Source organism: Nocardia sp. NPDC051929, assembly GCF_044548645.1.
Taxonomy (GTDB): Bacteria; Actinomycetota; Actinomycetes; order Mycobacteriales; family Mycobacteriaceae; genus Nocardia; species Nocardia sichangensis.
Map to the genome: position 1 here is coordinate 144,187 of NZ_JBIUCG010000009.1, position 115,343 is coordinate 259,529.

The following is a 115,343-nucleotide window of genomic DNA, read 5'->3' on the forward strand; positions in this document are numbered from 1 at the left end:
TCACCGTGGAGAATGTGGATCCCTGCGACAGCGCGGCGATCTACGACCTGTTGCTGATGATCAGCGAAGGCCACGGCACGCACAACGAGCCGACCGGCATGACGTTGCGCCTGACCTACGCCACGGATCTGTTCGACGAGGACACGGTGCGCGGCTTCGCCGACCGGTTCGTCCAGGTCCTCGACGCCGCGGCCCGCGATGCCGAGACCACCGTCGGAGAGATCGGCCTGCTCGACGAGGCGGAGCGGTCCCGAGTGCTGGAGCGGTGGAACGACACCGGTGGCTCCGCCGCACCGGGCCGGACGCTCGTCGACGTCTTCGACGAACAGGTCGCGCGCACCCCGGACGCCACGGCGCTGCGGCTTCCGGACGGAAGTACGTCGACCTACCGGGATTTCGACGCACGCGTCAACCGGCTGGCTCGCTGGCTCATCGGGCGCGGTGCCGGGCCGGAGACGATCGTGGCGGTGGCCGTCCGCCGATCGGCCGAGCTGGTCACGGCACTGTACGCGGTCGTGAAGGCGGGCGCCGCGTTCCTGCCCATCGACCCGGATCACCCGAGCGCGCGGATCGCGCACGTCCTCGGCGCGGCCGATCCTCTGCTGGTGCTCACGACCGCGGACGACGGCCAGGGCCTGCCCGACGGATTCGAGTACGCGCGGATCGACCGGCTGGACGTGACCGGTCTGTCCGGCGCTCGGATCACGGACGCGGAGCGCCGCACACCGCTGCGGCCGAACCATCTGGCTTATGTGCTGTTCACCTCCGGGTCCACCGGGGTGCCCAAGGGCGTGGCGCTGACCCATGCCGCCACCGTGAGCCAGCTGGCGTGGGCCCAGCAGCGGTGGCCGCACGGAACGTCCGACGCGGTGCTGCACAAGACGCCGATCACGTTCGACATCGCCGTGTGGGAATTGTTCTGGCCGTTGCAGACCGGCGCGCACATCGTCGTGGCCGAACCGGGCGGACATCGCGATCCCGTTCACCTGGCGAAGGTCATCGCACGGCACGAGATCACCACCGTGCACTTCGTCCCGTCGATGCTCGATGTCCTGCTGGAATCGGCCGGGGTCGCGGAACTGCCCTCGATCCGGCGGGTGTTCGTCGCGGGTGAGGCGCTGGCGCAGCGCACGGTCGACGCCGCGGCGCACGTCTTCACGCACGCGGAGCTGGTGAACTGGTACGGGCCCGCGGAGGCGGAGGTGGTCACCGCGCAGCCGTGCGCGCCGGGTGCGTCGGCCGTCGCGGCGGTGCCGATCGGAGCGCCCGCCGGCGGCATGAAGGTCTACGTGCTGGATTCGCGGCTGCGGCCGGTGCCCGTCGGGGTCGTCGGGGAGCTGTACGTCTCGGGTGTCCAATTGGCGCGCGGATACCACGCGCGCGCCGATCTCACCTGCGGCGCCTTCGTCGCCAACCCGTTCGGCGTTGCGGGACAGCGGCTGTACCGGACCGGTGACCTGGTCCGGTGGCGCAAGACCGGCGAGCTGGAATACCTGGGGCGCGGCGACTTCCAGGTGAAGGTGCGCGGTCAGCGGGTGGAGCCCGGTGACATCGAAGCCGCGCTGCGCGCCTGCGGGCAGGTAGTGCGTGCCGTGGCCATCGTGACGACGGAGCGCATCGTCGGTTACGTGACGTTGGCGCCGGGCGCGGTCACCGACGGCCGCGCGATCCGCGAAGAGCTGACCCGGACGCTGCCGTCCTACTTGGTTCCGGACGTCGTGCAGGTGCTCGACGCGATGCCGCTCACCGCCAACGGCAAGCTCGACCGGTCGGCGCTGCCGCGGCCGGTGTTCGACGACGGGGCGGACTTCGTCTCGCCGCGCACCGACGGCGAGGTGGTGCTGGCGCGTCTGGTCGCCGAACTCACCGGCGCGGAACGGGTGAGCGTGACCGCGAATCTCTTCGAGATCGGTGTCAACTCGCTGTCGGCCGCTCAGCTCGCGGCGCGGGCCCAGGCGGTCGTCGGCGTCGATGTCGGTATCAAGGACGTCTTCGATGCGGCGACCATCGCCGCGCTGGCGGAGCGGATCTCGGCGCGGACCAGATCTACTGCTGTTGCGCTGACCGCGCGGCCACGCACCGGCGCGGTCCCGTTGGCGGCGGCGCAGCGGCGGATCTGGTTCCTCAACCAGTTCGACACCTCCTCGGCGGCCTACAACATCTGCTTCGCGGCCCGCCTGACCGGGCCGCTGGACACCGAGGCACTGCGTGCCGCGTTCCTCGATGTGGTGACCAAGCACGAGCCCTTGCGGACGGTGTATCCGCTCGTCGACGGCGAGCCCTGCCAGGTGGTGCGGGAGATCGCGACGATAGCCGCGGACATGGCCTTCGAACCGGAGCCGGTCGTCGGCGAGACGGAACTCGCCGACCGCATGCGGAACGCGGTCGAGGCGGGATTCGACATCGCCGAATCGGTACCTGTGCGGGCACGGTTGTATCGCACCGCGACGCGGGAACACGTGCTGGTGGTGGTGGTCCATCACATCGCCGCCGACGGGGCGTCGATGCCTCCGCTCGCCCGCGACGTATTCGCCGCGTACCGGGCGCGGGTGGGCGGCCACCCGCCCCGGTGGGAATCGCCGGTGGTCCAGTACGCCGACTACGCGATGTGGCAACAGGAGCTGCTCGGCTCCGAGGACGATCCGGCGTCGCTGATCGCGCGGCAGATCGATTACTGGACCGACGCTCTGGACGGTTCCCCGGAGCTGCTCGCCCTGCCGACGGACCGGCCACGCCCCGCCACCCTCTCGACCGACGGCGGCAACGTCCGGTTCGAGCTGCCCGCGCGGCTGCACGACGACATCGTGCGGCTGGCCCACCGCGAGGGCGTCACGGTGTTCGTCGTCCTGCACGCGGCCCTGTCGATCCTGTTGGCGCGCACCGCGCACAGCGACGACATCTCGGTCGGCACGCCGGTCGCCGGTCGCGGCAGGCCGGAACTCGACGATCTCGTCGGCATGTTCGTCAACACCGTGGTGCTGCGGACCCGCATCGATGAGGATCGCTCGTTCCGGGAGCTTCTCGCCGTAGTGCGCGATGTCGACCTCGAAGCGCTCGCTCACGCCGACCTGCCCTACGAGCGGCTCGTCGACGTCATCGGCCGCCCGCGTTCGACGGCGTATTCGCCACTGTTCCAAGTGATGTTCGGGTTGCAGAACACCGGAGCGGCCCGATTCGAGCTGCCCGGAATCGACGTCGAGATCATGGACCCCGGCATCGCGCAGGCCAAAGCCGACCTCACCGTGCTGGTGACCGAGCGGCGCGAAGGCGATCGGCCCGCCGGAATCGACGGCGAGATCATCTACGCCACCGATCTTTTCGTCCAGTCGACCGCGCATGCACTGGCGGAGAGGTTCGTCCGCGTCCTCGAGGCGGTCACCGCCCATCCGGCGCGGGCGATCGGCCACATCGATCTGTTGAGCGCCGCCGACACCGAACGCTTGGTGCCCGCGCGGGGCGGCGACGACGCGCGGCCTTGCTTGCTGCCGGATCTGCTGGCGACGGCCGTGGCATCGGCTCCGGCGGCGGTGGCCCTGATCGGGGACGGCGAAGCCCTCACGTACGCGGAGCTGGACGTCAGGGCCAACCGGCTCGCTCGTCACCTGCTCGCCCAGGGAGTCGGGCCGGGAGTGTTCGTGGCGCTGGCCGTGCCACGCTCGATCGAGTATCACGTCGCCATGTGGGCGATCGCGAAGACCGGCGCCACGTTCGTCCCGGTCGATCTCCGCTACCCCGCCGAGCGGATCGCGCACATGGTGAGCGATTCCGGCGTCAGCGTCGGGCTCACGCTCGCGACCGCACGCGGGGAGCTGCCGGACGCGGTGCGCTGGCTGATGCTCGACGATCCGCGCACGGCGCAGGAGATCACGGCGCGGTCCGGCGAGGCGGTGACCGATGCCGATCGCGGGCGTGTGCTGCGGATCGAGGACGCCGCCTACCTGATCTACACGTCCGGTTCGACCGGAACACCCAAGGGTGTCGTGGTCACCCATGCCGGGTTGGCGAACTTCGCGGCCGAGCAAACCGAACGCTACCGGGTCGACGGCACGTCCAGGGTGCTGCAAGTGGCGGCGCCCGCGTTCGACGCGGTGCTGCTCGAAGCGTTGATGGCGCATGCGGCGTGCGCGGCGTTGGTCGTGTCGCCACCGGAGGTGTTCGGCGGGCCGGATCTGGCCGCGCTGATCCGGACGCATCGGGTGTCGCACGCGTTCCTGACGCCGAGCGTGCTGGCGACCATGGCGCCCGCCGGTCTCGAGTCGGTGCGGATGCTCGCGGTCGGCGGCGAGATGGTGCCCGCGGAGCTGATCGCCACCTGGGCGCCAGGTCGCCGGTTGCACAACATCTACGGCCCGACCGAGACGACGATCGTGATCACGATGAGCGATCCGGTGCTGCCGGGCGATCCGATCGCGATCGGCGGCCCGATTCGCGGCGCGGAGGCCTTGGTGCTGGACGCGCGCTTGCGCCCGGTGCCGGTCGGAGTCGCGGGGGAGCTGTACCTGTCGGGTGCACAGCTGGCGCGCGGCTATCTCAACCGGCGTGCGGTGACGGCCGGTGCGTTCGTCGCGAATCCGTACGGTAGGCCGGGCGGGCGGATGTACCGCACCGGGGACATCGTCCGCTGGACGACGCGGCGCACGCTCGAATACGTCGGCCGCAGCGACTTCCAGATCAAGATCCGTGGCCAGCGCATCGAACTCGGTGAGATCGACGCGGCGCTGCTCACGCATCCGGCGGTGGCCGCCGCGGTGACCGTCAGCCGCACGGGGCCGGGCGGGCACCCGGTGCTGGCCGCGTACATCGTGACCGAAGCCGCGACGGTCGCCGACCCGGAGACCGTGCTCGAACACGTCGCGTCGGTATTGCCCGCGCACATGGTGCCGTCGGTGCTCACCGTGCTCGATCGCATGCCGATCACCTCGACCGGCAAGGTGGATCGGAAAGCATTGCCGGAGCCGGTCTTCGGCGCCGATGGAGATGATGCGGAGGCGGCGTCCACCGATCTGGAACGCACCGTCGCGGCCGCGTTCGCGGATGTTCTCGGCGTCGCGTCGGTCGGTGTCTCCACCTCGTTCTTCACCCTCGGCGGCGATTCGATCCTGTCGATCCAGCTGGCTTCCCGGTTGAAGTCGGCAGGTGTCGTCGTGACGGCGCGGGACATCTTCGAGCAGAAGACCGTCCGTGGCCTGGCGCGGGTCGCCGCGGCCGCCGAACGGTCTTCGCTCGCGGAGTTGCCTGGTGGCGGCGGGGGCGAGATCCCGTTCACCCCGGTGGTTTCCTGGTTCACCGAGCGTCTCGGCGCCGCTCCTCGGTTCGCTCAGTCGATGCTGGTGCGCTTGCCGCGCGACGCGCGAGTCGAGGACGTGACCGCGACGGTGCGGGCGGTGCTGCGACAGCACGACATGCTGCGCGCGCGGCTGCGCGACCAGTGCTTGGAGGTGCCGCGGCCGGAGGCCGCGGATGCCGCGGACGTGGTGCTGACCCGCACCTTCCGCGCGGATGAGACCCCGGGCACTGACGGTTTCACCGCGGTGGTGGAAGCGGCGCTGGCCGAGGCGTCGGACCGCCTCGACCCGGCGGCGGGCCGGATGGTGCAGGTCGTGTGCCTGCTGCCCGAACCGGGCCTCGACGCCGAGGCGCGGGCGCTCGTGGTCGTCCATCACCTCGTGGTCGACGGTGTGTCCTGGCGAATCCTGATTCCCGACTTCGCGACAGCCTGGCAGCAGGTCACGCGGGGACGGACGGTGGAATTGCCCGCGCAAGGGACATCGATGCGCCGATGGGCGCACGCGCTGGCCGATGCCGCCGCGGCCCGTGCCGGGGAGTTCGACCTGTGGCACCGGATGGGTGCGGCGCCGGATCCGCTGCTCGGCAGCGCGGTGCTCGATCCCGCCGTCGACACCCAGTCGACCGTGCGGCATCTGACGGTGTCCCTCCCGGTGGACGTCACTTCGGCATTGCTCGACGCGGTGCCGAAGGCCGCGCACGGCAGCGTCGACGACGCGTTGCTGGCCGGCCTGGCCGTGGCGGCGACGCGCTGGCGCCATCGGCGCGGTATCGCGCACGCGGGTGTGAAAGTCCTCTTGGAGGGGCACGGCCGCGCGGAACAGATCGCCGAGGGAGCGGATGTCTCCCGCACGGTGGGCTGGTTCACCAACACCTACCCCGTGGCGCTCGACCTGAGCGGGGTGAATGCGGATGATCCGCGTGCCGCGGTGAAATCCGTGAAAGACCAGTTGCGCGTGATCCCGGACAAGGGGATCGGCTACGGCCTGTTGCGTTACCTCCACGCCGACACCCGCGACCGGCTCGCGGCACTGCCGGAGCCGCAGATCGGTTTCAACAATCTCGGCCGGGTCGGCGTCGACCTCACGACGCTGTCGGACCTCGCGTGGATTCCGACCGACGAGCCGTTCGACCGGTGGTCGGCCTTCGATCCCGACATGCCCGTGGCGGCGGCCGTCACGATCGACGCGAACATCGTGGACACCGAAGCGGGACCGCGCCTGTCGGCGCGGATCGGCTACGCGTCCCGGCTGTTCGAGCGCGACGACGTGGCCGAACTCGCCGACGAATGGATCGGCGCGGTGACCGGGATCGCGACCGCGGCCCTCGCGGACGAGGACTGGGGCTTCTCACCCGCCGACGTTCCACTCGTCGAGGTCACACAATCCGACCTGGACGGGTTCGCCGACCGTTACGGAGCGCTCGGCGATGTCTGGTCGCTGGCGCCGCTGCAGGCGGGACTGCTGTTCCATGCCGAACTCGCCGCGGGTGACCTCGACGTCTACACCGCGCAATCGACGCTCGCCCTCGCCGGTGTGGTCGATGCGGATCGGCTGGAGCGCTCCGCCGCGGCCTTGCTGGAGCGTCATCCGAATCTGCGAGCCGCCTTCGTGCGCACGGCCGATGGCACTCCGGCGCAGGTGATTCCGGCGGCCGCCGCCGTGCGCTGGCGGCGGGTCGATCTGCGCGACGGCACGACGACCCCCGAGGAGCTGATCGCGGCCGAGCGGGCGGTCCCGTTCGATCCCGCCGATCCTCCGCTGCTGCGGTTCCTGCTGATCGCCGTGGCGCCACAGGACTTCCGGCTGGTGCTGACGGCACACCACCTGCTGTTGGACGGCTGGTCGTTGCCGTTGCTGTGGCGCGAGTTGATCGGCCTCTACGCGGTGAGTGCGCGGGCCGAGCTGCTGCCCGCCGCGGCGTCGTACCGCGGCTACCTGGAATGGCTGGATCGGCGCGAGCCGTCGACCGGCATCGAGGTGTGGCGGGAGGTCCTGCGCGATTTCACCGAACCGACGGTGATCGCCGACGCGCGCACGCACACGACGGTCGGCATCCCGGTCGACCTGGCGGTGGTGCTGGATCGTGCCGTCACCGCGGAACTGGTGGAATTCGCTCGGGCACGGGCGGTGACCATGTCGACGATCGTGCAGTTCGCCTGGGCGGTGGTCCTGGGGAACCTGCTCGGCACCGAGCGTGTGGTGTTCGGCAGCACGGTGTCGGGACGTCCCGCCGACCTGCCCGGCGTGGAATCGATGATCGGCTTGTTCATCAACACGATCCCGGTAGCCGTGCACCTCCCGCGAACCTGGACCGTCGAGGACGCGCTGCGGCGGTTGCAGGCCGACAACGCCCGCCTGCTCGATCACCACGACGTCGAACTGTCCCGGATCCTGGCGGACACGGGCGCTGCCCAGCTGTTCGACACGCTGGTCGTCTTCGAGTCGTATCCGGTCGACAGCAGCGGCCTCGGCGACGCGGACATCGACGGCATGCGGGTGGTCGCGGCCGACGGAAGCGACGCAGCGCACTATCCGATCACGGTGCAGGCGCACCAGACCGATCAGCTGCACGTCATGATCCGCTACCAGCGGGCCCGCGTGGACGACTCGACGGCCGCCGGTCTGGCCGCCCGGCTGGAGACCGTGCTGCGCGCCATCACGACCGATCCGGGCGCGCGGCTGGGCGCGGTCGACCTGCTGACCGCGGCCGAGCGCCGTGACCTGGTACCCGCCACCGGCGGACCCGCCGCAGCGCCCCGAGTTCTCGCTGAGCTGTTGGCCGCCGGTGTCGCGGTGGATCCCGAAGCGGCAGCGATCGTTTCGGACGGGCACACGATGTCGTACGCCGAGTTGGATGCCTGGTCGAACCGTGTCGCGCGCGAGCTGATCGACTGGGGTGTCGGCCCCGGCGAGCAGGTGGCGTTGGCGATGGCCCGATCGGTGGAACTCGTGGTCGGCATGTGGGCGGTCACCAAGACGGGCGCCGCGTTCCTGCCCGTGGATCCGCGCAACCCCGCCGAACGCGTCGGGCACATGGTCGCCGACTCGCAGGTGCGGGTCGCGGTCACGGTCGAGGCGTGGCGAGAGCTGGTTTCCGGGCCCGTCCGGCGGCTGGTACTCGACGATCCGGAAACCCGTAAAGCGATCGAGGCGCGGTCCTCGGACGCGGTGACCGACACGGATCGAACACGGACGCCGCATGTTCGCGACACCGCGTACGTGCTGTACACCTCGGGCTCGACCGGGACGCCCAAGGGCGTCGCGGTCACCCACGAGGGGCTGGCCAATTTCGCGGCCGTGGAACGTGACCGCTTCGGCGCGGACAGCCGGTCGCGGGTACTGCACGCGTCCGCTCCCGGTTTCGACGTCGTGGTCCTCGAGTTGCTGCTGGCCCACACCAACGGCGCGGTACTCGTGGTGGCGCCGCCGGAAGTGTTCGGCGGCGCTGAACTGGCGGAATTCATTCGGCAGCAGCGCGTCTCGCACTCCTTCCTGACGCCGAGCGTGCTGTCGACGATGCCACCGGAGGGGTTGGATCGCCTGCGGGTGCTGATGGCCGGTGGCGAGGCCGTGACGCCGGAGATCGTCACACAGTGGTCGCCGGGCCGGCGACTGCTGAACGGGTACGGCCCGACCGAAACGACGATCCTGGCCGGAATCGGTGGCCCGCTGCATCCCGGTGCGGCCGTCACGATCGGTGGTCCGATCAGCGGCGTCGAGGCCGTCGTGCTGGACGCCTGGCTGCGGCCGGTGCCGGTGGGCGTGGTCGGCGAGTTGTATCTCGCCGGTGTGCAACTGGCCCGCGGATACGTGAACCGCCCGGTGGCGACGTCGAACGCGTTCGTCGCGAACCCGTTCGGTGCGCCGGGATCCCGCATGTACCGCACCGGCGACCTGGCTCGCTGGACGCCGGAGCACACCGTGGAGTACCTCGGTCGTCGCGACTTCCAAGTCAAGATCCGCGGTCAACGGATCGAGCTCGGTGAGATCGAGGCCGTGCTGGCCGCGCAACCCGGCGTGGAACACGCGGTCGTCGTGCTGCGCGAAGACGAGCGCGGCGTCGGCAGACTCGTCGGCTACCTGGTCGGCGCCGAGAACCTGGATCCGGAGGAGATCAGGGCGGCCGCGCGGCTGCGGCTGCCCGCGCACATGGTGCCCGACATCTGCGCGGTGCTCACCGAATTCCCCCTCACCAGAACCGGAAAGCTCGACCGCCTGGCACTGCCCGCGCCGCGGTTCTCGGCGGCACGGGCCTGGACCGCACCGGGTACGGAGACCGAGCGGCAAGTCGCGGACGTCTTCGGAAGCGTCCTCGGCATCGACCGGGTCGGGGCGGGCGACAGCTTCTTCGACCTCGGCGGCAACTCGTTGTCGGCGACGCGGGTGACCGCTCAGTTGGGTACCGCGCTCGGAGTGAGCGTGGGCGTTCGCGACCTGTTCGAAGCGCCCACGGTCGCCGGACTCGCCGCCCGTCTGGACGCCTCCGAGCGGACGGTCCGCGCGCCACTGGTGCCGCGCACCCGCTCCGGGCTGGTGCCGTTGTCGCCGGCACAACAGCGGATGTGGTTCCTCAACCAGCTCGACACCTCCGTCGGCGCGTACAACATCCCGCTGGTGATCCGGTTGACGGGCGAACTCGACATCGACGCGTTGCGGCGCGCGTGCGAGCTGGTCCTCGATCGGCACGAGTCACTGCGAACCAGATTCCCGATGACCGACGGGACGCCACATCAGGTCGCGGTCCCCGTCGAAGAGGTCACGATCGGGCTGACCGCCGTACCGATCGAGGCGGATCGGCTGATGGAGCGAGTGCTCGCCACCGTCTCGGCGAGCTTCGATGTCACACAGGAGCCTCCGCTGCGCATGGCGTTGTTCCGGCTCGGAGCCACCGAGCACGTCTTGGTCATCGCCGTGCACCACATCTGTGCCGACGGGCAGTCCATGATGCCGCTCGCGCGAGACGTGGCGGTGGCCTACCAGGCGAGCAGACAAGGGACACAACCGATCTGGCCCGCTCTCGCGGTCCAGTACGCGGACTACACGCTCTGGCAGCGCGATGTACTCGGCGACGAGCGCGACCCGGGCTCGGTCATGTCCCGGCAGTTGCGCTTCTGGAAGGACACTCTCGCCGGGCTGCCCGAACTGCTCGAACTGCCCACCGACCTGCCGCGTCCGCCGGTGGCGTCGATGCGTGGCCGGACCGTGGATTTCGAGATCTCCGCCGCGTTGCGGGAACGAATCGGCGCGCTGGCGCGCGCGGCGAACGCGACTGTCTTCATGGTCGTGCACGCCGCGCTGGCAGTCTTGCTGTCGCGGTCGGCCGGTGTCGGCGATGTTGCGGTGGGTGCTCCGGTGGCCGGACGCGGAGAGCGTGAACTCGACGATCTGATCGGCATGTTCGTCAACACCCTCGTGCTGCGGTCACGGGTGTCGTCGCGTCAGTCGTTCGCCGAGCTGCTCGCGGCGACGCGGGAAACGGATCTGGCGGCGTTCGCCCATGCCGACGTGCCGTTCGAGCAGGTGGTGGAGGCGATCAATCCACCGAGGTCCACGGCCCATCTGCCGCTGTACCAGGTGACGCTCGATGTGCAGAACCTGAGCAATGCCGCGTTGGAACTGCCGGGCCTCACCGTCGAGCCGGTCGAGAACGGCTTCGAACCGGCGCAGGCCGACCTGAACCTGAATCTCGTCGAAGGCTCCGGCGCCGGTGGGCAGGCGGAGGGCATCCGAGGTCGCCTGACCTACGCCACCGATCTCTTCGTCGAGGAGACGATGACCCGGTTCGCGGCGGCCTTCGTGCGGATCCTGGAGCAGGTGACCGCCGATCCGGAGGTCGCCGTCGGTGACATCGACCTCGTGGGCCCGCAGCAGCGTCGCGAGCTGCTCGGCGCGGCCGGTGTCGCCGGGGTCGCGGTGCCGGACACGACCCTCGCGGAACTGTTCACCGTCCAGGCCGTCGCGCGACCGGACGCGGTCGCGGTGACCGACGGCGAGTCGCAACTGACCTACGCGGAGCTGGATCGGCGCTCCGCCGCGGTGGCCGCTCGGCTGGCGGAGCGGGGAGTGGGTCCGGAATCGCTGGTGGCCGTGGCGTTGCCGCGGTCGGCGGACCTGGTCGTCGGCGTGCTCGGCGTCGTGCGCGCGGGTGCGGGATATCTGCCGCTGGATGTGGCGTATCCGCCTGAACGATTGCGCTTCATGCTCGACGATGCTCGTCCGGCCGCGGTTCTGACCTCGGCGGACCTGTCCGCCGCGGTGCCGGAGTGCGCCGCGCCGGTACTGCTCATCGAGGAGTGCGCGAACGACGACGCGGCGGCCTTCGATTCGGTGGTGTCGCCTGCGCGGCCGGGCAACGTAGCCTACGTGATCTACACGTCGGGATCGACGGGCCGCCCGAAGGGCGTGACGGTCGGCCACCGGGAAGCGGTCACCCTGTTCACCAACGCGGCCGAGCGATTCGACCTCGGACCCGACGACGTGTGGACGATGTTCCATTCCTACGCCTTCGATTTCGCGGTGTGGGAGATCTGGGGCGCGCTGCTGTCCGGCGGCAAGGTGGTCGTGGTCGACTACGACACCTCCCGGTCGCCCGAGGCGTTCGTGGACGTCGTGGCGCGGGAGGGCGTGACCGTGCTGAGCCAGACGCCGTCGGCGTTCTACGGATTCGTCGACGCGGAGCGCCGCTATCGCGAATCCGGCTGTCCGGCAGGAGATCTCGCGTTGCGTTATATCGTCTTCGGTGGCGAGGCGCTGGACGCGTCGCGGTTGGACGACTGGTTCGCCGCGCACGCGCCGGGCATGCCACGGCTGATCAACATGTACGGCATCACCGAGACGACCGTGCACGTCACGTTCTCCGAAGTGACGCAGGCGAGCTCGGCCGGGATCGGTGTGCCGCTGCCCGGGTTGCGGGCGTACGTTCTCGACGACCGGCTGCGTCCGGTGCCGATCGGTGTCGCCGGAGAGATCTATGTGGCCGGTGGGCAGCTTTCCCGGGGATATCTGGGGGCCGCGGCACTGACCGCGGGCCGATTCGTGGCGAATCCCTTCGATCCCGACGGCGCCCGGCTCTATCGATCCGGGGATGTCGGCCGCTGGCGGAAGTCCGCGAGCGGGCTGGAGTTGGCGTACGCGGGCCGGGCCGACGCGCAGGTGCAGTTGCGTGGTTTCCGCATCGAACTCGGCGAGGTGGAGTCGGCGCTGTTGCGCCATCCGCTCGTCACCCAGGCCGCGGTCACGGTGCGCCGGCACGATCGCGGTGTCGATCAGCTGATCGGCTACGTCGTCGGCGTCGACGGCGAGCGGATCGATCCGGCGGAGGTCCGCGAGGCCGCCGCCCAGGTGCTGACCGGCTACATGGTGCCCGCGACGATCATGGTGTTGCCCGCGCTGCCGTTGACGGTCAACGGCAAGCTCGACCGAAAAGCACTGCCCGACCCCGAGTTCGACGAGTCGACGACCGCGTTCGTGCCTCCGAGGACCCACACGGAGAAGGTGATCGGCGACGTCTACGCGCAGGTCCTCGGCGTCCAGCGGGTCGGGGCATCGGACGGCTTCTTCGATCTCGGCGGCAACTCGCTGCTGGCCACCATGGTGGTGACCGAGTTGCGCGGCCGCGGCGTGACGATCCAGTTGCCGTGGATGTTCGACGACGCGACGCCGCAAGCCCTGGCGGCCCGGGCCGACGGCACGGCGGGCGGTTCGGGGCTGCAAGTATTGCTGCCGCTGCGCGCGCACGGCCCGAAGCCCGCGGTGTTCGCGGTGCACCCAGCGGGCGGACTGGCGTGGTTCTACGGCGGAATGGTCGAACATCTGGACAAGGACCGGCCGGTCTACGGCTTGCAGGATCCCCATGTCGTGGCGGGCGAACCCGGTGCGCGTTCCGTCGACGAACTCGCGGAACGCTATGTCGCCGAGATCCGCCGAGTGCAGCCGAGCGGGCCGTATCACCTGCTGGGGTGGTCGCTGGGCGGTGCGATCGCGCATGCCGTCGCGGTCCGGCTCCAGCGGGAAGGACAGCAGGTCGGCATGCTGGCCATGATGGACAGCGCGGTCGGCGACTCCGAGGCGCTGGCCGCGGCGATGAGCGGCACCGCGGACGAGCCCGCGCCGAGCGAACTGATGGCCGATCTGCTCGGTGGCTGGCGTGAGCTGTTCGACCTCGGCGCCGAGGTGACCGCGCAGACCCACGAGCAGGCCTGGGCGGTGATCCGCGATCAGGTGACCGCCACCGGGATGTTCACCGCCGAACAGGTCGATCGGGTGATGGAGAGCTTCCGGACCGCGAGCGATATCGCCAGGGAGCATCGGCCGGGTGTCTTCGACGGCGATCTGATCTTCTTCACCGCAGGAAAAGACCGCACGGACCACGACGCCGTCGTGCGGACGTGGCGGCCGTTCATCACCGGCGATCTGCACAACACGGTCGTCGACGCACGACATCTCGAGTTGACCCATCCGCACGCACTGGCCGTCATCGGCCCGATCCTCGAAAGGTTCGCGAACGCATGCTGAAGACTCTCGATCAACTCCAGCAACTCCGGCTCGAGGACGGCAGGACGGTCGCCTGTACCAGTCCGGCCGAGGCGCGGATGTTGTGGGGCGAGATGTCGACCGACGGCTTCTATCGGCTAGCGGCCGCGCTGCTGCGTCCCGGGGACATCGCACTGGACATCGGCGCGAACATCGGGCTGAGCGCGATGATGTTCGCCGAGACCTGCCCCGGCGTCCGGGTGATCGCCGCCGAGCCGGCCCCGGCGACCTTCGACTGTCTGCAGCGCAATATGGCCGCTCATGTGCCGGACGGCGTGCCGTTGCAGGTCGCGGTCGGCGCGGCGCCCGGCAGCGCGCCGTTCACCTGGTACCCACGGGCGTCGGCCAATTCGGGTCTCTACGCCGACCGCGCGGCCGACGACCGGGCCACCGAGATCTATCTGCGCAACAGCGGCCTGAACGACGAGGCGATCGCTCTCATCACCGCTGGGCTGCACGAGGGTGAGCGAATGGAGGTCGAAGTCACCACCGTTTCGGCGATACTCGACGAGCACGGCGGGAACGCGGAGGTCGGCTTGCTCAAGGTCGACGTCGAGCGAGCGGAGCTCGATGTCCTGCGCGGCATAGCCGCCGCGGACTGGCCGCGTATCCGTGCCGTCGTCGCCGAGGTGCACGATCGGGACGACCGCTTGGCCCAGTGCCGCGAATTGTTGAGCGGACACGGTCTGTACGCGCGAACGCGCCAGGACCCGAGCCTGGCCGGAACCGAACTGCACGAGATCTACGCCGTCAGACCGGAGAGCGTCTGACGGTCCCGCGCCGTCTTGCTCCATCTCGGCACGGGTCCAGCCTGCGGATACTCTCCCAGGCTGTTCCCGTGCCGGATCGCCGCCTTCCCGCGCGCTGTCGAGAACAGCCGGATCCCACGGTCGCGGGTGTGGCGACGACCCGGGTGCTAGAAAGCGCGGCGGGCACGGTGTCGGTTACTGCCGAGCCATGTGCATGCGCATCTCGCTCTTGGCGTCCGTCGTCAGTTCTCCGGACAGATCCACGACGACCGTGCGCAACGTGCCGGTGAACCGGAAGGGCGGCCGGTAGTCGGGCACCACCGCGGAGCCCGGGTTGGCGCCGCAGGTCATCCCACCGGGGTTGAACGCGACCGGCGTGATGAACGGGAAATCGGCTTCGCCTGCCGGGCTGCGGTCGATGTAGAGCCGGGCGGTGCCAGGGGTGCCCTTGCCGTTGCCGAAATCCGGTGCGCCGGTGGGTTCGAACTCGAAGCGCAATTCGTGGCGGCCTTCCGGGATGGTTCGTGTCGAGGCGACGCGGTGCACGGTGCGCCGCACGTAGTTGTGGGCGTAGTGCAAGTGGCCGTCTGCGACGAAGAAGGTCCAGCCTCCGGCATTGGTGCCCTGGCACAGCAAGACGCCCTCGGCGCCGCCGGACGGGATCTCCACTTCGGCGGTGACGCTGTGCGGGCGGTTCAGCACCCGCGGCGAGACGGCCGCAGGCAGCGTCTCGGTGTCCGGGTGCAGGGTGTATCGGGTCTGCGCGGGCGTGATCTGCGGGCGCTCGGCGAGCAGGCGTTGCAACCCGCTGCCGTCGATCGGCAGCACGTCGTAGCGGCCTGCTTCCACATACCACAGGGCGATCATCTCGTTGAGCTTGTCTCGACGTTCAGCGGCGAGGTCATGGGTCTCGGCGAAGTCCTCGGCGACGTGGTAGAGCTCCCAATCGTCGGCGTCGAGCCGGCCGAGGTCATCGGCCGTGATCGGCGTGCCGAACGGCCGGTCCGCTTCGGCGAAGGACGGGCCCGGCCAGGGGCACACGGCCCGCCAGCCGTTGTGGTCGATGGCTCGGTGGCCGAGCATTTCGAAATACTGCGTGTGGTGCCGGGTCGCGGCGGTGGAATCGTCGAAAGTGTGGGCGAAACCGACACCGTGCAAGGGGGACTGGGATACGCCCCTGATGGTGACCGGCGGTTCGAGGCCGAAAGCGTCGAGAACGGTGGGAACGACGTCGATCAGGTGCGCGTACTGGGTTCGGATCTCGCCCTGTGCGGTGATGCCCCGAGGCCAGTGGACCAGGAAGGGATCGCTGACGCCGCCGCGGTAGGTTTCGCGCTTCCACCGCCGGAAGGGAGTATTGCCCGCCCAGGTCCAACCCCACGGATAGTGGTTGAACGTGGTCGGACCGCCCAGCTCGTCGATGGCGCGCAGGCTGTCCTCGATCGGTTCCGGGGCGTTGTTGAAGAATTGCAGTTCGTTCGTGGTTCCGGTGACCCCGCCCTCCGGACTGGCGCCGTTGTCGGACACGAGCATGAGCAGGGTGTTGTCGAGCTCCCCGATCTGGTCGAGGAAGTCGAGCAGTCGTCCGATGTGGTGGTCTGTGTGGGTGAGGAATCCGGCGTAGACCTCCATCATTCGTGCCGCCAGGCGGCGTGCGTCGGCGGACAGCGCGGCCCATTCGGGCACATCCGGATCACGGCGGGAAAGCCGCGCGTCCGGTGGTACGACACCGAGCTCGCGCTGCCGGTCGAACGTGTATTCGCGATAGGCGTCCCAGCCGCCGTCGAATCGGCCGCGGTAACGGTCCGCCCACTTCCTCGGCACGTGGTGCGGCGCGTGTGTGGCGCCGGTGCAGAAGTTCAAGAAGAACGGCTTGTCCGGAGCGACCTGTTTGGCACCGGCGATGAAGGAGATCGCCTTGTCCACCAGATCGGCGGTCAGGTGGTAGCCGTCTTCCGGGGTGGCGGGCGGCTCGACCTGATGGTTGTCGTGGACCAGATCCGGATACCACTGGCTGGTGTCGCCGCCGAGGAAGCCGTAGAACCGCTCGAAGCCCCGCCCGAGCGGCCAACGATCGTAGGGGCCTGCGGCGGATTCCTGCTCCGACGGCACCAGATGCCATTTGCCGACCATGTAGGTGTTGTAGCCGTGCTGCAACAGCATCTCCGAGAGGAATCCGTTCTCGAATGGAATATTGCCGTTGTAGCCCGGATACCCGGTGGCGATCTCCGTGATGCCCGCCATGGCGTTGGCGTGATGATTACGCCCGGTGATGAGACAGGAACGCGACGGTGAGCACAACGCGGTGGTGTGCATATTGTTGTACAGCAGTCCGCCTGCGGCCAACGCGTCGAAATGCGGCGTGGAAATGGGACTGCCGTAACACCCGAGCTGTCCGAATCCGGTGTCGTCGAGCACGATGAACACCAAGTTCGGTGCGCCGGGAGCCGCCCGTACCGGTTGCGGCCATGCGGGTTTCGACACATCCGTCGTTCGCCCGATGATTCCGGGAAAAGCCGTTCCCCGTTTGTATTCTTCCAGTGACATCTACCCGCCCTCCGTCCTGCGGATGGACTGGACACCGCCAGCCTGGTTGTCCGAATGAACGCGTGCGATGCCACTGCGTCGACGAGCGGTGCCGCGGTGGCACTGCGCGATCAAGTACTGCCGCGGAGCCGGGTGGGTCCTCATCGTCGGAAGTCGACGCCACCGGAGCGTCCGATATCGGTTCCTCGCCCATCCGCTATCGCGACGTGAGTCAAATGCTAGACGACGCGGGCGCGACTGTCAGTGGCGGAAGCCGACCGGCCGCCGCATCGTCGGATGCGGCGGCCGGTGCGACGGTGATCGCCGAGGGTGTCAGAACGCGGCTTCGTCGAGATCCATGACGCTGATGTCGACGTCGGAGATGACCGACCATTCCGCGCTGAGGTGCGGCAGGACAGTTTTGGCGAAGAACGACGCGACGGCGATCTTGCCCTCATAGAAAGCGCGGTCTCCGCCGCCCGGCTCGGCATCCAAGGCCGCGGCGGCGATCTCGGCGGCGACGATCAGACGCCAGGCGATGAGGAGATCGCCGACGGCGAGCAGGAACCGGACGGAATTCAGTCCGATCTTGTACAACTCGGTGGGTTGCTGCTGGGCGGCGATCAGGTGCTGAGTGAATCGGCCCGCCATGTCCTGGACATCCTCCAGCGCGGTGGCCAGCAGCACCTTCTCGGTCTTGAGCCTGCCGTTGCCCACGCCGGATTGCGCCGTGTCCCGGATCTTGCCCGCGATGTGCGCGAGCGCGACGCCGCGATCGCGGGCGATTTTGCGGAAGAAGAAGTCCTGCGCCTGGATCGCGGTGGTGCCCTCGTACAGCGAGTCGATCTTCGCGTCGCGGATGTACTGCTCGATCGGGTAGTCCTGCAGGAAGCCCGAACCGCCCAGGGTCTGCAGCGACTCGGTCAGGTACTGGTAGGCCCGCTCCGAGCCGACGCCCTTGACGATCGGAAGCAGCAGGTCGTTGACCCGCGCGGCCAGCTCGGCATCCGCCCCCGAGATGTGCTGCGCGACAACGTCGTTCTGGTGACCGGCGGTGTACAGGTATACCGCGCGCAGGCCTTCGGCGTAGGCCTTCTGCATCATCAGCGACCGGCGCACGTCGGGGTGCCGGGTGATGGTCACCTTCGGTGCGGACTTGTCCGCCATCTGGGTCAGATCGCTGCCCTGCACCCGGCTCTTCGCGTATTCGAGGGCATTGAGGTAGCCGGTCGACAAGGTGGCGATGGCCTTGGTGCCCACCATCATCCGAGCTTCCTCGATGACGTGGAACATCTGCGCGATGCCGTTGTGCACCTCGCCGACCAGCCAGCCCTTGGCCGGGATGCCGTGGCCGCCGAAGGTGAGCTCACAGGTGGCTGACGCTTTCAGGCCCATCTTGTGCTCGACGTTGGTGACGAAGACGCCGTTGCGGTCGCCCAGCTCACCGGTCTCGTGGTCGAAGTGGAACTTCGGTACGAAGAACAGCGACAGGCCCTTGGTGCCCGGTCCCGCGCCCTCGGGGCGAGCCAGCACCAGGTGGGCGATGTTGCCGAACAGGTCGTCGGCGTCGGCGGAGGTGATGAACCGCTTCACGCCCTCGATGTGCCAGGTGCCGTCTTCCTGCTCGATCGCCTTGGTGCGACCGGCGCCGACGTCGGAACCGGCGTCGGGCTCGGTCAGCACCATGGTGGCGCCCCAGTTGAGTTCGGTGATGAATCGCGCCCAGCGCCGCTGCTGCTCGGTGCCGATGCCGTCGATGATGTGGGCCATCATCGGCCCGGTCAGATACATGTAGGCCGCGGGCTGCGCCCCGAGCACGAATTCGCTGATGGCCCAGCTGACCATCGAGGGGGCGGGCACTCCGCCGACCGCCTCGGACTTGCCGACGCGCCACCATTCGGCGTCGTACCAGGCGCGCACCGCCTTCTTGAACGACTTCGGCAGGCTGACCGAGTGGGTGGCCGGATCGAAAACCGGCGGGTTGCGGTCGGTTTCGGCATACGGTTCGGCGACCGGCCCTTCGGCCAGGCGCGCGGCCTCCGCCAGCATCGATCGCACGGTGTCGCCGTCCAGGTCCCCGAACGCTCCGGTCCGCAGGATGTCGTCGAGTCCGTACACCTCGAACAAATTGAACTCGAGGTCACGCACGTTGCTCTTGTAATGGCTCACGAGCCAGGGCCTTTCGAGAAACGGCCGGTGTACCGGCGAGGGATTCGGCGGGCGCACGGATAGGTGCTCACCCACGGCACACTGTGCGGCACCGATGACGCGAAAGCAATCTTATGTTAATAACCACTAAGTAGATGGTCGGATGTCCAACGGCATTCAATCCGCTGCTAGCACGTAATTGGCGCAGCTAAGTTAATGCTCGCTAAGTGGTATAAATCACTGCGAGGGGGTGCGGCCGGGATTTCCCGCCGTTTCGATCCGCTCCCCGATGGCTACGAGGACGTCGACGAGATCGGCGCGCCGCCGGAAGCGGGGATTGCGTACGGCATCGATGACGACGGTGACGATCGCGCGGCTGAGCACCCGCGCGACGGGCGCGGATAGATCCGGCCGCACCGCCTGCAGCATGCGGGCCCACTGGGCGATGCCGTCGAGGCGCACCCTCCGGTAGCGCTGCACCCCGTCGCCAGGAAGATGCCGGGTCTCGCTGACCGTGATCGCCAAGAGGTCGGGTTCGTCGACGCCCAATTGCGCGAAGCTGCGCATGAGCGAGCGCAGGGACTCCTCGGCGCTGCGTCCCTCTGCGATCGCCCGGGCGAGCAGCAGTCGGAGCCACTCGTCCTGGCGCCGGACGATCTGGTCCAGCAACTCCGCCTTGCTGGAGAAATGGTGATACAGGGCGGGTCCGGTGACGCCGACGGCCGCACCGATGTCCTCGATGCCCACCGCGGCGTAACCGCGGGTGCTGAACAGCCGCGCCGCCTCGGCGAGCATTCGCTCCGAGCGCAGCGCTCGGTCCAGTGCGGTGTTGCCGATCTCGGTGCGCGGTGGCCGGCTCGGCGCGTGGCCGTTCGGGTGTTCGGGCATCCGGGTCGTGATCACCGCCGCGACGGCGGCGTCGAGCACTTGCGCGGCGGCCGGCGCGGGCAACTCGGCGCGGTGATAGGAGGGGCTGACCGCGATCGACAGCACGCACCAGCTCAGCAATTCGACATCGGCCGTGCTCAGTTCGGGTCGGCGTAAGTGGATCGTGTGTCGTAGGTAGCGGGTGAGCCGTGCGGCGCGGACGAGCACCGCGGTCTTGTCGGCGGCGGTCAGATTGCGGAACTCCAGTTGCCACAGCCGCGGCAGGCCGCGCAACTCCAGCGCGACCCGGACCAACTCCGCCGTTACCGCGCCGCCGGAGTCATCGGCGCGATATGCGGCGTCCAGCCGGTTCAAGGTGTCGTCGAGGCCGACCAGCAGGCATTGGCCCAAAAGTTGCTGTTTGTTGCGGAAGTGTCGATACAACGCCGTCGCCGAGATGCCCACCGCAGCCGCGATGTCGGCCATCGTCGTGCCGTAATAGCCGCCGTGCGTGAAGGCGTCGACCGCGGCGGCCAGGATCATCTCGCGTCGATGCGGTGGTCTCCGCCGTGGTTGTCCGCTGTTCGCCTGTGTGCCCATCGCGGTCAGTGTCGCGCATCGGGCGGTCCGCACCAGCTATCGGGCCGCCCCCCGGGGTCGACCCGATAGCTGGTGGGCCGTGGGGATCTGTCGCGGCCACCGGTCCGTATGACGATTTCGTCACGGGCCACGCCGATGTCCTACTGTCGAGTAGGCTTCCCGCAGCTATCACCAGCCCGGGGATCGTTGTCCCACCAGGTAAGCAGAGGGAGCCCGCCCGTGAGCGCTGACACCGCGGACGCCACAGCACTGTCCACCATCGCGGCCCGGCTGCGCATTGCGACGACCGTCATCCTGCGGCGCGCCCGGAGAGATCCCGACGAACGGCGGCTGTCCGCGACGCAGTGGGCGGTCTTAGGACGGCTGCACCGATACGGCGCCATGGCCGCGGTCGACTTGGCGCGGCTGGAGATGCTGCGGCCGCAGACGATGCGCAACGTGGTCGACGGCTTGCGCGACCAGGGTCTGATCATCGGTGTGCGCGACCCGAACGACGGACGCCGGGTGAATCTGACTCTCACCGACGAAGGCCGCGCGTGGGTGTGCGGACATCAAGCGTCCGCGAACGACGCGCTGGCGCAAGCGTTGTCGGAGAGTTTGCGGACGGGTGAGTTGCACAAGGTCGGCGAGGCGCTGGATCTGCTCGAGCGCATCGCTTACGGTGACCGGGGAGCGGATGCGCTGATCGCGGGCGGTCTCGGCGCCGGGTCACTGGTGGCCGATTCGCGATGACTCGGCCGCCGCCCGGCCGGGGTCGGCGGGCGGCGTGAGCGCCCGGGTCCAGAGATCGATGATCGCCCGGCCGCATTCGTCGGCGGTGCGGCCGGGCGGCGGATCGAGGACCGCGCCGTGGATCTGCGCCTCCACCGCCTGTACGAGCAGCAACGCCGTCAACCCCGGGTCGTCGCCGCCGACCTCGAGGCGGCGCAGATGGAATTCCACTTCGTCGGCGAGGACCCGTTCGAGTTGTCGGAGGCGTTCGACACCCGCGGCGGTGCGAGGGGCCTGATCGAAGAGCAGCCGGTGCATCTCCGGTTGAGCCGTGTGCAACCGCGTCACGGCGACGACCAGTTGCCGGATGGTGTCGACCAGAGGCGGCTGTTCGGCACGCAGGCGCCCGGCCGTTTCCAGCAGCGCCTGGGAAGCGTGCCGCAGGTGCCGTTCGGCGAGTGAGTAGAGCAGTGCGTCCTTGTCGGGGACGTAGTGATAGAGGGTGCCGATGGAGACGCCGGCGAGTTCGGCGATCTTGTTGGTCGTCGTCGCGGCGTAACCGTGCTGCTGGAAAAGTCGAGCAGCGGCGTCGAGGATCGCGTCGAAGGTGAACTCCGACCGCTGCTGGCGCGGGATTTTCCTGGGTGTCGACATGGCGTCCTGAAGTCGAGTTGGCAAAACCGAGGATTGCTCGAATTATTGTCACATGCACGCTTCTTACCTCGCCTTTCTCCCCGACGACCTACGCCGGAGCTGGGATTTTCGGCCCCAGTCGAGCACTTGGTCGTGGCGCGGCCATCAAGTCCACATCGAACGGGTCCACCGGCCGGACGCGGACGTTCGGATGATCTTGATCCACGGCGCCGGTGGTCATGCCGCGGCGATGTGGCCGTTCGCGGCGCTGGCGGCGGCGCGCGGTTTCGACGTGCGGGTCCCCGACCTGCCCGGCTACGGCCACACCCGCGTCCCGTCGTCCCGCGCGATCCGGTATGCGGACTGGGTGGACTGCGTCGACGATATGGTCCGTGCGGTCAAGGTGGCGGATTCGCGGCCGTTGGTGCTGGTGGGGGCGAGCGTGGGCGGGATGCTGGCGTACACGGTGGCGGCCCGCACCGGCATGGTGGACGCGCTCGCGGCCACTTGTCTGCTCGACCCACGGCTGGCGCGAGTTCGCGCGGCGGTCGCCCGTCGCCCGTGGCTGGGTCGGTACGGAACACGGTTGCTGGTGCCCGCGATCGACGATCTGCGAATCCCGATGCGGTTGCTCGCGAATATGTCCGCGATATCGAACGATCCCGAGCTGACCCGGGTCGTCTCGGCCGATCCCCACGGCGGTGGCGCCTGGATGCCACTGGGATTCCTGCGAACCTATCTGCGGTCCGATCCCGGTCTCGAACCGGAGGATTTCACCTCCTGCCCCGTATGGCTGGTTCACCCCGGCGCCGATCGGTGGACGCCCTTGGCGCTGAGCCAGTCGTTCTTCGATCGGATCGCCGCTCCCAAACGCCTGGTCGTGCTCGACGCGGCGGGGCATTTTCCCGTGGAGACGCCGGGCATCCACCAGTTGGCCGACGCGTTCGCCGAGATTCGTGACCGGTTGGTCTCCGGTCCCGTGCCGGCCGGGACGTGAAGTCGCGTACGCGCCGACGCCCGTATGGTCACGTGAGCGGCTCGTGATGCGCTCCGAGCCCGCACCGGCGGGGTGGGTAAGGTCTGAAGCGTCGTGGAACGGACGCCACGATGCCGCCGCCGAACAGCTTCGCGCGGACGCGCCGCCCTGCCGAACGAAGAGAGCTGATTGATGCCGACCTCTACAGCGCGCGCACAGATCGGGGTCACCGGTCTGGCGGTCATGGGTAGCAACATCGCACGGAACTTCGCCAGGAACGGCTATACCGTTGCGCTGCACAACCGCAGCATCGCCAAGACCGACGCACTGCTCGAGGCCCACGGCGACGACGGCGACTTCGTGCGGACCGAAACGATCGAGGAGTTCGTCGCCGCGCTGGAGAAGCCGCGCCGGGTGCTCATCATGGTGAAGGCAGGCGCCGCGACCGACGCGGTCATCGAGGAACTCGCGGACGCGATGGAGCCGGGCGACATCATCATCGATGGTGGAAACGCCCTCTACACCGACACCATTCGGCGGGAAGCCGCGATGCGCGAGCGCGGGCTGAACTTCGTCGGAGCGGGCATCTCCGGGGGCGAGGAGGGCGCCCTCAACGGCCCCGCGATCATGCCCGGCGGCCCCAAGGAGTCCTACGACTCGCTCGGGCCGCTGCTGGAATCCATCGCGGCGAAGGTCGACGGAACGCCCTGCTGCACCCACATCGGCCCGGACGGCTCCGGACATTTCGTCAAGATGGTGCACAACGGCATCGAGTACGCCGACATGCAGTTGATCGGTGAGGCCTACCACCTGTTCCGCGACGCGCTCGGTTTCGACGCCAAACAGATCGCGGACGTGTTCACCCAGTGGAACTCCGGCGACCTGGAGAGCTACCTGGTCGAGATCACCGCCGAGGTGCTGAACCAGGTCGACGCGAAGACGGGCAAGCCGCTGGTCGACGTGATCGTCGACGCGGCCGAGCAGAAGGGCACCGGGCGCTGGACGGTGAAGTCCGCGCTCGACCTCGGCGTGCCGGTGACCGGAATCGCCGAAGCGGTGTTCGCGCGGGCGCTGTCCGGTTCTCGCGAGCAGCGAAAGGCCGCGCGGGGTCTGGCTTCCGGACGGCTGGCCGACAAGCCCACCGACGTGGAGCGGTTCACCGAGGACATCCGGCAGGCGCTCTACGCCTCGAAGGTGGTCGCCTACGCGCAGGGCTTCGACCAGATCGCCGCGGGCAGCGCCGAATACGACTGGAACTTGCGCCCGGGTGATCTCGCGACGATCTGGCGTGGCGGCTGCATCATCCGCGCCCGGTTCCTCAACCGGATCAAGGACGCCTACGACGAGAACCCGGCGCTGCCGAGCTTGATTCTCGCACCGTACTTCCGTGAGGCGATCGAGACGGCCATCGACAGCTGGCGCCGCGTCGTGGCCACCGCGACGCTGCTCGGCATTCCGGTGCCCGCGTTCGCTTCGTCGCTGTCCTACTACGACGCCCTGCGCGCCGAGCGTCTCCCGGCCGCGCTCACCCAGGGGCAGCGTGATTTCTTCGGTGCGCACACCTACGAGCGGGTGGACGCCGAAGGCAAGTTCCACACGCTGTGGAGCGGGGACCGCGGCGAGGTTCGCGCCGACTAGCCGGACGCGCTGTCGCAGTGCGGGATTCGTTTCCGCACTGCGACGGAGGTCGTTGTCACTCCCGTGATCCGGCAGCTCGCTCCCACGCACCCCGGCGGAGCAGGCGTAGCCCGTTGAGCCCGACGAGGACGGTGGATCCCTCGTGCCCGGCGACGCCGAGGGGGAGCGGCAGGGTCCCGGCGAGGTCCCAGACCACCAGCACGCCGATGCAGGTGGCGGCGATGGCCAAGTTGGCGATCACCACCCGTCGCGCCTGCCGGGACAACGCGATCACCGCCGGGATCGTGGTCAGGTCGTCGCGCACGACGACGGCGTCCGCGGTCCGCAGGGTCAGGTCGGATCCGGCGCCGCCCATGGCGATGCCGACCTCGGCCGCGGCGAGCGCAGGGGCATCGTTGATGCCGTCGCCGACCACGGTCAGTTTCCGCCCGCCGGCTTGCAACTCGCGCACCGCGATCATCTTGTCGTCGGGCAGCAGTTCCGCCCGGACGTCGGTGATGCCGACACATTCGGCGAGCCGATCGGCGGTGGCGGTGTTGTCGCCGGTCAGCAGTATCGGCGCGCTGCCGGTCAGCGCGGTCGTCGCGCGCACGGCCGCCACCGCTTCGGGCCGGAGCTGGTCGGTCAATGCGAGCACTCCGATCGGTTCGTGCTCGCAGGTCACGACCACGGCGGTGTAGCCGCTCGCGTGGAAGGCGTCGACAGTTGTGTGGGCGTCGCGGGTGGGTTCCCGCGCGGCGGGGGAGCCGACGCCGATGAGACGGTCACCGACACGGGCGGTCACGCCGCGACCTGGGTGGGCCGTGAATTCGGTGACCTCGGGCAGCCGCAGCTCTCGGGTGCGGGCCGCGCGCACGATCGCCGCCGCGAGGGGGTGCTCGCTCGGGTGCTCGGCCGCGGCGGCGAGCCGAAGCACCTCGGCGTCGGTGAATCGTTGGTCCAGGCAGCGGATCTCGGCAAGTTCCGGGATGCCGCGGGTCAGGGTGCCGGTCTTGTCGAAGGCGACGTGCGTGGTGGCGCCGAGCTTTTCCATGACCACCGCGGATTTGACCAGGACACCGTGACGCCCCGCGTTGGCGACGGCCGCCAGCAGGGGCGGCATGGTGGCCAGCACCACCGCGCAGGGGGAGGCGACGATCATGAACGTCATCGCTCGCAGCAGCGCTCGCCGCACGTTGTCACCGAGCAGCAGCGGGATGGCGAACACCGCGAGGGTGACCGCGACCATGCCGACGGAGTAGCGCTGTTCCACCTTCTCGATGAAAAGCTGGGTGCGCGCTTTGGTTCGGGCCGCCTGCTCGACCAGGGCCGCGATGCGCGCTACCACGGAGTCCCGCGCGCGGCGCACGACGCGGATGCGCAGGGCCCCCGTGCCGTTGAGGGTGCCCGCGTACACCTCGTCGCCCTGGATTTTGTTCACCGGCAACGGTTCGCCGGTGATGGTGGCCTGATCGACCTCACTGCCGCCGGAGAGGACGGTCGCGTCCGCGGCGATCCGCTCCCCGGGCCGCACCACGAGGACGTCTCCGACGCGCAGTTCGGTGGCGTGGACCGTCTCTTCCTCGCCGTCGCGCGCGACCCGGGTCGCGGTGTCGGGTGTGAGGTCGAGCAGTCCGCGCACCGAGTCCTCGGTCCGGGCGGTGGCCAGCGCTTCCAGGGCGCCGGAGGTCGCGAAGATGACGATCAGCAACGCGCCGTCGGTGATCTGGCCGATGGTCGCCGCTCCGATCGCCGCGGCGACCATGAGCAGGTCGACGTCGAGCGTCTTGTCGCGGAGAGCCTGTAAGCCGGCCCACCCGGGTTCCCAGCCGCCCGCGGCGTAGCAGGCCAGGTACATGCCCCAGCGCAGCCACTGGGGGCCATCGGTCAGCTGCACCGCCAGCCCGGCGCAGAAGAAGACCACGGCCACTGCGGCCCAACGGGCTTCGGGCAGGGTGAACAGCCGGGTCCGCCGCACGGGCACGCGACCGGATGGCGGAGTCGGACGAGTCGGCGCGAGCGTCGGCGCGGCCACGGGTCACCTCCAGAACAGCAACGGACAGACGGCCCGAACCATACCAGAACACATGAACATGTCTTCATTTGTTCCTAGAGTATGCTGTTCAGTCATGGGACACGGCGTCGAAGGCAGGGACCGCCCTGCCGTGCGCTTGGATCCCGAATCGGCCACCCATGTGGCGACCACGTTGCAGGCGCTGGCCACACCGAGCCGCTTGATGATCCTTACCGAACTGCGCCAAGGGCCGCTGCCGGTGAGCGCGCTGGCCGATGCCATCGGCATGGAACAGTCCGCCGTCTCCCACCAGCTTCGGCTGCTGCGCAATCTGGGTCTGGTCACGGGCACTCGCACCGGCCGCAGCATCGTCTACAGCCTCTACGACAACCACGTCGCCCAACTGCTGGACGAGGCGATCTACCACAGCGAACACCTGCGCCTCGGCTTGTCCGACCGTCCTGAGGCCGCGGTCTGACCGACCCCGCGCACTGGCGATCCGGCTGCACGGCAAGTCTTTCACCCGCTTCGGGTGATGTCGGCCCGGTGCGGCGGTGGCACCGTCCAGGAAATGACGGCCCCGGCGATGGTGGACAACCGGTACGAGTTCGCGAATGGCTATCCGATCGAGTCTTCCGCGACTCGGGCATGGGACGACAGCGTGTTCCAGCGCGCCGTGGTCGCGTACCGGTTCTGGTATCCGACCGTGTCGATGGAAGGAATCTTCAACGGCAACAGGGAGATCGGACTGAACGACAACCGCGCGGTCGGAATCGCCTCTACCGGGCCGCGGCATATCGGGTTCACTCTGAATTCCGATACCCCGTATGGCGCCGCGGTGCTGGATCTGTCGGCGGGGCCGATGGTGGTCGAGCTTCCGCCGGGACCGTACATCGGCCTGGTCGACGATCATCATCAACGGTGGATCACCGATCTCGGCATTCCAGGGCCCGACCGAGGGCAGGGCGGCACTTACGTCATCGTTCCTCCCGGCTACGCGGGGGCGCTGCCGGATCGGGCGCACGTCGGGCGATCCGCGTCCTTCAAAGTGCTGCTCGCCGTGCGCGCGCTGCCGCTCGGTGGCGACCCGGCCGAGGCGATGGATGCGCTGCGGGCGGTCCGGGTGCACCCGCTCGAGGAGGCGGGCGCGGTGCTGGACATCATCGACACCACCGAGTTGGCTATGGACTCCACCTGTTTGTGCTGGGAAGCCGACATCTCTTACTGGCGGGTGCTGCACGGGATTCTCGAGACGGAACCGGTGGTGCCGGAGTTCTTGCCGATGTATGGGCTGCTCGGGGCGATCGGTCTCGAGCGAGGCGTTCGGTTCGCGCCCGACCGCCGGTCCGCGGCGCTGTTGACGGCCGCGGCGCGGACCGGGCGCGGTCAATTGCTCGTATCCGCGTTCGCCAGTGGCCGGCCGGACCGCATGGCCTGGCCGGACCGTCGCTGGGAATGGGTGGGACTGGTCGCCGACAACGGCGACTTCCGGACCGCCTCCGGTCTCGACCTCGAAGCGCGCGACCGGTGGTTCGCCCAAGCGATCATCGCCTCACCGGCCATGTTCCGGCGGCAGGTGGGCGGCGGATCGCTGTATTGGCTCGCCATGCGGGACGGGCGAGGGGATTACTTGGACGGTAGTGCCACTTATACCCTCGATATACCGCGGCCGGTGCCGGCCGGGCTGTTCTGGTCCGTGACGGTCTACGACGCGCAGACTCGCTCGCAGATCCAGGCCGACCAGGGCAAGGCCGCCCTCCGGTCGCTGTTCGAGTTGTGCGACCTCCCGCCCGACGGCCCCGTGCGGCTGCACTTCGGCCCCATTCCTCCTGACGGCGACGAGACCCGCTGGCTGCAAACCGTCCCCGGCCGCGGATGGTTCGCCTATCTGCGCATCTACGGACCCGAGGAAGCGGCGTTCGACCAGACTTGGCGGCCCGGCGATTTCGAGCGCGCGAGCTGATCGAGTGTGGCGACGGCCCTCGTGGCTCGGCCTATGGGGCGGGATGGCAGCGCTTGCGTCTCTGGTCCGGGATTTCCGCGCGGAGCAACTCGATCAAGCCAGGGAATCGGTGCTGGAGTTCGGCTCTGCGTAGTTGGGCCATATTGCTGTTGCCGCGATCGACCTGACGGATCAGCCCGGCCTGGCGAAGAACCCGAAAGTGGTGCGTGAGTGTCGCTTTCGATACCGGGAGGCCGAACGAACTGCAATGGCGCTCGGTGCCGTCGGGCTCGGCGAGGAGCGTGAGGATCACCTGGCGGCGATGCCGATCGGCGAGCGCGGCGAACACCGAACCGAGTTCCATCTCCTCCGGTGCGGGCTGATCGCTGCCGGGCACGGCGAACCTCCTCCATAGGTACGTCTTGCATCGTACCTCAGTGGCCGCTAGCGTCCGAGGTATGAAAAATCTCGTACCTGATCACGCGCCCTACGTCCTCGTCGGTTTCGCCCACCCCAAACCGGAGCGCGCGGCGGAACTGCGTGAGTTGCTGTTGTCCTTCGTCGAGCCCACGCGCGCCGAAGAAGGTTCGTTGGAGTATCACTTCCACGAGGACAAGGACCGGCCGGGCACGTTCGTCTTCTACGAGGTATGGCGGTCCAAGGAAGATCTCGATCGTCATTTGGCCCTGCCGCACATGCGGGCGTTCTGGGACAAGCGCATGGACTACCTCGAACGGGATCTCGACATCCGCTGGCTGTCGATGCACAGCCCGTATCCGCGCCCGGTCGCAGGCTGACCACCCGATCGATCCGCTGCTTGACCTGGAGCGCACTCCAGCGCTTAGGGTGCGCTCATACAGGGTTGTCCAGCAGAAGGGATCACTTCATGGAGCTCGGTTTTCACATACCAATCTTCGATATCGACGGTGGCACCACCGCCATCGCCGGTGAGCTGGCAAGGGTGGGCGCGGCGGCGGAAGAATCCGGCGCGACGTGGCTGTCGTTCATGGACCACTACTTCCAGATAGAGCCGACCGGCCTGCCCGCGGAGGCGAACATGCTGGAGGGGTACACGACCCTCGGCTATCTGGCCGCGCACACTTCGCGCATCGACCTCGGACTGCTCGTCACCGGCGTGACCTACCGTCACCCCGGTCTGCTCGCCAAGATCGTCACCACCCTCGACGTCCTCTCGGGCGGCCGGGCGGTCCTCGGGATCGGCGCCGCGTGGTTCGAGCGCGAGCACCGCGGGCTCGGTGTGCCGTACCCGCCGACCGCCGAACGGTTCGAGCGGCTGGAGGAGACGCTGCGCATCTGCCGCCAGATGTGGGACCCGCAGGACAACGGGCCGTTCGACGGGAAGTACTACCAGCTGGCCGAGACGCTGTGCTCGCCGCAGCCCATCAACCGGCCGAAGGTGCTCGTCGGCGGCGGGGGAGAGCGCAAGACGCTGCGGTTGGTCGCGCAGTACGGCGACGCCTGCAATCTGTTCGGCTCCTCGCCCGGGGACGTCGAGCACAAACTCGACGTGCTGCGCAGGCATTGTGATGACGTCGGCCGCGACTATGACGAGATCCGTAAGACGATCATCGCCAACAACCCGCGGCCGAGCCCGGAAAACCGCGACGAATTCGTCCGGCAGATGGCCGACTACGCCGAACTCGGCATCGAGACGGCCATCGTCACTCCGACCACAGGCTCACCGGCGGCATGGATCGACGGCATGGCGCCTGCCGTCCCGCAACTGGCGGAACTCGGCTGAGGTATCCGGCGCGGGCCCGGATCGCTTGCGGGATTCCGGGCCCAGCCGGTGCGCCGACCATCGGTGCGCGCCGTACGAACCGGCGGGGCAGCGGTCCTACAGTTTGTAGCCGATCTGACGCAACAGCTGCTTCCGGGCCGCCTGGTCGTCGGCATCTTCCACGCCGAGCGGCGGCGAACCGTCGATCACTCCGATGATTCCTCTGCCGAGTTCGGTTTCCGCGATCAGAACCTCGACGGGATTGGCTGTGGCGCAGTAGATTCCGCAGACCTCCGGGACCTGCTGCACGGCGTTAAGCACGTTGACGGGGTAGCCCTCGCGGAGAAAGACGATGAACGAGTGTCCCGCACCGATGTCGACCGCGTTCTTGGTGGCGAGCTCGACGAGTGCGTCGTCGTTGCCGGAGCGGCGGACCAGGCGCGGTCCGGAGGCCTCGCAGAACGCCAGCCCGAAGCGCAGGTGCGGACCGACTCCGACCAGCGCCTCGTGCAGGTCTTCGACGGTCTTGATGAAATGGGACTGTCCGATGACGACGTTGAGATCATCCGGTTTGTCGATGCGCACGGCTGTCAGCTCCACAGCGACATACTGCGCCCCGACGACGTCGATTCATAGCATTTCGACATTTGTTCCGCGCGTCGCGAACGGTCCCGGAATCACCCACCGTGGGTGCCCCCCGGCCGGAAAGGCAGGTCCACGACCAGTGCGGTGGCGTTGTCCCTTCCACCGGCCAGGAGGGCGGCATCCACCAAAGTGTTCGCGATCGTGGGAGCCGCGTCGCCCCGCGCGAGGATGGCTTTGACCGCGGCTATGCCGAGTGGCTTGTGTACGCCGTCGGTGCTCAGCAGCAGTCTGCCCGTGCTCGAGCCGGTGGCGGCGTATCCGATCGCGTCCGGCCGCACGGTGCGCGCCGAGGTGGTGACCAGATGATCCATTCGCGGGGTGGAGGCGAGCCCGCGGGTGCGGTACACCTCGGCTACGGTGTGGTCCGTCGTGATCTGGTGCAACACTCGCCCGTTCCACCGATACGCGCGACAGTCGCCGACCCACGCCACCTCGCAGGGGCCATCGGGTTGATCGGCGGCCGGAAGCACCGCGACCACGAGCACGCTGTCGGCCGAAGGCTCCGGGACCTCGCGCAGGAGTTCCTCCTGGGCCGCGAGAATTCCCGCGCGCGCTCCGTCGGCGGCGGCGGAGCGCGCCGCCGCGGCGGCGACCGTGCGTGCCGCGCGGGCTCCGAGCAGATGATCTCCGACGCCGTCGGCGACGACGTACGCCGTCGCTCCGGTCACGGCGTCGGTCTCGATCGCCACCGCGTCGGCGTTGATCGACCGTGACGCGCGCCGACTGGCCGAAGCGCCGGTCGTTCCGCCCAGCCGCGGTGTCTGGATCCGCGGCATGCTCGCGGTGGTACCGGTAAACACGAACTGGTCTCCTCGTAGCTGGGCTCTGAGTGCTGCCGACCAGCACCCTTCAAGGACACCGCATCAGTATTTGGACTTGGCGAGAGTCCGTTGTGTGAACGCTGAGAATTCGCTCTCGATCAGGTCACGACGGGCGTCCCGGCCGGTGGCGCTGCCCGCCTTCCGGCCGGAGCAGACGCTGTCGCGTGCTGCCGCCGGCGGGCGGACGAAGGGCGCATTGATCGATCACCGCTGTACCTTGTGCCGCAGTCCACAGCGCGGGACGCATTTCGCAACATTGTTTCTGGATTCCGGCAATCGATCGGCTCACTGTTCGTTGCTCGGCGCATTTACGTTCTCCGCTGTGAAGCAGGGGTGCGCGCAGCGCGCAAATCACCGAAGCCGGTCACGTTTGTCCGATTTGTTCGGCTCTCGCCGCACAATTCGACGGATATCTGTGGCGACCGCAAATTCGGAGCCGTCGGCTCGTTACGTCCCAGCGCGGGTGCCCGACCGGTGCGTGTCCACGTCTGTTCGGCGCTGACGCAGCCGACAACCGCTCTGCCACAGATCAATCGACGCGCCGAGTCGGGCCGTGCAGCGGATCCGCCGGCGTCCGACAACGCGCGCCGCCCCGGGTACAGGCGTGTTCAGGAACGGAGTACTACGTGGTCATCAGTCCCGCCGAGGACGCCTCCCTACGATTCGCGCCGCGGCTGATCCCGCCGCGCGGAGGCGTGCCCACCCCGGTGCTCGTGGTCGCCGCGATGGTCAGCATCCAGCTCGGCGCGGTCATCGCCAAGCACCTGTTCACACTCGCGTCGCCGGTAACGGTCGCGTGCGGCCGGATCATGCTCGCGGGCGTGTTCGCCGTGCTGCTGTGGCGGCCGTCGCCGCGGCTCGAGCGCAGGGCCCTGCTGCCGGTCGCCGGGCTCGGCGTGGCCATCGCGGGCATGAACCTGTGCTTCTATGCGGCCCTGGACCGCATCCCGCTGGGCATGGCGGTGACGATCGACTTCATCGGTCCGCTCGCCGTCGCCATGATCGGGTCGCGGCGCACCCGCGACGCGCTGTGGGTGACGCTCGCCGGAGCGGGCGTTCTGCTGCTGGTCGACAGCGAAGGGCCGGTCTCGTGGAGCGGGGTGCTGTTCGCGGCGGCAGCCGGTGCGGGATGGGGCGCTTACATCACGTGCGGCGCCGTGGTGGGCAGGCACACCGCCGGACACGACGGACTGGCGTTGGCCATGGGCCTCGGCGGACTGCTCGCCGTGCCGGTGGTGGTCGCGAATGACGCTGTGGCGCTGACGGATCCGGTGTTCCTGGCGGCCGCGGCGGCGTTGGCCGTGCTCTCGTCGCTGCTGCCGCATGCCATCGAGATGGCGGCCTTGCGCCGGATCACGCCCGCGGTGTTCGGCGTCATGATGAGTTTGGAACCCGTGGTGGCCGCGGGCGTCGGGCTGCTGTTGCTCGGCGAGCAGATGCGGGCGGCGCAGTGGTCGGGTATCGGCCTGGTGGTCGTGGCGTGCGTGGGAGTGGCGCGCGGTTCCCGTGCCGACGCCGTCGGCGATCGGGCGTATGCCGAAATGGCGGTGTCCAGCGCTGTAGACAAAACCACCTAGGTTTTCCGGATGTCGGCAGCGCTCACGTATTTCCGTCGCGGCTGCCGACAGACATGATGACTAGGCAGAATGCATTCCGCACGCGACGATTTCGCTAGAGGGAGAAGTTGTCGGTGACGTAGACAACATCCGAAACTCGGTTGAATTCCCCGCCTTACCGGCGGGTACGTGATCGAATGCTCTGCAACTGATGTCGCGAACCCGTGTGATGCACCGGTTCAGTAATCCGGGAGGTTGTGGCTGTGGCCGACGCAAGCGTGCCCACGCTGCGTCCGTCCGAGCTGGAGAGGTTGGCTCAGCTCGACGAACACAACGAACTCTCCGCCGACCAGGTGCGATCGAGCTCGCAGCGGATGGGCGTGCCGGAGGAGGACCTGTGGCGGTGGCTGGAGGACCGCCGCAGTGCGTCCGCGCCCACCAGACGCATCGATGTCCCCGAGCGGCCGCCCGCCCACGTCGAGGTTCCCGACCCGCCGACCGCCCACGTCGATGTATCCGACCCGACCACCACACGCGTCGAGGTTCCCGACCCGCCGACCACGCGCATAGATGTCCCTGATCCGCCGACCACCCGGATCGATGGCCCTGAGCCACCGACCAGGCACGTGGGGTACGGCGAGATCAACCACCGGCAGTCCCGCATCATCACGCTTCCCGAAGCGGCCGGAGGCGGGCTGCTGCCGCAGATCTCCGACGGGGACGTCACCACTTTCCGGGCCGATGCCTACCGGAGCCTGCCACCGGAAGAATTCGCGCGCATCGACGCCGTCTACGCCGACGGGATCCAGCTGGCCTGCCGGTGGCTGGCCGAACACACCGGGCGATCGTGCAGGCACGACCTGAACCAGAACGGCGTCGGCAGCTGGCTGGGGCCGCGCGGGGCAGGCCTGGCCGAATACATGCTCTCGGTGCTGCAACCTCGCCTCAGCGTGCCGGACCGCTTCCAGCAGGGCGCCGGTTTGGTGGACGAGTGGAACGACATTCTGAGCCTGTACCGATTCCTCGGCGGCCTCGTCGCCGACAGCCCCAGCCGCGGGCACACGATCACGCGCCTGCGCGGCGCCCAAGCGGCGTTCCTGCTGCACGGGATGCGCCTGGATCTGCCGCCGGACCTGGCCTACTCGGTCGGGCCGGGGCTGACGACGGTCCCGATCGATGACGACCTGGTCGCCCGGGTCCGGGCCAGGACCGCCGATCCGGTGGACGCGGCGGCGATCGTCACCGCGCTCTTCACCGGCGCCACCGCGATGGAACTCAACGCGATCCCCTGCGTCGCGCTCGCCGCGGACGCGCTGATCTTCAACGGCCCGATCGGTTACACCCACGCTCCGGACCTGTACGTGTGGGTGATTCCGCCGTCGGCGCGGCCTCTGCTGTACGAAGCCCGCGTCCACCAGGAATCACGCCCCACACCGAACACCAAGCTGTTCGCCGGCGCCATCGGCGGAGCGGGTTTCCGCCTCCGCAGGCTCGCCGCGGCGTGCGAGGTGACGCTGCCGGATCTGTACCACTGGCATCACAGCTGGATCCGCGAAGCGGGACTGCTCCGGAAGTCGGAACAATCGACACCGGTCCGCAATACCGATCTGCTCTTCGGTCTGAAACTCGCGCCACGGCCACGCCGCCGCCGCGCACGCTGACGCCGGGGCGTCGAGCAGGTCACCCGGCGTCGTCGAGCAGATGCCGTGGTGCGGCCTGCCGCCACGAGTCGTGCACGATGGCTTCGAGTTCCTCCCGGTCGTCGAGGGCGGTCAGCCGCGCACGGACCCAGGCGTTGCCTGCTTCGTGCGCGGCGATCCAGAACTTGTCCGGTTCGGCGACGACGAGTTCGTCGCGGTCGGCGATGGGGCAGCGGACCGCCATCGAGGTCTCGGACTCGGGAAGGGTGAGGAACAGCTTGCCCGCGACCCGGAAGGTCGGCATCCCCCAGGTGAATTGTTCGGATGTCTCCGGTAGCGACAGCGCGAAGGCCCGGACATCGTCCCCGGTGAAACTCATGCACCGAATCCTGCCAGCTCGCAAGGGAAGTCTCGGACCCGGTCGGATCACGGCGGAGATCGCCCACGCGATGCCGGGCCGATCCATAGGGCACCGTGCCAACGCGGCCGTCCGCGCGTTGTGAGCTACCCAGTAATCGACTCGGCGCCACGGCGTTCGCCGTCCAGCCCCCTATCGTCTGCGCAACAGCCAGTGAGGTCGAGAGGCAGTTTCGGATGGTCGGCACGCGCGAGAAGTTGGAGCAGTTGCGGGGCACCCTCGCGATCGCCGAGGAGCCTGCCGGTGCGTCCGGCATCGCGAAACGACAGAACAAAGGCATCCCCAGCGCCCGCGAGCGGGTGCGATCGCTGCTCGACCCGGGAACGTTCGTCGAGATCGGCGCACTCGCGCGCACGCCGGGAGCGCCGGACGCGAAGTACGGCGACGGAGTGGTCACCGGGCACGGTCGCATCGACGGGCGGCCGGTCGTGGTCATCGCGCACGACCAGACGGTCTACGGCGGCTCGGTCGGCGAGATGTTCGGCCGGAAGGTCGCCCACATCCTGAAGTTCGCCTTCGAGAAGGCGTGCCCGGTGGTGGCGATCAACGATTCCGGTGGCGCCCGGATCCAGGACGCGGTGACTTCGCTGGCCTGGTTCGCGCACATGAGCCGACGCCAGGAACGGCTGTCCGGGTTCGTTCCGCAGGTCTCCATCATGCTCGGCAAGTGCGCCGCCGGTTCGGTGTACGGCCCGGTGAACACCGACGTGCTCGTCGCTACCGAGAACTCCTACATGTTCGTCACCGGACCCGAGGTGATCAAGACGGTGACCGGCGAGGACGTGACCGCGGAGGAGTTGGGCGGCGCCCACGTGCAGGCGCGCAACGGCACGATCCATCACGTGACCGCCACCGAGCAGGAGGCGTTCGACTGGGCCCGCAAATACCTGAGTTACCTGCCGTCGAGCTGCTTGGAGCAGGCGCCGATCGTGAACCCGGGTCTGGAACCCGAGATCACCGCCACCGATCTCGAGCTCGAGTCGATCATCCCGGACTCCGACCGCGAGGGATACGACATGCACGAGATCCTGCTGCGCATCTTCGACGACGGCGATTTCCACGAGATCCGTTCGGCCACCGCGGCGAATCTGATCACCGGCTTCACGCGCGTGGACGGCCGCAGCGTGGGTGTCGTCGCCAACCAGCCGCTGGTTCTCGGCGGCGCGGTCGACGCGAAATGCTCTGACAAGGCAACGCATTTCATCAGGCTGTGCAATGCCTTCGGCATTCCCCTGGTGTTCGTGGTCGACACTCCCGGCGTGCTCCCCGGCGTGGAGGAGGAGCGCAACGGTGTCATCGTCCGCGGCGGTCGCGTGTTCCGCGCGATCATCGAGGCGACCGTGCCCATCATCAACGTGGTGGTGCGCAAGTCCTACGGCGGCGCGTACGGCTTCATGGCGTGCAAGCAACTCGGCGCCGACATCAGCCTCGCCTGGCCCACCGCCCGCATCGCGGTGATCGGTGCCGAGAGCGCGGTCGACATCGCGGGCAGGCGTCAGCTGTCACAGGTGCCGGAGGAGCAGCGCGCAGCCGTACGAGAGTTCATGATCGACCAGTACAACGCTACCGTGGCGACGCCGTGGATCGCGGCGGAACGCGGATACATCGACGCCGTCATCGAACCTTCCCGTACCCGGCTGGAAATACGGCACGCGCTGCAGCTCCTGCGGGACAAAGAGGCGGCTGCCGAACACAACCCGCGCAAGCACAGCCTGTACCCGATGTAGTAGCGGTTTCCCTGCCGCCGGGCCGGGTATGCGCCCGGATGGGAACGAAGGTCCGCGGTCGGAGGAGTTGCGGGCATGGACTGGTTCACCGCATCCGAATATTGGTTGAGCAGGCAGCTGCTGACTCGCGGTGTCGCAGCCGTCTATCTGATCGGCTTCGTGGTCGCCGCCCGCCAATTCCGGGCGCTGATCGGGGAGCACGGCATGCTGCCCGTGCCGCGCTGGCTGGCCCGGCGCTCCTTCCGGCGCACGCCGAGCATTTTCCATGTCCACTATTCCGACCGGTTCTTCGCCGTCGTGTCGTGGTTCGGTGCGGCGTTGGCCGCGGCGATGGTGGCCGGCGCCGCCGATCTGGTGCCGCTATGGGCAGCGATGCTGATGTGGGCGCTGTTGTGGGTGCTCTACCTGTCGATCGTCAACGTGGGGCAGGACTGGTACGCGTTCGGGTGGGAGTCACTACTGCTGGAATGCGGGTTCCTGGTGATCTTCCTCGGCAACGACCGCACCGCGCCGCCGGTGCTGGTGCTGTGGCTCGCCCGCTGGTTGCTGTTCCGGGTGGAGTTCGGCGCCGGACTGATCAAACTGCGCGGTGACCGGTGCTGGCGCGATCTGACCTGCCTGTATTACCACCACGAGACGCAGCCGATGCCGGGGCCGCTGAGCTGGTTCTTCCACCATTTGCCCAAGCCGCTGCACCGGGCGGAGGTACTGGGCAACCACTTCGCGCAGCTCGTCGTGCCCTTCGGGTTGTTCGCGCCGCAGCCGGTGGCGAGTATCGCCGCGGCCGTCGTCGTCGTCACCCAGCTGTGGCTGGTGCTGTCGGGCAATTTCGCCTGGCTGAACTGGCTGACGATCGTTCTCGCGTGCAGCGCCGTGAGTGGGTCCGCGGCCTCGGCGGTGCTCCCGGTGCCCGCAGCGCCGTCGCTGCCGGGACCGCCGGCGTGGTTCACCGGCCTGGTCATCGCGTTCGCTGCGTCGGTGGTCTTCCTGAGTTACCGTCCCGCCCGCAATCTGATCTCGAGTCATCAGGCCATGAACCGGTCGTTCGACCCCTATCATTTGGTCAACACCTACGGAGCGTTCGGCAGTATCGGCCGCACCCGTTACGAGGTGGTCGTGGAAGGCACCGACGAGCCGGCCGTCACCGACCGGACGCGGTGGAAGGAATACGAGTTCAAGGGCAAGCCCGGTGATCCGCGCCGGCTCCCGCGCCAATGGGCCCCGTACCATCTGCGGCTGGACTGGCTCATGTGGTTCGCCGCCGCCTCACCGCGTTACGCGCAGTCGTGGCTGGGCCCCTTCTTGACACGACTGCTGGAAAACGACGCGGCCACGCTGCGACTGCTACGGAACAATCCGTTCCCGCAGGCCGCACCGCGCTTCGTCCGGGCGCAACTGTATCTCTACCGCTTCACCACACCTCGCGAATTGGCTCGCACCCGAGCGTGGTGGGACCGCACGCTGGTGACCCGATACGTTCCGCCCCTCTCACTGGATGACCTGCATTACCGCAGCCGTTCCGGTCGGCAATGACGCGTTGGTCGGCTCCACCGCGGGCCGAGAATCCATGCCGGACAACGGCTTGCGCTCGAAGCACAGGCCGGGGGTGGCATTCGCCACAACGGGCGTGGCGACGATCGACGGAGAAACCGGGTATGCGCCCGAATGACGCAATCGACCGAAGGAGGATGTCATGTCCATCTCGGCCTCGCGCTCGCAGTATCGCGCCGCCCGACGCGGCGGCAGCGGCTATCCCGGCACGGAGCTGCCCGTCGAATGGACCATCGCGGCATGGGTTTTGGTGTTGACGGTGCTGAGCCTCGCGCTGGCGCTCCTGTAGGAACGCCACCCGGCGAAGAGCGGGGACCAGCTGAAGGCCCGCTTCGCTGGAGCAGGAAGCTCAGCATTGCACTCACCTACGCGGGAGCTGAGCGGCATCGTGCGCTCGAGAATACTGGCGGTGCGCTACCGATGCGGCGAAAAGTTCTGCACCGCGGCAGGGTGAGTGGACGAGGAGAAGGAGTTCGATCCGTTGGAGGAAATACTACGGCCGCTCATCGTGCTTCTCGGTACGGTGGCCATCACCGTGACGGCCGGTCTGCTGTTCGATCGCTTACTGCGTTACAGCGCCCGTAGACGCCCGGGCAACCAACTTCCCACTCTATTGCGCCGGGTGCAATTGCCTGTGCAGGTGTTGCTCGGCGCGATGGCCTTGCATGCCACCTACCCGTTGGCCCACCTGGATTTGCGCCAAGACGAGATGATCAGGACCGTCCTGGCGACGGCGGCGATCATGGCAGCGGCATGGGGCGTCATCCGTGCCGCCGACGCGGTCGCGGAGAACACGCTGCGCTCGTATGCCCGGCGCACCCAGGACATCATGCGGGTTCGGCAACTGCGCACCCAGCTCGGCCTGGTGCGCCGGATCGTCACCTCGGTCCTGGTGGTCACGACCGCCGCCGTCGTGATCCTGCTGCTGGTGCCGAGCCTGCGGACCCTGGGCACCTCGCTGCTGGCCTCGGCGGGGGTGATCGGCATCATCGCCGGTGTCGCCGCCCAGTCGACACTGAGCAACCTGATCGCCGGATTGCAGATCGCGTTCGGGGACTCGGTCAAGATCGGGGACACCGTTGTGGTGGAGGGAGAGTGGGGCATCGTAGAGGAGATCACCCTCGCATTCCTCACCGTCCGGATCTGGGACGACCGCAGACTGACCATGCCGGTCTCCTACTTCAACAACAAGCCGTACGAGAACTGGTCGCGTGGCGGGCCGCAGATCACCGGTACGGTTTTCCTGTACCTGGACCACAGCACACCGGTGCCGCTTTTGCGTGAGCACTTGCAGGAGTATCTGCGAACGCGCGCGGATTGGGACGGTCGCGCCTGGGGTCTGCAGGTCACCGACAGCACGCCGACGAACATCGTGGTGCGCGCGACGATGTCGGCCGCCGACGCCGACGACGTGTGGAACCTGCGCTGCGCGGTCCGTGAGGAAATGCTCGACTGGCTCGGCCGCAACCACCCCTACGCCCTGCCCAAGATCTCCACCGCGATCACCGAGACCGCCACCGATCGTCATCTGGCGCTGGCGGGCGACCGCGGCGACTGAGCTACCGTCACCGACACGTTGCTGGCGATCGACCCGGGCGGATGTTTCATCGAACCGGTGACCCTGGAAGTGCTGACCGCGACCAGGCGCTGAGGCGAGTGCGCACCGTGGGAAGCCGGCGTTCGGAGTGCGGTGCGCCGAGAGGTCAGCGGTTCGGAACGGTGTGCAGCGTTACCCCGCTCAGCCGCCCGGACTGTATCCGCGCGGTGAGATAGGTGTGTTCCGGTTGGCGGCGGCGGTCGGTGGGCGAGCCGGGATTGAGCAAGCGCAACCCGCTGTCCGCGACGCTGTCCCACGGAATGTGGCTGTGGCCGAAGACGAGTACGTCGGTATCCGGGAAGTCCCGGGCGCAGCGTTCCTCCCGGCCCTTCGCGGGTCCGGTTTCGTGCACCACCGCCAGCCGGAGTCCGTCGAGTTCGGCGCGGGCGACCTCGGGCAGCCGCGTACGCAGCTCCGGACCGTCATTGTTGCCGTAGACACCGACGAGGCGCGCGCTACGTGCCTCCAGGCGGTCCAGCAAGGCGGCCTCCACCCAGTCGCCCGCGTGTACGACCACGTCGGCGGCGTCGACCTCGCGCCAGAGCAACTCCGGCAGATCCCGCGCACGCTTGGGCACGTGCGTATCGGAGATGATGAGCAACCGCATGGTGACCGGTCTACCACGGTTGCGGCGGAGCGCCGATTGTCCCGGTCATGGGGCAGACGACATGGCAGATTGCTTGTGTGATATCTATCACACCCCCTCGGGCTGCCCGGTCGAGATTGGACCTCCGGTCGTGGGTATGCCGGGCGTGACGGTGACGCAGTACAGCGCACCGGTGCGACAGTTTCCATCGCGTTGTCCGGGAGGGCTTGTGTCTTCGATGCTTTCGTTTCTCATGCTCATGCTGATGCTGCCGGGGATGGCGACCGTCGCTGCGTATGTGACGGTGGCGATCAGTGTGTGGCTCGAGGAGCGTCGCGACGCCGCCGACCCCGCGGTTCGGGTCGAAGCGCGCCGCTCGTAGGCCGCGGCCGGTCCGAAATCAGGGCCGGCCTATGCGCGTCACCGGCGCAACCAGCGCGTTACCCCCCGGCGGCGAGGTGCGGCCCTCCAGTCGAGACCGGTGGCGGTCGCGAAGGCGGCGGCGTCGGCGGAGGTGGTCGTCTTCGGGTGATTCCGTGCCCATGCCGTGAAACGGGCGGTGAAGTCACCCTCGCACGCGTGCACCAGCAGCGGGAAACGGCGTGCCACCTCGCCGGCGCGCTTGCGCAACAGCGCCTCCGCCGCGGCGCCGACGGCCTCGGCATCGAATCCGGGCGGCACCGTGGCTCCCGCGACGAGCGCACGCACCAGCGCTGCTTGCCGCTGGGCCAGCGTCGCGTCGTCAGGCGGCCGCGCCGGTCGGGACGCGGCGCTCACGCCAGTACCGCCCTGGCGCCCGCGGTGATCGGCGGGCGGTCGACGGCGGCCGCGATGGCGTCCAGTTCATCGAGCAATTCGGCCGCGAGCGGATAGTTGCCGTCGCGCTCCAGCATGATCGGCGCCGGACGATGCGCGGTGTATTCCGCCACGAGCGCGAGAACTTCGCCGGGAACCGGGTCGGTGTGGGTGTCGTGATAGCGGCCGCCGGATTCGTGACCGCCCGCGACGTGGCAATACGCCACGTGTTCGGCGGGCAGGCGAAGGAGCTCGGCGAGCGGGTCGCGACCGCGGTTGCGGGCGTTCGCGTAGACGTTCGCGAGATCGAGCAGCAGCCATACCCCGGTGCGTTCGACGAGTTCGGACAGGAATTCCGCTTCGGTGTATTCGTCGTCGGGCCAGTCGAACAGCGTCGCGATGTTCTCAACCGCGAGCGGGACGTCGAGCGCCGCCTGGGTTCGGGCGATATTGCGGGTGAGTGCGTCCAGCGCTTCGCGGGTCCGCGGTACCGGTAGCAGGTGACCTGCCTCCAGGCCGCCCGCGCGTACGAAAGCGATGTGCTCGCTCACCAGCGGAGCCGCCACCGCCGCCGCGCAGGCCGCCAAATGCTCGACGCGATGGCCCGCGACCGGCTCCGCGCCGCCGAGCGACAGCGAGATGCCGTGCGGCACCACGGAGACGCCGCGCGTCCGCAGAGCGGCCAGTTCCTCGGGGACGGCGAGCTGCCCGGCGTGGCGGGGGTCCCGGGGTAACGACTCCGCGATGACCTCGCAGAATCCGAGCCCCGCCAAGGCGGCTATCACCCCGCAGATCTCGGGTCGCCAGCCGATACCGAGCGCGTCCGGTGGCAGCGGGCCGGGGCGCTCATCCACCGCAACCGCCGCAGCCGCCGCCACAGCCGCCGCCACATCCGCCTCCGTCCCCGCCACTGTCCCCGCCACTGTCGCCCCCGCCGTCCCCACCGCCCGACGCGCTCGGCGGCGCGACTGCCTGGGCAAGTCCGGGATCGAGCGCGACGAGCGCACCGATGCCGAAAACAGCTGCCGCGAGTGCCGCGCTCTCGGCGCCATAGGTCGCGTAGGAAGGCGAATTGCTCGGCCGCAGATACCGATTGCGCTCCGACGCGGCGTCCCGGGCACGCACACCCAGCGCGGTGAGCCGGGGCTTGCGCACCACCAACCAATAGCCGAGCGCCTGCGCGATCACCAGCACCACCAGCACCCCGACCGGGTTCCCGTGCGAAGCGCCCGCGATGATCCGCACCACGCCGAGCGCGCCGGTGAGGAGAAGCGGCATGCCCGCGTCACGCAGACCGTGGCGCAGGTCGGGCCCGGGGAAGTACCCGAGGTCAACCATCCTGGTGCGCAGCGCGTCGAGCGACCCGCCGACGATCGCGCCGACGGTCTTGCGCTGCCCCGCCGCCAGCCGGTCGTACACCGACACGGTGAACGGATCCAGCTGCCCACGCTCCTGCGCGGTGAGTGCGCGAACCGGCGCGGCGCCAGAATCGATCGCGTCGACGCCGCGCAACCGCGCCATCGCCGCGAGTACGGCGTTCTGGTCGCCGTACAGCATTCCCAGCTCGGGCGAGGTCAATTCCGCGCCCGGCGCGGCGACCGCGTCGGTTTCCGGATCCGCGCCCGTCACCCGCGATCGCAGCCAGATCCCCACGAACAGGGCCACCAGCACGAGCGGTATATAGACGGCGAGGAACTGCGGCCCGGAAATACCCCAGGTATCACCGGCAGCGACAAGTCCGTCCGAGCCCACCCCGATCACTTTCATCTCCCACCTCGGAATCGGTCCAACCTGCTCCAAGTATCGGGCCGCCGCGGCTCACACGCCACAGCGAATCGCCGTGGCGCGCATCGGCAGCGGTCGTGACCCGACGGCCCGGCTCACTTCACGCGGCCGAGGCCGAGTTGCTCGGCGAGCATCAGGGCGATCTCGGTCTCCAGCCGATTCACCGTCAACGATGACCGAGCACCTCCTCGGCCCTGCGTATCCGGTAATGGACGGTGTTCTTGTGGACGTGCATGCGCGCCGCGGCGTCGGTGAGGCTGCCGCGGGCCTCCAGATACGTCTGCACCGTCTCGCGCAGACGAGCGGTGGTCTCGTCGTCGCGCATGAGATCGCCGAGCACCCGGTGGACCCACGCTCTCGTGTCGGGCAGATGGTCGATGAGCAGGCTCGCCAGCGCCACCCGGGAGTGCACGGTCAGCGGACGACCGGGGTCGGCGAGCAACGCGAGGCCACGAGCGCGCTGGGCATCGCGGAAGGTCTGCCGGAACCCGGCCAGTCCGGGGCCGGGATCGCCGATCGCGACGCGAATTCCCGGGCGGCGGCGCAGTTCTCGCTCGAGCCGGTCGGCATCCAGTGACGGTTTGCCGACCGACGATATCCACGCCCAGCAGTTCTGCTCATCGACCAGGACCGTCAGCGGGTGTTTGCCGGTCGCGGTGGCGAGCATCGACGTACCGGCGCGCAGCAGTTCGATCGATGCCGCGCCGGGTTCGGGCACCCAGAGGACGGCGGCCATATGCCACCCCCGCAGCGAGGCGGACAACATCTCCTCCGCGGAGGCCACGTCGAGGTTCTCGGTGTCGAGCACCGCGCGGATCTGGGCCGCGCGGGTGGTGTCCGAGCGCGCGTCCCAGCGGCGTCGTTCGCTCTCGTAGATGTCGATGACACCTTCGATGACCTGGTCGATGTAGCTGTTGACCAGCACGGCGACCCGGCTGGTGGTCGCCAGGGCGAGATCGGCGGGTGTCTCGGCACGCCGGAGCGCGGCGATGGTCTGCTGCATGAACATGTGTTCGCCGAGGCGGTACGCGCGCAGCAGGGCCTCCAGGGACATCCCGTGCTGGGCGAACCGGCGAGCGTACTCGGCGGCGGCGGGCGGCACGGTGATGTCGTCGCGCGAGATGCTCAGCATGAGCATGTCGAGGATCGCGGTGAGGTTGGACGCGGTGCTGGCGATCATCAGCCGTCGCACTTCGTCGTCGTGGCGGAATTCCGGGATCACCTCGGCGAACATCGCGGTCATCTCGGCGGTCAGCCGGTCCAGATCGGCTTTGACGCGTCCGGCGACATCGCGGATGGTCGTGTCCACGTCAACGCTCATGCCGGGACCGTACCGGAACCGGCGCGGCGGCTCCGACGCATTCCGCTTTCTTTTGTGCCATCGGCACAAAGCCCGCCGAAAACTCTGGGATGCGGGCCCGTAGCCGGGTTCTCGCACCCGATCTAACTTGGATTGTAATCCCCGTCACCCCGAAGTAGGTGAGGACATAAGTGCAGCACGTTGTGGAAATTCCGGAGGTCAGGGCGACCTGGAATCCGTCCGGCCCCTGTATTGCGGACGACCGCGAGCAACTCGACAATCAGACTTTCGTGAAACGGGTACGTACGGCCGCAGCCGTCCTGTACGCGAATGGCGTTCGTGAAGGCGACGTCGTCGCGGTCGTATTGTCGAATCGACTCGAATTCGTCGTCATTCTTTTCGCGGCATGGCGGCTGGGTGCCGCGGTCAGCCCCGTGAAGCCGGATTCGACCGTCGAGGAGGTGCGTTATCAGGTCGAGGACTGCCGGGCGAAGGTGGTCGTGACCGAAGGCGGACGCGAAGGTGCGACGCTGGATGTGACCGAGGTGGCCGGACCGGGCGCCGAGGTCGCCGGGCCCGAATCGGCGCCGGTGGATCCAAGCGCCGCGGCGCTGATCATCTACACCAGTGGCACCACCGGACAGCCGAAGGGCGTCGTGCTCGACCACGCCAATATCGCCGCCATGTGCGCGATGCTGGTCGGGGCACTGGCATTGAACGACACCGACCACAGCTTGCTGATCCTGCCGCTGTTCCACGTCAACGGGATCGTGGTCAGCGTCCTGTCGCCGCTGCTCGCCGGTGGCCGGGCCACGATCGCGGGCCGATTCTCGGCTTCGGCGTTCTTCGGCATCGTGGAACGTGTTCGCCCGACCTATTTTTCGGGCGTTCCCGCGATCTACGCGATGCTCGTCGCGCAGCCGGAGAGTTCGGCGCCGGACACGTCGTCGTTGCGCCGTGCGATCTGCGGAGCCGCGCCGATGCCCGCGGAACTGATCGCGCGGTTCGAAACGCGTTTCGGTGTTCCGATCGTCGAAGGCTACGGACTGTCCGAGGGTACCTGCGCGTCGACGCTGAATCCGCCCGGCGGACCACGGAAGCCGGGCACGGTCGGGCGGCCACTGCCAGGGCAGACCGTGGCGATCATGGATGCCGACGGTCGGGTCGTGCCCGCCGGGACGAGCGGGGAAGTGGTCATCCGGGGTGCGAACGTGATGCGAGGCTATCTCGGCCGACCCGAGGCGACCGCGCACACGGTGGTCGACGGCTGGCTGCATACCGGTGACGTCGGCTATTTCGACCCGGACGGATACCTGGTGCTGGTCGACCGGATCAAGGACATGATCATCCGGGGTGGCGAGAACATCTATCCCAAGGAGATCGAGAACGTCCTGCACGCCCATCCCGCCGTTCTGGAAGCCGCGGTGGTGGGGGCGCCCGATCCGGTCCTCGGCGAGGTACCGGTCGCGCATGTGGTGACGATGCCCGGCGCGCGGGTCGATGCCGCGGATCTCGTCGAGCACTGCCGGAGAACTCTCGCCCGCGCGAAGGTTCCGGTGTCGATCGAACTCACCGAAGCGCTGCCACGGAATCCGGTCGGCAAAATCGACAAACGAAAGCTCCGCGCGCTGGTCGCCGACGCGATCGTCACCACCACATAGAAACAATCCGCTCGGCGGTGAGCGGAACTCCCATGATCCGAACCGCATTCGGCCGGGTCCTCGCATGCGCTTTATTCATCGGATAAGAAAGGTCCGAACAATGGGATTCAAAACAGCGGATTTCCCGCCCGTCGACGTGACGACGTTCCTCGATCAGCCGTTGCGGGAGCGGATGAGAACTTTGGCCCTGCATTGGGTCGAATTCGGTTTCGGCTCGCCGAGGATGATCCACACGATCTATCTGCTCAAGGTTCTGCTGGTCTCGGCGCTGGGCGGCGTCGCCGTGGCGACCTGGAGTTCCGGCGTCGGCCCGTTCTGGGATGTCGCGGCCTGGTGGAACGAGCCGATCGTCTACCAGAAGCTGGTGCTGTGGACCGTCTTGATCGAGGCGCTCGGCATCGCCGGGTCGTGGGGGCCGCTCGCGGGCAAGTTCAAGCCGATGACCGGCGGAATCATGTTCTACGCCCGCCCCGGCTCGATTCGCCTGCGGCCGTGGCGACGGGTGCCGTTCACCGGCGGTGACACCCGCACGGTGGCGGATGTGCTGCTGTACCTGGCGTTCCTCGGGACGCTCCTGGCGGCGATCGTGCTGCCCGGCGTGCCGAGCGCCTCGCTCAGCGCGGCGCTGCCGGACAACACCTCCGGCCTGGTGAATCCCGCGCTGCTCGTCGCTCCGATCGTGCTGTACGTACTGTGCGGCTTGCGGGACAAGACGATCTTCTTGACCGCGCGCGGCGAGCAGTACCTGCCCGCATTGGTGTTCTTCGCGGTGCTGCCGTTCGTCGACATGATCATCGCCGCCAAGTTGCTGATCTGCGCGGTGTGGATCGGGGCGGGCGTGTCCAAGTTCGGGCAGCACTTCACCAACGTGGTACCGCCGATGATCTCCAACAGCCCGGGCGTGCCCGCCAAGTGGATCAAGCGGCTGCACTACCGTGACTTCCCCAGGGACATCCGGCCGTCGAAGGTCGCCTCGTTCATGGCCCATGTCGGAGGCACGACCGTCGAGATCGTCACGCCGCTGGTGTTGCTGTTCTCCACCAACCACTGGCTGACCCTGGCCGGAGTGGTGCTGATGGTGGTCTTCCACGCGTTCATCACCTCGACGTTCCCGCTGGCGGTGCCGTTGGAGTGGAACGTCCTGTTCGCCTACCTGAGCATCTTCCTGTTCCTGGGCTTCCCCAACGGGGGCGGCTACGGTCTGGCCGACATCTCCTCGCCGTGGCTGGCCGTGGCGATCGTCGCGGCGCTGGTGTTCTTCCCGATCCTCGGTAATCTGCGCCCCGATCTGGTGTCGTTCCTGCCGTCGATGCGCCAGTACGCGGGCAACTGGGCCTCGGCCCTGTGGGCCTTCGCGCCCGGTGCGGAGGAGAAGCTGAACACCATCGCGCACCGGCCCACCGTGAACCAGATCGACCAGCTGCGTGCGATGGGTTACCCGCCCGAGGTCGCGGAGATCACCATGCAACAGACGATCGCGTGGCGCTCGATGCACAGCCAAGGCCGCGGCCTGTTCTCCCTGCTGTACACCCACATTCCCGACATCGATCGCTGGACCGTGCGGGAAGCGGAATTCGGCTGCAACTCGCTGATCGGGTTCAACTTCGGCGATGGTCACCTGCACAATCTGGACCTGATCGAGGCCGTGCAGTCCCGAGTGGGATTCGCTCCGGGAGAATGGATCGTGGTGTGGGTGGAATCGCAGCCGATCCACCGCGGCGTCCAGGAGTATCAGGTCATCGACGCGGCGCTCGGCGTCGTCGAACGCGGCACCTGGCGAGTGCGCGACGCGGTCGAGGCGCAGCCGTGGCTGCCCGACGGCCCGATCCCGCACGAGGTGACGTGGCGGCGCGCGGGCTACACCGTGCCGACGCCGCTGGAGGAATCGACTCGGGTGCTCGCGCCGCAGACGGTCGGCTGACGGTCGGCCACGAGGGACGGAGAGCGACATGAGCAGCGCAGTCGTGGTCGGCGGCGGCCCCAACGGTTTGGCCGCGGCCATCACCTTGGCCCGAGCCGGTTGGGACGTCACCGTGCTGGAGGCCGCCGACGAGATCGGGGGCGGCACTCGCACCGGCGAGGCGATCGTGCCCGGTCTGCTGCACGACCACTGCTCGGCCATCCACCCGATGGCGGTCGGCTCTCCTTTCCTGCGCGGTCTCGACCTGGAGCGCTACGGATTGACCTGGGCCTGGCCGGAGATCGACTGCGCCCATCCGCTCGACGACGGCACCGCGGGCGTGCTGCTGCGCTCGGTCGCGGAGACCGCGGCCGGGCTCGGCGGTGACGGCCGTGCGTGGCGACTGCTGTTCGAGCGGACGGCGGCGGGCTACGACCGGATGAGCCCCGACATCATGCGGCCACTGCTGCGTGTGCCGCGCCACCCGGTGCGGCTGGCGCGCTTCGGGATTCCCGCCGTGGTTCCGGCCACGCTGCTCGCCGGACTGTTCCGCACCGAGCAGGGGAGGGGGTTGTTCGGCGGCGTCGCCGCGCATGCCTTCCACCCGCTGCACCGGCCGCTCAGCGCGAGCATCGGCCTTGGCATCCTCACCGCGGGCCACGCCTACGGCTGGGCGGTCGCCGCGGGTGGATCGCAACGGATCACCGACGCCATGGCGGCGGCCCTCGGCGACCTCGGCGGAAAGATCGAAACGGGCGTGCGGGTGCGGTCGGTGTCCGATCTGCCGCCGGCGGAACTGACCATGTGGGACCTGGCGCCGACCGCGGTCGCGGAGATCCTCGGCGACCGCCTGCCGCCTCGAATCCGGAAGTCGTATCAAGACTTTCGTTACGGCCCGGGTGCCTGCAAAGTCGACTTCGCGGTGCACGGCGGCGTGCCGTGGACGGCGGAGGCGGCGCGCCGGGCGGGGACGGTGCACCTCGGCGGCACGTTCGCCGAGATCGCCGCCACCGAACGCGAGATCCATCGCGGTCGCATGCCCGAACGACCTTTCGTACTGGTGGGGCAGCAATATCTCGCCGATCCGCAACGTTCGGCGGGCGACATCCATCCGATCTGGGCATACGCTCATGTCCCGCACGGCTATCCCGGCGACGCCACGGCGGAGATCACCGCCCAGATCGAACGCTTCGCCCCCGGTTTTCGCGACCGCATAGTCGGAACCAGCGTGCGCAGCGCGGCGGAATTCGCCGAATACAACCCCAACTATGTGGGCGGCAACATTATGACCGGCGCGAAGGACATCACACAGCTGCTGTTCGGTCCGCGTAGGACCCTGCAGCCCTATGACGTAGGCGTGCCGGGTCACTACCTGTGCTCGGCGGCCACACCGCCGGGCCCAGGGGCGCACGGGATGTGCGGCGTGAATGCCGCGCAGCGGGCGCTCCGGCGTTGACGAGCCCGGCCATCGTCTCGATCCTCGCCCTGGCCTGACGCTGCCGCGGCGACACCACCGGCTGGTCCGGGGTGACCAGCGGTTTCCCGCTGGATCACCCGGGCAATCGGTCACCATGGATGCGGAAAACACCAATGCAGCAGACACGTCGTCGAGCAGCGCACAGCGTTTCGGCCGAGTCACGGCGGATGATCTACGCCGGTTGCTGGCCACCGGCCAACCGGACGCGTACCTGGTCCTCGAGGAGGGGCAGATCAGAATCGAAGGTGCCTTCGGGTCCGAGCCGCAAGGAATGCTCATCCTGTCGCGGGCCGAACTGGCCGCCCGGATCGGAGAGGACCCGGACGCCGCCGCACTGACCGAGACCGCCGCCGAACTGGACACCGAAGTTCGTCTCCGGGGTGCCTGAAACGTCGGCGGCCCGTGCGGCCGGCTATGGATCTGCCGGAAATCGCTTTGCACGGTCACGTGCCGGATGGCCACGATATCGGTATGAGCATCGAACCGTGCTCGGCGCTCGCACCGGGCGTCGTGCCACCGGAACGGATCGAACTGGACGAGCTGCTGTTACGGCGATGGCAGCCGGAGGACCTGCTGCCGCGACTCGAGGCGATCAACGCCTCGTTCGACGAGATCCACCCCTGGATGGACTGGCTCGCCGAACCGGCGACACTGGAGAGTCAACGCGCTTTCGGCCGGGAGACGGACGAGAGCTGGCCCAGCGCCGCGGGCAGTTTCAACTTCGGCATCTTCGCCGCCGACGGCAGCGTGCTCGGCGCGGTCGGTCTGCACGATCGGCTCGGCTCGCGAGCTGTGGAGATCGGCGCTGCCGGGCGTCGATCGTGTCGAGATCCACTGTGACGAGGCGAATGTCCGCAGTGCCGCGGTAGCCCGGCGGCTCGGCTACCGGCTGGACCGGATCGAGCCACGCGAAAAGCGTGCGCCCGCGGAGTCCGGTCGTGGGATGTACTGGGTCAAGGAGCGATGATCAGCCGCCGGTTCGCTCAGCCGGTGGCAACCGGGGCGGCGACAGGCCCGGCGGGTTCGTGGACATCCGGGCCGAGGTCAGTTGCGTAGAGTCCGGCGATTTCGGTGGCGTATTTCTCGGCGATCACCCGGCGCTTGAGTTTCATCGTAAGGGTGACTTCGTCGCCGCCCGCTTCCCAGAAGGTGGGCAAGACGCGGAACCGCTTGACTTGCTCCACCCGCGAGAGCTTCGCATTGCCTGCGGCGATGCCTGCGGCGATCTGCTCGATGACGCCGGCGTCGGCCGACAAGGCCGCTGCCGAGCAATCGGGCAGGTCGTGCCGCTCGGCGTACGGTCCGGCGGTTTCGGCATCGAGGACGAGGAGCGCGGTGTTGTAGGGGCGGCCGTCGCCGATCACCGCGATCGCCCCGATCAGCGGTGTCGCCGCCTTGATCGCGTTCTCGATGTTGGTGGGGGACATGTTCTTCCCGGCGGAGTTGATGATCAACTCCTTCTTGCGGTCCACGACCCTCAGATATCCGGCGTCATCGATGGTGATCACGTCGCCGGTGCTCAGCCAGCCCTCGGAGTCGACGGCCTCGGCGGTCTTGCCGGGCTCACCGCGATAGCCCTTCATCACGAGCGGGCCGCGGACGTGGAGTTCACCGTCGTCGGCGATCCTGGCCCGCATGCCGGGCAACAGTTTGCCCACGGTGCCGAGCCTGGCGTCGCCGGGGTGGCTGACGCTGCAGATGCAGGTGAGTTCGGACATGCCCCAGATCTCGGCGATCGGGATCCCGAGCCCGGCGAAGAATCCGAGCGTTTCGGCGGGGATCGGCGCGGCGCCGGACATCGCCCAGCGGACGCGGTCTAAACCGAGTTTCGCGCGCAGCCCGGACAGGACGAGTCGATCGGCGCGTGCCCACTCGGCGGCGACGGATTCGGGGACCGGCTCCCCGGCCAATTGATGAGCGCTGCGCTGGGCGGCGACCGCCAACGCCCACCGCAACGCGGCCTGGCGCTGCTCGCCGGGCTCGTTGGCGACCGCGAATTCGATTGCCGCTTTGAGCTTTTCCCATACCCGGGGCACGGCGCCCCAGATCGTGGGGTGCAGGTCGGCCAAGGCGGCGCTGATCCCCGTCGGATCGGCGACGCAGGTCACCTGGGTGCCGAAGACCTCCTGGAAGTACAGCGCGGTCAGCCGGTCGGCGATGTGCGCGGTGGGCATGTAGGACGTGATGGTGTCCCCGAATCGGATGCCCAGCACCTGATCGACGGCGTAGCACTCGAACATCAGGTTCGCGTGCGTGGTCTCCACCCCTTTGGGATCGCCGGTGGTGCCCGACGTGTAGATCAGCGTCGCGACGTCATCGGGCTGGACCGCGCGCCACGCGGCGTCGAAGTCGAAGTCTCGCTCACCCGCGGCGATGACGTCAGCGACCGACAAAGTGCCCTCCGGGGCGTCGTCGACGCATACGATGTGCTCGAGTTCGACGCCGCTCGCGCGGACTTGTTCGACATATCCGGGCTCGCAGATCAGCACGCGCACACCGGCGTTGCCCAGAACGTACGCGATCTGCTCCGGCGACGCGGTGTTGTACACGGAGAAACTGGTGGCGCCGAGATGCTGCGCCCCGACCTCCAGCGGATAGAACTCGATGCGGTTGGACATCATCAGGGCCACCGTGTCGCCGCGCCGGACGCCCAGTCCCGACAGCCCGGCGGCGATCAGACGGACCCGCGTCGCGTACTCGCGCCAGGTGAGGGTGGCGGCGTCGCCGGGAGTGCGGAGCGCGACCGCGTCGGGATCGACGGCCGCGTTGTGCTGGAAGGCGGCGGGGAGCGTGTCGAAGCGTGGAGTGCTCACGAAAGGGATTCCTTCGGGTCGGACGGCGCATGCTGCGGCCGGACCGTGCTGAGTGGAGATGCGATGGGCGACCTGGAGCCGTCGTGACCGGCATACGGCGACGGTGTCGTGCGCGCTTCGACCCTGCGCAGCAGGTCGTGCACGCGGCGGTCGTGAGCGAGTGCGCTGTCGAGCACGACATTGACCGCCCCGCGCAGCAGCGCGTAGGGCTCCCACCCTGCCGGTGCGATGGTGCGCGCGGCGCGACGCTCGATGCCGTCCGCGATGGTCCCGGCCGCTTGCGCCGCCGAGATGCGCGTGTTCAACGGCCACGGCAGCAGGTCGTCCAGCTCACGGCCGAGTTCGTCGTGATCGAGGGTGTCGTGGGTCATCCGGGTGTCGACGATGCCGAAATAGGCGATGCCCGCCGAAGCGCCGAACGGCGCCAGTTCTACACGCAACGCCCGACCCAGCTGTTCGACCGCGGCTTTGCTGATCATGTACGGGGCTCCCGCCATGCCGGGAGCGAACGCCGCGCACGACGACACCACGACCACATGACCTTCGGCGGCGACGACGTGATCGAGCGCCGGGCGCACGGTGTTGAACACACCGGTGAGGTTGATGTCCATCACCCGGTCGAAGTCCTGCCCGTCGAGCGTGCGCACCGTCGCCGGGCGGGGCACCACGCCCGCATTGGCCACCACCACGTCCAAGCGGCCGAAATGATCGGCGGCCCGGTCGACGACCGCCCGCATCGCCGAGCGGTCGGCGACGTCGGCGGCGATGGCGAGGGTTCGATCGCCCAATCCGGCGGCTGCCGCGTCGACCGCATCCCGGTCGAGATCGACCAGCACGACCGAGGCCTGCTTGTGGTGCAGCAGCGCGGCCAGTTCGCCGCCGATGCCGCGCCCCGCGCCGGTGATCAGCACGACCCTGCCCGCGACCGAATATCCGCGCCGCCCCCTGGCGATCCGGAGCATGTCGCCGATCACCGGATCACCTCGTAGGCCGCGGTGTCGAATCGGCTGGTGCGCTGCCGGTATTCGAAGCTCCAGTTCGGGTAGAGACCGGCGTTGAGCCCGTCCGGCGTCTGGTAGTAGCTCTGGCATCCGCCTGTGAGCCATACCGTCGACGAACTGCGGCGAGCCATCTCCGCGACGAAATCGGCCTGCGCTGCCGGTCGCACCTCGATCCGGCGCGTTCCGCGGGAGCGCGCGTCGCGCAAGGCGTCGACGATGTAGGCGATCTGGGATTCGATCATGTAGATCGCGGACTGGTTACCGGCGGCGCCGAACGGACCGAGCGTGCAGAAGAAGTTGGGGAACCCGGACAGCGCGACACCGAGATAGCTCTGCGGTCGTTCCCGATAGAGCTGCGCCAGCGTTCGCCCGTCGCGCCCGACGTAGCGCTCGTAGGCGGTCGGGATCGAGGTGAAACCGGTTCCGAAGATGAGGGTATCCACCGCGTGCTCACTGCCGTCGCGCAGCAGAATCGAGTGCGGCCGGATTTCGGCGATCGGCTGGGTGACCACGTCGACGTTCGGCTGGTCGAGTGCCGGTAGGTAGGTGTCGGAGAAGATCGCTCGTTTGCAGCCGATGACGTAGTCGGGGGTGAGCTTCTTGCGCAGCTCCCGGTCGCGGACCTGCCGCAGCAATTGCAGTCGGCCCAGCGCCTCGTACGGGTGCCGGAAGCGCTGATCGACCAGCGAGATGAGCCCGAAGGTCTCGATCGCCGCGTAGAACCCGCCGCGAATGGCGCGCTGCGCCAGCGGGATACGGCGCAGCAGCCGTCGCTCGAGTTCGAGGGTGCGGCGATCCATGCGCGGGACGATCCAGGGGGCCGATCGCTGGAACAGCAGCAGCTGGGCCACCTTCGGCTGGATCTCCGGCACGAACTGCACCGCCGAGGCGCCGGTGCCGATCACCGCGACCCGCTCGCCGGTGAGATCGTGATCGTGGTTCCAGTGCAGCGAATGGAAGGACGTGCCCGCGAAGGAGTCGATGCCGGGCAGCCGGGGATACTTCGCCTCCGCGAAGAGCCCGGTGGCCGATAGCAGGAAGTCCGCGGTCAGCGTGCCGCGCGAGGTCTCGATCCGCCAGAGCGAACCTTGCTCGTCCCACCGGGCGTCGAGCAGTTCGGCGCCGAACCGGATGTGGCGGACGACATCGTGTTCGATGGCCACCGAGCGGATGTAGTTCAGGATTTCCGGCTGCCGTCCATAGGTGCGCGACCACTCCGGATTGGGTGCGAAGGAGTAGCTGTAGAGGTGGGACGGCACATCGCAGGCACAACCGGGATAGGTGTTGGCCCGCCAGGTGCCGCCGAGGTCGTCGGCGCGTTCGAGGACCACCAGATCGTCGAATCCGGCCTCGCGGAGTTTGATCGCCAGGCCGATGCCGCCCAGACCCGCGCCGACGATCGCGATGGGGGTGTGTTCGATCGGATCGGAGGTCACTGGCGCTTCCTTCCGTGTAGGACCGCGATGAGCAGGTCGACGACCATGTCCACGCGGTGGTCGCGCCGGAACGAGGTGAGCGGCAACGGGGACGGGAAACGCTGGCGCGTGGTGGCTTTGGCGTAGGTGAATTCCCTGAGCCCGTCCGGCCCGTGCACGCGGCCGAATCCGGAGGCGCCGACGCCGCCGAGCGGCAGCGCGGGAATGGTGGCGTGCGCGACGAACGCGTTGATGGAAATGCCGCCCGCCCGGATGCGGTCGGCGATGTCGCGCCCGTTGCGGCGGGCGAACACGGTGCCGCCCAGCCCGTAGGCGCAGCGGTTGACCAACTCGACGGCCTGGTCCATGTCCCTGACCTTGGTGACCGTCAGCGTGGGACCGAAGGTCTCCTCCGTCACCGCGGACGCGTCCTCGGGGACGTCGACGAGGATGGTCGGTTGGACGAACTGACGATCGAGGGCATCCGGGCCGCCGAGCACCGCCCGGGCACCGCGTGCGACGGCGTCCTCGATGTGGCGGCGAATGATCGCGAGTTGCTTCGGCATCGTGATGGGGCCGATCTTCGAATCCGCCCTACCGGCGTCGATCTGTCCCGCCGCCGCCACCAGTTCGGCGAGGAAGTCGTCGTAGACGTCGGCGTGGACGTAGACGCGCTCCACGGCCAGACAGGTCTGCCCCGCGTTGGACAACCCGCCCCACACCGCCGCGTCGGCGGCGGCGGAGAGGTCGGCATCGGCGTCGACGATCAACGCGTCCTTGCCGCCGCACTCCATCAGCACCGGCGTGAGGTTCTCCGCGCACGCCGCGAGGACGAGTTTGCCGGTGGCCGTGGATCCGGTGAACCCGATTTTGCCGACGCCGCTGCGGCACAGAGCGTTTCCGGTGTCGCCGAGCCCGGTGATCACTTGCAGCACCGGCTCGGCGGGCATGGTGCGTGCGAACGCCTCCGCGAGCCACAGCCCGACGCCGGGGGTGTACTCGCTGGGTTTGAACACCACCGCGTTCCCGGCGGCCAGCGCGAAGGAGATGGAGCCGAGCGGAGTGAAGACCGGGTAGTTCCACGGTCCGATCACGCCGACCACGCCGAGGGGAAGGTATTCGACCGTGGCCGCGTGGTTGAGCGTCAGCATGCTCGACGGCACGGAGCGACGGCCGAGCACCTTCTCGGCGTTGCGGGCCGCCCATCGCAAGTGTTCGAGGGCCATCGCGATCTCGAGTTTGGCGTCGGAGACCGGCTTGCCCATTTCCCGGTGGATGATCTGGGCCAGTTCGTTACGGCCGGTGGCGATCTGGGCGCGCCAGGCGTCCAGATGCCGAGCGCGTCCGGCGAAGCCGAGATCGTGCCACCAGGTCGCGGCCTCGTGGGCGGCGGCGACGGCGGTGTCCACGGCATGGCGGTCGTGGACCGGGTAGGTTCCGACCACCTCGCCGGTGGACGGATCGTGCACGTCGAAGGTCGACACGACCGACGGTGCGTGATTGTCGGTGGAGACGCTCATCGGGTCGTCTCCCTCGATCGGCAACGCATAGACAACGCTGTCCCTTTCCTATGACGGTCTCAGAGGTCGACCACGAGGTGTTCGCCCGCGGCGCGGGAGACGCAGACCAGCATCTGGCTCTCGCGTTCGGCCGCGGTGAGCACGCGATCACGGTGGTCGACGGCGCCGGAGACGACCGCGACTTTGCAGGTGCCGCAGAATCCCTGCCGGCAGGAGTAAGGGGTGTCCGGCAGTGCGCGATGAATCGCGGTGAGCGCCGTTTCGTCGGCCGCGACCCGGACGGTGGTCGCAGTGCGCGCCAGAGTGAGGTCGAATTCCGCGCCGTCGACGACCGGCAGCGCGGAGAACCGTTCGGTGTGCAGCGAGGCCGTCGGGTTGAGTGCGAACAGGCACCGCCGCGCCGCATCGAGCATCGGCGGCGGCCCGCATACGTACACCGCCGCACCGGGTTCTGCGCGCGCCAGCAGTGCGGCGACATGCGGAGGGCCGAATTCGTCGTCCGGCCTGACGTCGGCGTCGGGCAGGTCGGCCAGGAACGGCATGGTCTCGCGTGAGCGGCCGACGTACACCAGGCGTCCACGCGCGCCCGCGGCCTCGATCATCGGGATGATCGGGGTGATGCCGATGCCACCGGCCAGGAACAGATACGACGGCGCCTCGACGAAGGTGAACGCGTTGCGCGGCCCGCGAATGCGCAGACGGTCGCCGACTCGCAGCGAATGATGGATCTCGCGCGATCCGCCGCCCCCGTCGGGAATGAGCCGCACCGCGATGCGATACCGGAACCGGTCGCTCGGGTCGCCGCACAGCGAGTACTGGCGCTGCCGTCCCGAGGGCAAGAAGACATCCACGTGCGCGCCCGGCCGCCAGGTGGGCAGCGGACTGCCATCGGCCGCGCGCAGTGTCAGGCTCACCACGTCGGCGGCTTCGCGTTCGATCCCGGCGATCGTGACGTCCGTATCGAAGCCCTTGCGGCGCACCGTGTTCGGGCGGGACAGGAGCGCGGCGGTGCGTCCGGTGACGAACACCTTCCGATAGATGTCCATGACATCGCCGATCAGGCGCAGTCCCCCGGGCGCCGAGCGCTCGGCCAGGGTGGGTGATCCGTTCATCGGTGCGCCGCCCGCGCGGCAGGCGAGTGCGCCAGATAGCGCAGGGCCTTGTCCATCGGACCCAGCTGGGACGGATGGAAACCCGGCCGCAGGTACCGCGGCATCTCGGTAACGAAGACCGTCCACTTCGGGATGACGCCACGCCGGGTCGCGCTCCAGAACTGCAGGCCCCAGAACCGGCCCTTCTGCGGCGACGGATCCTTCCGGTAGAGATAGGCGGTGGAGACGATGAACAGCGGAAGCAACGTCGCGCTGGCCAGGATCGCCGTGCGGGCTCTCCGTGCGTAGCTGCCGTCGATATGCATGAAAGCGTCGTAGACGACGCTGCGGTGCTCCACCTCTTCGGCGCCGTGCCACCGGACCAGGTCCAGCATCGCCGGATGCATGCCCTTCTCCTCGAGGATGTCCGCGTTGAGCAGCCATTCCCCGAGCACCGCTGTGTAGTGCTCCATGCCCGCGAACAGACCCAGCCGTTCCTTGAGCCACTCCTCTCGCGCCCGGCCGGTCAAGCCGTGGTCACCGAGGATGCGATCGACCAGCCAGGCGACTTTGCCGACGTAGGAGTCGACGTCCAACCCGATCGATCGCAGGTGGGCGCGCGCGGCTTCATGACTGTTCGCGTGCATGGTCTCCTGCCCGATGAACCCCGTCACCTCCTCCCGCAATCGTTCGTCGTCGATGTGCGGCAGGGCTTCGGCCAGTGCCTGCGCCATGGCTCGTTCCCCTTCGGGCAGCACCAGGTGCATCACATTGACGATGTGGGTGGCCAAGGCCTCGCCCGGCACGTAGTGCATGGGCACGGAGTCGAAATCGAAATGGACGTCGCGCGCATGGATGGCATGCGCTTCGTCGCGATACCGGCGCTGCGTCGCGCCTGCCTGCTCAGCCATGACCCGACCGTACAGAACAACAAATCGCATTGCAATGTTGCAGCAACAACTCGGGCTGAATGTTGCAGGATAGATCCGTTTTGCTAGCGTTGGCCCATGCCCACCGCGTCGAAGGCCACTGCGAGCAGCGAGAATGTCGCCGGTACCCTCGTCACCCGGATCCTGGACGCGGCTCTGGTCCTCTTCGAGCAGGTCGGCGTCAAGAAGACGACGATCGAGGAAGTGGCGCGGAAGGCGGGCGTGGACCGGGTGACGGTCTATCGCCATGTCGGTGGCCGCGACGACTTGGTGCAAGCCGTGATCAGTCGAGAGGTGGCCGCGGTGCTCGCCGAGATCACCCAGATCGCCGACCGGCACGACGAACTCGGCGATCTCGTCGCCGACATGTTCGTCACCGTGATCACCCGCTGGCGCACGAATCCGCTCGTCGACCGCATGCTGGCGCTGGAACCGGCGCGCGTTGTCCTGAAACTCACCGTCGATGGCGCGGGCCCGTTCGCGATGTCCGTCCACGCGACGGTCACCGCGCTAGAGCGCGCTGTCGAACGGGGAATCCTGCCGCCCGCAACGGATCTGACCACTCGTGCGGAAATCGTGTGCCGGATCGTCCACTCGCTGATCCTCGCGCCGCACGGGCTCACCGAACTCCGGACCGACGGGCAACTCGACGATTTCGCGCGCACATACCTGGTGCCGGTGGTGGCCGGACCGAACGTCGCGCCCCGCTGACACCGGACGCACCGGACCGGTCGCTCCGTGGAATGCCGCGCGCGGATGTCCAACGGACGAACGCTCAGTTGTACCGCGGCAACCGCTGTCGATTTCGTCCGGTGTTCCGCGAAAAACGCTGCGCCGGAATTCGTTCAGAAGACGCCTTCGTCCACTTGGCGATCCCGGATGTGCCGTTGACCAGCGCCACGTCGAATCCGTCGCGTTCGGCGAAACGGTCCTCGGCATCTCCCCGCGCTCTCGTTGCGACGAGACGATCGGCCGTACCTGCGACAAGGCCCGGCAAAATAGCGGAGAGTGTGCTATTTGGCAGGCGATCGATCGCTACTGATCGCGTGGTGAATGGGGGACCGCGACCGTCAGCGGATCGTCGAACATCGTCCCGTTGATCATGTGATGCGCGGTGTTTCACTGTGGCTCCGTACTTCTGGCCTACACCGTCCAGCGGTCAGCCACTCGGAAGTGTTTCCATCCAGAAGCCTTCAGCCAACGAAGAGATGAGGTAGCTGCATGTTGACTGTGTGATGATGAAGGAGGAGGGGTGGCGATCTCGATGACCTACAAGGTGGCTGTCGTCGGAGCGGGTTTCGGCGGCATCGGGATGGGAGTCGGGTTGCGGCGAGCCGGGATCACGGATTTCGTGATCTTCGAGCGGGACGGCGACGTCGGCGGGGTTTGGCGAGACAACACCTATCCGGGCTGCTCCTGTGATGTGCCGTCCCACTTGTATTCGTTCTCGTTCGCGCCCTACCGAAGTCGGCGCATCCGATATCCGCGCCAGGCGGAGATCCTGGAGTATCTGCGCGGGGTCGCCGCCGACCACGGTTTGGTTCCGCATCTGCGATTGGGCACCGCGATCAGGGAAGCCAGCTATCTGGAAACCGAGGGCGGGTGGGAACTGACCACCTCCGACGGGCGGCGTGTGGTCGCCGAGGTGGTGATCTTCGCCGTGGGCCAGCTGCACCGGCCGAGCATTCCCGATCTCGCGGGCCGGGCGGATTTCGCCGGACCGTCGTTCCATTCCGCGCGCTGGGACCACGACCAGGACCTGCACGGCAGGGACGTGGCGGTGATCGGCACCGGCTCCAGCGCGGCACAGATGTTGCCGACCCTGGCCACGAGAGCCCGGCGGGTCCGCGTCTTCCAGCGCACGCCGCACTGGGTACTGCCCAAACCACCCGCCGACTTCGGGCCGCTCGCTCGAACGGCGCTGCGGCTGCCCGGCGCTCACCATCTCTATCGCCGAGTCCTGTACTACGGCTCCGATGCCGTGCTCGCGCCGATCATGCGCCGAGGTTGGTCGGCGCGGCCCGCCGAATGGGCTGCCCGGCGGTACCTGCGCAGCCGGATCGCGGACCCGCGGCTGCGGGCGAAACTCACCCCCGACTATCCGATCGGGGGCAAGCGCATCATCTTCGACAGCCACTATTATTCGGCCTTGGCCCGCGAGAACGTCGAGCTGATCACCGACCCGATCGCCCGGATCACCCGCGATGGAGTGCGCACCGCCGATGGTGCACACCATCCCGCGGATGTGATCATCTACGCCACCGGTTTCCGTGCTCCGGAGTTCCTGGTCCCGATCACCGTGCGTGGACGCGGGGGCGTGCTGCTGCACGACCAGTGGCGTTCCGGAGCGACCGCGCTATTGGGCATGGCGGTTCCCGGCTATCCGAATGCCTTCCTGATCGCCGGGCCGAACAGTTTCAACCCCGCGGGCAGCAATCCGGGAATGAAGGAGTGTCAGGTGGACTACATCGTTCGTTGCCTGCACTGGCGTGATCGGATCGGCGCGTCCGCCATCGAGGTCAGGGAAACCGCGATGCGGGAACATCAGCAGTGGCTCGAGCAAGCGGTCACCAAGACGGTGTGGCCCGCGATGGGATCGAACTGCTGGTACAAACACGACAGCGGGCGCGTCACCAACCCGTGGCCCGCCTCGGCGCGTGCCTTCGATCGCGCCTTACGGCGACCGCCGTCCGAATCGTTCCGTGCGGTTCCCCCCGATCCGGCGAACCCGACAGATCCGGCCGCATCGGAACCGGCCGCCGGAATCCACTCCGAGTGACAATGCCGGCCGCGCCGTATTTCGTTGCTACTCGGATGTTTCCGCTCGCTGGGCCGGATTCGCACCCGAGATCGGTTCATAGAGGGCGATGTGCCAGGCGGAGCCGGGCGTCGGCCGTATCACGGCGCGGCGTTCGTGCGGTCCGATGACCGGCTGCGCGGCTTCGAAACCTCCGGCGCGCAGCCGGTTCAACGCGGCATCCAGGTCGTCCACCTTGATCGCGAGGAACGGGCTGTCGTCCTCGCGGTCGGTGCCCGCGAGCATCACGCGGACGCCATCGCTGTCGAACTGGGCCCAGCGGTCGCCGTCGACGACGGTGGGTTCGGTAGCGAGGACGGCGGCCAGCAGTGCCACCGTGGCGGGCAGGTCGTCGGTGGGGTAGGCGGGGCCGATCCGTTGGATCGTCATGGGTGGGTCCTAACAGTGCGTGGTGCGGGCTCGTTCAGGAACGCCGCTCGGCGTGGGCGGCGCGTACGACCTCGTAGGTGGCGGTGTTGGCCCGGACCGCCTCGGGCAGGTCGTCGGCCATGCTCAGGAAGCCGTGGAACATGCCGTCGCAGCGGTGGATCGCCGCCGGGACACCGGCTCGCCGCAGCCGCTGCCCGTAGTCCTCGCCCTCGTCGCGCAGCGGATCGAACTCCGCGGTGACGATGTGTGCGGGCGGGAGCCCGGCCAGGTCGGCGGAGAGTGGGTTGGCGTACGGATCGGCGCCGTCGTGCGAGCCCAGGTACTGACGCCAATACCAGCGCAGGTGGGCGGCGGTGGTGAAATAGCCGTCGGCGTTGTCGCGGTAGGACGCCGTGGCGCAGGCCGGATCGAGCATGGGATACAGCAGCAGTTGCCGGGCGATCTCGGGGCCGCCTCGATCGCGTGCCATCAACGTGGTCACCGCGGCGAGGTTGCCGCCCGCGCTGTCCCCGGCCACGACGAGGCAGGCGGGATCGCCGCCCAGCGATTCGGCGTGGTCGGCGACCCAGCGCAGCGCCGCGTACGCGTCCTCGGCCGCCGCGGGGAACCGGTGCTCGGGCGCCTGCCGGTAGTCCACCGACACCACGATCGCCTCCGCCCCAACGGCCATGGCCCGGCAGAACCGGTCATGGCTGTCGAGGCTGCAGATCACGAATCCGCCGCCGTGGCAGAAGATCACGATCGGAGGCGGCTGCACCGCCGCGGCGGGACGATAGACGCGGACGCGGATCTCGGGTGCGCCCGGCGGGCCGGGAATCAGTCGATCCCACACCTCGGCGACGGGAATCGGATCGATGACCGGCGCGGGACGGGCGGCGAGCAGCCGCCGGGCCTCGGCGGCATCGAGCACTTCGGTGCCCAATTTCGGGAACGCGGCGCCCGCGGCCTCGACGATCGCCCGCGCCTGTGGTGTCAGCGGCATCGCGGCTCGCCCCTTTCGCTACTGCTCGAGGTCCGGTGGCAGGAACTTGCCCGCCGCCAGGCCGCCGTCGATCGTCACCTCGGCGCCGGTGATGTAGGCCGAGGCGTCGGAAGCAAGGAACGCGACCAGCTCGGCGACCTCCTCCGGCGCGCCGGTGCGTTGCAGCGGCAGGGAGGGGAAGCTGCCGGGGCCGGTGGTCAGGTACGGGACCATCGGGGTCGCGATCGGGCCAGGATGCACCGAGTTGACCCGGATTCCGGCCGGGCCCAGTTCGAGCGCGGCGGTCTTGGTCAGCCCGCGCAGGCCCCATTTCGAGGAGCCGTAGGCGGAGTGACCCATCAGCCCTTCGAGGCCCGCCTGCGAGGAGATGTTGACGATCGAGCCGCCGCCCGCCCGCGTCATCGGCCCGATCGCCGCCTGGATGCCGCGGAACGGACCGACCAGATTCACCCGCAGGATTCGCTCCAACTCCTCCGGCGCGGTGTCGCTCAGCGGCTTCGCGGTGTAGATGGCGGCGTTGTTCACCAGGACGTCCAGCGTGCCGAACGCCGAAACCGCCGTGCCGACGGCGGCCTCCCAGTCGTCACCGCTGCCGACGTCATGCCGGACGAAACGTGCGGCGGCGCCCAACGATTCGGCCAGTTGCGCGCCTTCGGCTTCCAGCACGTCGGTGATCACCACCCGGGCGCCGCGCTCCACGAACAGCCGCGCCTCGGCGGCGCCCTGTCCTCGGGCGGCGCCGGTGATCAGGGCGACCTTCCCACTCAGGTCAACCATGTCGAACTCCTCGTTGTCTTGCGGGGTCAGCTGTTGCGGAAGTGGGGGATGACCTTCTCGCCCCAATGCCGGATGGTCTCCAGGCAGGCCTCCTGCGGCACGGTGCCCATCTGGATGAGGCAGAGGATCTCGTCGGCGCCCGCCGCCTGCAGACGCTCGACGTAGGCGATGGCGTCCTCGGGGCTGCCGTAGGCGTGCTCGACGTTGAAGACCGAGGTGGCGCCGGTCTTCACGGGGATCTTGGCCTCGTGCAGGTAGGCCACGTGGTCGTCGGCGGCCTGCTTGATGGCGGCGACTTCGTCCGCGTTCGGGTCCACGGCCTCGTCGGGAGCCGGACCCGCGCCGTAGTAGTGCTTGATGGACTGGGCGAAGAAGCGCTGTCCGCGGGCGCCGATCTGCTGGGCCTTCTCCCGGTCGTCGAGGACGATGGTGGGGCACAGCGCCGCGAAATGATCGTTCACGACGGTCGAGACGAAACGCTCACCGGTGCGCGCGGCGATCGCCTCGTCATAGGTGCGCCGCAGTTCGGCGATCTCCTCCACGCCCGCGAAACCCAGCACGAGCGCGCCGATTCCGTAGTCGGCGGCCATTTTCAGCGTGTCCTTCTTGGTGCACGCCATGAACAGCGGCGGATGCGGCAGCTGCTCCGGCCGCGGCAGCAGCGAATGCGGCGAGACCTGCAAGAGTTCGCCGTTGTACTCGAATTCGGCCTCGGGATCCTGCCATGCCTTGCCGATCATGCGCAGCGACTCCTCGACCTCCTGGTAGGTGCGCTCGGGGTCGACACCGCACATGGAGGTCTCCACCGGCGTCGCGCCGCGGCCCGCGCCGAGGTTGAGCCGGCCGCCGGACAGCACGTCGAGCATCGCTGCGCGTTCGGCCGCCCGCACGGGGTGGTTGAAGTTGAACGGCATGCACACCACGCCGTGCCCGATCCGGATCCGTTCGGTCTTGGCGGCCACCCAGGTCAGGAAGACCTCAGGGGCGCTCATGTGCGCGTACCACTTCAAGCCGTGGTGCTCGACCGCCCAGACGGTGTCGAATCCCATCTCGTCGGCGAGTACCGCCTGCTCGACACAGTCGCGCAGCACCTGGTGCTCGTGCTCACGCGAGGGGTTGGCCATCTGGGCCTCGAAGATCATCGAGAACTTCATCCGGTCTCCTTCTCGACGCCCGATCGGGCGTTTCCGGTTTCGTCGGGGGTGATTCGTCCCGCTGCGGGACAGTCGGAAGCTGTATGCCTAATCGAAATATGACCGCTGGAATTTCTCAGGTCAGGAGCTAGTCCCGGTGGGCGGGACCGTCCGGTGCCGTGCCCCCGGTGGGCGACCTAGCGTCGGTGCGCAAGGGACGGTCAGAGAGGACGGAAATCGGTGGGACAACTCGACGGCAAGGTGGCGCTGGTCACCGGCGGGGCGCGCGGGATGGGCGCCGAGCACGTACGGCAGTTCGTGGCCGAGGGCGCGCGGGTGGTGTTCGGTGACGTGCTCGATCACGAGGGAACGGCGCTGGCCGCGGAACTGGGTGACGCCGCGCGGTACGTGCACCACGATGTGACCAGCGAGGCCGATTGGTCCGCTGCGGTGTCGGAGGCGGTCGGCCACTACGGGCGGCTGGACGCGGTGGTGAACAACGCGGGCATCCTGCGGTTCGTCCCGATCGCCGAAATGGCTCTGGCGGATTTCACCGCGATCATGTCGGTCAACGTGACCGGCACCTGGCTGGGCATCAAGACCGCCGCACCGGCGCTGGCCGAGACCGGCGGCGGTGCGGTCGTGAACGTCTCCTCGGTGGAGGGGTTCGTCGGCGCCGCGGGCCTGTCCGCCTACAGCGCGAGCAAGTTCGCGATCCGCGGCATCACCAAGTCGGCCGCCCGCGAGCTCGGCCATCTGGGTATCCGAGTCAACTCGCTGCACCCGGGCGGCATCGCCACGCCCATGACCGCGGCGGTGTCCGGTGCGTCCGGCGTCGACGGCGACGGCTTCTTCGCGAGCCTGCCGATCCCGCGCTGGGGGCAGCCCGTCGAGGTCTCCCATGTGGCGGTGTTCCTGGCCTCGGACGCGGCGAGTTATTGCACCGGAGGCGAATTCGTGGTCGACGGCGGCATGCTCACCGGCTGCGGCTACTGACGGGAAGCGACGCGATGACTCAGGAATTCGAATTCGACGTGGTGGTCGTCGGTTCCGGCGCCGCGGGCATGACCGCCGCCCTCACGGCCGCCTACCGTGGACTTTCGGTGACGCTGATCGAGAAAGGCCGAGCGTTCGGCGGCTCCACGGCACGGTCCGGCGGCGGCATCTGGATCCCGAACAACCCGGTACTGCAGCGCGAAGGCGTGCCCGACAGCCCGGAACTTGCCCGCACCTATCTCGCGGCCGTGGTGGGCGATCGGGTACCGGAGGCCAGGCAGCGGGCGTTTCTCGAGCGCGGACCGGAGATGATGCGCTACCTCGGCGCTCGCAGCAAATATTGGGAATTCGTCTACGACCGTGGCTATTCCGACTACCACCCCGAGTTCCCCGGTGGTCTCGCCCAGGGACGCAGCATCGAGCCGGCCCCGCTGGACGGACGGCTGCTCGGCGGCGACCTGCACAAGATCAACCAGCCGACCATGTCCGGTCCCAAGGGCATCGCCTTCACCGTCAGCGACTTCCACGATCTGAACATGATCGCCCGCACCTGGGCCGGGAAGCGCACCGCGATCAAGGTCGGTATCCAAGCGGTGGGGAACAAGCTGCGCGGACGGCTGCCGCTGAGCCTGGGCAAGGCCCTCGCGGCCCGGCTGTGGCTGTCGCTGCGCGACGCCGGGGTGCCGGTGTGGCTGAACACGCCGCTGACCGAACTGATCACCGAGGGCAACGCGGTGGTCGGCGTACGCGCCGAACGCGACGGGACGCCGGTGGTGATCAAGGCGCGCCGCGGCGTGGTGCTGGCGGCGGGCGGCTTCGAGCACAACCTGGAGATGCGTCGGCAGTACATGAGCGGCCCCCAGTCCACCGAATGGACGGTGGGCGCCACCGAGAACGTCGGTGAGGGCATCGTCGCGGGCCAGAAGGCCGGCGGCGCGGTCGATCTCATGGACGACGCCTGGTGGGGACCGTCCGTGCGCAATCCCGACGGGCCGCCGTTCTTCTGCCTCGCCGAGCGCTCCCAGCCCGGCGGCATCATGGTGAACCACGCGGGCGAGCGGTTCGTCAACGAATCGGCCCCCTACGTCAACGTCGTGCACAAGATGTACGAGCAGGAAGCGGCGGGCGTCGGGCACATCCCGGCGTACTTCATCATGGACCAGCGGTTCCGGGACCGGTACCTGTTCCTGGGCAACTTCCCGAAGCGTCCGCTTCCGCAGAAGTACCTGGATGCCGGGATCATCCAGCAGGCAGACACTTTGGCCGAGCTCGCGGCGAAGATCGGCGTGCCGCCCGCGGCGCTCACCGCGACGGTGGAGCGCTTCAACGGTTTCGCCCGTGCCGGTCGCGACGAGGACTTCCGCCGTGGCGATTCCGCGTACGACCGCTACTACGGCGATCCGACGGTGCGGTCCAATCCGTGCCTGGCACCGATCGAGCAGGGGCCGTTCTACGCCGTCGAGATGGTGCCGGGTGATCTGGGCACCAAGGGCGGTTTGGTCACCGACGAGCACGCGCGCGTCCTCGACAGCGACGACCAGCCCATCCCCGGCCTGTACGCGGCGGGGAACAACTCGGCCTCGGTGATGGGCAACGACTACGCGGGCGCGGGCGCGACCATCGGTCCCGCCATGGTGTTCGGCTACATCGCGGCCGGTCATATCGCAGGGAACCAGCCGGGAACGACCGAACGTCGGGCGCAGACATCGGAAGGAGCGCGTTGATGGGACGCGTCGAGGGTAAGAACGTGATCGTCACCGGCGGCGCCCGAGGAATGGGTGCGGCCTTCGCGCGGCGGCTGGTCGCCGAGGGCGCCAGAGTGTTGATCAGCGACGTCCTGGTGGACGATGGCGTGGCTCTGGCCGCCGAGCTGGGCGACGCGGCGACCTTCCTCCCGCTCGACGTCACCGACGAGTCGGCCTGGAACGACGTGGTCACCTACACCGAGAAGGTCTTCGGGCCGGTCTCGGGCCTGGTCAACAACGCGGGCATCGTCCACGTCGATCCGATCGAGAAGCTGTCGGAAGCCGATTTCCGCAAGGTGATCGACGTCAACCAGGTCGGGGTGTTCCTCGGCATGAAGACGGTGCTGGGGTCGATGCGCCGGGCCGGAGGCGGCTCCATCGTCAATATCTCCTCGATCGGCGGCATCATCGCCTTCTCCAACATCCTCGGCTACACCGCGTCCAAATGGGCCGTGCGCGGCATGACCAAGACCGCCGCCCAGGAGTTCGCCGCCGACGACATTCGCGTCAACTCGGTGCACCCCGGTGTCGTGGTCACCGAGATGACCGCGGAATCGGCACGCTCGCAGGGCATGTCGGGCAATCAGCCGATCCGCAGGGCCGGCCGTCCCGAGGAACTGGCGAACCTGGTGCTGTTCCTGATCAGTGACGAGTCGAGCTTCAGCACCGGCTCGGAATTCGTGGCGGACGGCGGCTACACGTGCCTGTGAGGACCACCGGCAGAGCAAACCGGCGGGCCGACCGCCGAGCGAGACAAGGAAATCGACCGTGAAGAATTTCGAGGGCAGGACCGCGGTGATCACCGGCGCGGGCGCGGGCATCGGCCGGGCGTTGGCGGTCGAACTCGCCCGCCGCGGTGCACGGCTGGCGCTGTCGGGCCGCAACGTGGAGAACGTCGCCGAGACCGCGGCGCTGTGTGCCAAGGAAGGCGCGCAAGCGCGCGCGTACAAGCTGGACGTGACCGACCGGGCGGCGGTGTACCGCCACGCCGACGAGGTGGCCGAGGACTTCGGCGGGATCAATCTGGTGGTCAACAACGCCGGAGTCTCGCTGACCGCGAATGTGGAAGAACTCGGCTGGGCCGACTTCGAATGGATCGTCGGCATCAACTTCTGGGGCGTCGCCTACGGCACGAAGGCGTTCCTGCCTCATGTCATCGCCTCCGGTGACGGCCATATCGCGAACGTGTCGAGCATGTTCGGCCTGGCCGCCTGCCCAAGCCAGGGCGCCTACAGTGCGACGAAATTCGCCATTCGCGCCTTCACCGACGCGCTGCGGCAGGAGATGAACATCGCCGGGCACGCGGTGGGCGTCAGTAGCGTGCATCCGGGCATGATCAAGACCGAGATCGCCTGGAAGGCGCGGGCGGGCGGCGATCGCGACCGCGACGCGCTGGCCGCCAACTTCGACCGCCTGGCCAAGACCAGCCCGGAGCACGCCGCGCGGGTCATCGTGAACGGTATCCGCAAGAACAAGGCGAAGATCTTGATCGGCGCGGATGCCCACGTCATCGATTGGCTGCCAAGGGTTTTCGGATCCGGATACCAGAAGATCCTCACCGCGCAGATGAAGAACGAGGTCGCCTGACACGCGGCGCGCAGATCCTGTGGGCGGCAGGTGCGTGTCAGCAGCCGGACACGTTCTCGCTGATCACCCACTGCACAAGGTGGTCCTACCGAACCGGGTCCTTCGCGACCTGGGCGGGTAGGACCGCCTTGCTCGTTTCCGGCGCTTCGACAAGAAGGACGGCCCATGCTGAGGGATGGCAATGGAACGGGCTCGAGACGGTGGCGCTCCAAGAGGCGATGCAGCGGTCTCCTGACCCATATAGCTATCCTGCCGTGTGGGGGGTGGTGCAACGGTGAATTGGGGTCGCCTACAGGTTCACCGGCGGCCCGGGAGGCGATCACCGGGGTAGAGGCCGGGAAGTACTCAGGGCTGGGCACCCTGCGAACGCAGGACCCGTTTGAGGACCTTGCCTGCAGCGTTTCGAGGTAGTGCCGCTACGACCTCGATGCGACGCGGGGCCTTGTAACCGGCGATACGGGTCCGGGCCCAGGCGAGGATCTCTGTCGGGTCGATTTCGACGGGGCCGTCGGGGACGACGAAGGCGTGGCCGACTTCGCCGAGACGAGCGTCGGGGACACCGACTACTGCGGCTTCCGCGATCTCGGGATGGTCGAGGAGGATTCGCTCGATCTCGGCGGGGTGGACGTTGAACCCGCCCACGATGAACATGTCCGCGCGGCGGTCGGCGATGCGCAGGTAGCCGTTGGTGTCGAGGGTGCCGATATCGCCGGTGTGCAACCAGCCGCCGGAATCGATGGCCGCTGTTGTCGCTGCGGGGTCGTCGAGGTAACCGTGCATCACGTTGGGACCGGAAATCACGATCTCGCCGGGCTCACCCGCCCGCACCCGTCGCCCGGAATCGTCCACAACCCGAATCAGCGTGCCGGGCAGCGCTTTTCCTACGGTGTGCGCCAGGAGGTGCGCCGGTGCATCGGGTGCGCACATCGTGGCGACGCCGGTCGACTCGGTCAGTCCGTACCCGGTGAAGATGTTCTCGGCACCCAGTTCACAGCGGATCCGCTCCACCAATTCGGTCGGCACGCTCGAACCACCCGTGCCCGCCAGCCGCAGGGAACTCAGATCGTGGGCGGCGCGTCGGTGCGTGAGCAGGTCGTGGAAGAGGGTCGGTGGGCCGGTCAGCACGGTGATCCGCTCGCGCTCGATGGCGCTGAACACACGCTGCGGATCGAATCGGTCCACCGGCACCATGGTGGCGCCGCGTAACAGGCACGCGATGATCCCGGCCTTGTAGCCGAAGGTGTGGGAGAACGGGTTCACCAGCAGATACCTGTCGTCGCCGGAGAGAGTGACCGCATCGGCCCAACGGCTGAACGCCTCGATCGTCTGCCGGTGGGTGGACGGCACGCCTTTCGGCACTCCCGTGGTGCCGGAGGTGAACAGGATGTCGGAGACCGACTCCGGGTCCACGGACGCGATCCGCGCGTCGGCGTCCGCGACGGGAACTTCGGCGCCGAGTGCGAGAAATCGGGACCACGAGAGTTCCGCGGCGGTGTCGTCGAGCACGACGGTGGTGTGCAACTCCGGCAGCGCGCACCCCGACTCCCGCAGCATCCCCGGGTAGTCGGTGCCGAGGAATCCGGCCACGGTGAGCAACATGCGGCACCGGCCGCGAGCGAGGATGTCGGCCGCCTCGCGACCGCGCAGCCGAGTACTGATCGGGACGAGCGTCGCGCCCGCACCGAGCACGCCGAGCGCGGCGGTCACCCATCGCGCGGTGTTGGGCGCCCAGATCGCCACCCGATCGCCGGGCCGCACCGATCGTGCCAGCAACGCCCGTGTGACCCGCCGCGCCGCGACGGCGAGTTCGGCGTAGGTGAGCTGACCCTCCGGCGCCACCACCGCGATCCGCGCGCCGTGCCGCCGTGCCCGGTCGGCCAGTACCGCCGGAATGGTCGCGAGCTCACCGGTCGCCGCGCGCCGTCGATCCATGCCGCGATCGTGCCGTACCAGTCGTTCGCTTCGGACCGATCGCCGCCGAACATCCCGCTGACCGGGAATTCTCTCCCGGTCAGGAGTTCGCAGGTACCGCGGATCGCCCATCGGTACCGGCGCGGTCGCCATATGGCACGTCGAGCGGTCGAGGGCGGCGACGACCGGCATGCCGCCATCCGGTCGGCTCACGCGGGATCGCTGGTCCTGCTCAGCGGGACCACGGGTACGGCAGGTGACCAGTGGCACGGCAGGCTCGAAACGAGCGACAGGTGTGTGCGCCGCGGTTCGCCCCGCGCACGGCCCGGTGTACGAGATCCGAATCGCGCTGAGGCGCGGAACGTTCAGTGATTGCCAAGGAGTGACATGACGGCCGGAGCAGAGCTAGTGGAGCGAAACGACGAGGCAGCGGGCGCGGGGCCGGTCGTCGAACTCGACGGCGCCTGTTCGCTGTCCCGGGAACGCATCGGCGGCAAGGCGTGGAGCGTCAACCGCATGCGCGCGCTCGGCCTCTCGGTGCCGCCCGCGTTCGTGATCACCGTCGAGGGCTGGGCCGACTTCTCCGCGCGCGGGGAGATCGGCGAGGACATCTGGCACGGTGTCCGGGCGGGCATCGCCGCTGTGGAGCGCGGCACCGGCCGCATCTTCGGATCCGGCACCCGCCCGCTGCTGGTGTCGGTCCGCTCGGGCGCGGCGGTGAGCATGCCGGGGATGATGGACACGGTACTCAACCTCGGCATGAACGAGGCGGTCGAGCGAGCGCTGGCGGCGGAGACCGGGAACCCGGGCTACGCGGCCGATACGCGGGAGCGGTTCCGTACCCAGTATCGCGAAACGGTGCTGGGTGATCCCGCCGGTGCGGTGCCGGAGGACCCCTGGGAGCAGTTGCGGGCGGCCATCAGTGCGGTGTTCCGGTCCTGGGATTCGCCCCGGGCGCAGACGTATCGGCGCAATCGCGGCGTGTCCGCAAGCCTCGGCACGGCGGTGACGGTGCAAGCCATGGTGTTCGGCAATCTCGACGAGAAGTCCGGTACCGGTGTGCTGTTCAGCCGCAACCCGAACACCGGAGAGCGCGCGACGTTCGGCGAGTGGCTGGTGGGCGGACAGGGTGAGGACGTGGTGTCCGGCCGGACCACTCCCCGGCCGCTCGACGAACTGGCGACGCTGTCACCGCAGGTGCACGCCGAACTCATCGCGGCGGCCGACCTGCTGGAACGCGACGGTCGCGATATCCAGGACATCGAATTCACCGTCGAGTCCGGCACCCTGTGGCTGTTGCAGTCGCGGTCGGCCAAGCGCTCGGCGCGGGCGGCGGTGCGTGCCGCGGTCGCGATGGCCGAGGAAGGGCTCATCGGCACCGACGAGGCGCTGAACCGGGTCACCGCCGACCAGGTGCGCACCGTGCTGCGCCCGGCGACCGGGGAGTACACCGGGACACCGCTCGCACGCGGCGAAGCGGCGTGTCCGGGCCTGGCCTCGGGTGTCGTCGTCACTGATCCGCACGAGGCCGAGCGTAGGGCGGAGACGGGCGAGGACGTGATCCTCGTCCGCCCGACCACCAGCCCCGACGACCTGCACGGCATGATCGCCGCCCGGGCGATCGTCACCGAATTGGGCGGAGCCACTTCGCATGCCGCGCTGGTCGGTCGCGAGCTCGGCAGGCCGTGCGTGGTCGGTTGCGGCCCCGGCGTCGTCGCGGCCCTCGCCGGTCAGGTGGTGACCGTGGACGGCGGTGCGGGCAGCGTCTGGCCGGGCCGGGTCGAAGGCAAACCCGTCGATGCGAACACCCTCGCGGACGTCGGCCGATTGGCCGGGTGGGCGGGCACCGACGCCGACCGGTTGGCGGCGTGGCTCGACGCGCGCGCGACCGATGTCTCGGTGAAAGTAGATGTGGCATCCCCGGCGACCGTGACGGATATTCCCGACCTCGATTTGCTGCGGCTGATCGGGATCAAAGGCCGGGCCGCCCATGACGCGCTGGCCGCGGGCGTAGCTGCGTCTGCCGAGACGGTCGCCGCTCGATGCGAACAGCTGGTAACCGCGGGATGGTGCGCCGCGACACCGATCGGAGTGCGGCTCACACCCGAGGGCAGACAGCACCTGGACGGCCTGCTGGCGGCGGAGCGACGGACCGTCGACCGTGCCGCGATCGCCTCTGTCTACGCCGAATTCTGTGATTTCAACGGGGTTTTGAAAGAAGTCGTCACCGCCTGGCAGATGAAGGACCCGGCCACCGTCAACGATCATGCCGACGCCGACTACGACGGTGCGGTGCTGACCCGGCTGACCGACCTGCACGGCGCCGTGCAGCCGCTGCTGCGGCGGATCGGCGACGTCGCGCCCCGGCTGGCACGGTACCGCGTCCGCTTCGCACACGCCGTCGAGCGGATCGCCGATGGTGACCACGCTTGGGTCGCACGGCCGGTGCTCGACAGCTACCACACCGTGTGGTTCGAGTTGCACGAAGACCTGATCGGACTGTGCGGCCTGAGCCGCGCCGACGAGGCGGCGGCCGGCCGTGCCCACTGACAGCACGGGCGAAGCCACCGTGCCCGGTGACCGGTGGGTCGAGTTCGCCCAGATCGACAACGTCCGCGACCTGGGCGGGTTGCCCGTGCAGAACGGCGGCACAACCCGTTTCGGCGTCGTCTACCGTTCCAGCACGCCGCAGAATCTCACCGAGTCCGACATGGCGAAGCTGCTCGGACCGATCGGTCTGCGCACGCTGATCGATCTCCGGCTGCCCGACGAGGTGGAGCGCGAGGGCTACGGCCTGCTGGCCACCGCCGACGTCCGGCGGGTCTGCCTCCCGGTGCGGAAATCGCCGCAATCCTCGCTCGCCGCACGAGATCTGGTCCCCGACTCGAGCCGGGTGGATCTGGTCGACTTGTACGACAAGCTGCTGGCGGGCAGCGCCGAGTCCATCGTCGCGGCGGTCCGGCTCGTCATCGACGCAGGCCACCACTCGGTGCTGTTCCACTGCGCCGCGGGCAAGGATCGCACCGGAGTGCTCGCAGCGGTGCTCCTGGACGCGGTGGGCGTGCCGCCGGAGGCGATCGCGGCCGATTACGCCCTGACCGGCGAACGCATGCACCGGGTCCGTGACCGGCTCGACGCGCTTCCGTCCTACACGGGGCTGCCCCCGGTCAGCACCGGCATTCTCGGCGTCGAGGCCGAAGTGATGCGGCGTTTTCTCGCGAAACTGTCCGCGGACCACGGCGGCGCGGCCGAGTGGTTGCTGGCCTGCGGGCTCACCACAGGGGAGCTGGCACGACTGCGTGCCGTGCTGATCGCGCCGGAATAGGACATCGCGGCCCGGTCCGGCGCGCTCACCGAGCCGCTCCGGCAGGTCAGTCCTTGACCGGGTCGGCTCCGGCCCGCTTGATCACCGAGTCGCCGACCTCCAGCACCTTCCACAACGTGCGGTCCACGCGGATCTTCATCGTGCTGCCATCCTGCAACCGGACGTGCAAGCGCCGATACAGATTCGCGCCGTCCAGCAACCCACGCGACTTCTTCACGACCGTCCCGCGCCACTCCTGCTGTGTCACTGATCGACTCCTCACTCGACTGGACGCCGACGCCGTAGCGATTCCCCGACCGGCGTGGTTCCAGTGTCGCCACCCACCGCGCTGGAAACATCGCCATTCAGAAGTAAGTCCGCTGTGCCGAAAGTCGCACACCCCGTCGGGCGGTCGGTTGATGCCGCATGCCACCGGAGGGTGATTATGGGTCCGGCGGACACCTCTGCGTGCTGACGGCGGCCCGATCCTCGAGCGCGAATTCGTGACCCGCATCCGCTCAGCGGCGCGGTCGTCCGGTGGGTCCCGAAACGACTGAGCGGGTCGGGTGGATCACGATCCACCCGACCCGCTCCGGTCGTCGACTACCGCGGCAACAGTTCGGCTTTCAGCGCTTCCAGCGTGGCACCGTCGACGCCGAGTCCGTCGGTGACGAACCGGTCGAACGATCCGAAGGACGCGGCGGCCTGGTCGAAAGCAGCGTCGAGGTATTCGGCGCGCACGCCGAGGATCGGATCGAACAGCGCCGGATCGGTGACCAGCCCCTTGGCCACCAGCCCGTCCATCGTCGTCTTGTTGCTCGCGGCCAGGTTGTCGTTCGATTCCAGATAGTCCTTGTACACCTGGCCTTTCGGCACACCGAGCGCCGTCATCAAGATCGCGGTCATCCAACCGGTGCGGTCCTTGCCCGCGGTGCAATGGAACAACACGGGTCCGTTCGCGTTCACGATGTCCCGGATGGCGGCCCCGAACTGCGCGCGAGCCGCGGCGTCGGTGACCAGCCAGCGGTAGTAGTCGCGCATGATGCCCGCGGCCTTGCCGTCGCCGAACATCTGCTGCTGCACGGCGGGACCGCCCTGCACCGCCTTGCCCACCATCAGGTAGAAGTCGTTGCCAGGGTCGTACACCGGACGCGCGAGCGCGGGAATCGACGCCGGAAGCTTGTCGGGGTTGGCCCCGGACTCGTTCGGGCTGCGGAAATCGATCACCGCGGTGATGCCCGACGTGACCAGCTTCTGCTGGTCGGCGGCGGTGAGTTTGTCCAGGGCGTCGGTGCGGAACACCACGCCGGTACGGAGTTTGCCGTTGCCCTGGGTGGGATAGTCACCGATGTCCCGCGCATTCGGCGCCGACGACAACTGCATGGAGCGGTCGTGCACAGTGTGCACCAGTCCGGGCCCCGCCAATGCGGTGGTGGTGGACGGGAACACGGCGATCAATGCGGCGGCGACACCGGTCACCGCCCCGCGAACAACACGCGAAATCGTCACTGGCTCATTCCTTCCATAGAGTCGCGGCCCGGCGACGCCGAGCCGGCAAGTGGGCCGGAGTGTGCGAACCCGGCCACGGCTCAGGCGTCGGCGAGCAGGGTGACCGTGCCGGCCGCCCCGTCGACCCGCACCCGTTGCCCATCGGCCAGCCGGGTGCTGGCGGTCTTGGTGTCCACGACGCAGGGGATGCCGAATTCCCGGGCCACGATGGCCGCGTGCGAGGCGGAGCCGCCGATGTCGGTGACCACCGCGGCGGCGTAGGCGAACATCGCCGTGTGGCCGGTGTCGGTGACCGATGCCACCAGGATGTCGCCCGGCTCGATGTCGTCGTCGAGGGACAGGACGCGTTTCACCGTGCCTTCCACGACGCCGGGGCATACCCCGATGCCGGTCAGGCCGTCTCCGGGCGTCAACGCGTCCGCGTTCGGCAGCGGCTCCCAGTCACCTGCGATCACATCCGGCATGCGGACGCCGCGCAACCGGCTCAGCTCGGCTCGGCGGCGTGCTATTCGTTCGGTCAGATCGGCTGGCGCCCAGAGGATTTCGTCGAGCGTGAGAAAGCAGGCGTCCTCGGCCTGCTGTAGCAGCCCCTGCCGGATCAGCCGTTCCGCGCGCTCTCGCACGGCGAGGCGCAGGCAGTGGGTGTACCGGACCACGGCGTCGCGGACGCGTTCGCGCGCCATCGTCGCTCCTGCCGCCATCCGTGCGGTGCGGCTCGGCGCCGGGTCGACCGGTTCCCGCTTGGGCGCGGGCATCCGAGCGGCGCGTGCGGCGGCGGTCACCAGCAGCTCCGGCCGGTCGCCGAAGGTCGGGTTGAGCAGCTCGCACTCGCCCGGTCCGCGATGTCCGATCCGCCGCAGCTCCTCCTCCAGCGCGGTGGCGAACGCCGGGGAGATCGTCCGCGCCGCGGTGACGTCGCCCGCGTGCGCCGCGTCGTGCAACGCGGTGTCGGCCCGGCACAAGGCGGCGAGCCGTTCCACCGCGAGCATGGTCCTGGCCGACTCCAACCGCTCCAGATCGATGGGCACGGTCGCCGCTTCCTTGCCGCGGGAGTGGATGGCGGTGGCCGCGCCGGTCATCATCACCCCGATGGACGCCGCCGCCCAGGACTGATTCAGCCGATCCCGCCACAGCAGGGCGCGGGCGTGCAGTTGTTCATCGGTGAGCTCGCGAATCGCCGCGGCGCCAAGGGATTCCTGATGCGCGGCGGCATTGATGCCGTCGGTGGTCTCGCGGTAGCGCAGCGCGGTGCGCAGCACCCGGCCCGCCGCGCGCCAGGTGGCGCGGGTACTGGCGAATCCCGTCGGTGTGGGTGGCTTGCCGTGCGGGGTCAGCGAGATCTCGGGCGGGATGTTGCCGTAGACGTCGCGGCGGATGCTCTGCTCGTCCCAGCCCGGCATATTCTCCGCGGCCAGCACGCCGATGGAGGCGTTGATGTAGATGTGGTGCCCGAGCACCGTGGTGACCCGGCTGGTCCAGTGCTCCAGCGCGATGCCGTCGAGCGCGATCATGGTGCCCATCGCGGCATTGGCCAGCCGGATAGCGCCCGCTTGGAGATCCACCGTCAGCGGGGTGAGCGGTCCGGGCAGCGCCTCGGATGTATTGGTCGCGGTGTGCACCGGATAGGCCGGGTCGACACGATCGTCGAACTCGCCCTCGAGACCTTCCGGCGCGACCGACACCAGCGCGTGTCCGTCCGAGGTGGCCGCGCGGGTGGGTATCAGGTAGCCGGGCAGCGGGATGGCGCCGGGCCCGGCGACGAACTCGTCGCCGTCGAGTCTGCGACCGGTCAGTCCGCGGACGATGTCGGCCGCCACTTCGGACGCGGTCCAGCCGCACCGGAATCCCCATTCGTCGCGTGCCACCCTCGAATCCACCTGCGGTGGCGTGCCGGACGTCCGCCGCGACTTCCGTGTTCGGGCCGCCTGGCGGATGCGATGCGCGTCCGCACTCGAGACCACCCCGGGCGCGGCCAGTTCGACCAGGCCGGTGCGCTCGGATTGCGCGGCCAGCACCAGGAAACGTTCGAAGTCGTCGGTGTGCAGCACCTGGAATCCGCCCGCTCGGCGGGAACCGAGCAGCCCGCGCAGGATTCGCCAACTCGCGCCATCGACGCGCCTGCCCGCGACCGGCGCGGTGCGCACGATCAACGCCGCCGCCCCGCTGGACCGCACGACGTCCTCGGCGATCGATTCCGGCCCCGCGACCACCGGAACGACGATTCGCGCCCCGGCCGCTCGGGTCGCCGTCGCGATGGCGGCGAGCGAACCGCCCAGATGCACTACCGACGCGCAGTCGGCGATAGCCCGTGCGCACAACGCGGGCTCGGCGGGGTCACCGGTGATCACCTCGACCCGAGGGTCGACGTACCGGTGCCGCGCGCGGTCCAGCCCGACCACGTCGTGGCCCGCGGCCAGCAGCATGCGCGCCACCGCGCGACCGGTCGGATCGGAAACTCCGGTGACCAGGACCCGCATGAAATCTTCCTCCTCGCTGGCGCCCATACAGACGTGACGCCGTTCACACACCATCGCCATACGGCGAGCCTGCGGCCGACCACAGTCCCGATGAACGGGACCGGCGGGTCGCTCACCAAGACGGGCGGCCCGCCATCGCGACCGGCGCGGGAAGGTCGACCCCATGAGTGATCGGTATTCGGTCGCGCCTCGGGAGGCCGCCGACGTGCGCGCCTACGACCTCGAGACCGATGTGCTGGTGGTCGGTTACGGATGCGCCGGAGCGGCGGCGGCATTCGAGGCGGCGGCGAGCGGCGCGCAGGTGCTGGTGCTGGATCGGATGAGCGGTCCCGGCGGCGCATCCGCCCTCTCGGGCGGTGAGATCTATCTCGGCGGCGGCACACCGATCCAGCGGGCCTGCGGATTCGACGACGACCCGGGAGCGATGGCCGCGTTCCTGTCCGCCGCGCTCGGTCCGGGGGCGGATTCGGCCAAGATCTCTCGCTACAGCGAGGACAGCGTCGCGCACTTCCACTGGCTCGCCGACCGCGGCGTGCCGTTCAAGCCCACACTGTGGGACGCGCCGACGTGGGTACCGCCGACGGATGACGGGCTGATGTGGCTGGGAGAGAACAGCAAGCCGTTCTCCGACCTCGCCGATCCCGCGCCCCGCGGGCATCGCCCGGCCGCCGCCGACTTCGGCGGCAAGCTGCTCATGGACTGTCTGGCCGAGGCCGCGCGATCCGCCGGCGCGACAGCGCTTTTCGATACCAGGGCGACCTGCCTGGTCCTGGCGGCCGACGGCACCGTCGTCGGTGTGGTGGCCCGGCGGTACGGCACCGAGCTGACCATCCGGGCACGTCGCGGCGTCGTGCTGACCACCGGCGGATTCGTGGACAATGACGCCATGCTCGCCGCTCACGCACCGAAACTGCTGGGGCACACCAAGGTCAGCGCGGGCACCGACGACGGAAGCGGGATCCGGATGGCGCAGGCGCTCGGCGCGGCCGTGCGGCACATGTCCACGGGCCAGGTCGGCATCTCGCTCGTTCCCGGCCTCGCCGCGCGCGGCATGGTGGTCAACGGGCACGGGCAGCGGTTCGTCAACGAGGACACCTATCCCGGCCGGATCGGCCAGGCGGCGCTGTTCCGGCACGGCATGCGGACCTGGGTCGTGCTGGACGAACGAGCCTTCGAGGAAGTGCCGGAACCACAGCGGTGGGGTGTGCAGCCGACCCATGTGGCGGAGACCGCCGAGGAACTCGCCGACCTGATGGGCGTACCGGCGGCCGCGCTGGCCGACACCGTCCGCCGGTACAACGACTTCGCCTCGCGCGGGGTGGATCCCGAGTTCGGGAAAGCGCCGCGCTGGGTGCGGCCCCTCACGCCGCCGCTCGCCGCGATCGACGTGCGGGCGGGGGTGCGGCCACCGTCGGAATCCGGTGATCGCCGTGGGACCGGTGCGTCCGTGTTCACCCTCGGTGGTCTGCACACCTCGCTCGACGGCGCCGTACTCGATGTCGACGGCGCCCCGATCCCCGGTCTGTTCGCCGCGGGCCGTGCCGCGAGCAACCTGCACGGCGAGGGCTACATCAGCGGCACTTCGCTCGGCGACGGCACCTTCTTCGGCCGCCGCGCAGGTACCGCCGCGGCCCGCACCAGCTGATCCGGACGGCGGGTTCCGGTCATCGGGATGGATCGGACCGGACGGCGCCGCACGGCCTAGCGTCGAAAGACGGCACTACCAGGAGGACTACCGCATATGACCAACAAGGTGCTCGATCGGGTACGGGATCTGCTGCCCGCGATCCGGGAGCGAGCCGCCGACGCCGAACTGCAGCGCAGAGTGCCCGACCAGAGCATCCGGGAGCTGACCGAGGCCGGGGTGTTCCGCATGCTGCAGCCGTCCCGTTTCGGCGGCGACGAATCCTCACCGGTCGCGTTCTACGAGGTGATCCGCGCCATCGCGACCGCCTGCCCGTCCACGGCCTGGGTGTCCTCGGTGCTGGGCGCGCACCCGTGGCAACTGGCGTTGTTTCCGCTGCGGGCACAGGAGGACGTCTGGAGCGCCGATCCGGACACACTGGTCTCGTCGTCGTACGCGCCGACCGGCAAGCTGACACCGGTCGAGGGCGGCTTCGAGATCAGTGGTCGGTGGAGCTTCTCCTCCGGGTGCGATCACGCCCGCTGGGCCTTCCTGGGCGCGGTCGTGCCGAACGACGAAGGCGGAGCGGAGTATCTGACCGTTCTGGTGCCGCGTGCCGATTACCGCATCGAGGACGTCTGGCACGTGTCGGGGCTGTCCGGCACCGGCAGCAACGACATCGTCATCGAGAAGGCGTTCGTACCCGCCCACCGGACCTACAGCGCGAGTGAGCAGGCCGAGCTGCGCGGACCCGGACAGGAGGTCAATACCGCTGCGCTATACCGGATTTCGTTCGGCGCGGTGTTCTCCAACACCATCACCGCACCCATCATCGGCGCCGCCCAAGGCGCGTACGAAGCGCACATCGAGCGCATGCGCGAGCGGGTGCGGATCTCCTACGGCGGGCAGAAGGCCGCCGAGGATCCGTTCGCGCACGTCCGCGTCGCTCGCGCCGCCTCCGAGATCGACGCCGCCGTCCTGCAGATGGAGCGCAACATCGGCGAACAACTGCGCTACGCCGAGGCGGGGGAGGAGATCCCTCTCGAACTGCGGGTCCGCAGCCGCCGCGACCAGGTGCGCGGCACCGAACGCGCCATCGAGGCCATCGACCTGCTGTTCGACAACTCCGGCGGTCATGCGATCCGCAAACCCAATCCGATCGAACGGCACTGGCGTGACGCGCACGCCGGGAGCGTGCACGTGATCAACGACGTGGAGCGCGCGCTGGTCCTGTACGGCCGGGACGCGTTCGGCCTGCCGGTCACGGATCGGATGATCTGATGACGCTCACCGCGGAGAACACCACGCGCCGGAGCACGACGGGCGGGCTGGAACTGCGCTACCACGAAGCGGGGTCGGGCGCGCCGCTGGTGCTGTTGCACGGCTCCGGACCGGGCGTCTCGGGATGGGCCAACTTCGGCGCCAACCTGCCGGTGCTGGCCGAGCGTTTCCGTTGTCTGATCGTGGATCAGCCTGGCTTCGGCGCCAGTGGCCGCCCGCCGGTGTACGAACGCAACTATCTGCGCATCTCCGCCGACGCGGTGCTGGGCCTGCTCGATGACCTCCACCTGGAACGGGTGCACCTGCTCGGCAATTCGATGGGTGGCGCGGTCGCGACGCTACTGGCGCTGGAACATCCCGACCGGGTCGATCGGCTGGTGCTGATGGCGCCCGGCGGCGTCGGGGTGAACGTGCTGGGGCCCGAGCCGTCCGAAGGCATCACGCGCTTGCTGGAGTTCAGCGCCGCTCCCACCCGGGAACGGCTGCTGCCCTGGCTGCGTGCCATGGTGTCGGATCCGGCGACCCTCACCGAGGAGTTGATCGAGACCCGGTCGGCCGCTGCCTCCGATCCCGCCGCTATCGCCGCGCTGCGCGACGCGTACGCGACCTTCGCCGATCCCGCTCTCGCAGAACCGGTTCCGCTGTGGGCCCGGCTGCGCGGCCTGCGCGCCGAGACGCAGATCCTGTGGGGGCGTGACGACCGGGTGACACCGGTGGAGGCGGCGTTGTTCCCGGCACGGCAGATCCCGAACGCGGATCTGCGCGTCTTCGCCCGGTGTGGTCATTGGGTGCAGATCGAACGCAAGTCGGCGTTCGAGCGCGCGGTCGTCGATTTTCTCACCGCCGGTCTCTGACCGCCCGCCGCCCGCGTCGATCACACCTCGTGATCGCGGACCCACCCCGCGATCTGGGTTCGGGAGGTGAAACCGAGCTTGGTGAGAATGTGCTCGACGTGGGTCTCGGCGGTGCGCACCGAGATCACCAGCTCGGCGGCGATGCGTTTGTTGCTGTGCCCCGCCGCCACCAGCCGGGCGACGTCCTTCTCCCGGCGTGTGAGGACGTCCGCCGCCTGTGCCTCGACCGGAGCGGCCTGCGGCGGTCGCGCCGTGGCGGGCGCGCGTCCCAGCGCGTAATCGATCGCCTCGCTCAGCGACAGCGTCGCGCCGCTGTCGAAGATCTCCTCGAACTTCCGCTCGCCCAGTTCTTCTCGCACGCGACCACGCATCCTGTCACCGAGTACGCCGGTGATGGCGTGGGCGAGGCGTACCGTGCTGCGCGCCAGGATCTCCGCGGCGCCGAGCAGACGGGCGGCTCGCTCGAAGTCGGCGCGCGCGACCGCCGACCACGCCAGCCCTTCGAATCCGGAGGCGAGCCAGACGCATCGGTCGAACAGGCTGAACATCTCGACGGAGCGGGCGAGATATCCGGTCGCGGCACGCTGATCGCCGCGCCGCCAATGATCCAGCCCCATCGACCACTGCGCCAGCCCGCCGAGCAGATACGGTCCGCGCTCTGTGGTGACCTTCAGCAGCCGCTCGGCGAAGGCGGTCGAGCGTTCGTCGGCGAGCACCAGCGCGCACACGAACGCGAACGCGAGGCTGTCCATCTCCATCGCGTGATGGCCGCATTCGGCTGCCAGATGCGTGGCGGTCTCGGCCAATTCGAGCGCGCGAGCGGTGTCGCCGTCGTTGAAGGCGAGCAGCGCCGAATCGAGCATCGCCTCCGCGAGGATGTCGGGGGCATTGACCCGGCGCGCCAGGGCAACGCATTCGTCCACCAACTGGCGCGCCGACCCGCGATCGGACAGCAACGCCGCGAGCGAGGCCGCCGCGGACAGCCCGCGTGCGCGCAGCTCGGTCGGTTCGCTCGACCTCGCCAGCGCGTCGGTCAGCCATCGGTAGCCCTCGGTGAGGAAGCGATTGTGCTCCCAGAACGGCCGCAGCACCGCCGCCATCTCGAGCGCCGACTCGGGTGCGTCGGTCAGGCTGAACTGTAGCGCCGCGCGCAGATTCGCGTGCTCGCGGTTCAGTTCGCGGAACCAGGCGACGTCATCGGAACTCCAATACGCGGTGCGGCCGCGCAGTGCCAGCCGCCGGTAATGATCGCGGTGGCGGCCGCGCACCTCGGGCTCCTCGCCCCGCTCGGCCAGCCGGTCGCGGGCGAACTGCCGGATCGGCTCCAGCATCGAGTACCGCCCGACATCGCCGTCGTAGCGCAGACTCAGCACCGACTTGTCGACCAGGCCGGTCAGCGCGTCGATCACCGTGCGCCCGTTCGGTGCGGGCAGGCACACGGCTTCGGCGGCGTCGATGTCGAAGCCGCCGGAGAACACCGACAGCTGCTCCCACAAGCGCTGTTCGGCCGGGATGCACAGGTCGTAGCTCCAGCGGATCGCGCCCTCGATGGTCTGCTGTCGTTCCGGCGCGAGTCGCGGTCCCGCGCTGAGCAGGCCCATGGTGTCGTCGAGCCGGGTGAGGATCTGTTCCGGAGTGAACACGCGGAACCGCAACGCGGCCAGCTCCAACGCGAGCGGAATGCCGTCCAGCCGGCGGCAGATCGCGGCCAGCGCATCGCGATTCGCGGGGGTGGCCGCGAAGCCGGGGTTGGCGGCGCCGGCCCGCTCGGCGAGCAGTCGCATCGCATCGCTGTCGGTGGTCCCCGCGTCCGGTAGCGGCAAGGGCGCGACGGGCATGACCTGTTCGCCCTGCACTCCCAGCACCTCCCGGCTGGTCGCCAGCACGCGGACCTCCGAGGTGGTGGCCACGATCCTGCCCACCAGCCGCGCGCAGGCGTCGATCAGGTGCTCGCAGTTGTCCAAGATCAGCAGCAGCCGCTTGGCCGCGAGGAAGTCGGTGAGCCGCCGCAGCGGCGCCGCCGTGTCATCGCGCAACGCGAGGGCCTCCGCGACGGTCACCGTGACCAGATCCGGGTCCTGGACGTCGGCCAGCTCGACCAGCCACACCCCGTCCGGGAACGCGCGTGCGACCGCGACGCCGACTTGGCGGGACAGCCGGGTCTTGCCGACGCCGCCCGGACCGAGCAGGGTCAGCACGCGTGTCGTGGGCAGCAGCCGCTTCGCGGCGGCGAGTTCCTCCCGGCGCCCGACGAAGCTGGTGACCTCGGCAGGGAGGTTGCCGATGGGACGCCGCGCCATGGGTGTCAACCCTAGGTACCGCGCGGGGCGCGGAAGAGCGTTCTGGACAAATTCAACTCCGATGAACGTGCCCGCGGGCCCGGCACGCGCAGGATCGGCGGCGTTCCGGTGACCGCGGAGGGATCGAACCGGCGCCGCTCACCGAGCGGCGGCAGCGGCGTCGACGTCGCTGAGCTGATGGCGCATACGGTCGCGCTTGGCGCGCAGGTACCGCACGTTGTGCTCGGTCGGACTGGTCTGCAGCGGAATCCGTCGTTCGACGGCGATGCCGTATTCGGTCAATCCCGCCTGCTTGGCCGGATTGTTGCTGAGCAAGTGGACCGACCGCACTCCCAGGTCGGCCAGGATCCGCGCCGCGGCGCCGTAGTGACGGGCGTCGACGGGCAGCCCGAGTCGCAGATTCGCGTCGACCGTGTCGGCGCCCTCGTCCTGGAGCGCGTAGGCGCGCAGCTTGTTCAGCAGTCCGACGCCGCGCCCCTCTTGTCCGCGCAGGTACACCACGACCCCGCGGCCCGCGGCGGCCACTGCCCGCAAGGCGGCGTCGAGCTGCTCGCCGCAGTCGCAGCGCAGCGAGCCGAACGCGTCGCCGGTGAGGCATTCCGAATGCACCCGGGTCAGTACGTCGCGCTCGCCCGGCGCGCCGAACACCAACGCGAGGTGTTCGGCGTCGTCGGTCGTGTCCCGGTAGCCGATGAGCCGGAATTCGCCGAAGCGGGTGGGCAGCCTGGTCTCGACGACGCGCACGACGCCCGGCTCCAGCCTGCGGCGATGGTCGATCAGGTCGGCGATGGAAATGATCGGGATTCCGTGCACCCTGGCCATGGTCAGCAGGTCGGGGAGCCGGGCCATCGAGCCGTCGTCGCGCACCACCTCGGCGATGACCGCGGCGGGGCGCAAGCCCGCCATCCGCACCAGGTCGACCGCCGCCTCGGTGTGTCCTGGCCGACCGAGCACGCCACGCGGGTGCGCTCGCAGGGGGAACACGTGCCCGGGGCGAGTGAAATCCCGGGGTGTGGCGTCGGGATCGGCGAGCAAGCGCATGGTGTGCGCGCGGTCGGCGGCCGATATGCCGGTGGTGATGCCCGCCGCCGCGTCGACCGAGACCGTGTACGCAGTGCCCTTCGGGTCCTGGTTGATCGCCGTCATCGGCGGCAGCTCCAGCCGGTCCAGGTCGCTGCCCGTCATGGGCACGCACAGCACGCCGCTGGTGTGCCGCACCAGGAACCCGATGTTCGCCGCGGTCGCCTGCTCCGCGGCGAGCACCAGATCGCCTTCGTTCTCGCGGTCCTCGTCGTCCACGACGAGGACCATGCCGCCGTTCGCGATGGCCGCCACCGCGGCAGGCACCGAGTCCAGTTCACCGGTCATCGTCCGCCACCTCCATATGCCTAATAGAAATATGGCGGGGCCGGAACAGCCAGGTGGCGTCTCACTGAGTGAGGCGGTCGATATCCGCCAGCAGCTCGCGGGCGAAATCGCGCTCCGCCTCGTAGTGCCGCACGCACCAGCGCAGCACCAGTTCGGGATAGGCCCAGTCCGGATTCGCCTCGGCGCCCTGCGCATCGGCCTCGGCACGCCTGCGCATCTTCTCGGCGTACTCGATGTGCTCGGTGAGTATGTCGCGCATCCGGTCGGGTTCGGCGAGGTTGCCGAGCCATGCGCGCAGCATCACGCTGTGCTTGAGCACCGGCGCCTCCACCGGTGCGTGATTGACCCAGTTCGCCGCGGCCGCACGGCCTTCCGACGTGATGGCGTACATCCGCTTGCCGCGCACGCCGTCCTCGTGCACCACCGTGCGGGAGCTGGCGTAGCCGTGCTTCTCGAGGCGTTTGAGTTCGGCGTAGATCTGGCTGAACGACGGGCTCCAATAGAAGAACTGCAGACTCCAGTCGGCCCATTTCTTGAGGTCGTAGCCGGAGAGTTCGTCGGCGTGCGAGAGCATGCCGAGTACGGCCCACGCGGTGGTCGGCAGGTCGGGCACCGCGGGTGTGACGCCATCGGTCATGGTCGGACTGTACCGCTCAGGCATATTCGGATTCGAACTATCGCCAGCGCGCCCGGCGCCCGAACAGCGTCCGTCCGGCCTCGTGGGAGATCTCGAGCAGCACCCGCGCCAGCTTGTCGAAGCTCATCGCCTCGGCTCGACCGGACAGCGACAGGGCTGCGGGGGCGGTGCCGCGGCCCCGGAGTGGCGCTGCGACACAGGCGATTCCGTCCATCGCTTCCTCGCGGTCGAGCGCCACGCCCTGGCGCAGCCGGACCTGGGCCAAGGCGCGATGCAGCGCGTCGGGCTCGGTGATGGTGTGTGCGGTCCGTCGCGGCAGCCGGGAATGGAACGCGGCTTCGGCGATAGTCGGCTCGAGCGTGGCCAGCATGGCCTTGCCGAGCGCGGTGCAGTGCGCGGGCATGCGGCCGCCGAGGCGGGTCGGCAGCATCGCGGCCAAGCGGCCGCCCGCCTTGTCCAGGTACACCACCTCGCGCCCGTCGAGCACCGCCAGGTGTCCGACCATGCCGGTGCGCTGGCACAACTCGTGCAGCAGCGGGCTGACCGCGTCGCGGATCTCGTTGTGGTCGGCGGTGAGCCCACCCAGTTCCAGGGTTCGCATGCCGAGCCGGTATCCGCCGGACGTGTGGGCCAGCCACCGGAGCCGGATCATCTGGTCGAGGATCCGATGGACGGTCGACCGCGGCAGGCCGGTGCGCTCCACCAAGCCGAGCAGCGTCAGCGTCGGGGTGGCCGCGTCGAACGCGTCCAGGATGAGGGTCATCCGCTCGATCATCGACACCGGCACCTCGGCTTCCACCCCCTTGGCGCGGGTCCGCCGCGGGACCCGGTCGGTGCGCGGCTCGCTGTCGGGCAGCAGGGTGACGGTCATTCGAACCTCCGTCGGTCACAGTCGGTCAACGTCGACCAGGCATTACGTGCTCGATCGTTTGTGTCTCCCATCACACTGACGACTTCGCAGCCGAGATGAATCGGGAGAACTACGTAGCTTCTACGGATCCGCATCTCGGTGACCGGACTCCGATCTTGACGACCCTCGGGCGAGCGCTGCTGTCATAGCTGACAGGTATATGCCTGATCGAAATAGGAGGCCCGATGGAACCGGTGCTCGAGATGGACGGATCGCCACTGGACGTGCGCGACTTCAAAGCGGTGCTGGGTCGCTTCTGCACAGGCGTCACGGTGATCACCGCGCACGCGGAGGACGGGCCGGTCGGATTCACCTGCCAGTCGTTCTCGGCGCTGTCGCTGGAGCCGCCGGCGGTCTGCTTCTGCCCCGCGCGCACGTCCACATCGTGGCCGCGCATCCGGGCCGTTGGCCGGCTCTGCGTCAACATCCTGGCCCACGACCAGCAGGAGATCTGCCGCCGTCTCGCGCGCAGCGGCACCGACAAGTTCGCGGGGGTCGACTGGGAGCCCTCGCCCAACGGCTCGCCGCGGCTGGCCGGAGCCATGGCCTGGCTCGACTGCGAGATCGAGCAGGAGGTCGACGGCGGCGACCACACCATCGTCATCGCACGCGTCACCGCGCTGTCGGAGCATCGCGAGGCGCCTCCGCTGCTGTTCTACCGCTCCGCCTTCGGGCGGCTCGATGAGGCCTGAGCACCTCCCGGCCAGTGGGACTGCACATTTCCGGGGCGGGACGGCGAACCGAAATATCGAAGTGACAACCGTGCGCGAATCGTGGAGGAACCGATGACTACCGACACCGAGGTCCGAGTGATCGACGCGGGCGCTCCGCCCGCCCGCTACGCGCGCGGCTGGCACTGCCTGGGGCTCGCGCGGGACTTCCGGGACGGGAAACCGCATACCGTCGAGATCTTCGGCACCGAACTGGTGGTCTTCGCCGGTGCGGGCGGAGAGTTGTACGTGCTGGACGCCTATTGCAGGCACATGGGCGGGAACCTCGGGGACGGCCGGATCAAAGGTGACTCCATCGCCTGTCCTTTCCACGACTGGCGGTGGGGCGGCAATGGACGCTGCACCGGCATCCCCTACGGCCGCCGAGTTCCACCCCGGGCTCGGACTCGCTCGTGGCCGACGTTGGAGCAGAACAAGCAGCTGTTCGTGTGGAACGACCCAGAGGGCGATCCGCCCCCGGCGGAGGTCACCATCCCGCGCATCGACGGGGCGTTCAGCGACGAGTGGACCGACTGGACCTGGAACACCATGACGATCGACGGCGCGAATTGCCGCGAGGTCATCGACAACGTGGTGGACATGGCGCACTTCTTCTACGTGCACTTCGGGTTCCCGACCTACTTCAAGAACGTCTTCGAGGGTCACATCGCCAGCCAGTACATGACCTCGGTGTCGCGCGAGGACATGATGGGGGAGACCGCGAAGGCGTTGGGCGGCAAGAACGTCCTGCACTCTGATGCCTCTTACTACGGCCCGTCCTACATGATCGATCACCTGCGCAGCGAGAGTGCGGGCCTGACGGTGGAGGGCATCCTCATCAACTGCCACTACCCGGTGTCACCCACGAAATTCGTGCTGCAGTACGGCGCGATCGTGAAGAAGCCACACGGCGTGCCCGCGGAGCAGGCCGAGGAGATCGCGGCGAAGTTCGCCGGTGGCCTGGGCCGCGGCTTCGAACAGGATGCCGCGATCTGGCAGCGCAAGACCCGCATCGACAACCCGCTGCTGTGCGAGGAGGACGGACCCGTCTACCAGCTGCGCCGCTGGTACGAGCAGTTCTACACCGACGTGGCCGACATCGATCCGAAGATGACCGACCGCTTCGAGTTCGAAGTGGACACCACCAGGGCGGTCACGGCGTGGGAGGCGGAGGTCGCCGAGAATCTCGCCGAGCAGCGCGCCGCCGCCGGAGCCTGAGCGGGGCCGCGATGGAACGGGTTACCTGCCGTATCTGCGCGACGTGTGTGCTCGTCGAGAAGTTCAGTCCGCAGCACACCAGCGTGCAGTGGAGCGCGGGCGCGGTGGCGGCGTGCGCCGAGTTCGCCGGCGCGGACAGTGCGCGGGTACGGACCTGCGTCGCGCTGCGCGACAGCATCGATGCCGCCGTCGCGGGCGGTCTCATCGACGTCAGCAGCCGGGACGGGGACGTGCCGTGACAGCCGTGGAGGACCGAAGAGGAGACGCAGCAGTGGATCGAGCCCGAGCGGCCGTGGCGCCGGGGAGCCGGGCCGAGGTTCCCGACGACTCCGAGAGTCGCCCCGGCGCATTCCTCACCCTGCGTGTGGCGCGGGTGATCCGGGAGACCCACGACGCGGTATCGCTGGAGCTGAGTCCGACCGCAGAGCAGTCGAATGCGATCGACTATCGGCCGGGCCAGTTCCTGACCCTGCGGATTCCGAGCGAGCTGACCGGCTCGGTGAGCCGCTGCTACTCGTTGTCGAGCGCGCCGCACGAAGCGGGGCCGCTGAAGGTCACGGTCAAGCGAACGTCCGACGGCTACGTGTCGAATTGGTTGTGCGACAACGCGGTCGCGGGCATGGATCTCCACGCGCTGCCGCCCGCGGGTGTCTTCACCCCGGCTTCGCTGGACGAGGACGTGCTGTTGTTCGCGGCGGGCAGCGGGATCACCCCGGTGCTGTCGATCCTGAAATCGGTGCTGGCAGACGGAGCCGGGCACTGCGTGCTGATCTACGCCAACCGCGACGAGCGCTCGGTGATCTTCGCCGACGAACTCGCCGACCTGTCCGCCCGGCATCCCGGCCGCCTGGTCGTGGTGCACTGGCTGGAGAGCGTGCAAGGGCTGCCGTCGCGGCCGCAGCTCGCGGCGCTGGCCGGACCGTGGCGCGAGCGCGAGGCGTTCGTGTGCGGACCCGGCCCGTTCATGGACGCCGTCTCCGCCGCACTGATCGGGTCGGGCGCCGACCGCAAGCGCGTGCACGTCGAGAAGTTCGTGTCGCTGAACGGCGATCCGTTCGATACCGCCACGCCCGATGTCGTCGACTCCGGCGACTCCGGCGACCACGCGGCGGTCGAGGTGGAACTCGACGGCGAGACGCGCGCACTTCCGTGGCCCCGCCACCAGGTCCTGCTCGACGTCCTGTTGGCCAACGGGCTGGAGGCGCCCTATTCCTGCCGCGAGGGCGCGTGCAGCGCCTGCACCTGCCGGGTCGTCTCCGGTCAGGTGGCGATGCGGCACAACGAAATTCTCGACGAGTCCGATCTGGCCGAGGGATACGTGCTGGCCTGCCAGGCGGTCCCGGTCACCGACACGGTGCAAGTCACCTATTCCTGAGGAGTACGACGAATCAATGGCTGACATCGCCTCGCTCGGCTACGTCCGAGTCGCCATCGCCGATGTGGCGGCCTGGCGCGCCTTCGCCTTCGACGTGATGGGTTTCGCGCAGGCCACCGGGCCGAATCCGGACAGTCTGTACCTGCGCATGGACGAGCACGCCTACCGTTTGGAACTCGTCCCGGCGGAACAGGACCGGGTGCTCGCCGTCGGCTGGGAGGTGCGCGACTACCGCGCGCTCGCCCGGGTGCGGCAGGCGCTGGAGCAGGCGGGCGTGGCGGTCACACCGCTCGCTCAGGAGCAGGTCGACGCACTACGCGTCGAGGAAGCCTGCACCTTCACCGACCCCGCCGGGTTCACCGTCGAGGTCTTCCACGGCCCGGTGCTCGACCACAGCCCGGTCGTCACTCCCCACGGAAACCGTTTCGTCACAGCGGGATCGGGACTCGGCCACGTCGTGCTACCGGTGCCCGATCTCGAGGAGGCGAACCGTTTCTACTGCGAGATACTCGGATTCCTGCCACGCGGCTCCTTCCGAGTGCCCACCCCACCCGGTGTGGGACCGGTGCGCGTACGGTTCCTCGGCGTCAACCAGCGTCACCACAGCCTCGCCCTGATCCCCGGCACCCGTCTCGACGGCCCTGGCCTGGTGCACATCATGGTCGAGGTCGACGAACTCGACGCCGTCGGCCGGGCGCTCGACCGCGTCATGCGGGCGGGTCTCCCGTTGTCGTCGACCCTCGGCAGGCACACCAACGACAAGATGATCTCCTTCTACGTCCGCACGCCCGGCGGCTGGGATCTCGAATACGGCACCGAAGGTCTGCTGGTCGACGAGTCCACCTACAGCGCGGAGGAGATCACCGCCGACAGCTACTGGGGCCACGAATGGTCACGTGGCTGATCCGGTGGCCCGGCTCGTCAGCCGCGCCTCGAGATCGAGCAGTTCGGCGCGGCGCAGTTTTCCCGCGTCGTCGCGCAGCGGGGTATCGGTGAACCGGTAGGTGCGCGGGCATTTGTAGCGGACCAGTCGCGACTCGACGTGACCGCGAAGCCGCGCCTCGTCGAGCGGGGCGTCGGTCTCGACCACGGCGTGAACGCGCCTGCCGAGGTCGTCGTCCGGCAGCCCGACGACCGCACACCCGCGCACGCCGGGATACTCGGTGATCACGGCCTCCACCTCGGCGGGGAAGACGTTGGCGCCACCAGTGACGATCAGGTCGGTGCGGCGGTCGCTGAGATAGAGGAATCCCTCGTCGTCCACGTGGCCCAGGTCGCCGAGAGAATCCCAGCCCGGCCAGTTGGCGTGGGTGCGCGGTTCGGCGCCCACGTAGCGATAGCTGGGTCCGTCGCCCTCGGCCGGGCGCATGAAGATCTCGCCGACCATGCCGGGCGGGCACGGACATCCGTCGGCATCCAGGACGACGAACTCGCCGAAGACGGCGCGGCCGACCGAGCCGGGGTGGGTCAGCCAGTCCCGGCCGTCGATCAGCGTCATCATCTGATTCTCGGTGCCGCCGTACATTTCGTAGATCTTCTCGGCGCCGAGCAGCTCGATCCAGGCCCGCTTGAGCCACGGCGGGCAGGGCGCAGCCATGTGCCAGAGCCGCCGGACGGAGCCGAGGTCGTAATCCTTCGGCCGATCACGCACCTCGGTGAGCATGCGCGACATCATGGTCGGCACCACGGTCAGCCAGCTGACTCGGTGGCGAGCGATCGCCCGCAACGCCGTGCGCGCCTCGAATTTCGGCAATATCACCAGGTGCTGGCCCGCCATGAGACCGAAGAACGAGGTATTGAACGGCGCGTTGTGATAGAGCGGGCCGCTGACGAGCTGGACATCGTCCGGTCGCTGACCGAGCACGGCGTTGAGCGGCGCGACGTCGAGCAGACCCGCCTGGCCCGACACGATCAGCTTCGGGCGTCCGGTCGTCCCGCCGGAAGTCGGCGCCTTCCACGCAGGCGCGACCGGATAGTGGTCGAACGGCGCGTCGGAGAACTCTGCCGACAGCGCGTCCTCGTCCGGCGCCGCGGGCAGGCCGGGTTCCGCGGCGCCGACCACCAGCCGCGGTCGCGCGAGCCGGAGCACGGCCGATCGCTCCGGTGCGGGAAGCCGCGGCGAGATGAGTTGCGGCACCGCGCCCAGCTTCCAGACCGCGAAGACCGTCGCGAAGTAGGACGGTTTGTTGGCCAAGGCGACGGTCACGTAATCGCCTCGGCGGACACCGAGTTCGGCGAAGTGCCTGGCTCGGCGATTGGCGGCCGACTCGAGGTCCTGCCGCGACCAAGTGTCGCCTTCGAACGTGATGGCCGCGGCGTGCGGGTCGGCGGCGGCCAGGTCGGTGAGAATCTGCCCGAGCGGCCGGGCGAGTGGATCAGGCACGGCGGGCGAACCTCGCTAGGAAGTCCGGGTCAACGATGTCGCCGTGGACTTGGACGTTGTGGCTGTGCGCGAGCTGATGCAGCGCGAAGGCCGTCTGCTGTGCCGTCGCGCGGCCCTGCGCGTCCTGCGCGGCGTTGACCGACCGCTTGGCCAGTTTCAGCGCGAACAGCGGCATGGCGGCGATCGTCGCGGCCAGCCGCATGGTGTGCTCGGTCAGCTCCGCTCGCGGGACGACCCGGTTGACCATGCCGATGCGTTCGGCGTCGGCCGCCGTGAGAGTCCCGGCGGTGAACAGCAACTCCTTCGCTTTCCGTATGCCGAATTCCCACGGGTGGTTGAAGAACTCCACCGCGTTGGCGCCCATCGCGACGACGTTGTCGACGAACTCGGCATCCTCGGACGCCACGATCAGATCACACGGCCAGACCAGCATCAGCCCGCCCGCGATGACCTTGCCGTGCACCTCCGCGATGGTCGGTTTGGGGATGTTGCGCCATCGCTCGCTGAACCCGGCGTAGATCTCCTCCTCGCGGGCCATGAGTCCCTCGGCGCCCTGGTTGCCGAAGCCGGCCCAGGTGCCGACCGGCGTGCGCGGACCCATGTTGGCGCGCCAGTCGTGTTCGCGCAGATCGTGTCCCGAGGAGAAGTGCGGGCCTTCGGCCGCCAGCACGATCACGTGGATGCCGTCGTCGCGGGCGGCCCGGTCGAACGCGTCGTTGAGGGCGTAGAGCAGCTCGGTGTTCTGCGCGTTGCGTGCGTCGGGACGGTTCAGGACGATCCGGGCGATCCTCGGCGTGCTGTCGTCGTAGCGGACCAGATCGCTCATCGCACACCCGCCCACAGCAGTCGCTCCGCGGCATCGGGATCGTTCGCCACGGTGACGGTGTCGGCGATCAGGCCGGTGGTCCGCCGCTGCCGCTCGTACCGCGCCCAGCCCGGATCGGCGTCGAGCACGAAAGCCCGATACATGCCGTGCAGGTTGTCGGCGACCGCGTCGGGGGCATGCGCGCCGACCAGGGTGTGATTCTCCGGACGGGTGTGCGTTTTGAAGACGAATGGCAGGTCCACCGCGTGCGCGGCGCCGAGCCGCCCGCCGAGCCGCGGTGAGCCCCAGTCGAATCGGAAGGCCCACGCCGCGCCGCCCGCGTCGGTCTGCGCCTCGGCCAGGCGAATCGCCGGGATGCGGAAGAACCAGTCCGTAACGACCGCCGACAGCAGATCGCCCGCCGAGGCATCCGGCCGGGACGCGCGATAGCGGGGAAGCGCGACGGCGGGGTCCAATCCGTATCCCGCGGCTCCGGCGGCCAGGGTCGGCTCATCGATCTGATCGATGGCGCCGGAAGCGACCAGGATGAGCCGGGCGTCCTCGGCATTGCTCCCGGCCAGGATCGCCACGTCGGTGGTCGCGCCGGAGGCGACTACCCCCAGCGGATCGTCGACGACGATCGCGCCGTCCACCACGGGCGCGAACGGCAAGGTGGTCAGCGCCGATCGTCCCCATTTCGCCGGATCCGCGGCGGTTTGCACTTCGTGCAGCACCGCCCTGACATGCGTGGACAATTCGTCGATCGGCATGTCCGCGAAGGCGTCGAGCGAGGGCTCGATGCCGATGTGCGCGGCCACGTTGTCGATCAGCAGGCGCGCCTCGTCCGGGGTGACGGTGTTGGCCGCCGCTCCGGAGTGCGCGATCAGACCGCGGAACAGGCCCCGAGCGCGCGGCACGGCGAGCAGAGTGGTGGCGAGCATGGCACCCGCGGACTGTCCCGCGATGGTCACCCGAGCCGGGTCGCCGCCGAAGGCCGCGATGTTGTCGCGCACCCACTCCAGCGCCGCCACCACGTCCAGGATGCCGAGATTGACTGTGTCCGCGCCGAAATGCAGCCACCCTTCGCCGCCGAGGCGATAGTTGACGGCCACCACGACCACCCCGCTCGCCGCGAACGCCGTGCCGTCGTAGGTCGGCAGGGCGTTGGAGCCATTGGTGAACGCTCCGCCGTGGATCCACACCAGGACCGGGCGCGCACCCTCGGTCGCGGAGGTCCAGACGTTGAGGTTGAGCACGTCGTCGCCCGGGATCGACACTTCGGGAACGAGCCCGTCGTAAGCGGGCACGTACGGCGCGCGTGCCGCGGTCGGGCCCGGATCGGTCGCGTCCCGGACCGTGGCCCACGCTTGCGGCGGCACCGGTGGAAGGAACCGATGCTTCCCCGCCGGGGCGGCGGCGAAAGGGATACCGAGGAATTCGTGCACCGGCCCACGGGTGCGTCCGCGTACCGGTCCGTATTGGGTTTGGACGGTTTGCAACATATCTGACATCTGTTTCATCCTTGATTGGAATTCAGCACATGTTGCAATCAAGCCCTACGGGATCTCGCTGGTCAAGAGCATCGTCATGACCAATTAGTTGCACATGTGCAACCTAGTGACTATTTGTTACATCGGCGGTACGCTGGCCCGCATGACATCTCGAACGCCTTTGCAGCGGGCGCTGGGGGACGGCGCGGAGCGGCGGCCCGAACCGATGGACGCTCTCCGTCTGGCGAAGCGAAAGTTCCTGCGCGGCGAGCGACTCGACGTCGGCCAGCTCGCGACCGAACTCGCGGTCAACCGGGTGACGCTGTACCGCTGGGTCGGCAGCCGCGACCAGTTGTTGATAGAGGTCATCTGGTCGCTCACCGAAGCGACACTGCGCGACGAGTGGGAGCGGGTGCGAGACGAGCCGGGCGCTCGGGTGCCCGCGCTGCTCGCCGCCTATCTCCGAGCGGTGCTGGCGCAACCGGGAGCGCGCAAATTCGTGTTGGAGGAGAACGAGCGTGCCATGAAGCTGCTCACTTTGGCGAGCAACGGGTTCCAGCCGCGCCTTGTCAAAGCCGTGGCCCGGTATCTCGCGCGGGATCTCGAGGACGAGCGCATCGCCACGACGCTCACGCTCGACGAACTGGCCTACGCCAGCGTCCGGATCGCCGAGTCGTTCCACTACCTGCCGACGATCGCCGGGGCGCCCCCCGACCCGGACCGGGCGGAACGGGTCTTGAGCGCGCTTCTGCACAAAGGGTCGGGGTGACCGGCTGACTCGCGCTCGATCACCTCGGTGTGCATAGACTGTCGGATCGAGGAGGAAGGACGCTGATGAAGCGAAAGCTGAACTGCCCCTGCGGAGAACTGATCGTCGGAACCGACGAGGATGATCTCGTGGCCAAGACGCAAGCCCATCTGGCCGAGAGCCATCCCGGCCACGACTACTCGCGCGACGAGATCCTGTTCATCGCGTACTGACGAACAGCCTGCGTGGACGCCGCCGAGCGCTCCGGCACCCTGATCCTCGGGCCGGGTGAGGTTCGAGGAACGTGCGCTGCCGACCGGCCGCTGCCACACCGACCGGCATCCACCGCCGGCACTCGTGCCGCGACAATCGCGGCGCATCACGGGCGGGGGCGCAAGCCTTCGATCATGTGTGTGGTTGTCTCGTCCACCAATTCGTCGGCGGTCTCGGCGGCGATCACGCCCGAGCCGACGAAGGTGGCCAGGCCTTGTAGCGCGGCGACCGCGGACAGCGCGATCCGGCGCGGGTCGCCGTCGATCACCTCCCCCCGCTTCTGTGCTTCGGTGATGAGCGCGACCGGCGTCGCGAACGCCGCGTCGACGGCCCGGGACATCGCATCGCCCGCGGCGGGGCTGTGCCTGCGCGCGAACATCAACGCGACGAGCGCCGAGTTCTCGGTCGCGAAATGGAGATAGGTGCGGGCCAGGGCGCGGATGTGCCCATCGGCCGAGTCGGCGGCCGCGGTCTGTGCCAAGGCGGCGGCGAGGCGTTGGAAGCCGGATACCGCGATGGCATCCAGTAGCGCCTGCTTGTCCTTGAAATGCCGGGTCGGAGCGGCGTGACTGACTCCGACGTCACGCGCCAGTCGGCGTAGCGACAAGCCGTCGACGCCGGACTCGCGCAGCGTGGCCTCGGCCCGCTGCAACAACTCGGCGCGCAGGTCGCCGTGGTGATAGGACCGGCTTCGAGTGATCGGCATGGTGTAGGCAGGATAACAAAATGTAGTCATTGCCTACTTTGTAGGCGGTGACTACATTGACTCGCATGACGGTTCGGACCTTCACCGCCCCGATCGCAGTGCTGACGGTCTTCGCGGCGCTGCTCGCCACCATGTATCTCGGCTACGCCAGCAATACCGAGAAGAACCTGCACGACTTCCCGGTGGCCCTGGTGAATCAGGACGTCGGCGACACGCTCGACGGCAAACCCGCCAATTTCGGCGCCCAGGTCAGCGACGCGCTGGTCGCGGGCATCCCGGCGGAGAAAATCGACCTGCGCGTCGTCGGCATCGCCGAAGCGCGCAAACAATTGCAGAACGGTGAGGTCTACGGCGCGATCGTGATCCCGTCCGACTTCACCAAGCGGCTCGCCATCCTCGGCGCCGCCGCCGTGGTGCCCGGTGCGGTCGAGCGCCCGGTGATCACCATCCACACCAACCCGCGAATCGGCCCCTACACCACCGGCATCATGCAGCGCATCGCCGACCGCGCGTTGCGTCAGGTGGACGAGACCGTCGGCAAGAGCCTGACCGATCAGGTGAACGCCGCCCTCGCCGCCGGGCCGGGCGCGCCGGTCGAGCCCAGCGGGGCCGCCCGGCTGATGCTCACCGATCCCGTGCAGATCGTCACCGCGCCCTACCGGCCGATGGACGACGGCGCCGGGCAGGGCCTCGTCGCGTTCTTCTACACCTTGATCCTGCTGCTGGCGGGCTTCACCGGCGCCATGATCATCCACACGCTCGTCGACTCGGTGCTCGGTTTCACGCCCACCGAATACGGCCCGTGGTTCGTGCACCCGCCGTCCACCGGCATCTCCCGGTTCCGCACGCTGCTGATGAAATGGGCGGTCATCGTCACCGCGGCTCCGGTTCTGTCGGGGATATTCCTCGGGGTCGCCTCGGCATTGAATGTCCCACTGGGCAGTCCGCTGCTGTTGTGGCTCTACGGAACACTGGCCATCGTCGCGGTCGGAGTGACCGCGCTCGCCGTGCTCGCCACCTTCGGCACCGCGGGGCTGCTGGTCAATCTGATCCTGTTCGTCGTCCTGGGCCTGCCCTCGTCGGCCGCCACGGTCCCCCTGGAGGCGACGCCCGCCTACATCGCGAACCTCGCCGCCTTCGAACCGATGCACCAGATCTACCTCGCCGTTCGCGCCATCCTGTTCTTCGACGCCCACGCCGAAGCCGGTTTCGGCCAGGGCTTGTGGATGACGGTGCTCGGCCTCGGGATCGGCCTGCTGCTCGGTGTGACCGCGACCTACGCCTATGACCGCCGCGGCCTGCACCGGGCTTCGGCTCCGACCGAGAACGCGCCGGTCATCGCGGTACCCGCCCTAGCTCGATAAAGCGCGCCGCGCGGTGGTCAGCGTGGGCTACCGCAGGTGTGAACCTCCCCGGCTCCTTGATCAGCAGAAGATCGAGCGTCGTGCGGATACCGGGGCTGGGCGGCCACCACCGTCAGTGGTCACCGGCCGCCAGCAGCGCGTCCAGCTTCTCCGAGTCGACGCCGAAACCGGCGAGGCGGTTCAGCGGGATGGAGCACCCGGCCCACGAATACTTCCGCGACCGCTACCGCACTGCCCGGGACGCTCTCACCCGCGCCATCGCCGACCTTTGCGAATCCTGCCGCGTACCGGCCGATCTGGATCCCGACCGCTTCGCCGTCCTCGCCATGGCCGTCCTCGACGGCCTGCAGACGCAGTGGCCGTACGACCCGGCCGATCACGTGGCGTACCTGTGGGAGCTGATCGAGCGCTCCGGGACGTCGTAGTATCGAGCTTGGTAGTCCGCCCCGGCCGTCCATCGTCCAGCCGGGCGGCAGCCACGGGGAGTGCAAGATGAGCGCACGCGAGGGCCTCCGCCCGCGACGGTTGCATCGCAGCACCCGGGTGCTGGTGGTCGCCGCCACGGTGTTCGTCGTGTCGCTGTTGGTGGTGCCTCGGCTGATCCGAGGCTACGTCAGCTGGCTGTGGTTCGGCGAAGTCGGCTTCCGTGGTGTCTGGCTGACCGTGCTGTTCACCCGGCTCTCGCTGTTCATCGCGGTCGCGCTGATCATCGGTGGCGTCCTTTTCGCGGTGCTGTGGCTCGCGTTCAGGTTCCGCCCGCTCTTCGTTCCCGAGTCCGAAGAGGAGAACAGTCTTCGGCCGTATCGGGCGGCGGTGCTCCGGCATCCGGTGCGGTTCGGTCTCGGCATCGCGACCTCGCTGGGGCTCGTCTGCGGCCTTGCCGCGGAGTCGAACTGGATGACCGTCCAGCTGTTCGTCCACGGCGGGTCCTTCGGCGTGTCCGACCCGCAATTCGGGCACGATGTCGGGTTCTTCGTCTTCGACCTTCCCTTCTATCGATTCGTACTCAACTGGCTGTTCATCGCCGTGGTCCTCGCCTTTGTCGCGAGCCTCGCCGCGCACTACCTGTTCGGTGGCCTGCGGCTGTCCAGAAAGACGGGCGGCCTGACGCACGCGGCCCGCGTCCAGCTCGCGATACTGGCCGGCTCGTTCATCCTCTTGAAGGCTGCCGCCTATTGGCTCGACCGGTACTCGCTGCTATCCAGCCGCAGCAAGGAACCCACTTTCGCGGGCCCTGGCTACACCGACATCAACGCGGTGCTTCCCGCCCGCCTCATTCTCTTCGCGATCGCCGTGATCTGCGCCGTGGCGGTCTTCGCCGCCATCGTCGTGCGGGACCTGCGAATCCCGGCGATGGCCGCCGCGCTTCTGCTGCTGTCGTCGATCCTCGTCGGAGCCGTCTGGCCATTGGCCGTCGAGCAGTTCTCCGTCCGCCCGAACGCCGCCGACATGGAGCGTGTCTACATCCAACGCGACATCGCGGCCACCCGCCAGGCGTACGGGATCGGCAGCGACCGGGTCGAGTACCAGCCCTATCCCGGCGTCGGCACCAGGTCGCCGCCCGAGGTCCCCACGGACGTCACCACGATCGGTGACGTCCGCCTGCTGGACCCGAGCGTGCTATCCCGGACGTTCACCCAGCAACAACAGCTGAAGAATTTCTACAGCTTCCCACCGCATCTGGACCTGGATCGCTACCGGGTCGGTGGGCAACTGCGCGACTACGTGGTCGCGGCGCGCGAGCTGACCCCGACCGCGCTGAGCGGCAACCAGCGCCATTGGGTCAATCGGCACACCGTCTACACGCACGGCAACGGGTTCGTCGCCGCACCGGCCAACCGGGTGAACGCGGCGGTCCGCGAGGCCGCGGGCGATGCCGCGAGCAGCAACAGCGGATATCCGATCTACGCGGTCGGTGACATCGCGTCCCAAGCCTCCGGGCACCAGGTGATCCGAGTGGATCAGCCGCGCGTCTACTTCGGCGAAGTGATCGGCCATGCGAGCCCGGACTACGCCATCGTGGGCGGCGGCACCGAGCCCCGCGAGTACGACACCGACACCACCACCTACACCTACGCCGGCGCGGGCGGCGTCCCGATCGCCAACTGGGTCAACCGCCTCGCCTTCGCGGTGACCTACACCGAGCGCAATATCGTCTTCTCGAAGGCGATCGGTCCCGGTTCGAAGATCATCTTCAACCGCGATCCCCGCCATCGTGTCGAACTCGTCGCACCGTGGTTGACCACCGACAACGACCCCTACCCGGCGGTCGTGAACGGCCGGATAGTCTGGATCGTCGACGCGTACACCTCGATCGACGGCTACCCCTACGCCAAGCGCAGTTCGCTCGAAGCCCTCGAGCCGGGCGACGAGACCCAGCGGGAGTCGCCGCGAGAGATCTCCTACGTGCGCAACTCCATCAAGGCGACCGTCGACGCATACGACGGCACGGTCACCCTCTACCAGGTCGACCGGCAGGATCCGGTGCTGGCGGCCTGGATGAAGGTCTTCCCCGGCACGGTCCGACCGGAGGAGTCGATCAGCCCGGAGCTACGGGCGCACTTCCGGTATCCCGAAGACCTGTTCACGATCCAGCGCGAGATGCTCGCCAAATACCACGTCGACGAACCGCGCGAATTCTTCACCACCAACGCGTTCTGGTCGGTGCCCAGCGACCCCACCGTGGAGTCCAATCCGCATCAGCCTCCGTTCTACGTCCTGGTCGGCGACCAGGCCGGCGCGGAACCGTCGTTCCGGCTGGCCAGCGCGATGGTCGGCTACAACCGGGAATTCCTCTCCGCCTACGTCTCCGCCCGCTCCGACCCGGAGGGCTACGGCAAGATCACCGTCTCGCAGTTGCCCACCGACACCCTCACTCAGGGTCCGCAACAGATCCAGAACTCGATGATCTCCGACACCAGAGTCGCTTCCGAGCGCACCCTGCTCGAGCGCTCGAACCGGATCCAGTACGGCAATCTGCTCACCCTGCCGATCGCCGACGGCGGCGTGCTATACGCCGAGCCGCTGTTCACCGAACGGATCTCGACGGCACAGAACGCGTCGACATTCCCGCAATTGGCGCGAGTGCTGGTCAGTTACCGCGATCCCGGCACCGGCGGTGTCCTCGTCGGCTACGCGCCGACCCTCGCGGAGGCGCTGGAGCAGGTGTTCGGTCCGGCCACCGGCAGACTCGCCACGCCGCCCGGCGGCGGACCCGGCGCCCCACTGCCGCCGGGTCAACAGCCCGCCGCGCCACCACCGGTCGCGTCACCGCAGGCACAGCCCCCGCCGGTGGATCAGGCGAAGATCGCCGAACTCAACGCGCAGATCGACCAGATCCGGGCCGCACTGGAACGTCTGCAGAAACAGCTGGGCGAACTCGAACGCAACGGTCGCTGACGCTCGCGTCGTCGGCCGCCAGCTACTAGTCGGATTCCGCTGCTGCCGAGTCACTTTCGAGGACCGCGCTGCGTTGCGAGTCCGGCAGGTGAACCAGAATCAGGCCGACGCCCGCGATGAGGAAGTTCTGCAACGCGGCCGACGAGGCGTTCACGTCGTCATTGGCCCACATGCGGAACCATTCGCCGCCGATGGTCAGGAACCCGCCCAAGAACAGCAGCACCGCCATGGTCCAGCCCAGACTCGACAGTTTCACGGCCGCGTCCAGACCGGCTCGCAGCCTGCGCGGCCGTCCGGTCAGCACCCGGCCCCATACGGCTCCCGCCGTGAGGAGCACGAAGGCGATCAGGAATTCCCAGATCACCACGAGGATGTAGGCGACGAGCGCGACATTGCCATTGGTGATCGCGCGCCAGTCCGTGCCCGGATTGTGGATCGTCGCTTTCATCGACAGCACAGCGGCCACGCCGTTGCGATTGGTGTCGGTGTCGACGCAATTGGTGAACGCGACGAACAGATAGTAGAAGCCGGTGATGGTGGCCAGCGTCGCCACCGCCATCCGGCGACTGCCCACCACATCGAGAATCTTTGTGCCGCTGCGCGTCATCTGCCTACCTCGGGTCGACCGGCCAGGAGCTCCAAGCGTCGACGATCATATCGGTGCCCGATCACGCATTCTCCCCACAGTGGGGAGCCCGGCACGGCCGGGGACGAGTCGAAATGTTGTCTACCGCATGAGGTTCCGTTTTGTATCGCCCGGAGTCTGTGCGCGAGGTTTCCGGCTGTACGACCGGCGGCGGCGGGCGGGGGACGTCGTGAAACGCGGCGACTGCGCCACCCGGGTGTGGTGGCGCAGTCGTCAACTGTGCGCTCCGAAGGCTCGGCGGAAGTGCCGAACCCACCGGCTTCTACTGGGCGGTGGTCTGCCGCTTCGGCAGCTTCCACCCCGGCCGGGGGAAGTGGCAGGTGTAACCGTCCGGGTAACGCAGCAGGTAGTCCTGATGCTCCGGCTCGGCCTCCCAGAACTCACTCGCCGGGGTCACCTCGGTGACCACCTTGCCGGGCCACAGACCGGAGGCGTCCACGTCGGCGATGGTGTCCAGGGCGACGCGCTTCTGGTCGTCGTCGAGATAGAAGATCGCCGAGCGATAGCTGCTTCCGATGTCGTTGCCCTGGCGGTCCTTCGTCGTCGGATCGTGGATCTGGAAGAAGAACTCCAGCAGTTGCCGGAAGTCCGTCTGGGCCGGGTCGTAGACGATCTCGATCGCCTCGGCATGGCCAGGGTGGTTCCGGTACGTGGGATGGTCGTTGCGTCCACCGGTGTAGCCGACGCGTGTCGATATCACTCCCGGCTGCTTGCGGATCAAGTCCTGCATGCCCCAGAAGCATCCACCGGCCAGAATCGCCTTGCGCGTGTCGGTCACGCCTCCTCCTTCGCGAAGAGAGTCCTGTACTGCCCATAGCCTTCCGCCTCGAGGTCGTCGAGGTGGATGAACCGCAGCGCAGTCGAATTGATGCAGTACCGCAAGCCGCCCGCCGCGCGGGGACCGTCGGTGAACACGTGCCCGAGATGGCTGTCGCCGTGTGCCGAGCGCACCTCGGTGCGGACCATCAGATGGCTGAAGTCCCGCTTCCGCACCACGTTCCCGGCTTCGATCGGCTTGGTGAAACTCGGCCATCCACTTCCGCTGTCGAACTTGTCGACCGAGGCGAACAACGGCTCACCCGACACCACATCCACATAGATGCCCGGCTCGTGGTTGTCCCAGTACTCGCCCGTGAACGCCCGCTCCGTGCCGTTCTCCTGAGTGACGTGGTACTGCTCAGGCGTCAAGGCGGCGACCGCCGCGGGATTCCGGTTGTACTCCCGTGCCACATGACCTCCTCATATCGGCCCCTGGTACAACCAGGGCACCGGCATGGAAAATCCCGTGCGAGCCGGGCGTCACACTCCGGTCCGGGCAGCCGGGCCCACGGCGGCCGCCCGTCGTCACCGACGGCGTCGGTCGTCCCGCTATACCGTGGAACTCGCGGTGGCTTCCGGGGCGGGAGGGGCGACGCTCGGGGGCGCCTTTCTCCGGGGCACCGTGAATACGGCGACCAGGCAGAGAACCGCGACAACGAAGCACGCGAGGGTGTACCACAGATTCCCGATCGGGTCTCCTTCGCTGGTCACACCGTCGACGGCGGCGAAGAAATCGGGCAACGCGGTCGCCCAGAGCAATGCCATCACGCCCAGGTACACCACGCCGTAAATGCGGACGAAGTCGTTCGTATAGGGCGCCGCGTCCGAGTCGCCGCGCCGCAGCCGGAGCCACTGGCGGGTCAAGATCACCACGGCGGCAATGGAGAGGACGGCCAATTCGGCGGCGTAGAGCACGCCACGCACCGTGGTGCTACCCATGCCGAAGACGGTCGCGGGGATGGGCAGCACCGCTGTGCCCAACGAGGCGAGAATGCCGATGACGATCGTGCGCCCGACCAGCTGCCCTCCGGAGAAATTTCGGCCCTGGTCGATGTGGCGGCCGACGAACGATTGGACGCAGAAGGCGAGCGACATCGGCCACAGAGCGGCGAAGACGACCACGCTCGGAAGCGGTACCGAATCGAACATCGGTTGATTGATCGGGTTGTCGACCGACCATTCCCACCAGCGCAGCTGCGGGCCGAGATGATCGAAGATCTCGTAGAAGGCGTGGTGGACGAAGCCCACGCACACCGATCCGGCGAGCACCCCGTAGTGCCGGAAGACCCCGAGAATCCTGACCAATTCGAACGCGAGGGTGGCCATGAACGGGTAGATCGCGATGATGTAGAGCGGTAATCGGCCCCAGAGGAATTCCACGGTGAACAGGTTGTGCGCGAACATCGTGTCGACGTGCGCGTCGATGCCGAACGCCGCGGGGAAGTACAGCGGCGGCTCGATGATGAACAGATACGCGGTCGCCCCGAACCAGAGCACCGAGTTGGTGGGATCGCCGTGGCGGCGCAACCGCACGATCGCGTAGATCAGGGCCAGGACCGCGCCGAGGACGATCGTGAATTCGAGGACGGGCAGGGTCCAGTTCTCCAATGCGAAAGGGTTCCGCACCTCGACCGGCCCGCCCGCCTCCTCGCAGGAGAAGCCGAGCGCGGTCGCGAGACGGTCGAAGGTGGGTGCGCAATCAGCCATCGGTCCGGCTCCTAGCGTGCGACCGTGTCGGCGGTGTACCAGTGCGAGACGTCGTAGCCGGCGTCATAGCGTTCGAACCACACGGCGGCCAGTTCGGGTAGTTTCTCGTGGTCCGGATTGTGCTTCGGCAATTGACTGCGGATGACGCCCACCAGTGCGACGAGTTGTTCACCGAGCGGCAGGTGGTCGAACGCGCGCGGCATCGGGCCGTTGTCCTCGGCCTGCAGAAACGGCAACCATTTGCGCAGCTTCTGCCTCCGCCGGTAATTCGCGAACATGGACAGCGCGTCGACCTTTCGCTCCTCCAGCGGGACATGCTTGTTGAAGCCCGCGCAGGCCAACCGGATCACCTTCATCACGTGACGGAAGATCGACGGCGCCATGCGCATCCGATACACATCGCTCCCGACGACGGAATCGAAGATGATCAGCGCGGAACTGCGATGTTCGACCTCTTCGACGAAGTGCCAGATGAACAGCGACGCCACTCGGTCGTCGCCCGGCCGGAACAAGGTCGAGTCGTTGTCGAGCATCAGTTTGAACACCGGAGTGAACGTCGCTTCGAGATCGGCGGTGTAGGCGAGGCGGTATTCGACCGAAGTGTTCACGGTGAGGCGGTCGAATTCCGCGATCACTTCGTTGAGCGTCTCCTGGAGTCCCGGGTGGCGCCGGATCAAGGCATTGGCGTGCTGGCGATGGGCGGTGGAGTGCTGCCCCTCCTGGCGCACGAACGCGTCGGCTTCCTCGGCGACCTCGGGATCGGTGATCAGGGGCATGGCCTCGCGGATCATGTTGACGATCATCTTCTCGAAGCCGATCGCCAGGAAGGACACCGCATTGGCCATGGACGAGAAGGCCGGATTCTCCTCGTTCCACAAGAAGGGCACGTCGTAGTCCGCGAATGCGAAGCGCATCTTCCGTACTTGAAGATCGGTCACTGGGCTATACCTCGACTTTCCGAAAGAACCGGTCCGGCGGCACCACCCGATGCGCCGAGCCGCGTTGCAGTGATCATACATACGACTGTCCAAGTGTATGATCAGAATCGCGTCAGAGCCGGGTCTACGGCACCCTTGTGATACGGTCGAACCCTTGATCCGGAGGGTCGGCAGGCTTTCCATCAGGGGGTTCGCAAGCGACGGGCTTCGAGTCGAGGAAGCGGGCAGTGGCAGGAAGGCGCGGGTGGGGCGGGAGTCCGCCGAAGGACGACGAGGAAGCCTCGCGTCGCATCGTCGCCGCCGCGGTCGAACTGATCGGACGGACGGGTTCGGAGATCGGCATCGCCGACGTCGCCGAGTCGCTCGGCGTCATCCGGCAGACGGTCTACCGGTACTTTCCCAGCGCGGACGCGCTGATGACCGCGGCGGCGATCGCCTCCGTCGACGGGTTCCTCGATCGGCTGACACAGCACGTCAGCGGGTTGGAGGACGCCGTGGAAGCGATGACCGAGGGGGTGGTGTACACCCTCGCCGAGGTCCGTCGAACACCCCACCTCGGCATCTTGCTGTCGAGCACGTACTCGAACGTCCATCCGGAGAGCCTGACCTCCGAAGAGGCGCAAGCCTTCGGCATGACGATGATCAAGCGCTTCGACGTCGACTGGGCGAGTTACGGATACGACGACGAGTCGCTGCACGAGCTGGTCGAATACGTCCTGCGCACGATGCAGTCGTTCTTCATTTCCCCGGGCAATCCACCGCGCGGCGAAGATGACCTGCGACGGTATCTACGGCGCTGGATGGGCGCAGCGATCATCGCCCAGACGAAGCCCTCCGCCAGCGTCCAGGGGTTTGCGCCGTAATCGGTTGCGGCACTTGTGGTGTGGCGCCGATGCGGATGAGGCGAGTGGGATCAGCTCGCGTCGTCGAGCCGTACCGTCACGAAGACGCGGCCGCGTTCGTCGCGTCGCGCTACCGCGTGCCCGGGCCGGTCGGCGCCGTTCAGATGGAGCGTGATGGGGCCGCCCTCGCCCAAGAAGTTCCGCCACCACGTCTTCCGGTCCGGCAACGCGACTCCGATGACGAACTCGTCCGCTTTTCGCCAGTAGTTGACCGGTGTGCTGAACGTCCGCCCGGACCGTCGCCCCACATAGGTGATCACCACGAATCCTCTGCCCAGCAGGCGCCCGAGTACCGGCGCGTCGAGCATGCCTGCCACCCCGGCGTTCATCGCTCGCACGATGCGTCCCAGCACCGTCTTCAGTTCCACGAATTCCTCCAGCCACCCACGGACATCTCCCGAACCCTAACCGTTTTCGCGGTGACGAGCCCGCCGCAGTGGGCCGGACGGTCACCGAAATGTCGTTTTGCGACGCTCGACTTCCGGTTGTGGGCAGGATTCGCCAATTGACCGGCACCTCGAACGGACCCGCTTCGATACTCGTGCGACGACCGTCATCACGGCGGCCGGAGGGTTCATGCGCAGAAGGGAAACCGATGACAACCAGCCTGCCCGCATTCCCCGCGGCGAACGAGGATCTGCTGGACACCTGCATCCGGCTCCGGGAGATCGCGCCGGTGGTCGAGGTGGAGTTCCCCGGCGGCGTGCCCGCCTACCTGGCCCTGACGCACGACGCGGTGCGTGAGATCCTCGCCGGGGACAACAAGACCTTCGCGCGGGATCCGAAGCATTGGCCGGCCCTGCACGACGGTTCGATCGCGGAGGACTGGCCGCTGCGCGCCGTCGTGCAGGGCGATCACCTGTCCACCAAGGACGGTGACGACCACCGGCGGCTGCGGGGTCTGATCAGCAAGGCGTTCACGCCGGGCCGGGTGCAGGCGCTCGAGCCGCGCATCCAGGCGATCATCGATCGATTGCTGGACGACGTGATCGCCGCCGGTGACGGCGTCGATCTGGTGCCCACCTTCACCGAAGCGCTGCCGATGGCGGTGATCTGCGAACTGTTCGGGGTGCCTGAGCCGGAGCGGGACCGGCTGCGACGCTGGACCGCAACCCTGCTGGCCCACACCACACCGCCGGAGGAAGCATTCGCGACGCAGAACTCGCTGATGACGTACCTGTACGAACTGGCGGACCGGAAACAGGAAAAGCCCGGCGACGACCTCACCACCGGTCTGGTCCAAGCTCGCGATCGGGACGACAAACTCACGGCCGACGAACTGGTCGCCGTTCTGTGGATCATGCTGGTGGCCGGGCACGAGACCACGGTGCATCTGCTCGGGCACGCCATTCTGGCGCTGTCGCGACACCCCGAGCAGCTCGCCCTCGCGAAGGCGGAAGACCGCTGGGGTGATGTGGTCGAAGAGACTGTGCGCTACCGCCATTCGGTGATGATGACGAGCTGGCGATTCACGCTGACGGACGTGACCGTGGCCGGAGTCGCCATACCCAAGGGCCAGGCGGTCGGTGTCGCGTACCAGGCCTGCGGGATCGACCCGGCCGAATACGGCGAGGCCGCGAACGAGTTCGACATCACCAGGGAGCAGCGCGGCGGACATCTCGGATTCGGTCACGGGCCGCGGTACTGCATCGGCGCGGGCCTGGCCCGCCTGGAGGGCCGTCTCGCGCTCGCCTCGCTGTACCGTCGGCTGCCGAACCTGGAACTCGCCATCGACCCCGACGAAATCCCGTACTCGCCGTCGTTCTTCACCGTCGGCCCCCTGTCCATTCCGGTGAAACTGGGCGCCGAGAAGCAGTAACCCTTGCCCGGCGCGGCAGCCGAACCACGAGGTCTCGGGTTCCGACTTTCGTGCCGGTTGCCGCGCCGGTCGACCCGCAATTGCCGATAATCGGTCAGCGTGGTGAACGACTCGCTGGGCGCCGGCCACGGCGCACTCGATGCATGTTCACATGGTCGGCAAATTTGCGCGGATGGTGCCCGGGCCGTTCGCGATGGTCGCGGCGGATTGTCGAATCTTGCAACGTTTCCGCTGTTCAACGGTCTATTGCGAACGGGAAACGCATTGTCGGATCTGGCGAGATCTGATCATGTGTCGTGTCACGCTGCTGCGGTCCGCAGTTCCGTAGCAACTGGCAGGAAGGATCGATGACGCCGATGTCACAAGGAGATCCGATCGTCGGGACCACGTCCGAACAGCTCGCCCGGATCGCAGTCCAGGGGCCCTGGGACGCCCAAGGGCAGGTGCGCCCGGAAGCGGTGCAGTTCGCGTCGAACTTGGTGAGCGCCGTGCGTAAGCGCAGTGGCAAGGGGCTGGTGCCCGATGACGTGGACGACCTGGTGAACCGGGCGCTGAACGTCGCCGTGCCGACGTTCCCGCGCATCGAAGGGGCGGGCGGGATCGGTCTGTCGGCGCACATGCTGCGTCAGACCACCACCCGGCCGTGCCCGCTGGTGGTCTTCCCCGCCGGGTGGACACCCGTCGGCTGGCCCTTGTTCGAGTACGCCTATCTCACCCTCGCGTGGAAGGGCTATCACGTGCTGGCCTACACGCCGCGCGGAATCGGCTGGACCGCCACACCAGGAACGAACCTGCCGTGGTTCGGCACGTCCGAAGGCACCGTCGATGTCGCTGGTCCATGGGATCGGGCCGACGGCAAGAAGGTGCTCGACTACGCGATAGACGAACTCGCCCCCAGCGGCATCGCCTTCATGGGTGAGTCCTATGGCTCGGGCATCAGTCAGCTCGTGGCCGCGCACGATGACCGGGTCGACGTCGTCGTCGCGCTGAGTACCTGGGGCAACCTCGCCACCAGTCTGTACGACAACGGCACCCGCCATCTGAAGGCCGTCGAGGCACTGATCGGCCTGACCGGTGGCGAGCAGGCGGAGAAGTTCGACGAAGAAGCATTGGAGATCCTGGCGAAGTTCGCCGAGGGTGTGGACATGGATCCGGTTGTCGAGTGGGGCACCGAACGCGCACCGGAACGCTATGTCGGCTCCCGTGATATTCCGACCTTCTTCTCGAATACCTGGCACGAGGGGCTTTTCCCGGTGAACCAGGTGCTGGAGACCTTCGAGAAGCTTCCGCGCCCGAAACGGCTGAACATGTGGATCGGCGACCACGCGGCGCCGGAAGGCCCCGGCCTGATCGCTCCACCCATGCCCGGTGCGGGCCCGAACGAGCCACTGCGCGAGGCATACGCCTGGCTCGATCACTACCTGAAGGATGAGGACAACGGCGTCGACGCGTGGCCGGAGATCAGCAATCAGGTCATGTTCACCTACGTGACCACTCCAGGCGCCGGGAACGGCCAGAACGTGATCGTCGAACCGGCGCGGCGCGAGGAGAAGGCCTCGTGGGCGGACGTCACCACCGATACGGAAGTGCTGGTCTTGACCGATGAGCGTGAGGGCGGCGACGGTGTGCTGACCCCCGATTCCACGGGCGGTTGGCAACGCAGTTTCACGGTGGGCGAGGAGCCCGAGGTCGTCGCCATGGACAAGCTCATGACGACGGGCCAGGAGGAGTGGTCGGGCAATCCCAAGGTCTACCGGATCGATGAGATCGACCGCGGTCATGCCCTCGTCTGGTCGACGGGGCCGCTGCTCGCAGCACGAGGCGGCGTCGCCAGGCAGATCCGCGGGATCCCGCGGTTGCAAGTGACCATCGACAGCACCCACGAGTCCGCGACGGTGGTCGCCTATCTGCTCGATGTCGACGAGAACGGCTCGGCGAGAATCATCACCCATGAACCGAAGACGACGGAGTCCGGTCTGCCCGCGACCGTTTCGTGGGAGCTGCAAGCAGCCGCCTACGATCTCCCCGACGGTCATCGGTTGATGCTCGTCCTCGACGGCATGGATCCGCTGTATTCCAGCGCGAACAAGGTCGGTTCGACGATCACCGTCAGTGCACCGGATGGCGCCCCGTCCTGCCTGGAGTTGCCGCTCGGCTGACCGTTGCGCGTGGCCCGGGCAGGCAAACCATCCGGGCCACGCCATGGTCGACGACGGATCGGGCCATGACCACGATTCGGCGGTCTTCAGCCCGGCGCGAACGTCACCACCAAGACATCGCGATAGGCGGGGCGGCTCCGATCCACCGGACGCACCGGCGAAACACTGTGCAAGGTGCGGCGGTCATCGCCGAGCAGCAGCGTTCCCGGCCGATCGAGGGTGGTCCGCAGCAGTCGTCGTCCGCTCGGATCGAACACCGAACTCGCGCCGCCCAGGGCATTCTGCCGTCCAACCAGAAGCGAGGAGACCAAGGTGACGCCGTCGCGGTGGCGGCCTTCCGGTGTAGGCAGGCCGTCCGCGTCCGCCGAGGCGATGACCCGGAAGGGATGTACTTTCGCGCTCCACCGCGCCGGGCCGTCCAGCGCCGTCGCCAATCGCGCGAGCAGTCGCAGCACCGCCACGAAAACAGGGTCGGTCACGAATGCATCGGTCAAGGGCTCGAAAGTGCGGTCCACGCCGATATAGAGCGGGTTGGATTCCTCGGGCTGCACGAACGAATCCGACGACAGCAGGCCGATGCGACCGGCCGAACCGGTGAGCGAGAACCGGCCGTACCGGCGCAGCCTGCGCGTGCCACGGGCGTCGGCGTAGACGTCCGGGTGCAAGTCTTCCCAGTGTCGGCGAAATCGTTCCCAGTCGGCCGGCTCCAGGTCGAGGCTCGCGGTCGTGACGTCAGCGGGCAGGAGGTGCACGCCGTCGGCGACCAAGGCGTCGCTCGCGGTCCGTTGTACCTGCTCCGCCGTCTGCCCTTCCGGATTCAACGGACGTGGGGCCGGGTGGGCGCGGAGATGGCGTCGTCCTCCGCCGCGATCACGACGTCGTAGTCGTGTTCGGTGAACCGCCGGGCCAGTTCCAAACCGATACCGCTGGAGGCTCCCGTGACGAGTGCGAGTGGTGTGTCGGTCATGTGTTGGGGCTACCCACTGAAGCCGCACCCATACCCGGGTCCGACCGGCTCGGTAGTCTGCAGGGGTGTCCGCCGCGCCCGCCGACGCTGACGCACCGATCGTTCCGGTGCGAGACGGAGTGTTCTTCACACTTCCCGCCGCGTTGCCGCGGGGGCGCCACAATCTGGGGCGGGAGCAGGTGATGGCGGCGCAGCGGGAACGGTTGCTGGTCGCCGTGACCGAACTGCTCGCCGCCCGCGGTTACGCCGGATTCGGTCCCACCGATGTCGCCAAGCGGGCCGGAGTGTCCTTGGCGGCGTTCTACGACGCTTTCGCCAACAAGGACGAGTGCGTATTCGCGGGCTACGACCGCTTCATCCAAGTGCTGCTGACCCAGCTGACCGCCGCGGACCTCAAGGGCCGGGATCGCAGATCCATCGTCGCCGACGCCCTCGGCCAGTACCTCGGCTCCCTGCAGAACGACCTGGTCGTAGCGCGCGCCTACCAGGTGGAGATCGACGGGCTCGGGCCGGCCGCCCGGCGACGCAGGCGCAAGTCGATCCGGCTGTTCGCCGAGTACATCCGCGGTCTGGTGCAGAGCGCCAGCGGGAATCGGCAGCCACTGTTGTCCGTCACCGCGTACATGGGCGTCGTCTACGCCGTACGCCAGCTCACCGCCGATGCGCTCGACGAGTCGGGCGAGCCGGATCTGACCGCACTGAGCGCCGACCTGGAGCCCTGGCTCACCGATCTGTTCCGCGAACACTGATCCGGCGCGCGGCCGCGAGCCCGACTTGACATGACAGCCGCCGTCGCGCAGCATTGGCGTAAAGCTCGTTACTTCGATACCGCCCGCATCGGCGTGGCACGCCGCCGAATGTCCGATTCGCCGTCGTCGATCCCGCGACGGATGCCTGTCGTCGAAAACCTCGAATGGCCGTAACAATCGCACTCTTCACCCGTGACCTGCGCGTCCACGACAACCCGGCCTTGTTGGCCGCCGTACACGAGGGCGCGGCAGTGGTTCCGCTGTTCGTCGTCGACGACCGGCTCGTCGGCAGCACTCGCCCGGCCGCCAATAAACTGCGTTTCCTCTCCGCCGCGCTGGCCGAACTCGATGCCGAGCTTCGCTGCGCCGGTGGGCAACTGGTGATTCGGCACGGTGACTACGTCGAGGCGGTGGATCGGGTGGCGGCACAGGTGCACGCCGACAGCGTCCACATCGCCGAGGACGTCACCTGGTACAACCGATGCCGACTTCGGGCACTGGGCGAACGGCTGGCGCGGCGCAGCTGCCTGCTGCACACCCATCCCGCCACCCTCACCGCCGTGGATCCCGCCGATTGCGGACCGTATCGGCCGGACGACGAGGTTCCGGACTTCGCGACCTATTTTCGCCGATGGTTGTCGGCGCCGAAGCGACGACCGCTGGAAAAGCCCACGGAATTGATCGTTCCTCGCATCGAGAGTGATCCCGTGCCGAGATTCGACGAACTCGGCGACGCGGCCGTTTCACCGCAGTTGGCGGTCGGAGGCGAGATCACGGGTCGTGCGCTGTGGCGAGGCTGCACCGCCGACCGGCGACAACCACGCGGCCGGTCCAAGGGTGACCTCACGGGCGAGGGATGCTCCCGGCTGTCGCCGTACCTGCATTTCGGTTGCCTGTCGGCCGCCGAAATGGCGTACCACACCGACATGGCGACGCCGGATGGCCGCGCTTTCGTCCGGCAGCTCGCTCGGCGCGACTTCCATCTCCAGTTCCTCGTCGCCCGGGCCGATCTCGCGCGGTCCGGCGCTGGTACGGATGTGCGGCAGGCGCACGATCCGGTCGTCGTCGGCGCCTGGCGCGACGGCCGCACCGGATACCCGATCGTCGACGCGGGCATGCGGCAGCTGGCCGCGCAAGGGTGGATGCCGGAGCGGGCACGGGTGATCGCCGCCAGTTTCCTCACCACGACACTGCAGGTGGACTGGCGGGTCGGCGCCGAGCATTTCCGCCGGTGGCTGCTCGACGACGCGGCGAGCGACCGCTTCACCTGGCAGCAGGCGGGCCGTTTCGACCCGAGAGCGGTCGGCACCGCCGAACGCTACGACCCCGAGGGGAACTACGTGCGGCGTTGGATACCGGAACTGGCTTCCCTGCCGGGTTCGGAGATCCATCGCCCGTGGTGCCACAGCGTGCCGCCCTCGGTATATCCCGCTCCCATCGCGGGCAGCGCGAGCACGTAACCGGCCTGCCGGGCGGTTTCGCGTGCTCGCTGCCGGGTACCGCGGCGACGGACGTAATTCGTCAGTCCGTCCCGATTGCCCGAGGGAGGTCAACCATGGCAACCACGATCGACTCGACCACCGACGCCGTCGATTTCCTCATCGACCAGCACGGCCGGATCCGGCAACTGTTCATCGAGACCGCCGACACCTCCGACCCTGTTGAGCGCGAAAGCAAGTTCTTCGAATTGCGACGCCTGCTCGCCGTGCACGAGACCGCCGAAGAAGAGATCATTCACCCGCGCGCCCGGCGTGAACTGGGCGATGGCGCGTCTGTCGTCGACGCGCGGCTGGAGGAGGAGAACAAGGCGAAAAAGCAGCTCGCCGAAATGGAGTCGCTCGACATCAGCTCGATGGAATTCCAGGTGAGACTGGCCAAGCTGCGCGAAGCGGTGCTGGCCCATGCCGACCATGAGGAACGCGAGGAATTCAACCGGCTGCGCGAGGAACTCGACGACGACACGCTGCGACGTCTGCGCAAGACCGTCGAGCTCGCGGAGGCGATGGCGCCGACCCGGCCGCATCCCGGCGTGGAATCCGCCGCCGCGAACGTTCTGGTCGGCCCGTTCGCCGCGATGATGGATCGTGCCAAAGACATGATCAGCAAGCCGCGGCATTGATCCATGCGGCAGTGCAAGACGCGGGGGGGGGGGGGGGGGGGGGGGGGGGGGGGGGGGGGGGGGCGGGCCGGGGGGGGGGGGGGGGGGCGGGGGCCGGGGGGGCCCCCCGGGGCCCCCCCCCCCCCCCCGCGCGCGGGGGGGGGGGGGGGGGCGGCGGGGCGGCGGGTTGTTGTTTGCGACCAAAACCCATAACCCCCACGCGGGGTATTTCCCCCCCCGGCCCCGCCCCCCCGCGGGGGGGGGGCCCCCGGGCCCCCCCCCCCGCGTCGCTCAATGCCTGAACAGCCGTGTTCCGTTCCGGGCGTAGGCGTGGGGGAGTCAGTCCGGGATGTGTGATTCGTGGGTGAACGGTTTGGTGCCGTGCACCGCGGGCTCGCCTTGCGGGTTGGTCTGCGCGCCATGGTTCACGCGTTCGTCGGAATCGAGCCATTCGCTGACCGGATTGTCGATGTAGCGCCATTCCGTGCCCGAGGGCCACGGCCCCTGCCCTTCGTTCCATGGGCCGCGGGCGCTCGCGGAGCCGTTGGACATGTTGAAGGCCACGTTCTGGAATCGATCGTCGCCGGGCAGTGCTCCGGGCGGAAAGTTGACCGGCAATTCGTTCAGCGCCGCGGTGAACTGCTGGAAGTGTGCGATCTCGCGGGTCATCAGGAACGAAAGCGTGTCCTGCACACCGGGATCGTCGGTGAACTGCTTGAGATATTCGTACACGATCTTGGCGCGCGACTCCGCCGCGAGGTTGCTGCGCAGATCGACCGAGGGCTCACCGTTGGCGTCGACGTACGACCCCGACCAGGGCACGCCAGCGGAGTCCTTGACGACGGGTCCGCCGCCGCTGAGCGCGAAGTACAGTGGGTTCACCGCGACCTGATGGATCACCTGGTCACGTCCGC

The 115,343-nt window shown here is 68.4% G+C and carries 92 protein-coding genes and 1 pseudogene (2 of these 93 only partly in view); 48 read left to right on the forward strand and 45 right to left on the reverse strand.

Features of this window, described 5'->3' with window-relative positions; translation table 11 throughout:
• Together ACIHAX_RS13770 and ACIHAX_RS13775 are read left to right on the forward strand one after the other, a co-directional pair.
• Window positions 1-13,802, forward strand: the 3' portion of a protein-coding gene (locus ACIHAX_RS13770) for a non-ribosomal peptide synthase/polyketide synthase (RefSeq protein ID WP_397277605.1). 10,666 nt of this gene lie to the left of the window's left edge; the window shows 13,802 of its 24,468 coding nt (coding positions 10,667-24,468); the start codon falls outside the window, past its left edge; its stop codon occupies window positions 13,800-13,802.
• Window positions 13,796-14,590: an FkbM family methyltransferase gene (locus ACIHAX_RS13775; protein WP_355075341.1), complete on the forward strand. Its 795-nt coding sequence runs from the start codon at window positions 13,796-13,798 to the stop codon at window positions 14,588-14,590. Before ACIHAX_RS13770 ends, ACIHAX_RS13775 begins: the two co-directional genes overlap by 7 nt.
• Window positions 14,591-14,764: 174 nt before the next feature.
• Here the strand turns inward: ACIHAX_RS13775 and ACIHAX_RS13780 are convergent, their stop codons facing one another.
• From ACIHAX_RS13780 to ACIHAX_RS13790, 3 genes are all read right to left on the reverse strand, one after another.
• The gene (locus ACIHAX_RS13780) at window positions 14,765-17,116 is read right to left on the reverse strand and encodes an arylsulfatase (protein WP_397277607.1); all 2,352 of its coding nucleotides are present in this window, start codon (window positions 17,114-17,116) and stop codon (window positions 14,765-14,767) included.
• A 312-nt stretch (window positions 17,117-17,428) separates the two neighbouring features.
• Window positions 17,429-19,264, reverse strand: coding sequence for an acyl-CoA dehydrogenase (locus ACIHAX_RS13785; protein ID WP_397277609.1), 1,836 nt, complete (start codon window positions 19,262-19,264; stop codon window positions 17,429-17,431).
• A gap of 216 nt (window positions 19,265-19,480) precedes the next feature.
• Window positions 19,481-20,710 carry a TetR/AcrR family transcriptional regulator gene (locus ACIHAX_RS13790; RefSeq protein WP_355075346.1) on the reverse strand — a complete coding sequence of 410 codons (1,230 nt, stop codon included), beginning with the start codon at window positions 20,708-20,710 and terminating at the stop codon, window positions 19,481-19,483.
• 219 nt (window positions 20,711-20,929) lie between these two features.
• On the opposite strand from ACIHAX_RS13790, the gene ACIHAX_RS13795 reads away from it, so the two are divergent.
• On the forward strand, window positions 20,930-21,442 hold the full coding sequence (locus tag ACIHAX_RS13795) for a MarR family transcriptional regulator (RefSeq protein ID WP_355075348.1): 513 nt from the start codon (window positions 20,930-20,932) through the stop codon (window positions 21,440-21,442).
• Here the strand turns inward: ACIHAX_RS13795 and ACIHAX_RS13800 are convergent.
• Window positions 21,419-22,075 (reverse strand): TetR/AcrR family transcriptional regulator, encoded by a 657-nt coding sequence (locus ACIHAX_RS13800; protein WP_356965770.1) that lies wholly within the window; start codon window positions 22,073-22,075, stop codon window positions 21,419-21,421. The genes ACIHAX_RS13795 and ACIHAX_RS13800 overlap by 24 nt on opposite strands.
• A 52-nt stretch (window positions 22,076-22,127) precedes the next feature.
• Between ACIHAX_RS13800 and ACIHAX_RS13805 the strand changes: the two genes are divergently transcribed.
• Both ACIHAX_RS13805 and gndA read left to right on the forward strand, forming a co-directional pair.
• Window positions 22,128-23,051: an alpha/beta hydrolase gene (locus ACIHAX_RS13805; RefSeq protein WP_397277612.1), complete on the forward strand. Its 924-nt coding sequence runs from the start codon at window positions 22,128-22,130 to the stop codon at window positions 23,049-23,051.
• Window positions 23,052-23,222: 171 nt separating this feature from the next.
• Window positions 23,223-24,668 carry an NADP-dependent phosphogluconate dehydrogenase gene (gene gndA, locus ACIHAX_RS13810; protein ID WP_356965772.1) on the forward strand — a complete coding sequence of 482 codons (1,446 nt, stop codon included), beginning with the start codon at window positions 23,223-23,225 and terminating at the stop codon, window positions 24,666-24,668.
• A gap of 55 nt (window positions 24,669-24,723) precedes the next feature.
• On the opposite strand, the gene ACIHAX_RS13815 is transcribed toward gndA, so the two are convergent.
• Window positions 24,724-26,682, reverse strand: a complete 1,959-nt coding sequence (locus tag ACIHAX_RS13815; protein WP_397277614.1) for a heavy metal translocating P-type ATPase — start codon at window positions 26,680-26,682, stop codon at window positions 24,724-24,726.
• Window positions 26,683-26,776: 94 nt separating this feature from the next.
• Here ACIHAX_RS13815 and ACIHAX_RS13820 point away from each other — a divergent pair, with 94 nt between their 5' ends.
• Together ACIHAX_RS13820 and ACIHAX_RS13825 are read left to right on the forward strand one after the other, a co-directional pair.
• Complete coding sequence (locus ACIHAX_RS13820; protein WP_355075358.1) at window positions 26,777-27,139, forward strand: metalloregulator ArsR/SmtB family transcription factor; 363 nt, start codon at window positions 26,777-26,779, stop codon at window positions 27,137-27,139.
• 93 nt (window positions 27,140-27,232) lie between these two features.
• Entirely contained in the window at window positions 27,233-28,624 is a 1,392-nt protein-coding gene (locus tag ACIHAX_RS13825) for a DUF1214 domain-containing protein (protein WP_397277616.1), read from the forward strand.
• Between the two features lie 31 nt (window positions 28,625-28,655).
• Here the strand turns inward: ACIHAX_RS13825 and ACIHAX_RS13830 are convergent, their stop codons facing one another.
• Entirely contained in the window at window positions 28,656-29,000 is a 345-nt protein-coding gene (locus ACIHAX_RS13830) for a helix-turn-helix transcriptional regulator (protein WP_355075362.1), read from the reverse strand.
• 61 nt (window positions 29,001-29,061) lie between these two features.
• Between ACIHAX_RS13830 and ACIHAX_RS13835 the strand changes: the two genes are divergently transcribed.
• Complete coding sequence (locus ACIHAX_RS13835; RefSeq protein ID WP_355075364.1) at window positions 29,062-29,400, forward strand: putative quinol monooxygenase; 339 nt, start codon at window positions 29,062-29,064, stop codon at window positions 29,398-29,400.
• A gap of 89 nt (window positions 29,401-29,489) precedes the next feature.
• The gene (locus ACIHAX_RS13840) at window positions 29,490-30,365 is read left to right on the forward strand and encodes an LLM class F420-dependent oxidoreductase (RefSeq protein WP_355075366.1); all 876 of its coding nucleotides are present in this window, start codon (window positions 29,490-29,492) and stop codon (window positions 30,363-30,365) included.
• A 96-nt stretch (window positions 30,366-30,461) separates the two neighbouring features.
• Here ACIHAX_RS13840 and ACIHAX_RS13845 read toward each other — a convergent pair whose 3' ends face one another.
• Complete coding sequence (locus tag ACIHAX_RS13845) at window positions 30,462-30,944, reverse strand: adenosine-specific kinase (RefSeq protein WP_355075368.1); 483 nt, start codon at window positions 30,942-30,944, stop codon at window positions 30,462-30,464.
• Between the two features lie 77 nt (window positions 30,945-31,021).
• On the reverse strand, window positions 31,022-31,789 hold the full coding sequence (locus ACIHAX_RS13850; RefSeq protein WP_397277619.1) for a PP2C family protein-serine/threonine phosphatase: 768 nt from the start codon (window positions 31,787-31,789) through the stop codon (window positions 31,022-31,024).
• A gap of 647 nt (window positions 31,790-32,436) precedes the next feature.
• Here ACIHAX_RS13850 and ACIHAX_RS13855 point away from each other — a divergent pair.
• Window positions 32,437-33,387 carry an EamA family transporter gene (locus ACIHAX_RS13855; protein ID WP_397277621.1) on the forward strand — a complete coding sequence of 317 codons (951 nt, stop codon included), beginning with the start codon at window positions 32,437-32,439 and terminating at the stop codon, window positions 33,385-33,387.
• Between the two features lie 242 nt (window positions 33,388-33,629).
• Window positions 33,630-35,027, forward strand: coding sequence for a hypothetical protein (locus ACIHAX_RS13860; RefSeq protein WP_397277623.1), 1,398 nt, complete (start codon window positions 33,630-33,632; stop codon window positions 35,025-35,027).
• A gap of 19 nt (window positions 35,028-35,046) precedes the next feature.
• Here the strand turns inward: ACIHAX_RS13860 and ACIHAX_RS13865 are convergent, their stop codons facing one another.
• Window positions 35,047-35,385 (reverse strand): MmcQ/YjbR family DNA-binding protein, encoded by a 339-nt coding sequence (locus ACIHAX_RS13865; protein WP_355075375.1) that lies wholly within the window; start codon window positions 35,383-35,385, stop codon window positions 35,047-35,049.
• 215 nt (window positions 35,386-35,600) lie between these two features.
• On the opposite strand from ACIHAX_RS13865, the gene ACIHAX_RS13870 reads away from it, so the two are divergent.
• From ACIHAX_RS13870 to ACIHAX_RS13885, 4 genes are all read left to right on the forward strand, one after another.
• Window positions 35,601-37,151, forward strand: coding sequence for an acyl-CoA carboxylase subunit beta (locus ACIHAX_RS13870; RefSeq protein WP_355075377.1), 1,551 nt, complete (start codon window positions 35,601-35,603; stop codon window positions 37,149-37,151).
• A 75-nt stretch (window positions 37,152-37,226) separates the two neighbouring features.
• Window positions 37,227-38,684, forward strand: a complete 1,458-nt coding sequence (locus ACIHAX_RS13875) for a lipase maturation factor family protein (protein ID WP_397277625.1) — start codon at window positions 37,227-37,229, stop codon at window positions 38,682-38,684.
• A 160-nt stretch (window positions 38,685-38,844) separates the two neighbouring features.
• The gene (locus ACIHAX_RS13880) at window positions 38,845-38,991 is read left to right on the forward strand and encodes a hypothetical protein (protein WP_355075381.1); all 147 of its coding nucleotides are present in this window, start codon (window positions 38,845-38,847) and stop codon (window positions 38,989-38,991) included.
• 165 nt (window positions 38,992-39,156) lie between these two features.
• Window positions 39,157-40,260, forward strand: coding sequence for a mechanosensitive ion channel family protein (locus ACIHAX_RS13885; RefSeq protein WP_397277627.1), 1,104 nt, complete (start codon window positions 39,157-39,159; stop codon window positions 40,258-40,260).
• Between the two features lie 145 nt (window positions 40,261-40,405).
• On the opposite strand, the gene ACIHAX_RS13890 is transcribed toward ACIHAX_RS13885, so the two are convergent.
• Window positions 40,406-40,906, reverse strand: coding sequence for a metallophosphoesterase family protein (locus ACIHAX_RS13890; protein WP_397277629.1), 501 nt, complete (start codon window positions 40,904-40,906; stop codon window positions 40,406-40,408).
• A gap of 208 nt (window positions 40,907-41,114) precedes the next feature.
• On the opposite strand from ACIHAX_RS13890, the gene ACIHAX_RS13895 reads away from it, so the two are divergent.
• Window positions 41,115-41,267 carry a hypothetical protein gene (locus ACIHAX_RS13895; RefSeq protein ID WP_355075386.1) on the forward strand — a complete coding sequence of 51 codons (153 nt, stop codon included), beginning with the start codon at window positions 41,115-41,117 and terminating at the stop codon, window positions 41,265-41,267.
• A 38-nt stretch (window positions 41,268-41,305) separates the two neighbouring features.
• On the opposite strand, the gene ACIHAX_RS13900 is transcribed toward ACIHAX_RS13895, so the two are convergent.
• From ACIHAX_RS13900 to ACIHAX_RS13915, 4 genes are all read right to left on the reverse strand, one after another.
• Window positions 41,306-41,662, reverse strand: coding sequence for a hypothetical protein (locus tag ACIHAX_RS13900; RefSeq protein WP_355075388.1), 357 nt, complete (start codon window positions 41,660-41,662; stop codon window positions 41,306-41,308).
• Window positions 41,659-42,513, reverse strand: a complete 855-nt coding sequence (locus ACIHAX_RS13905) for a DUF692 domain-containing protein (protein ID WP_397277748.1) — start codon at window positions 42,511-42,513, stop codon at window positions 41,659-41,661. The genes ACIHAX_RS13900 and ACIHAX_RS13905 overlap by 4 nt, the downstream gene beginning before the upstream one ends.
• A 13-nt stretch (window positions 42,514-42,526) precedes the next feature.
• Window positions 42,527-43,447 (reverse strand): TIGR04222 domain-containing membrane protein, encoded by a 921-nt coding sequence (locus ACIHAX_RS13910; RefSeq protein WP_397277631.1) that lies wholly within the window; start codon window positions 43,445-43,447, stop codon window positions 42,527-42,529.
• 184 nt (window positions 43,448-43,631) lie between these two features.
• Window positions 43,632-44,786 carry a PucR family transcriptional regulator gene (locus ACIHAX_RS13915; RefSeq protein ID WP_397277633.1) on the reverse strand — a complete coding sequence of 385 codons (1,155 nt, stop codon included), beginning with the start codon at window positions 44,784-44,786 and terminating at the stop codon, window positions 43,632-43,634.
• Between the two features lie 170 nt (window positions 44,787-44,956).
• On the opposite strand from ACIHAX_RS13915, the gene ACIHAX_RS13920 reads away from it, so the two are divergent.
• The 5 genes from ACIHAX_RS13920 (at window position 44,957) to ACIHAX_RS13940 (ending at window position 50,643) form a co-directional block, all read left to right on the forward strand.
• A complete protein-coding gene (locus ACIHAX_RS13920) occupies window positions 44,957-46,426 on the forward strand; it encodes a class I adenylate-forming enzyme family protein (protein ID WP_397277635.1) in 1,470 nt (489 codons plus the stop codon).
• A gap of 100 nt (window positions 46,427-46,526) precedes the next feature.
• The gene (locus tag ACIHAX_RS13925) at window positions 46,527-48,347 is read left to right on the forward strand and encodes a DUF3556 domain-containing protein (RefSeq protein WP_379253734.1); all 1,821 of its coding nucleotides are present in this window, start codon (window positions 46,527-46,529) and stop codon (window positions 48,345-48,347) included.
• A gap of 28 nt (window positions 48,348-48,375) precedes the next feature.
• Window positions 48,376-49,782 carry a phytoene desaturase family protein gene (locus ACIHAX_RS13930; protein WP_397277637.1) on the forward strand — a complete coding sequence of 469 codons (1,407 nt, stop codon included), beginning with the start codon at window positions 48,376-48,378 and terminating at the stop codon, window positions 49,780-49,782.
• Window positions 49,754-50,191, forward strand: a complete 438-nt coding sequence (locus ACIHAX_RS13935) for a hypothetical protein (protein ID WP_397277639.1) — start codon at window positions 49,754-49,756, stop codon at window positions 50,189-50,191. The genes ACIHAX_RS13930 and ACIHAX_RS13935 overlap by 29 nt, the downstream gene beginning before the upstream one ends.
• Before the next feature lie 83 nt (window positions 50,192-50,274).
• Window positions 50,275-50,643: a GNAT family N-acetyltransferase gene (locus tag ACIHAX_RS13940; protein ID WP_364436830.1), complete on the forward strand. Its 369-nt coding sequence runs from the start codon at window positions 50,275-50,277 to the stop codon at window positions 50,641-50,643.
• A gap of 143 nt (window positions 50,644-50,786) precedes the next feature.
• Here the strand turns inward: ACIHAX_RS13940 and fadD11 are convergent, their stop codons facing one another.
• From fadD11 to ACIHAX_RS13970, 6 genes are read right to left on the reverse strand one after another with little or no spacing between them, the layout of a single operon-like run.
• The gene (gene fadD11, locus ACIHAX_RS13945; RefSeq protein WP_397277641.1) at window positions 50,787-52,616 is read right to left on the reverse strand and encodes a fatty acid--CoA ligase FadD11; all 1,830 of its coding nucleotides are present in this window, start codon (window positions 52,614-52,616) and stop codon (window positions 50,787-50,789) included.
• Window positions 52,613-53,578 carry a short-chain dehydrogenase/reductase gene (locus ACIHAX_RS13950; protein ID WP_397277750.1) on the reverse strand — a complete coding sequence of 322 codons (966 nt, stop codon included), beginning with the start codon at window positions 53,576-53,578 and terminating at the stop codon, window positions 52,613-52,615. The genes fadD11 and ACIHAX_RS13950 overlap by 4 nt, the downstream gene beginning before the upstream one ends.
• A gap of 8 nt (window positions 53,579-53,586) precedes the next feature.
• Window positions 53,587-55,053 (reverse strand): NAD(P)/FAD-dependent oxidoreductase, encoded by a 1,467-nt coding sequence (locus tag ACIHAX_RS13955; RefSeq protein ID WP_364436824.1) that lies wholly within the window; start codon window positions 55,051-55,053, stop codon window positions 53,587-53,589.
• Window positions 55,050-56,552 carry an aldehyde dehydrogenase family protein gene (locus tag ACIHAX_RS13960; protein WP_397277644.1) on the reverse strand — a complete coding sequence of 501 codons (1,503 nt, stop codon included), beginning with the start codon at window positions 56,550-56,552 and terminating at the stop codon, window positions 55,050-55,052. Before ACIHAX_RS13960 ends, ACIHAX_RS13955 begins: the two co-directional genes overlap by 4 nt.
• Window positions 56,553-56,611: 59 nt before the next feature.
• Window positions 56,612-57,664, reverse strand: a complete 1,053-nt coding sequence (locus ACIHAX_RS13965) for a PDR/VanB family oxidoreductase (protein ID WP_397277646.1) — start codon at window positions 57,662-57,664, stop codon at window positions 56,612-56,614.
• A complete protein-coding gene (locus tag ACIHAX_RS13970) occupies window positions 57,661-58,554 on the reverse strand; it encodes a metal-dependent hydrolase (protein ID WP_364436818.1) in 894 nt (297 codons plus the stop codon). The genes ACIHAX_RS13965 and ACIHAX_RS13970 overlap by 4 nt, the downstream gene beginning before the upstream one ends.
• 96 nt (window positions 58,555-58,650) lie before the next feature.
• Here ACIHAX_RS13970 and ACIHAX_RS13975 point away from each other — a divergent pair, with 96 nt between their 5' ends.
• Window positions 58,651-59,283, forward strand: a complete 633-nt coding sequence (locus ACIHAX_RS13975; protein ID WP_364436815.1) for a TetR/AcrR family transcriptional regulator — start codon at window positions 58,651-58,653, stop codon at window positions 59,281-59,283.
• A 541-nt stretch (window positions 59,284-59,824) separates the two neighbouring features.
• Complete coding sequence (locus ACIHAX_RS13980) at window positions 59,825-61,351, forward strand: NAD(P)/FAD-dependent oxidoreductase (RefSeq protein ID WP_364436812.1); 1,527 nt, start codon at window positions 59,825-59,827, stop codon at window positions 61,349-61,351.
• Between the two features lie 27 nt (window positions 61,352-61,378).
• Here the strand turns inward: ACIHAX_RS13980 and ACIHAX_RS13985 are convergent, their stop codons facing one another.
• From ACIHAX_RS13985 to ACIHAX_RS14000, 4 genes are read right to left on the reverse strand one after another with little or no spacing between them, the layout of a single operon-like run.
• Window positions 61,379-61,759, reverse strand: coding sequence for a hypothetical protein (locus tag ACIHAX_RS13985; RefSeq protein WP_355075416.1), 381 nt, complete (start codon window positions 61,757-61,759; stop codon window positions 61,379-61,381).
• 34 nt (window positions 61,760-61,793) lie between these two features.
• A complete protein-coding gene (locus ACIHAX_RS13990) occupies window positions 61,794-62,741 on the reverse strand; it encodes an alpha/beta hydrolase (protein ID WP_397277649.1) in 948 nt (315 codons plus the stop codon).
• A gap of 18 nt (window positions 62,742-62,759) precedes the next feature.
• A complete protein-coding gene (locus ACIHAX_RS13995; RefSeq protein WP_364436805.1) occupies window positions 62,760-63,518 on the reverse strand; it encodes a glucose 1-dehydrogenase in 759 nt (252 codons plus the stop codon).
• A 26-nt stretch (window positions 63,519-63,544) separates the two neighbouring features.
• Window positions 63,545-64,672, reverse strand: a complete 1,128-nt coding sequence (locus ACIHAX_RS14000; RefSeq protein WP_355075421.1) for an LLM class flavin-dependent oxidoreductase — start codon at window positions 64,670-64,672, stop codon at window positions 63,545-63,547.
• A gap of 219 nt (window positions 64,673-64,891) precedes the next feature.
• On the opposite strand from ACIHAX_RS14000, the gene ACIHAX_RS14005 reads away from it, so the two are divergent.
• Genes ACIHAX_RS14005 through ACIHAX_RS14020 form a run of 4 tightly spaced genes read left to right on the forward strand, consistent with a single transcriptional unit; the run spans window position 64,892 to window position 68,979 of the window.
• Window positions 64,892-65,647, forward strand: coding sequence for a glucose 1-dehydrogenase (locus ACIHAX_RS14005; RefSeq protein WP_356965835.1), 756 nt, complete (start codon window positions 64,892-64,894; stop codon window positions 65,645-65,647).
• 14 nt (window positions 65,648-65,661) lie between these two features.
• Complete coding sequence (kstD, locus tag ACIHAX_RS14010; RefSeq protein WP_397277651.1) at window positions 65,662-67,371, forward strand: 3-oxosteroid 1-dehydrogenase; 1,710 nt, start codon at window positions 65,662-65,664, stop codon at window positions 67,369-67,371.
• Window positions 67,371-68,102: a glucose 1-dehydrogenase gene (locus ACIHAX_RS14015; protein WP_364436795.1), complete on the forward strand. Its 732-nt coding sequence runs from the start codon at window positions 67,371-67,373 to the stop codon at window positions 68,100-68,102. Before kstD ends, ACIHAX_RS14015 begins: the two co-directional genes overlap by 1 nt.
• A 58-nt stretch (window positions 68,103-68,160) precedes the next feature.
• Complete coding sequence (locus tag ACIHAX_RS14020; protein WP_397277654.1) at window positions 68,161-68,979, forward strand: SDR family NAD(P)-dependent oxidoreductase; 819 nt, start codon at window positions 68,161-68,163, stop codon at window positions 68,977-68,979.
• Window positions 68,980-69,324: 345 nt separating this feature from the next.
• Here the strand turns inward: ACIHAX_RS14020 and ACIHAX_RS14025 are convergent, their stop codons facing one another.
• Window positions 69,325-70,911, reverse strand: a complete 1,587-nt coding sequence (locus ACIHAX_RS14025) for a FadD3 family acyl-CoA ligase (RefSeq protein WP_397277656.1) — start codon at window positions 70,909-70,911, stop codon at window positions 69,325-69,327.
• Window positions 70,912-71,277: 366 nt separating this feature from the next.
• Here ACIHAX_RS14025 and ACIHAX_RS14030 point away from each other — a divergent pair, with 366 nt between their 5' ends.
• On the forward strand, window positions 71,278-73,440 hold the full coding sequence (locus ACIHAX_RS14030; RefSeq protein ID WP_397277658.1) for a pyruvate, phosphate dikinase: 2,163 nt from the start codon (window positions 71,278-71,280) through the stop codon (window positions 73,438-73,440).
• Window positions 73,430-74,215, forward strand: coding sequence for a tyrosine-protein phosphatase (locus tag ACIHAX_RS14035; RefSeq protein WP_364436783.1), 786 nt, complete (start codon window positions 73,430-73,432; stop codon window positions 74,213-74,215). The genes ACIHAX_RS14030 and ACIHAX_RS14035 overlap by 11 nt, the downstream gene beginning before the upstream one ends.
• Window positions 74,216-74,261: 46 nt before the next feature.
• Here ACIHAX_RS14035 and ACIHAX_RS14040 read toward each other — a convergent pair whose 3' ends face one another.
• From ACIHAX_RS14040 to ACIHAX_RS14050, 3 genes are all read right to left on the reverse strand, one after another.
• Window positions 74,262-74,462 carry a hypothetical protein gene (locus ACIHAX_RS14040; RefSeq protein WP_364436780.1) on the reverse strand — a complete coding sequence of 67 codons (201 nt, stop codon included), beginning with the start codon at window positions 74,460-74,462 and terminating at the stop codon, window positions 74,262-74,264.
• A gap of 335 nt (window positions 74,463-74,797) precedes the next feature.
• Window positions 74,798-75,703, reverse strand: a complete 906-nt coding sequence (locus ACIHAX_RS14045) for a tyrosine-protein phosphatase (RefSeq protein WP_364436777.1) — start codon at window positions 75,701-75,703, stop codon at window positions 74,798-74,800.
• Window positions 75,704-75,783: 80 nt separating this feature from the next.
• Window positions 75,784-78,180: a PEP-utilizing enzyme gene (locus tag ACIHAX_RS14050; protein ID WP_397277660.1), complete on the reverse strand. Its 2,397-nt coding sequence runs from the start codon at window positions 78,178-78,180 to the stop codon at window positions 75,784-75,786.
• 163 nt (window positions 78,181-78,343) lie between these two features.
• On the opposite strand from ACIHAX_RS14050, the gene ACIHAX_RS14055 reads away from it, so the two are divergent.
• From ACIHAX_RS14055 to ACIHAX_RS14065, 3 genes are all read left to right on the forward strand, one after another.
• Window positions 78,344-79,825: an FAD-dependent oxidoreductase gene (locus ACIHAX_RS14055; protein ID WP_397277662.1), complete on the forward strand. Its 1,482-nt coding sequence runs from the start codon at window positions 78,344-78,346 to the stop codon at window positions 79,823-79,825.
• A gap of 96 nt (window positions 79,826-79,921) precedes the next feature.
• Complete coding sequence (hsaA, locus tag ACIHAX_RS14060; RefSeq protein ID WP_355075442.1) at window positions 79,922-81,085, forward strand: 3-hydroxy-9,10-secoandrosta-1,3,5(10)-triene-9,17-dione monooxygenase oxygenase subunit; 1,164 nt, start codon at window positions 79,922-79,924, stop codon at window positions 81,083-81,085.
• Window positions 81,085-81,939: an alpha/beta fold hydrolase gene (locus ACIHAX_RS14065; protein WP_397277664.1), complete on the forward strand. Its 855-nt coding sequence runs from the start codon at window positions 81,085-81,087 to the stop codon at window positions 81,937-81,939. The genes hsaA and ACIHAX_RS14065 overlap by 1 nt, the downstream gene beginning before the upstream one ends.
• A gap of 20 nt (window positions 81,940-81,959) precedes the next feature.
• On the opposite strand, the gene ACIHAX_RS14070 is transcribed toward ACIHAX_RS14065, so the two are convergent.
• The 4 genes from ACIHAX_RS14070 to ACIHAX_RS14085 form a co-directional block, all read right to left on the reverse strand.
• On the reverse strand, window positions 81,960-84,239 hold the full coding sequence (locus ACIHAX_RS14070) for a LuxR C-terminal-related transcriptional regulator (protein WP_397277666.1): 2,280 nt from the start codon (window positions 84,237-84,239) through the stop codon (window positions 81,960-81,962).
• A gap of 138 nt (window positions 84,240-84,377) precedes the next feature.
• A complete protein-coding gene (locus ACIHAX_RS14075) occupies window positions 84,378-85,607 on the reverse strand; it encodes a bifunctional 3,4-dihydroxy-2-butanone-4-phosphate synthase/GTP cyclohydrolase II (protein WP_397277668.1) in 1,230 nt (409 codons plus the stop codon).
• Between the two features lie 61 nt (window positions 85,608-85,668).
• Window positions 85,669-86,244 carry a PadR family transcriptional regulator gene (locus ACIHAX_RS14080; protein WP_355075449.1) on the reverse strand — a complete coding sequence of 192 codons (576 nt, stop codon included), beginning with the start codon at window positions 86,242-86,244 and terminating at the stop codon, window positions 85,669-85,671.
• 37 nt (window positions 86,245-86,281) lie between these two features.
• Window positions 86,282-87,115, reverse strand: a complete 834-nt coding sequence (locus ACIHAX_RS14085) for an IclR family transcriptional regulator (protein ID WP_355075451.1) — start codon at window positions 87,113-87,115, stop codon at window positions 86,282-86,284.
• Window positions 87,116-87,339: 224 nt separating this feature from the next.
• Between ACIHAX_RS14085 and ACIHAX_RS14090 the strand changes: the two genes are divergently transcribed.
• The 5 genes from ACIHAX_RS14090 (at window position 87,340) to ACIHAX_RS14110 (ending at window position 91,361) form a co-directional block, all read left to right on the forward strand.
• Window positions 87,340-87,846 carry a flavin reductase family protein gene (locus ACIHAX_RS14090; protein ID WP_364436753.1) on the forward strand — a complete coding sequence of 169 codons (507 nt, stop codon included), beginning with the start codon at window positions 87,340-87,342 and terminating at the stop codon, window positions 87,844-87,846.
• A gap of 93 nt (window positions 87,847-87,939) precedes the next feature.
• Window positions 87,940-89,082, forward strand: coding sequence for a Rieske 2Fe-2S domain-containing protein (locus ACIHAX_RS14095; protein ID WP_364436750.1), 1,143 nt, complete (start codon window positions 87,940-87,942; stop codon window positions 89,080-89,082).
• An 11-nt stretch (window positions 89,083-89,093) separates the two neighbouring features.
• Window positions 89,094-89,321: a hypothetical protein gene (locus tag ACIHAX_RS14100; protein ID WP_397277672.1), complete on the forward strand. Its 228-nt coding sequence runs from the start codon at window positions 89,094-89,096 to the stop codon at window positions 89,319-89,321.
• Window positions 89,322-89,353: 32 nt separating this feature from the next.
• A complete protein-coding gene (locus ACIHAX_RS14105; RefSeq protein ID WP_397277674.1) occupies window positions 89,354-90,457 on the forward strand; it encodes a 2Fe-2S iron-sulfur cluster-binding protein in 1,104 nt (367 codons plus the stop codon).
• Between the two features lie 16 nt (window positions 90,458-90,473).
• Window positions 90,474-91,361, forward strand: a complete 888-nt coding sequence (locus ACIHAX_RS14110; RefSeq protein WP_355075457.1) for a VOC family protein — start codon at window positions 90,474-90,476, stop codon at window positions 91,359-91,361.
• Here the strand turns inward: ACIHAX_RS14110 and ACIHAX_RS14115 are convergent.
• Genes ACIHAX_RS14115 through ACIHAX_RS14125 form a run of 3 tightly spaced genes read right to left on the reverse strand, consistent with a single transcriptional unit; the run spans window position 91,350 to window position 95,156 of the window.
• Window positions 91,350-92,840, reverse strand: a complete 1,491-nt coding sequence (locus ACIHAX_RS14115; RefSeq protein WP_397277676.1) for an AMP-binding protein — start codon at window positions 92,838-92,840, stop codon at window positions 91,350-91,352. The two genes, ACIHAX_RS14110 and ACIHAX_RS14115, sit on opposite strands and share 12 nt — an antisense overlap.
• Window positions 92,833-93,666 carry an enoyl-CoA hydratase gene (locus tag ACIHAX_RS14120; RefSeq protein ID WP_397277678.1) on the reverse strand — a complete coding sequence of 278 codons (834 nt, stop codon included), beginning with the start codon at window positions 93,664-93,666 and terminating at the stop codon, window positions 92,833-92,835. The genes ACIHAX_RS14115 and ACIHAX_RS14120 overlap by 8 nt, the downstream gene beginning before the upstream one ends.
• Entirely contained in the window at window positions 93,663-95,156 is a 1,494-nt protein-coding gene (locus ACIHAX_RS14125) for a carboxylesterase/lipase family protein (RefSeq protein WP_397277680.1), read from the reverse strand. Before ACIHAX_RS14125 ends, ACIHAX_RS14120 begins: the two co-directional genes overlap by 4 nt.
• 142 nt (window positions 95,157-95,298) lie before the next feature.
• On the opposite strand from ACIHAX_RS14125, the gene ACIHAX_RS14130 reads away from it, so the two are divergent.
• Together ACIHAX_RS14130 and ACIHAX_RS14135 are read left to right on the forward strand one after the other, a co-directional pair.
• On the forward strand, window positions 95,299-95,904 hold the full coding sequence (locus ACIHAX_RS14130; protein ID WP_397277682.1) for a QsdR family transcriptional regulator: 606 nt from the start codon (window positions 95,299-95,301) through the stop codon (window positions 95,902-95,904).
• 65 nt (window positions 95,905-95,969) lie between these two features.
• Window positions 95,970-96,116: a DUF1059 domain-containing protein gene (locus ACIHAX_RS14135; RefSeq protein ID WP_397277683.1), complete on the forward strand. Its 147-nt coding sequence runs from the start codon at window positions 95,970-95,972 to the stop codon at window positions 96,114-96,116.
• Window positions 96,117-96,262: 146 nt separating this feature from the next.
• Here ACIHAX_RS14135 and ACIHAX_RS14140 read toward each other — a convergent pair whose 3' ends face one another.
• Entirely contained in the window at window positions 96,263-96,862 is a 600-nt protein-coding gene (locus tag ACIHAX_RS14140) for a TetR/AcrR family transcriptional regulator (RefSeq protein WP_355075468.1), read from the reverse strand.
• Window positions 96,863-96,927: 65 nt separating this feature from the next.
• Here ACIHAX_RS14140 and ACIHAX_RS14145 point away from each other — a divergent pair, with 65 nt between their 5' ends.
• The 3 genes from ACIHAX_RS14145 (at window position 96,928) to ACIHAX_RS14155 (ending at window position 101,625) form a co-directional block, all read left to right on the forward strand.
• Entirely contained in the window at window positions 96,928-98,226 is a 1,299-nt protein-coding gene (locus tag ACIHAX_RS14145) for a DUF3533 domain-containing protein (RefSeq protein ID WP_355075469.1), read from the forward strand.
• Window positions 98,227-98,306: 80 nt separating this feature from the next.
• Window positions 98,307-98,651 carry a TetR family transcriptional regulator C-terminal domain-containing protein gene (locus ACIHAX_RS14150; RefSeq protein WP_397277684.1) on the forward strand — a complete coding sequence of 115 codons (345 nt, stop codon included), beginning with the start codon at window positions 98,307-98,309 and terminating at the stop codon, window positions 98,649-98,651.
• A gap of 67 nt (window positions 98,652-98,718) precedes the next feature.
• Window positions 98,719-101,625, forward strand: a complete 2,907-nt coding sequence (locus ACIHAX_RS14155; protein ID WP_397277686.1) for a UPF0182 family protein — start codon at window positions 98,719-98,721, stop codon at window positions 101,623-101,625.
• Window positions 101,626-101,650: 25 nt separating this feature from the next.
• Here ACIHAX_RS14155 and ACIHAX_RS14160 read toward each other — a convergent pair whose 3' ends face one another.
• The 5 genes from ACIHAX_RS14160 to ACIHAX_RS14180 all read right to left on the reverse strand — a co-directional run bounded on the left by ACIHAX_RS14160 (window position 101,651) and on the right by ACIHAX_RS14180 (window position 105,735).
• The gene (locus ACIHAX_RS14160; RefSeq protein WP_356965886.1) at window positions 101,651-102,232 is read right to left on the reverse strand and encodes a DUF2165 domain-containing protein; all 582 of its coding nucleotides are present in this window, start codon (window positions 102,230-102,232) and stop codon (window positions 101,651-101,653) included.
• 301 nt (window positions 102,233-102,533) lie between these two features.
• Window positions 102,534-103,049 carry a peptide-methionine (S)-S-oxide reductase MsrA gene (gene msrA / locus ACIHAX_RS14165; protein WP_397277688.1) on the reverse strand — a complete coding sequence of 172 codons (516 nt, stop codon included), beginning with the start codon at window positions 103,047-103,049 and terminating at the stop codon, window positions 102,534-102,536.
• Window positions 103,046-103,501 carry a peptide-methionine (R)-S-oxide reductase MsrB gene (msrB, locus tag ACIHAX_RS14170; protein ID WP_355075479.1) on the reverse strand — a complete coding sequence of 152 codons (456 nt, stop codon included), beginning with the start codon at window positions 103,499-103,501 and terminating at the stop codon, window positions 103,046-103,048. Before msrB ends, msrA begins: the two co-directional genes overlap by 4 nt.
• Before the next feature lie 138 nt (window positions 103,502-103,639).
• Entirely contained in the window at window positions 103,640-104,797 is a 1,158-nt protein-coding gene (locus tag ACIHAX_RS14175) for a hypothetical protein (RefSeq protein WP_397277690.1), read from the reverse strand.
• 11 nt (window positions 104,798-104,808) lie between these two features.
• A complete protein-coding gene (locus ACIHAX_RS14180; RefSeq protein WP_355075483.1) occupies window positions 104,809-105,735 on the reverse strand; it encodes a metal-dependent hydrolase in 927 nt (308 codons plus the stop codon).
• A gap of 227 nt (window positions 105,736-105,962) precedes the next feature.
• Between ACIHAX_RS14180 and ACIHAX_RS14185 the strand changes: the two genes are divergently transcribed.
• Window positions 105,963-106,598, forward strand: a complete 636-nt coding sequence (locus ACIHAX_RS14185; RefSeq protein ID WP_397277693.1) for a TetR/AcrR family transcriptional regulator — start codon at window positions 105,963-105,965, stop codon at window positions 106,596-106,598.
• Window positions 106,599-106,648: 50 nt separating this feature from the next.
• On the opposite strand, the gene ACIHAX_RS14190 is transcribed toward ACIHAX_RS14185, so the two are convergent.
• Complete coding sequence (locus ACIHAX_RS14190) at window positions 106,649-106,999, reverse strand: hypothetical protein (RefSeq protein WP_397277753.1); 351 nt, start codon at window positions 106,997-106,999, stop codon at window positions 106,649-106,651.
• A gap of 233 nt (window positions 107,000-107,232) precedes the next feature.
• On the opposite strand from ACIHAX_RS14190, the gene ACIHAX_RS14195 reads away from it, so the two are divergent.
• Both ACIHAX_RS14195 and ACIHAX_RS14200 read left to right on the forward strand, forming a co-directional pair.
• Window positions 107,233-108,456 (forward strand): cytochrome P450, encoded by a 1,224-nt coding sequence (locus tag ACIHAX_RS14195; RefSeq protein WP_397277695.1) that lies wholly within the window; start codon window positions 107,233-107,235, stop codon window positions 108,454-108,456.
• Between the two features lie 356 nt (window positions 108,457-108,812).
• Window positions 108,813-110,615: a CocE/NonD family hydrolase gene (locus tag ACIHAX_RS14200; RefSeq protein ID WP_364436727.1), complete on the forward strand. Its 1,803-nt coding sequence runs from the start codon at window positions 108,813-108,815 to the stop codon at window positions 110,613-110,615.
• A gap of 86 nt (window positions 110,616-110,701) precedes the next feature.
• Here ACIHAX_RS14200 and ACIHAX_RS14205 read toward each other — a convergent pair whose 3' ends face one another.
• Complete coding sequence (locus tag ACIHAX_RS14205) at window positions 110,702-111,436, reverse strand: 2OG-Fe dioxygenase family protein (RefSeq protein WP_355075489.1); 735 nt, start codon at window positions 111,434-111,436, stop codon at window positions 110,702-110,704.
• Between the two features lie 26 nt (window positions 111,437-111,462).
• Window positions 111,463-111,582, reverse strand: a pseudogene (locus tag ACIHAX_RS14210) (SDR family NAD(P)-dependent oxidoreductase); the annotation flags it as partial.
• A 65-nt stretch (window positions 111,583-111,647) separates the two neighbouring features.
• On the opposite strand from ACIHAX_RS14210, the gene ACIHAX_RS14215 reads away from it, so the two are divergent.
• The 3 genes from ACIHAX_RS14215 (at window position 111,648) to ACIHAX_RS14225 (ending at window position 114,450) form a co-directional block, all read left to right on the forward strand.
• On the forward strand, window positions 111,648-112,331 hold the full coding sequence (locus ACIHAX_RS14215; protein ID WP_355075491.1) for a TetR/AcrR family transcriptional regulator: 684 nt from the start codon (window positions 111,648-111,650) through the stop codon (window positions 112,329-112,331).
• A gap of 164 nt (window positions 112,332-112,495) precedes the next feature.
• Window positions 112,496-113,791, forward strand: coding sequence for an FAD-binding domain-containing protein (locus ACIHAX_RS14220; protein ID WP_355075493.1), 1,296 nt, complete (start codon window positions 112,496-112,498; stop codon window positions 113,789-113,791).
• A 95-nt stretch (window positions 113,792-113,886) separates the two neighbouring features.
• Window positions 113,887-114,450, forward strand: coding sequence for a hemerythrin domain-containing protein (locus ACIHAX_RS14225; protein WP_397277698.1), 564 nt, complete (start codon window positions 113,887-113,889; stop codon window positions 114,448-114,450).
• 318 nt (window positions 114,451-114,768) lie between these two features.
• Here ACIHAX_RS14225 and ACIHAX_RS14230 read toward each other — a convergent pair whose 3' ends face one another.
• Window positions 114,769-115,343, reverse strand: the 3' portion of a protein-coding gene (locus ACIHAX_RS14230) for a manganese catalase family protein (protein WP_364439009.1). Its footprint extends 316 nt past the window's final position; the window shows 575 of its 891 coding nt (coding positions 317-891); its start codon lies off the right edge, out of view — the gene reads right to left on this strand; the stop codon is at window positions 114,769-114,771.

What these genes read in the sequence shown, in the direction of transcription:
- ACIHAX_RS13775 (WP_355075341.1), top strand. Translation starts at nt 13,796, where the DNA reads ATGCTGAAGACTCTCGATCAACTCCAGCAACTCCGGCTCGAGGACGGC.
- ACIHAX_RS13780 (WP_397277607.1), bottom strand. Translation starts at nt 17,116, where the DNA reads ATGTCACTGGAAGAATACAAACGGGGAACGGCTTTTCCCGGAATCATC.
- ACIHAX_RS13790 (WP_355075346.1), bottom strand. Translation starts at nt 20,710, where the DNA reads ATGGGCACACAGGCGAACAGCGGACAACCACGGCGGAGACCACCGCAT.
- ACIHAX_RS13800 (WP_356965770.1), bottom strand. Translation starts at nt 22,075, where the DNA reads ATGTCGACACCCAGGAAAATCCCGCGCCAGCAGCGGTCGGAGTTCACC.
- ACIHAX_RS13805 (WP_397277612.1), top strand. Translation starts at nt 22,128, where the DNA reads ATGCACGCTTCTTACCTCGCCTTTCTCCCCGACGACCTACGCCGGAGC.
- gndA (WP_356965772.1), top strand. Translation starts at nt 23,223, where the DNA reads ATGCCGACCTCTACAGCGCGCGCACAGATCGGGGTCACCGGTCTGGCG.
- ACIHAX_RS13820 (WP_355075358.1), top strand. Translation starts at nt 26,777, where the DNA reads ATGGGACACGGCGTCGAAGGCAGGGACCGCCCTGCCGTGCGCTTGGAT.
- ACIHAX_RS13825 (WP_397277616.1), top strand. Translation starts at nt 27,233, where the DNA reads ATGACGGCCCCGGCGATGGTGGACAACCGGTACGAGTTCGCGAATGGC.
- ACIHAX_RS13835 (WP_355075364.1), top strand. Translation starts at nt 29,062, where the DNA reads ATGAAAAATCTCGTACCTGATCACGCGCCCTACGTCCTCGTCGGTTTC.
- ACIHAX_RS13840 (WP_355075366.1), top strand. Translation starts at nt 29,490, where the DNA reads ATGGAGCTCGGTTTTCACATACCAATCTTCGATATCGACGGTGGCACC.
- ACIHAX_RS13865 (WP_355075375.1), bottom strand. Translation starts at nt 35,385, where the DNA reads ATGAGTTTCACCGGGGACGATGTCCGGGCCTTCGCGCTGTCGCTACCG.
- ACIHAX_RS13870 (WP_355075377.1), top strand. Translation starts at nt 35,601, where the DNA reads ATGGTCGGCACGCGCGAGAAGTTGGAGCAGTTGCGGGGCACCCTCGCG.
- ACIHAX_RS13875 (WP_397277625.1), top strand. Translation starts at nt 37,227, where the DNA reads ATGGACTGGTTCACCGCATCCGAATATTGGTTGAGCAGGCAGCTGCTG.
- ACIHAX_RS13880 (WP_355075381.1), top strand. Translation starts at nt 38,845, where the DNA reads ATGTCCATCTCGGCCTCGCGCTCGCAGTATCGCGCCGCCCGACGCGGC.
- ACIHAX_RS13890 (WP_397277629.1), bottom strand. Translation starts at nt 40,906, where the DNA reads ATGCGGTTGCTCATCATCTCCGATACGCACGTGCCCAAGCGTGCGCGG.
- ACIHAX_RS13910 (WP_397277631.1), bottom strand. Translation starts at nt 43,447, where the DNA reads ATGAAAGTGATCGGGGTGGGCTCGGACGGACTTGTCGCTGCCGGTGAT.
- ACIHAX_RS13915 (WP_397277633.1), bottom strand. Translation starts at nt 44,786, where the DNA reads ATGAGCGTTGACGTGGACACGACCATCCGCGATGTCGCCGGACGCGTC.
- ACIHAX_RS13925 (WP_379253734.1), top strand. Translation starts at nt 46,527, where the DNA reads ATGGGATTCAAAACAGCGGATTTCCCGCCCGTCGACGTGACGACGTTC.
- ACIHAX_RS13930 (WP_397277637.1), top strand. Translation starts at nt 48,376, where the DNA reads ATGAGCAGCGCAGTCGTGGTCGGCGGCGGCCCCAACGGTTTGGCCGCG.
- ACIHAX_RS13935 (WP_397277639.1), top strand. Translation starts at nt 49,754, where the DNA reads ATGCCGCGCAGCGGGCGCTCCGGCGTTGACGAGCCCGGCCATCGTCTC.
- ACIHAX_RS13940 (WP_364436830.1), top strand. Translation starts at nt 50,275, where the DNA reads ATGAGCATCGAACCGTGCTCGGCGCTCGCACCGGGCGTCGTGCCACCG.
- ACIHAX_RS13950 (WP_397277750.1), bottom strand. Translation starts at nt 53,578, where the DNA reads ATGCTCCGGATCGCCAGGGGGCGGCGCGGATATTCGGTCGCGGGCAGG.
- ACIHAX_RS13960 (WP_397277644.1), bottom strand. Translation starts at nt 56,552, where the DNA reads ATGAGCGTCTCCACCGACAATCACGCACCGTCGGTCGTGTCGACCTTC.
- ACIHAX_RS13965 (WP_397277646.1), bottom strand. Translation starts at nt 57,664, where the DNA reads ATGAACGGATCACCCACCCTGGCCGAGCGCTCGGCGCCCGGGGGACTG.
- ACIHAX_RS13970 (WP_364436818.1), bottom strand. Translation starts at nt 58,554, where the DNA reads ATGGCTGAGCAGGCAGGCGCGACGCAGCGCCGGTATCGCGACGAAGCG.
- ACIHAX_RS13975 (WP_364436815.1), top strand. Translation starts at nt 58,651, where the DNA reads ATGCCCACCGCGTCGAAGGCCACTGCGAGCAGCGAGAATGTCGCCGGT.
- ACIHAX_RS13985 (WP_355075416.1), bottom strand. Translation starts at nt 61,759, where the DNA reads ATGACGATCCAACGGATCGGCCCCGCCTACCCCACCGACGACCTGCCC.
- ACIHAX_RS13990 (WP_397277649.1), bottom strand. Translation starts at nt 62,741, where the DNA reads ATGCCGCTGACACCACAGGCGCGGGCGATCGTCGAGGCCGCGGGCGCC.
- ACIHAX_RS13995 (WP_364436805.1), bottom strand. Translation starts at nt 63,518, where the DNA reads ATGGTTGACCTGAGTGGGAAGGTCGCCCTGATCACCGGCGCCGCCCGA.
- ACIHAX_RS14000 (WP_355075421.1), bottom strand. Translation starts at nt 64,672, where the DNA reads ATGAAGTTCTCGATGATCTTCGAGGCCCAGATGGCCAACCCCTCGCGT.
- kstD (WP_397277651.1), top strand. Translation starts at nt 65,662, where the DNA reads ATGACTCAGGAATTCGAATTCGACGTGGTGGTCGTCGGTTCCGGCGCC.
- ACIHAX_RS14015 (WP_364436795.1), top strand. Translation starts at nt 67,371, where the DNA reads ATGGGACGCGTCGAGGGTAAGAACGTGATCGTCACCGGCGGCGCCCGA.
- ACIHAX_RS14025 (WP_397277656.1), bottom strand. Translation starts at nt 70,911, where the DNA reads ATGGATCGACGGCGCGCGGCGACCGGTGAGCTCGCGACCATTCCGGCG.
- ACIHAX_RS14030 (WP_397277658.1), top strand. Translation starts at nt 71,278, where the DNA reads ATGACGGCCGGAGCAGAGCTAGTGGAGCGAAACGACGAGGCAGCGGGC.
- ACIHAX_RS14050 (WP_397277660.1), bottom strand. Translation starts at nt 78,180, where the DNA reads ATGCGGGTCCTGGTCACCGGAGTTTCCGATCCGACCGGTCGCGCGGTG.
- ACIHAX_RS14055 (WP_397277662.1), top strand. Translation starts at nt 78,344, where the DNA reads ATGAGTGATCGGTATTCGGTCGCGCCTCGGGAGGCCGCCGACGTGCGC.
- hsaA (WP_355075442.1), top strand. Translation starts at nt 79,922, where the DNA reads ATGACCAACAAGGTGCTCGATCGGGTACGGGATCTGCTGCCCGCGATC.
- ACIHAX_RS14065 (WP_397277664.1), top strand. Translation starts at nt 81,085, where the DNA reads ATGACGCTCACCGCGGAGAACACCACGCGCCGGAGCACGACGGGCGGG.
- ACIHAX_RS14070 (WP_397277666.1), bottom strand. Translation starts at nt 84,239, where the DNA reads ATGGCGCGGCGTCCCATCGGCAACCTCCCTGCCGAGGTCACCAGCTTC.
- ACIHAX_RS14075 (WP_397277668.1), bottom strand. Translation starts at nt 85,607, where the DNA reads ATGACCGGTGAACTGGACTCGGTGCCTGCCGCGGTGGCGGCCATCGCG.
- ACIHAX_RS14080 (WP_355075449.1), bottom strand. Translation starts at nt 86,244, where the DNA reads ATGACCGATGGCGTCACACCCGCGGTGCCCGACCTGCCGACCACCGCG.
- ACIHAX_RS14085 (WP_355075451.1), bottom strand. Translation starts at nt 87,115, where the DNA reads ATGACCGTCACCCTGCTGCCCGACAGCGAGCCGCGCACCGACCGGGTC.
- ACIHAX_RS14090 (WP_364436753.1), top strand. Translation starts at nt 87,340, where the DNA reads ATGGAACCGGTGCTCGAGATGGACGGATCGCCACTGGACGTGCGCGAC.
- ACIHAX_RS14095 (WP_364436750.1), top strand. Translation starts at nt 87,940, where the DNA reads ATGACTACCGACACCGAGGTCCGAGTGATCGACGCGGGCGCTCCGCCC.
- ACIHAX_RS14100 (WP_397277672.1), top strand. Translation starts at nt 89,094, where the DNA reads ATGGAACGGGTTACCTGCCGTATCTGCGCGACGTGTGTGCTCGTCGAG.
- ACIHAX_RS14110 (WP_355075457.1), top strand. Translation starts at nt 90,474, where the DNA reads ATGGCTGACATCGCCTCGCTCGGCTACGTCCGAGTCGCCATCGCCGAT.
- ACIHAX_RS14120 (WP_397277678.1), bottom strand. Translation starts at nt 93,666, where the DNA reads ATGAGCGATCTGGTCCGCTACGACGACAGCACGCCGAGGATCGCCCGG.
- ACIHAX_RS14125 (WP_397277680.1), bottom strand. Translation starts at nt 95,156, where the DNA reads ATGTCAGATATGTTGCAAACCGTCCAAACCCAATACGGACCGGTACGC.
- ACIHAX_RS14130 (WP_397277682.1), top strand. Translation starts at nt 95,299, where the DNA reads ATGACATCTCGAACGCCTTTGCAGCGGGCGCTGGGGGACGGCGCGGAG.
- ACIHAX_RS14135 (WP_397277683.1), top strand. Translation starts at nt 95,970, where the DNA reads ATGAAGCGAAAGCTGAACTGCCCCTGCGGAGAACTGATCGTCGGAACC.
- ACIHAX_RS14140 (WP_355075468.1), bottom strand. Translation starts at nt 96,862, where the DNA reads ATGCCGATCACTCGAAGCCGGTCCTATCACCACGGCGACCTGCGCGCC.
- ACIHAX_RS14145 (WP_355075469.1), top strand. Translation starts at nt 96,928, where the DNA reads ATGACGGTTCGGACCTTCACCGCCCCGATCGCAGTGCTGACGGTCTTC.
- ACIHAX_RS14155 (WP_397277686.1), top strand. Translation starts at nt 98,719, where the DNA reads ATGAGCGCACGCGAGGGCCTCCGCCCGCGACGGTTGCATCGCAGCACC.
- ACIHAX_RS14160 (WP_356965886.1), bottom strand. Translation starts at nt 102,232, where the DNA reads ATGACGCGCAGCGGCACAAAGATTCTCGATGTGGTGGGCAGTCGCCGG.
- ACIHAX_RS14175 (WP_397277690.1), bottom strand. Translation starts at nt 104,797, where the DNA reads ATGGCTGATTGCGCACCCACCTTCGACCGTCTCGCGACCGCGCTCGGC.
- ACIHAX_RS14195 (WP_397277695.1), top strand. Translation starts at nt 107,233, where the DNA reads ATGACAACCAGCCTGCCCGCATTCCCCGCGGCGAACGAGGATCTGCTG.
- ACIHAX_RS14200 (WP_364436727.1), top strand. Translation starts at nt 108,813, where the DNA reads ATGTCACAAGGAGATCCGATCGTCGGGACCACGTCCGAACAGCTCGCC.
- ACIHAX_RS14220 (WP_355075493.1), top strand. Translation starts at nt 112,496, where the DNA reads ATGGCCGTAACAATCGCACTCTTCACCCGTGACCTGCGCGTCCACGAC.
- ACIHAX_RS14225 (WP_397277698.1), top strand. Translation starts at nt 113,887, where the DNA reads ATGGCAACCACGATCGACTCGACCACCGACGCCGTCGATTTCCTCATC.